Source organism: Streptomyces sp. NPDC001410, assembly GCF_042895235.1.
Lineage (GTDB): Bacteria > Actinomycetota > Actinomycetes > Streptomycetales > Streptomycetaceae > Streptomyces.
Genome location: NZ_JBIAWE010000012.1, coordinates 1 through 115,343, shown reverse-complemented (window position 1 = coordinate 115,343; position 115,343 = coordinate 1). Strand labels below are relative to the sequence as shown.

General features: G+C 71.4%; 92 protein-coding genes, 10 tRNA genes, 1 other RNA gene, 2 pseudogenes and 1 riboswitch (1 of these 106 running past the window's edge). Of the genes and pseudogenes, 69 read left to right on the top strand and 36 right to left on the bottom strand.

Translation table 11 applies throughout. The annotated features are described in order from the left end of the window. A protein-coding gene (locus tag ACFY3C_RS26355; protein WP_390772475.1) for a rhodanese-like domain-containing protein crosses the window boundary here: on the bottom strand, positions 1-75 show its start. Its footprint begins 1,296 nt before the window's first position; only the first 75 of its 1,371 coding nucleotides appear in the window; the start codon lies at positions 73-75; the stop codon falls past the left edge of the window. Positions 76-203: 128 nt separating this feature from the next. On the opposite strand from ACFY3C_RS26355, the gene ACFY3C_RS26350 reads away from it, so the two are divergent. From ACFY3C_RS26350 to ACFY3C_RS26330, 5 genes are all read left to right on the top strand, one after another. Then, entirely contained in the window at positions 204-887 is a 684-nt protein-coding gene (locus ACFY3C_RS26350) for an ArsR/SmtB family transcription factor (RefSeq protein WP_390772474.1), read from the top strand. 410 nt (positions 888-1,297) lie between these two features. Beyond that, positions 1,298-2,557, top strand: coding sequence for an MFS transporter (locus tag ACFY3C_RS26345; protein ID WP_390772473.1), 1,260 nt, complete (start codon positions 1,298-1,300; stop codon positions 2,555-2,557). Further along, positions 2,554-2,886 (top strand): sulfurtransferase TusA family protein, encoded by a 333-nt coding sequence (locus ACFY3C_RS26340; RefSeq protein ID WP_390772472.1) that lies wholly within the window; start codon positions 2,554-2,556, stop codon positions 2,884-2,886. Before ACFY3C_RS26345 ends, ACFY3C_RS26340 begins: the two co-directional genes overlap by 4 nt. An 86-nt stretch (positions 2,887-2,972) precedes the next feature. After that, the gene (gene gcvH, locus ACFY3C_RS26335; RefSeq protein WP_386580374.1) at positions 2,973-3,356 is read left to right on the top strand and encodes a glycine cleavage system protein GcvH; all 384 of its coding nucleotides are present in this window, start codon (positions 2,973-2,975) and stop codon (positions 3,354-3,356) included. Between the two features lie 57 nt (positions 3,357-3,413). Further along, on the top strand, positions 3,414-4,451 hold the full coding sequence (locus ACFY3C_RS26330) for an endonuclease/exonuclease/phosphatase family protein (protein ID WP_390772471.1): 1,038 nt from the start codon (positions 3,414-3,416) through the stop codon (positions 4,449-4,451). A 71-nt stretch (positions 4,452-4,522) separates the two neighbouring features. Here ACFY3C_RS26330 and ACFY3C_RS26325 read toward each other — a convergent pair. Then, positions 4,523-4,610 (bottom strand) — tRNA-Ser (locus tag ACFY3C_RS26325). Positions 4,611-4,707: 97 nt separating this feature from the next. Here ACFY3C_RS26325 and ffs point away from each other — a divergent pair. From ffs to ACFY3C_RS26295, 6 genes are all read left to right on the top strand, one after another. Next, positions 4,708-4,806, top strand: an RNA gene (gene ffs / locus ACFY3C_RS26320) — signal recognition particle sRNA small type. Positions 4,807-4,865: 59 nt separating this feature from the next. Then, positions 4,866-7,157: a DNA polymerase III subunit gamma and tau gene (locus tag ACFY3C_RS26315; protein WP_390772470.1), complete on the top strand. Its 2,292-nt coding sequence runs from the start codon at positions 4,866-4,868 to the stop codon at positions 7,155-7,157. A gap of 130 nt (positions 7,158-7,287) precedes the next feature. Continuing rightward, entirely contained in the window at positions 7,288-8,574 is a 1,287-nt protein-coding gene (purD, locus tag ACFY3C_RS26310; protein ID WP_390772469.1) for a phosphoribosylamine--glycine ligase, read from the top strand. A gap of 276 nt (positions 8,575-8,850) precedes the next feature. Beyond that, entirely contained in the window at positions 8,851-10,695 is a 1,845-nt protein-coding gene (locus tag ACFY3C_RS26305; RefSeq protein ID WP_390772468.1) for a hypothetical protein, read from the top strand. Between the two features lie 265 nt (positions 10,696-10,960). Then, positions 10,961-12,457 carry a N,N-dimethylformamidase beta subunit family domain-containing protein gene (locus tag ACFY3C_RS26300; protein WP_386580382.1) on the top strand — a complete coding sequence of 499 codons (1,497 nt, stop codon included), beginning with the start codon at positions 10,961-10,963 and terminating at the stop codon, positions 12,455-12,457. A 93-nt stretch (positions 12,458-12,550) separates the two neighbouring features. Next, on the top strand, positions 12,551-13,450 hold the full coding sequence (locus ACFY3C_RS26295; RefSeq protein ID WP_390772467.1) for a phosphoribosylaminoimidazolesuccinocarboxamide synthase: 900 nt from the start codon (positions 12,551-12,553) through the stop codon (positions 13,448-13,450). A gap of 45 nt (positions 13,451-13,495) precedes the next feature. Here ACFY3C_RS26295 and ACFY3C_RS26290 read toward each other — a convergent pair. From ACFY3C_RS26290 to ACFY3C_RS26255, 8 genes are all read right to left on the bottom strand, one after another. Next, a tRNA-Gly gene (locus ACFY3C_RS26290) sits at positions 13,496-13,571 on the bottom strand. A 23-nt stretch (positions 13,572-13,594) separates the two neighbouring features. Continuing rightward, on the bottom strand, positions 13,595-14,209 hold the full coding sequence (locus ACFY3C_RS26285; RefSeq protein ID WP_390772466.1) for a response regulator transcription factor: 615 nt from the start codon (positions 14,207-14,209) through the stop codon (positions 13,595-13,597). Next, the gene (locus ACFY3C_RS26280; protein ID WP_390772465.1) at positions 14,206-15,447 is read right to left on the bottom strand and encodes a sensor histidine kinase; all 1,242 of its coding nucleotides are present in this window, start codon (positions 15,445-15,447) and stop codon (positions 14,206-14,208) included. Before ACFY3C_RS26280 ends, ACFY3C_RS26285 begins: the two co-directional genes overlap by 4 nt. 14 nt (positions 15,448-15,461) lie before the next feature. Beyond that, a complete protein-coding gene (locus tag ACFY3C_RS26275) occupies positions 15,462-16,241 on the bottom strand; it encodes an ABC transporter permease (RefSeq protein ID WP_390772464.1) in 780 nt (259 codons plus the stop codon). After that, complete coding sequence (locus ACFY3C_RS26270) at positions 16,238-17,176, bottom strand: ABC transporter ATP-binding protein (protein ID WP_390772463.1); 939 nt, start codon at positions 17,174-17,176, stop codon at positions 16,238-16,240. The genes ACFY3C_RS26275 and ACFY3C_RS26270 overlap by 4 nt, the downstream gene beginning before the upstream one ends. A gap of 130 nt (positions 17,177-17,306) precedes the next feature. Next, a tRNA-Gly gene (locus tag ACFY3C_RS26265) sits at positions 17,307-17,379 on the bottom strand. Between the two features lie 82 nt (positions 17,380-17,461). Next, positions 17,462-17,533, bottom strand: a tRNA-Gly gene (locus ACFY3C_RS26260). 156 nt (positions 17,534-17,689) lie between these two features. Next, positions 17,690-18,007 carry an Lsr2 family protein gene (locus ACFY3C_RS26255; RefSeq protein WP_031164632.1) on the bottom strand — a complete coding sequence of 106 codons (318 nt, stop codon included), beginning with the start codon at positions 18,005-18,007 and terminating at the stop codon, positions 17,690-17,692. A gap of 311 nt (positions 18,008-18,318) precedes the next feature. Here ACFY3C_RS26255 and purS point away from each other — a divergent pair, with 311 nt between their 5' ends. From purS to ACFY3C_RS26235, 4 genes are all read left to right on the top strand, one after another. After that, a complete protein-coding gene (gene purS, locus ACFY3C_RS26250) occupies positions 18,319-18,582 on the top strand; it encodes a phosphoribosylformylglycinamidine synthase subunit PurS (RefSeq protein ID WP_015659417.1) in 264 nt (87 codons plus the stop codon). Next, on the top strand, positions 18,579-19,259 hold the full coding sequence (gene purQ / locus ACFY3C_RS26245) for a phosphoribosylformylglycinamidine synthase subunit PurQ (protein ID WP_389178530.1): 681 nt from the start codon (positions 18,579-18,581) through the stop codon (positions 19,257-19,259). The genes purS and purQ overlap by 4 nt, the downstream gene beginning before the upstream one ends. Continuing rightward, positions 19,256-21,514, top strand: a complete 2,259-nt coding sequence (purL, locus tag ACFY3C_RS26240) for a phosphoribosylformylglycinamidine synthase subunit PurL (RefSeq protein WP_390772462.1) — start codon at positions 19,256-19,258, stop codon at positions 21,512-21,514. The genes purQ and purL overlap by 4 nt, the downstream gene beginning before the upstream one ends. A 224-nt stretch (positions 21,515-21,738) precedes the next feature. After that, the gene (locus tag ACFY3C_RS26235) at positions 21,739-22,956 is read left to right on the top strand and encodes a hypothetical protein (RefSeq protein WP_390772461.1); all 1,218 of its coding nucleotides are present in this window, start codon (positions 21,739-21,741) and stop codon (positions 22,954-22,956) included. A 4-nt stretch (positions 22,957-22,960) separates the two neighbouring features. On the opposite strand, the gene ACFY3C_RS26230 is transcribed toward ACFY3C_RS26235, so the two are convergent. After that, positions 22,961-24,424, bottom strand: coding sequence for an MFS transporter (locus tag ACFY3C_RS26230; protein WP_390772460.1), 1,464 nt, complete (start codon positions 24,422-24,424; stop codon positions 22,961-22,963). Between the two features lie 96 nt (positions 24,425-24,520). On the opposite strand from ACFY3C_RS26230, the gene ACFY3C_RS26225 reads away from it, so the two are divergent. The 6 genes and pseudogenes from ACFY3C_RS26225 (at position 24,521) to purM (ending at position 29,733) form a co-directional block, all read left to right on the top strand. Further along, on the top strand, positions 24,521-25,159 hold the full coding sequence (locus ACFY3C_RS26225) for a TetR/AcrR family transcriptional regulator (protein ID WP_386580400.1): 639 nt from the start codon (positions 24,521-24,523) through the stop codon (positions 25,157-25,159). Positions 25,160-25,254: 95 nt separating this feature from the next. Continuing rightward, positions 25,255-25,500: pseudogene (locus ACFY3C_RS26220) on the top strand (DUF4429 domain-containing protein); the annotation flags it as partial. Positions 25,501-25,626: 126 nt separating this feature from the next. Next, positions 25,627-26,424 carry a sterol carrier family protein gene (locus ACFY3C_RS26215; RefSeq protein WP_390772459.1) on the top strand — a complete coding sequence of 266 codons (798 nt, stop codon included), beginning with the start codon at positions 25,627-25,629 and terminating at the stop codon, positions 26,422-26,424. Positions 26,425-26,480: 56 nt separating this feature from the next. Then, a complete protein-coding gene (locus tag ACFY3C_RS26210) occupies positions 26,481-26,900 on the top strand; it encodes an META domain-containing protein (RefSeq protein WP_390772458.1) in 420 nt (139 codons plus the stop codon). 201 nt (positions 26,901-27,101) lie between these two features. Next, complete coding sequence (gene purF / locus ACFY3C_RS26205) at positions 27,102-28,631, top strand: amidophosphoribosyltransferase (RefSeq protein ID WP_386580405.1); 1,530 nt, start codon at positions 27,102-27,104, stop codon at positions 28,629-28,631. 34 nt (positions 28,632-28,665) lie between these two features. Further along, positions 28,666-29,733 (top strand): phosphoribosylformylglycinamidine cyclo-ligase, encoded by a 1,068-nt coding sequence (purM, locus tag ACFY3C_RS26200; RefSeq protein WP_386580407.1) that lies wholly within the window; start codon positions 28,666-28,668, stop codon positions 29,731-29,733. 66 nt (positions 29,734-29,799) lie between these two features. On the opposite strand, the gene ACFY3C_RS26195 is transcribed toward purM, so the two are convergent. Together ACFY3C_RS26195 and ACFY3C_RS26190 are read right to left on the bottom strand one after the other, a co-directional pair. Beyond that, a complete protein-coding gene (locus tag ACFY3C_RS26195; RefSeq protein ID WP_386580408.1) occupies positions 29,800-30,051 on the bottom strand; it encodes a DUF3073 domain-containing protein in 252 nt (83 codons plus the stop codon). A 306-nt stretch (positions 30,052-30,357) separates the two neighbouring features. Next, positions 30,358-31,452, bottom strand: coding sequence for a Leu/Phe/Val dehydrogenase (locus tag ACFY3C_RS26190; RefSeq protein WP_390772457.1), 1,095 nt, complete (start codon positions 31,450-31,452; stop codon positions 30,358-30,360). A gap of 200 nt (positions 31,453-31,652) precedes the next feature. On the opposite strand from ACFY3C_RS26190, the gene ACFY3C_RS26185 reads away from it, so the two are divergent. Beyond that, entirely contained in the window at positions 31,653-32,495 is an 843-nt protein-coding gene (locus ACFY3C_RS26185; RefSeq protein WP_386580412.1) for a hypothetical protein, read from the top strand. 518 nt (positions 32,496-33,013) lie between these two features. Next, positions 33,014-33,220: a developmental transcriptional regulator BldC gene (gene bldC, locus ACFY3C_RS26180; RefSeq protein ID WP_003949541.1), complete on the top strand. Its 207-nt coding sequence runs from the start codon at positions 33,014-33,016 to the stop codon at positions 33,218-33,220. A gap of 461 nt (positions 33,221-33,681) precedes the next feature. On the opposite strand, the gene ACFY3C_RS26175 is transcribed toward bldC, so the two are convergent. The 5 genes from ACFY3C_RS26175 to ACFY3C_RS26155 all read right to left on the bottom strand — a co-directional run bounded on the left by ACFY3C_RS26175 (position 33,682) and on the right by ACFY3C_RS26155 (position 39,726). Further along, complete coding sequence (locus tag ACFY3C_RS26175) at positions 33,682-33,876, bottom strand: DUF6274 family protein (protein ID WP_386580414.1); 195 nt, start codon at positions 33,874-33,876, stop codon at positions 33,682-33,684. A gap of 274 nt (positions 33,877-34,150) precedes the next feature. Continuing rightward, positions 34,151-34,225, bottom strand: a tRNA-Asp gene (locus tag ACFY3C_RS26170). Between the two features lie 96 nt (positions 34,226-34,321). After that, positions 34,322-38,290 (bottom strand): ATP-dependent RNA helicase HrpA, encoded by a 3,969-nt coding sequence (hrpA, locus tag ACFY3C_RS26165; protein ID WP_390772456.1) that lies wholly within the window; start codon positions 38,288-38,290, stop codon positions 34,322-34,324. Positions 38,291-38,383: 93 nt separating this feature from the next. Further along, positions 38,384-39,325 carry a TolB family protein gene (locus tag ACFY3C_RS26160; protein WP_390772455.1) on the bottom strand — a complete coding sequence of 314 codons (942 nt, stop codon included), beginning with the start codon at positions 39,323-39,325 and terminating at the stop codon, positions 38,384-38,386. 92 nt (positions 39,326-39,417) lie between these two features. Further along, positions 39,418-39,726, bottom strand: a complete 309-nt coding sequence (locus ACFY3C_RS26155; protein ID WP_390772454.1) for a hypothetical protein — start codon at positions 39,724-39,726, stop codon at positions 39,418-39,420. 248 nt (positions 39,727-39,974) lie between these two features. Here ACFY3C_RS26155 and ACFY3C_RS26150 point away from each other — a divergent pair. Beyond that, positions 39,975-40,442, top strand: a pseudogene (locus tag ACFY3C_RS26150) (RNA-guided endonuclease TnpB family protein); the annotation flags it as partial. 115 nt (positions 40,443-40,557) lie between these two features. Here ACFY3C_RS26150 and ACFY3C_RS26145 read toward each other — a convergent pair. The 4 genes from ACFY3C_RS26145 to ACFY3C_RS26130 form a co-directional block, all read right to left on the bottom strand. Further along, positions 40,558-40,631, bottom strand: a tRNA-Phe gene (locus ACFY3C_RS26145). Between the two features lie 25 nt (positions 40,632-40,656). Beyond that, positions 40,657-40,731 (bottom strand) — tRNA-Asp (locus tag ACFY3C_RS26140). Positions 40,732-40,767: 36 nt separating this feature from the next. Further along, positions 40,768-40,840 (bottom strand) — tRNA-Glu (locus ACFY3C_RS26135). A gap of 81 nt (positions 40,841-40,921) precedes the next feature. Next, the gene (locus ACFY3C_RS26130; RefSeq protein WP_390772453.1) at positions 40,922-42,475 is read right to left on the bottom strand and encodes a metallophosphoesterase; all 1,554 of its coding nucleotides are present in this window, start codon (positions 42,473-42,475) and stop codon (positions 40,922-40,924) included. A 94-nt stretch (positions 42,476-42,569) separates the two neighbouring features. Between ACFY3C_RS26130 and ACFY3C_RS26125 the strand changes: the two genes are divergently transcribed. From ACFY3C_RS26125 to ACFY3C_RS26115, 3 genes are all read left to right on the top strand, one after another. After that, positions 42,570-42,920: a metallopeptidase family protein gene (locus tag ACFY3C_RS26125; RefSeq protein WP_058081062.1), complete on the top strand. Its 351-nt coding sequence runs from the start codon at positions 42,570-42,572 to the stop codon at positions 42,918-42,920. A gap of 99 nt (positions 42,921-43,019) precedes the next feature. After that, positions 43,020-43,526, top strand: a complete 507-nt coding sequence (locus ACFY3C_RS26120; protein ID WP_390772452.1) for a hypothetical protein — start codon at positions 43,020-43,022, stop codon at positions 43,524-43,526. 215 nt (positions 43,527-43,741) lie between these two features. Then, entirely contained in the window at positions 43,742-45,922 is a 2,181-nt protein-coding gene (locus ACFY3C_RS26115) for a DEAD/DEAH box helicase (protein WP_390772451.1), read from the top strand. Between the two features lie 148 nt (positions 45,923-46,070). On the opposite strand, the gene ACFY3C_RS26110 is transcribed toward ACFY3C_RS26115, so the two are convergent. Continuing rightward, the gene (locus ACFY3C_RS26110; protein WP_386580432.1) at positions 46,071-47,996 is read right to left on the bottom strand and encodes a helix-turn-helix domain-containing protein; all 1,926 of its coding nucleotides are present in this window, start codon (positions 47,994-47,996) and stop codon (positions 46,071-46,073) included. A gap of 592 nt (positions 47,997-48,588) precedes the next feature. On the opposite strand from ACFY3C_RS26110, the gene ACFY3C_RS26105 reads away from it, so the two are divergent. Beyond that, the gene (locus ACFY3C_RS26105; RefSeq protein ID WP_390772450.1) at positions 48,589-49,446 is read left to right on the top strand and encodes a transketolase; all 858 of its coding nucleotides are present in this window, start codon (positions 48,589-48,591) and stop codon (positions 49,444-49,446) included. Between the two features lie 88 nt (positions 49,447-49,534). On the opposite strand, the gene ACFY3C_RS26100 is transcribed toward ACFY3C_RS26105, so the two are convergent. Next, positions 49,535-50,350, bottom strand: coding sequence for a LuxR C-terminal-related transcriptional regulator (locus ACFY3C_RS26100; RefSeq protein WP_386580436.1), 816 nt, complete (start codon positions 50,348-50,350; stop codon positions 49,535-49,537). Between the two features lie 309 nt (positions 50,351-50,659). Here ACFY3C_RS26100 and ACFY3C_RS26095 point away from each other — a divergent pair, with 309 nt between their 5' ends. The 21 genes from ACFY3C_RS26095 (at position 50,660) to ACFY3C_RS25995 (ending at position 74,272) form a co-directional block, all read left to right on the top strand. Continuing rightward, positions 50,660-50,806, top strand: a complete 147-nt coding sequence (locus ACFY3C_RS26095; RefSeq protein WP_390772449.1) for a hypothetical protein — start codon at positions 50,660-50,662, stop codon at positions 50,804-50,806. Between the two features lie 45 nt (positions 50,807-50,851). Next, positions 50,852-52,201, top strand: coding sequence for a sugar phosphate nucleotidyltransferase (locus ACFY3C_RS26090; RefSeq protein WP_386580440.1), 1,350 nt, complete (start codon positions 50,852-50,854; stop codon positions 52,199-52,201). Between the two features lie 46 nt (positions 52,202-52,247). Continuing rightward, entirely contained in the window at positions 52,248-52,943 is a 696-nt protein-coding gene (locus ACFY3C_RS26085; protein ID WP_386580442.1) for an NAD(P)H-binding protein, read from the top strand. Positions 52,944-53,151: 208 nt separating this feature from the next. Next, complete coding sequence (locus ACFY3C_RS26080) at positions 53,152-54,462, top strand: IS701 family transposase (RefSeq protein ID WP_390772448.1); 1,311 nt, start codon at positions 53,152-53,154, stop codon at positions 54,460-54,462. Next, on the top strand, positions 54,459-55,949 hold the full coding sequence (locus ACFY3C_RS26075) for a hypothetical protein (protein WP_390772447.1): 1,491 nt from the start codon (positions 54,459-54,461) through the stop codon (positions 55,947-55,949). The genes ACFY3C_RS26080 and ACFY3C_RS26075 overlap by 4 nt, the downstream gene beginning before the upstream one ends. Positions 55,950-56,043: 94 nt before the next feature. After that, complete coding sequence (locus tag ACFY3C_RS26070; RefSeq protein ID WP_390772446.1) at positions 56,044-56,748, top strand: EthD domain-containing protein; 705 nt, start codon at positions 56,044-56,046, stop codon at positions 56,746-56,748. A 29-nt stretch (positions 56,749-56,777) separates the two neighbouring features. Then, positions 56,778-57,614, top strand: a complete 837-nt coding sequence (locus tag ACFY3C_RS26065) for a type 1 glutamine amidotransferase domain-containing protein (RefSeq protein WP_386580450.1) — start codon at positions 56,778-56,780, stop codon at positions 57,612-57,614. A 53-nt stretch (positions 57,615-57,667) separates the two neighbouring features. Further along, on the top strand, positions 57,668-59,314 hold the full coding sequence (locus tag ACFY3C_RS26060; RefSeq protein ID WP_390772445.1) for a thiamine pyrophosphate-binding protein: 1,647 nt from the start codon (positions 57,668-57,670) through the stop codon (positions 59,312-59,314). After that, entirely contained in the window at positions 59,307-59,906 is a 600-nt protein-coding gene (locus tag ACFY3C_RS26055) for a DJ-1/PfpI family protein (RefSeq protein ID WP_390772444.1), read from the top strand. Before ACFY3C_RS26060 ends, ACFY3C_RS26055 begins: the two co-directional genes overlap by 8 nt. Positions 59,907-59,908: 2 nt before the next feature. Further along, positions 59,909-61,747, top strand: coding sequence for an AGE family epimerase/isomerase (locus ACFY3C_RS26050; protein ID WP_390772443.1), 1,839 nt, complete (start codon positions 59,909-59,911; stop codon positions 61,745-61,747). Next, positions 61,744-62,085 carry an STAS domain-containing protein gene (locus ACFY3C_RS26045; RefSeq protein ID WP_390772442.1) on the top strand — a complete coding sequence of 114 codons (342 nt, stop codon included), beginning with the start codon at positions 61,744-61,746 and terminating at the stop codon, positions 62,083-62,085. The genes ACFY3C_RS26050 and ACFY3C_RS26045 overlap by 4 nt, the downstream gene beginning before the upstream one ends. Next, positions 62,082-64,226, top strand: a complete 2,145-nt coding sequence (glgX, locus tag ACFY3C_RS26040) for a glycogen debranching protein GlgX (protein WP_386580458.1) — start codon at positions 62,082-62,084, stop codon at positions 64,224-64,226. Before ACFY3C_RS26045 ends, glgX begins: the two co-directional genes overlap by 4 nt. A 26-nt stretch (positions 64,227-64,252) precedes the next feature. Continuing rightward, positions 64,253-64,564 (top strand): STAS domain-containing protein, encoded by a 312-nt coding sequence (locus ACFY3C_RS26035; RefSeq protein ID WP_094218853.1) that lies wholly within the window; start codon positions 64,253-64,255, stop codon positions 64,562-64,564. Positions 64,565-64,575: 11 nt separating this feature from the next. Continuing rightward, positions 64,576-65,088, top strand: a complete 513-nt coding sequence (locus ACFY3C_RS26030; protein ID WP_386580460.1) for an ATP-binding protein — start codon at positions 64,576-64,578, stop codon at positions 65,086-65,088. 10 nt (positions 65,089-65,098) lie between these two features. Further along, positions 65,099-66,379, top strand: a complete 1,281-nt coding sequence (locus ACFY3C_RS26025; protein WP_390772441.1) for a PP2C family protein-serine/threonine phosphatase — start codon at positions 65,099-65,101, stop codon at positions 66,377-66,379. Between the two features lie 20 nt (positions 66,380-66,399). Further along, on the top strand, positions 66,400-67,194 hold the full coding sequence (locus ACFY3C_RS26020) for a MinD/ParA family protein (protein WP_386580465.1): 795 nt from the start codon (positions 66,400-66,402) through the stop codon (positions 67,192-67,194). Between the two features lie 41 nt (positions 67,195-67,235). Continuing rightward, a complete protein-coding gene (locus ACFY3C_RS26015) occupies positions 67,236-69,311 on the top strand; it encodes a maltotransferase domain-containing protein (protein WP_390772440.1) in 2,076 nt (691 codons plus the stop codon). After that, positions 69,308-71,554, top strand: a complete 2,247-nt coding sequence (glgB, locus tag ACFY3C_RS26010) for a 1,4-alpha-glucan branching protein GlgB (protein WP_390772439.1) — start codon at positions 69,308-69,310, stop codon at positions 71,552-71,554. Before ACFY3C_RS26015 ends, glgB begins: the two co-directional genes overlap by 4 nt. Then, a complete protein-coding gene (locus ACFY3C_RS26005) occupies positions 71,551-71,973 on the top strand; it encodes a CoA-binding protein (RefSeq protein ID WP_386580471.1) in 423 nt (140 codons plus the stop codon). The genes glgB and ACFY3C_RS26005 overlap by 4 nt, the downstream gene beginning before the upstream one ends. A 212-nt stretch (positions 71,974-72,185) precedes the next feature. Continuing rightward, on the top strand, positions 72,186-73,604 hold the full coding sequence (locus ACFY3C_RS26000; protein ID WP_386580472.1) for a DHA2 family efflux MFS transporter permease subunit: 1,419 nt from the start codon (positions 72,186-72,188) through the stop codon (positions 73,602-73,604). Between the two features lie 32 nt (positions 73,605-73,636). Continuing rightward, on the top strand, positions 73,637-74,272 hold the full coding sequence (locus ACFY3C_RS25995; protein WP_390772438.1) for a DsbA family protein: 636 nt from the start codon (positions 73,637-73,639) through the stop codon (positions 74,270-74,272). Positions 74,273-74,539: 267 nt separating this feature from the next. On the opposite strand, the gene ACFY3C_RS25990 is transcribed toward ACFY3C_RS25995, so the two are convergent. Beyond that, positions 74,540-75,574 (bottom strand): zinc-binding dehydrogenase, encoded by a 1,035-nt coding sequence (locus ACFY3C_RS25990; RefSeq protein ID WP_386580475.1) that lies wholly within the window; start codon positions 75,572-75,574, stop codon positions 74,540-74,542. A 206-nt stretch (positions 75,575-75,780) separates the two neighbouring features. Between ACFY3C_RS25990 and ACFY3C_RS25985 the strand changes: the two genes are divergently transcribed. The 6 genes from ACFY3C_RS25985 (at position 75,781) to ACFY3C_RS25960 (ending at position 81,966) form a co-directional block, all read left to right on the top strand. After that, positions 75,781-76,725: an NAD(P)/FAD-dependent oxidoreductase gene (locus ACFY3C_RS25985; protein WP_386580476.1), complete on the top strand. Its 945-nt coding sequence runs from the start codon at positions 75,781-75,783 to the stop codon at positions 76,723-76,725. A 7-nt stretch (positions 76,726-76,732) separates the two neighbouring features. Next, positions 76,733-78,004, top strand: a complete 1,272-nt coding sequence (locus ACFY3C_RS25980; protein ID WP_390772437.1) for a low temperature requirement protein A — start codon at positions 76,733-76,735, stop codon at positions 78,002-78,004. Between the two features lie 104 nt (positions 78,005-78,108). Then, positions 78,109-78,444, top strand: a complete 336-nt coding sequence (locus tag ACFY3C_RS25975; RefSeq protein ID WP_390772436.1) for a Nif11-like leader peptide family natural product precursor — start codon at positions 78,109-78,111, stop codon at positions 78,442-78,444. Then, complete coding sequence (locus ACFY3C_RS25970; protein ID WP_390772435.1) at positions 78,441-78,770, top strand: Nif11-like leader peptide family natural product precursor; 330 nt, start codon at positions 78,441-78,443, stop codon at positions 78,768-78,770. Before ACFY3C_RS25975 ends, ACFY3C_RS25970 begins: the two co-directional genes overlap by 4 nt. A gap of 9 nt (positions 78,771-78,779) precedes the next feature. Then, a complete protein-coding gene (locus tag ACFY3C_RS25965; protein ID WP_386580483.1) occupies positions 78,780-80,321 on the top strand; it encodes a GMC family oxidoreductase in 1,542 nt (513 codons plus the stop codon). 55 nt (positions 80,322-80,376) lie between these two features. After that, positions 80,377-81,966: a GMC family oxidoreductase gene (locus ACFY3C_RS25960; protein WP_386580485.1), complete on the top strand. Its 1,590-nt coding sequence runs from the start codon at positions 80,377-80,379 to the stop codon at positions 81,964-81,966. Between the two features lie 58 nt (positions 81,967-82,024). Here ACFY3C_RS25960 and glgA read toward each other — a convergent pair whose 3' ends face one another. Beyond that, a complete protein-coding gene (gene glgA / locus ACFY3C_RS25955) occupies positions 82,025-83,209 on the bottom strand; it encodes a glycogen synthase (protein WP_390772597.1) in 1,185 nt (394 codons plus the stop codon). Positions 83,210-83,477: 268 nt separating this feature from the next. Here glgA and ACFY3C_RS25950 point away from each other — a divergent pair, with 268 nt between their 5' ends. Together ACFY3C_RS25950 and ACFY3C_RS25945 are read left to right on the top strand one after the other, a co-directional pair. After that, a complete protein-coding gene (locus tag ACFY3C_RS25950) occupies positions 83,478-84,995 on the top strand; it encodes an amino acid permease (protein WP_390772434.1) in 1,518 nt (505 codons plus the stop codon). 88 nt (positions 84,996-85,083) lie between these two features. Beyond that, positions 85,084-85,156: transfer RNA gene (locus ACFY3C_RS25945), tRNA-Lys, on the top strand. A 135-nt stretch (positions 85,157-85,291) separates the two neighbouring features. On the opposite strand, the gene ACFY3C_RS25940 is transcribed toward ACFY3C_RS25945, so the two are convergent. After that, positions 85,292-85,582, bottom strand: a complete 291-nt coding sequence (locus tag ACFY3C_RS25940) for a DUF6087 family protein (protein ID WP_386580487.1) — start codon at positions 85,580-85,582, stop codon at positions 85,292-85,294. Between the two features lie 334 nt (positions 85,583-85,916). On the opposite strand from ACFY3C_RS25940, the gene ACFY3C_RS25935 reads away from it, so the two are divergent. Next, positions 85,917-87,188 (top strand): glycosyltransferase 87 family protein, encoded by a 1,272-nt coding sequence (locus ACFY3C_RS25935; protein WP_390772433.1) that lies wholly within the window; start codon positions 85,917-85,919, stop codon positions 87,186-87,188. Between the two features lie 256 nt (positions 87,189-87,444). After that, on the top strand, positions 87,445-88,407 hold the full coding sequence (locus tag ACFY3C_RS25930) for a DMT family transporter (RefSeq protein WP_390772432.1): 963 nt from the start codon (positions 87,445-87,447) through the stop codon (positions 88,405-88,407). Positions 88,408-88,460: 53 nt separating this feature from the next. On the opposite strand, the gene ribA is transcribed toward ACFY3C_RS25930, so the two are convergent. Next, positions 88,461-89,096, bottom strand: a complete 636-nt coding sequence (gene ribA / locus ACFY3C_RS25925; RefSeq protein WP_386580493.1) for a GTP cyclohydrolase II — start codon at positions 89,094-89,096, stop codon at positions 88,461-88,463. A gap of 111 nt (positions 89,097-89,207) precedes the next feature. After that, positions 89,208-89,723 (bottom strand): MarR family winged helix-turn-helix transcriptional regulator, encoded by a 516-nt coding sequence (locus ACFY3C_RS25920; RefSeq protein ID WP_390772431.1) that lies wholly within the window; start codon positions 89,721-89,723, stop codon positions 89,208-89,210. A gap of 66 nt (positions 89,724-89,789) precedes the next feature. On the opposite strand from ACFY3C_RS25920, the gene ACFY3C_RS25915 reads away from it, so the two are divergent. From ACFY3C_RS25915 to ACFY3C_RS25895, 5 genes are all read left to right on the top strand, one after another. Beyond that, on the top strand, positions 89,790-90,923 hold the full coding sequence (locus ACFY3C_RS25915; protein ID WP_390772430.1) for a dihydrofolate reductase family protein: 1,134 nt from the start codon (positions 89,790-89,792) through the stop codon (positions 90,921-90,923). Between the two features lie 65 nt (positions 90,924-90,988). Then, positions 90,989-91,062, top strand: a tRNA-Met gene (locus ACFY3C_RS25910). A gap of 200 nt (positions 91,063-91,262) precedes the next feature. Further along, on the top strand, positions 91,263-92,465 hold the full coding sequence (locus tag ACFY3C_RS25905) for a PP2C family protein-serine/threonine phosphatase (RefSeq protein ID WP_390772429.1): 1,203 nt from the start codon (positions 91,263-91,265) through the stop codon (positions 92,463-92,465). Positions 92,466-92,706: 241 nt separating this feature from the next. Further along, a riboswitch (cyclic di-AMP (ydaO/yuaA leader) is annotated at positions 92,707-92,866 on the top strand. Positions 92,867-92,873: 7 nt separating this feature from the next. Further along, the gene (locus ACFY3C_RS25900) at positions 92,874-93,905 is read left to right on the top strand and encodes a M23 family metallopeptidase (RefSeq protein WP_386580499.1); all 1,032 of its coding nucleotides are present in this window, start codon (positions 92,874-92,876) and stop codon (positions 93,903-93,905) included. Between the two features lie 73 nt (positions 93,906-93,978). Next, positions 93,979-94,923 carry an aldo/keto reductase gene (locus ACFY3C_RS25895; RefSeq protein WP_390772428.1) on the top strand — a complete coding sequence of 315 codons (945 nt, stop codon included), beginning with the start codon at positions 93,979-93,981 and terminating at the stop codon, positions 94,921-94,923. Positions 94,924-94,999: 76 nt separating this feature from the next. Here the strand turns inward: ACFY3C_RS25895 and ACFY3C_RS25890 are convergent, their stop codons facing one another. The 4 genes from ACFY3C_RS25890 to ACFY3C_RS25875 all read right to left on the bottom strand — a co-directional run bounded on the left by ACFY3C_RS25890 (position 95,000) and on the right by ACFY3C_RS25875 (position 100,028). Further along, on the bottom strand, positions 95,000-96,301 hold the full coding sequence (locus ACFY3C_RS25890; RefSeq protein WP_390772427.1) for a PrsW family intramembrane metalloprotease: 1,302 nt from the start codon (positions 96,299-96,301) through the stop codon (positions 95,000-95,002). A gap of 36 nt (positions 96,302-96,337) precedes the next feature. Beyond that, on the bottom strand, positions 96,338-97,189 hold the full coding sequence (gene trmB / locus ACFY3C_RS25885) for a tRNA (guanosine(46)-N7)-methyltransferase TrmB (protein ID WP_390772426.1): 852 nt from the start codon (positions 97,187-97,189) through the stop codon (positions 96,338-96,340). Between the two features lie 130 nt (positions 97,190-97,319). Then, positions 97,320-98,528 (bottom strand): L-2-hydroxyglutarate oxidase, encoded by a 1,209-nt coding sequence (lhgO, locus tag ACFY3C_RS25880; RefSeq protein WP_390772425.1) that lies wholly within the window; start codon positions 98,526-98,528, stop codon positions 97,320-97,322. Positions 98,529-98,603: 75 nt separating this feature from the next. After that, on the bottom strand, positions 98,604-100,028 hold the full coding sequence (locus tag ACFY3C_RS25875) for an MFS transporter (RefSeq protein WP_386580505.1): 1,425 nt from the start codon (positions 100,026-100,028) through the stop codon (positions 98,604-98,606). 746 nt (positions 100,029-100,774) lie between these two features. On the opposite strand from ACFY3C_RS25875, the gene ACFY3C_RS25870 reads away from it, so the two are divergent. Together ACFY3C_RS25870 and ACFY3C_RS25865 are read left to right on the top strand one after the other, a co-directional pair. Then, positions 100,775-102,886, top strand: coding sequence for an asparagine synthase-related protein (locus ACFY3C_RS25870; RefSeq protein WP_390772424.1), 2,112 nt, complete (start codon positions 100,775-100,777; stop codon positions 102,884-102,886). A gap of 73 nt (positions 102,887-102,959) precedes the next feature. After that, entirely contained in the window at positions 102,960-106,247 is a 3,288-nt protein-coding gene (locus ACFY3C_RS25865) for a BTAD domain-containing putative transcriptional regulator (RefSeq protein ID WP_390772423.1), read from the top strand. A gap of 64 nt (positions 106,248-106,311) precedes the next feature. Here ACFY3C_RS25865 and ACFY3C_RS25860 read toward each other — a convergent pair whose 3' ends face one another. After that, positions 106,312-108,246, bottom strand: coding sequence for a sigma-70 family RNA polymerase sigma factor (locus ACFY3C_RS25860; protein WP_390772422.1), 1,935 nt, complete (start codon positions 108,244-108,246; stop codon positions 106,312-106,314). A 364-nt stretch (positions 108,247-108,610) separates the two neighbouring features. Beyond that, a complete protein-coding gene (locus tag ACFY3C_RS25855) occupies positions 108,611-109,381 on the bottom strand; it encodes a TetR/AcrR family transcriptional regulator (protein WP_386580509.1) in 771 nt (256 codons plus the stop codon). 380 nt (positions 109,382-109,761) lie between these two features. Between ACFY3C_RS25855 and ACFY3C_RS25850 the strand changes: the two genes are divergently transcribed. Continuing rightward, positions 109,762-111,141: an NAD(P)/FAD-dependent oxidoreductase gene (locus tag ACFY3C_RS25850; protein ID WP_390772421.1), complete on the top strand. Its 1,380-nt coding sequence runs from the start codon at positions 109,762-109,764 to the stop codon at positions 111,139-111,141. A 130-nt stretch (positions 111,142-111,271) separates the two neighbouring features. Beyond that, positions 111,272-112,915, top strand: coding sequence for a SpoIIE family protein phosphatase (locus ACFY3C_RS25845; protein ID WP_390772420.1), 1,644 nt, complete (start codon positions 111,272-111,274; stop codon positions 112,913-112,915). 96 nt (positions 112,916-113,011) lie between these two features. Here ACFY3C_RS25845 and ACFY3C_RS25840 read toward each other — a convergent pair whose 3' ends face one another. Continuing rightward, positions 113,012-114,298 carry an MFS transporter gene (locus ACFY3C_RS25840; protein ID WP_390772419.1) on the bottom strand — a complete coding sequence of 429 codons (1,287 nt, stop codon included), beginning with the start codon at positions 114,296-114,298 and terminating at the stop codon, positions 113,012-113,014. A 111-nt stretch (positions 114,299-114,409) separates the two neighbouring features. On the opposite strand from ACFY3C_RS25840, the gene ACFY3C_RS25835 reads away from it, so the two are divergent. Next, entirely contained in the window at positions 114,410-114,958 is a 549-nt protein-coding gene (locus ACFY3C_RS25835) for a MarR family winged helix-turn-helix transcriptional regulator (RefSeq protein ID WP_390772418.1), read from the top strand. Positions 114,959-115,343 lie beyond the last annotated feature (385 nt).

Sequence of the window (115,343 nt, the reverse complement as noted above, 5' to 3'; positions counted from 1 at the left end):
GAGGTCGACGAGGTAGGCGCTGTTGCCGAGCCCGGTGTCGACGAGGGGTATCAGGTGGTCGTCGGCGAAGCCCATCAGGTCCCTCCAGGGTGCGGATGCCGGCGGACGTGTGGCCATGAGTGTGGTCACGCGTGTGGTCACGCGTGTGGTCACGACCCCCGGCTTCATCTACACTATTCCATGGATTTATGGAGGATGCTGGGATGGGTGCGATGGGAAAGCCGACGGCCGGTACGAAGGCGCAGCTGTACGACGCGTTCGCAGCCAGCGGCAAGGCGCTGGCCAGCGGAAAGCGCCTGGAACTGCTCGACGTGCTCGCCCAGGGCGAGCGCACCGTCGACGCCCTGGCCAAGGCGGCGGGGCTCAACCTGACGACGGCCTCGGCGCACCTCCAGACCCTCAAGCAGGCCGGCTTCGTCGCCACCCGCCGCGAAGGCGTGCGCATCCACTACCGGCTCGCCGGCGACGACGTGGCTCAGCTGTTCGCACTGCTGCGCAAGGTCGCCGAGGCCCACCAGGCCGCCGTCCCCGCGGCCCGCGACGCCTACCTCGGCGAGGACGGCGCGACACCGGTCGGCCGCGAGGAGCTGCGCGCCCGCGTGGTGGCGGGCGACGTGGTGGTGCTGGACGTACGGCCGGCGGAGGAGTACCAGGCCGGCCACATCCCCGGCGCGCGCTCCATCCCGGTCGACGAACTGGCCGACCGGATCAACGAGTTGCCCGAGGAGACGGAGATCGTCGTGTACTGCCGCGGCGAGTACTGCGTCCTCGCCTACGACGCGGTACGGCTCCTGACCGACCGCGGCCGCCGCGCGATCCGCCTCGACGACGGGATGCTGGAGTGGCGCCTGGCCGAACTGCCGGTGGATGCAGGGGGCTTGGGGTGACGGCTGTCGTGTACCCGGCACCGGCTGCCTCCGGCCCTGCTGACGCCGGGGACGTGGGACGACGGCTGCCGTGTACCTGGCGCCGGCCGTCACCGGCCCTGCCGACGAGGGGGACTTGGGGCGACGACGGCCGTGTACCCGGCCCTGCCCCCCCCCGCTCCCGCCGACGCCAGGGATTTGGGATGGCGACGGCCGTGCGCCTGCCATCGACAGCTCCCGCCCCTACCGACGCAGGGGACTTGGGACGGCGACGGCCGTGCACCTGCCACCGTCTGCCCGCGCCCCTGCCGACGCCGGAGACCTGGCATGACCGCCGTGCACCCGGGGCCGGCCGGCAGGCCGGTCCACCTGGGCTGCAGCGCCACCACGGCCCCCTGACGCACGCCATCCGCTGCCACCGGAAGAGAGACATGACCCGAGCCGAAGCCGCCGCCCCTGCCTCCCTGTCCGGCATACCCGACGCCGCCCAGGCACAGCGTCGCATCCTGCGTGTCCTGGTCGCCTCCCAGGTCCTCAGCGGTGCCGGTCTTGCCGCCGGTGTCACCGTCGGCGCCCTGCTCGCCCAGGACATGCTCGGTACCACCAGCCTCGCCGGACTGCCCAGCGCCCTGTTCACCGCCGGATCCGCGCTCACGGCCGTCGCCGTGGGCCGTATCTCCCAGGCCCGCGGCCGCCGCCCCGGACTGGCCATCGGCTACCTCACCGGAGCCGTCGGCAGCGCCGGCGTGATCACAGCCGCCGTACTCGACAGTCCCGTCCTGCTGTTCCTCGCCCTGTTCGTCTACGGCGCCGGCACCGCCACCAACCTCCAGGCCCGCTACGCCGGAGCCGACCTGGCCGACCCCGCCCACCGCGCCCGCGCCGTCTCCACGGTCCTGGTCGCCACCACCCTCGGCGGCGTCGCCGGCCCCAACCTCGCCGCGCCCACCGGCGACTTCGCCGAAACCCTGGGCATCCCGAACCTGGCCGGCCCCTTCCTGCTGTCCGGAGCGGCCTACGCTCTCGCGGCCGCGGTCCTGGCCACCAGCCTGCGCCCCGACCCGCTGCTCACGGCCCGCGCCCTCGCCGCCACCGAGCAGGCGGACCGGGCGAAGGCACCCGCGGCCTCGGCGCATGAGGGCCGCGGCGGTGTGGTCCTGGGCGCACTCGTCATGGTGCTCACCCAGCTCGTCATGGTGGCGATCATGACGATGACGCCCGTCCACATGCACGACCACGGCCACGGCACCGCGGCCTCGGGCCTCGTCATAGCCATCCACATCGGTGCCATGTACCTGCCGTCACCGCTCACCGGGCGCCTCGTGGACCGCTACGGCCGCATGAAGATCGCCGCCGCCTCCGGCCTCACTCTCCTGGCCGCCGGCATCCTCGCCGCCCTGGCCCCCGCCGACTCCGTCGCGCTGCTGGCGCTCGCCCTGGCCCTCCTGGGACTCGGCTGGAACTTCGGCCTGGTGTCGGGCACGGCGATCATCACCGACACGGTGCCCCTCGCCACCCGTGCCAGGACCCAGGGCATGGTGGACGTCTCCATAGCGATCGCCGGCGCCACCGGCGGTATCAGCTCCGGCGTCATCGCGACCGCGGCCGGCTACCCCGCACTGGCCCTCACCGCCGGCGTCCTGGCCCTGGCCGTCCTGCCCGCCGTCGCGGCGACCGCGTACCGCCGATGACGGCCGACGTGTCGCCCGCCCCGGCCCTCACGGTCGACGGCACCGGCCTCCTCTGCGTCACGCTGCTGCTCCGCCTCCGCAAGGCGATCGACGGGGCCGACCCGGGCAGCGTGGTCCACGTCATCGCCACCGACCCGGCAGCCCCGCTCGACCTCCCGGCCTGGTGCCACCTGACCAGCCACACCTACCTCGGCCCGGTCCCTGCCCCCCCCGGCCGACCTACGCCCTCCGCCTCACCGCCGCCGCCCGGTCCACCCGCCCCGACGCACCGTGGCACCGGGCCGACAGGGGCGACAGGGGCGACTGAGCCCGAGCCGTGCGGTTTGTGAGCCATGCGGGGGAAACCACGTCCCGCACCGTCCGGTCCCGGGCATGGATGGCCGTGTTGATCACCTACGGCTTCAGGGGAGCACGTATGTCGCACATTCCGGCCGAGCTTCGGTACGCCGATACGCACGAGTGGGCGCGCAAGGAATCGGACGGCACGATCACGGTGGGCATCAGCGACCATGCCCAGAAGGCACTCGGCGACGTCGTGTTCGTGGAGCTGGTCAACGTCGGCAAGGTCTTCGAGGCGGGCGAGGCAGCCGGTGTCGTGGAGTCGGTGAAGGCCGCGACGGAGGTCTACGCGCCGGTCGGCGGCGAGGTGATCGCGGTCAACGAGGACCTGTCCGACGGTCCTGAGCTGCTCAACGAGGAGCCCTACGACAGCTGGATCTTCAAGCTCAAGCCGTCCGACCGGTCGGAGTTCGACCGCCTCCTCGACGCCGCCGGCTACAAAACCGCGATCGGCGAGTGACCCGCGCAGCGGTGTTGCTGCTGTTGCTGTCACGAAAACGAGTGAGAGGAGAAGCGAATGGCTCGTAGGTGGGCGGCACTTCTGGTCGCCGTGGGCCTGGTTGCCGCGGCACTGGGCCTGGCCGCGCCGGCTCAGGCCGGAACGCGGCAGCTCAAGGTCGCCACGTACAACATCTATCTGGGCGCCGACCTCGAGCCGCTGGTCCTGGCGCAGACTCCGCAGGAGCTCGTCGCGCGAGCCGGGATCGCCTACGACCAGATGGTCGCCACCGACTTCCCCTCCCGCGCCCGGACCATCTCGCGCCTGCTCAGGAACGAGCGACCCGAAGTCATCGGCCTCCAGGAGGTGGCCCTGTGGAAGAAGGGCCCGCTGGGCGGTTCCCTCCACACCACTTACGACTTCCTGGACATCCTGCTCCGCGAGCTGCGCAGGGCCGGTCTCCACTACCGGGCCGCCGCGGTCGACACCACCGGCAGCACCACCCTGCCGATCAGCGCCACCGAACAGGCGAGTTTCACGGACCGGGAAGCGATCCTGGTACAGGACGGACTCCCGGTGACGAACGCGCAGTCGCACCTCTATGCCGCGAAGGCCGTCTTCACCACCCCGTTCGGAGTCACCTTCACCGCCCGTAGGGGCTGGTCCGCGGTGGACGTCGTCCTCAAGGGCAAGCCGGCACGGGTGCGGGTGGCCACCACACACCTGCAGCCAGGGGTGCAGGTCGTTCGAAACGCCCAGGCGCAGGAGCTGTACGCCGCGCTGGCACAGTCGCCGTATCCCGTCACCGCTCTCGGCGACTTCAACGCCCTGCCCACCGAGGCGCCCGGACCGTACGGCACGTTCACCGCCGGTGGCTACGACGACGCCTGGCGGACCACCCACGGTCCTGGGGGCGGATTCACCGCCGTTCAGGACCCCGATCTGCGCAACCTGCCGTCCAAACTCAGCTCGCGCATCGACTACGTCTTCTACCAGCCCGCACACCTTTCGGCTGCCTCCGCCCACCTGATCGGAGACAAGGTGAGGGACCGGACTCCCACGGGCCTGTGGCCGTCCGATCACGCCGGCCTGGCGGTAGGGCTGCGCCTCGAATAAATGAGACGGACAACGTCGAAGGGCCCCACTGCGAACAGTGGGGCCCTTCGACAACGTGCCCGGTGAGGCACTGGCGGAGGATACGAGATTCGAACTCGTGAGGGGTTGCCCCCAACACGCTTTCCAAGCGTGCGCCCTAGGCCTCTAGGCGAATCCTCCGCCGGAAACATTACATGACCGAGGGGAGTGCTCGCGAACTCGTTCCCGCAGGCCGTCATCGGGTGCAGTGCCCGGGCCGCGATCGGGTACTGTGGGGCCCAGCCCCTCACGCGGCGCTATCTGACTGAACTCCCCCAGGGCCGGAAGGCAGCAAGGGTAGGTTGGCTCTGGCGGGTGCGTGGGGGGCGCTTGCGTTTGCCGGGCGGAAGCCTTCGGCGGGGTGGGTTGTCAGTGGGCGCCTATAACCTCGTATGCGTGTCGTCTCTCGCGCTGTACCGCCGCTATCGCCCGGAGACCTTTGCCGAGGTCATCGGGCAGGAGCATGTCACCGACCCGCTGCAGCAGGCGCTGCGGAACAACCGGGTCAATCACGCGTACCTGTTCAGCGGGCCGCGTGGCTGTGGCAAGACGACCAGCGCACGGATCCTGGCGCGCTGCCTGAACTGTGAGCAAGGTCCCACGCCGACCCCGTGCGGGGAGTGCCAGTCGTGCCGGGACCTGGCGAGGAACGGGCCCGGGTCCATCGACGTCATCGAGATCGACGCAGCGTCGCACGGTGGTGTGGACGACGCCCGTGAGCTGCGCGAGAAGGCCTTCTTCGGGCCCGCCTCCAGCCGGTACAAGATCTACATCATCGACGAGGCCCACATGGTCACGTCGGCCGGCTTCAACGCGCTGCTGAAGGTCGTCGAGGAGCCGCCGGAGCACCTCAAGTTCATCTTCGCGACCACCGAGCCCGAGAAGGTCATCGGGACGATCCGGTCGCGTACGCATCACTACCCGTTCCGGCTCGTGCCCCCGGGGACGCTGCGGGAGTACCTCGGCGAGGTCTGCCAGCGGGAGAACATCCCGGTCGAGGAGGGTGTGCTGCCGCTCGTCGTGCGGGCCGGTGCAGGCTCCGTGCGTGACTCCATGTCCGTCATGGACCAGCTCCTCGCCGGTGCGCGGGAAGAAGGTGTGACGTATGCCATGGCCACCTCCCTCCTCGGCTACACCGACGGCTCGCTCCTCGACTCCGTCGTCGAGGCCTTCGCCACCGGTGACGGCGCCGCCGCCTTCGAGGTCGTGGACCGGGTCATCGAGGGCGGCAACGACCCGCGTCGTTTCGTCGCCGACCTGCTGGAGCGGCTGCGGGACCTGGTGATCCTCGCCGCTGTGCCGGACGCGGTGGAGAAGGGGCTCATCGACGCCCCGGCCGACGTCCTGGAGCGCATGCAGGCCCAGGCAGGCACCTTCGGCGCCGCCGAGCTGAGCCGCGCCGCCGACCTCGTCAACGAGGGCCTCACCGAGATGCGCGGCGCCACCTCGCCCCGCCTCCAGCTCGAACTCATCTGCGCCCGCGTCCTGCTCCCCGCCGCCTACGGGGACGAGCGGTCCGTGATGGCCCGCCTCGACCGCCTTGAGCGCGGCGTCAACTTCGTGGGCGCGGGCGCCGCACCCGCCATGGGGTACGTTCCCGGACCCGAGGCCCACGCGGGCATGGCCCAGGGCGGTGCGCCCGTGCCGCCCGGCGGTGGTCCCGCCGCCGCTCGTGCGGCCGTGCGGGCCTCGGGTGTGCAGGGTGGACCAGTTGGTCCGGGCGGCTCCGGCGGCCCGGCTGCAGGGGCGCCCACGGCCCCTGCGCCTGTCCCTGAGCCCGCCCCGGCACCGACTCCGGCACCCCCTGCGCCCGCCCCGGCAGCGGTTGCTCCGGCTGCCCCCGCCCCGGCACCGCCTGCTCCGGCAACCCCTGCCCCTACGGCGGCCCCGGCTCCTCCCGCCGCTCCCGCCCCCGGCGCCTGGCCCACCGCCGCCCAGGCCGGCAGCGGCCGGCGTCCCGGTGGCTGGCCCACGGCCGCTCCCGCGGGCGGCGCCCCGCAGAGCCCCGCGCCGGCCCAGCCCCAACCCCAGTACCAGCCCCGGCACCAGGCACCTGCTGCCTCAGCGGCACCCCCGGCCCCGGCCCCGGGCGCCGCCCCCACCGGCGGCCTCGACCCCCGCATGCTCTGGCCGAACATCCTGGAGGCCGTCAAGAACCGCCGCCGCTTCACCTGGATCCTGCTCAGCCAGAACGCCCATGTGGCCGGCTTCGACGGCACCACCCTCCAGCTCGGCTTCGTCAACGCCGGCGCCCGCGACAACTTCGCGAGCAGCGGCAGCGAGGACGTGCTGCGACAGGCGCTGGCCGAGCAGTTCAACGTGCAGTGGAAGATCGAGGCGGTCGTCGACCCCTCGGGCGGCTCGGCGCCCCCGCCGTCCGGCGGCTCCTCGGGCTTCGGCGGTGGCGGCGGTGCGGGCTACGGCGCCCCCGCCGCACCTCGCCCCGCGGCATCCCAGCCGTCGGCCCCCGGGCCCGCCGCACCCCAGGGACCCGCCCCGGCCCAGCCGCAGTACCAGGCACCCGCCGCCCCGCAGTCCGTCTCGGCCTCCGAGCCGCCCCCTGTCGCCCCTGAGGACGACATCCCCGAGGACGACGACCCCGACCTCAACGAGTCGGCCATGTCCGGTCACGAACTGATCGTGCGGGAGCTGGGGGCGACGGTGGTGGAGGAGTTCTCGAACGAGTAGGAACGAGTAGGAACAAGCCGGCGCGTGCTGCACGAGGGGCCGAGGCCCGCACCGGCACCACCCCGTTCGTAGGAACGCACAGCTTCCCCGCCGCCCGACCTTCGGCAACCTTGCCATTAGGCTGACCCCCGTGAAGGTCCTCGTCATCGGTACCGGCGCCCGCGAACACGCCCTGTGCCGCTCCCTGTCCCTCGACCCCGACGTCACCGCGCTCCACTGCGCTCCCGGCAACGCCGGCATCGCCGAGGTCGCCGAGCTGCATCAGGTCGACGCGCTCGACGGCAAGGCCGTGGCCGCGCTGGCCGGGCGGCTCGAAGCCGACCTCGTCGTCGTCGGCCCGGAGGCCCCGCTGGTCGCCGGTGTCGCCGACGCCGTGCGCGAGGTGGGCATCCCGGTGTTCGGCCCCTCCGGGGAGGCCGCGCAGCTCGAGGGGTCCAAGGCCTTCGCCAAGGACGTGATGGCGGAGGCCGGGGTGCCCACGGCCCGGTCGTACGTCTGCACCACGGCTGAGGAGGCCGCCGAGGCCCTCGACGCCTTCGGTGCCCCCTACGTCGTCAAGGACGACGGGCTGGCCGCCGGCAAGGGTGTCGTCGTCACGGACGACCTGGAGGCCGCCAAGGCCCACGCGGCCGGCTGCGAGCGGGTCGTCATCGAGGAGTTCCTCGACGGGCCCGAGGTGTCCCTGTTCGCCATCACCGACGGCCGTACCGTCGTGCCGCTCCAGCCCGCGCAGGACTTCAAGCGCGCCCTGGACGGCGACGAGGGCCCGAACACCGGCGGCATGGGCGCGTACTCGCCGCTGCCGTGGGCGGACCCGAAGCTGGTCGAAGAGGTGCTGGAGACGGTGCTGCAGCCGACGGTGGACGAGTTGCGCCGCCGTGGCACGCCCTTCTCGGGTCTGCTCTACGCCGGGCTCGCGATCACCTCGCGCGGCGTCCGGGTCATCGAGTTCAACGCCCGCTTCGGCGACCCCGAGACCCAGGTCGTGCTGGCCCGCCTGAAGACCCCGCTGGCCGGCGTCCTGCTGGCCGCGGCGAAGGGCACCCTCGACGACCTGGAGCCCCTGCGCTGGAGTGAGGACGCGGCCGTCACGGTGGTCATCGCCTCGCACAACTACCCCGGCACCCCGCGCACCGGCGACCCGATCACCGGCCTGGACGAGGTGGCCGCCGAGGACGCCCCGCACGCCTACGTCCTGCACGCCGGGACGAAGCGGGACGGCGACGCGATCGTCAGCGCGGGCGGCCGGGTGCTGTCCGTCACGGCGACCGGCGAGGACCTCGCCGCGGCCCGCGAGCGGGCGTACCGGGCGGTGGCCCGCGTCCGCCTGGACGGTTCGCAGCACCGCACGGACATCGCGGCGAAGGCTGCGGGCGCAAACGAAGCCGAGCCCGCCGGGGAGTCGGCGGAGGCGTAAAGCCGCCGGTCGCGCGCATTTCGTACCCACTCAGGCCCCGGACGAAAATCCGGGGCCTGATCTTTGCTGTCTGTCATCCACCTCTGACCAAAGCCATTCCATCGAGTGAGCAATCAGCCATCCGGCTGACGGGGGCCGAGGCCCCAACTAGGGTGCGGCGCAAGCATTCCGGCACTTGGCCCACCGGCATTGCGATGTCGGTGGCGGGTGCCACAGTGGGGGAGTGAGCAACGCCAGGACAGCGTCGGATCCGCAGGGAGGGGGTGAGGTCCGCTCGTGACCGGAATCGGTGTGGAGGTGGGTGCGCAGGCCGCGCGCTCGCGGGCCCTCGCCGTGCTGCGCATCCGTGGCCGGGCGCTGGCCGTGGCCGTGCTGCCGGCGGCCGCCGAGGTGATCCTGCTGACCGGCGGTTCCACCGGCCATCTCGTCGGCCCGGTCTGGTCCGCCGCCCGCTGGGTCGTCGGCGTGCTGGCCGTGGCCGTGCTGCTGGCCGCCGCCGGTATCGCCCTGGTCGTGGCCCGCGCCCGCCCCGCCGTGACCCCCACGGTCCCGATCTCGGAGGACTCCGCCCCGGACCTGTACCGGCTGGTGCGCGACCTCGCCGACCGGCTCGAAGTCCCCGCGCCCTCGGCCATAGCGCTCACCCCGGACTGCGACAGCTGGCTGGAGGACCGCACCCACCCGGCCCACGGCCCGCCCCCGCGACCGGTGCACGACGAGCTGGCGGGCCCCGGCCAGGGATCCGGTTTCGGCGCTCACCGCCGAGCCGTCACCGCCCCGGTCCTCGTCATCGGCTCCCCGTTCCTGTGGTGGATGCGGGTCGGCGAGCTGCGCGCGGTCCTCGCCCCGGTCGTCGCCGGTACGGGCCCCTCCGCGCACCCGGACATAGCCGCCGCCCGCCGCTTCGTGCGCGGTCTGGACGCGGCGGTCGGCGTGGCCTCGACGCCCGGCCGCTGCCCGCTCACCCGGGCCGTGTGCGCGGCCGTCGGCTGGGTCGCCCGGCTGATGCTGCGCGGCTGCCGCGAGCACGCGGCCCTGATGGAGCGCGGGGTCGCGGCGGCGGCGGCCGAGCGCGCGCAGGCCGTGGACTACGGACTGCGGATCGTCGCCCAGGAGCAGGTCGGCCTCGCCTACGCGGGCTGGGACCGGCTGCTGACCCGGGTGGCGCTGCCCGCCTGGCGCATGGGCCGCTGGCCCGCCCGGCTGGACGCGGGCGTCGTGGCCGCGCTCACCGAGCTGTCCCGCCGCGACCGGCTGGCCGAGGGCTTCGCCTCCCGCCTCGGCGAGCGTCCCGCCTGCGACCTCCTGGAGGAGCCCGGCGCGGTGGACGAGGCCGCCTCCCTGCTCGCCGCCCGCCTCTTCCACGGCGGCCCGGCCGAGTGCGGCCCGGACTGGGCCCCGGTGGACTGGCAGACGTACCCGGAGGAGGTCGTCGACCGCACCTGGCGCGCCGACGCGGCCCGCCTGCACCGCGTCCTGGACTCCCTGGGCGTCCGCCCCACCGCCGACCCCGCGGCCCCCGAGCCCGCAGGGCCCACCCTGGCCCGCGTCCTGGACCACCTGACCGAGCCCCCCGCACAGAGCCCCCCGCAGGCCGCCGACGGCGAGCACCCTCCACAGGGGCCACCCGCACCCGACGACGAAAGCCGCACGGGTGGTACGGGTGGGAACCCGATCCCCGCCGAAGGCGAAGCCGAGGCGGACCCGGCCGAAGACCCCGGCACGGAACGCAGCGCCGCCCTCGCCGCGGTCCTGACGGCCGCGCTGGCCCGCGAGGAGGCCGCCGTGCCGAGAGGCGCGACCGCCACCGGCCAGGGCCCCGACAGCGCCCTGTGGGACGACGGCGCGCTCCCCCTGTTTCCGCTGCAGCCCCCGCGTACCGCCCGTGACCTGCTCGCCGATCACGTCACGGCGATGGTGTGCTGCGCCGCCGTCGACACGGCCGGGGCGGCCCCCGGTCTCGACTGGCTCGACGGCCCCTCCCTGCTGCTGGGCGGCGAGCGGGCCGCCGACCTCGCGCCCAAGGTGCTCAGCCTGATCGAGGAGGGAGACCCGGGCCCGCTGCGCGACTGGCTGGCCGAGTCCGGGATACGCCCGGAGAAGCCGGTGCGGCTCGTCTGAATCCGGCCAGAGCCGAATGCCGTGGTCTACCCGGCGGCCTGGGCGTTGTAACGGAGAAGCGTCTTCCACTTCAGGTCAATTCGCAACGAATAGTGACCAGACCCATGCGTTATGTGATGTGCTGGGGATCGACCTCGCACATGGCAAGCGCATGCGACATACGACAGCACGTCATACGACAGCAGCACGTCATACGACAGCACGACCGAGCACCACACCGCACCACCGTCAGAGCGACACGGGGGCATGAGGGAGGGGAGCGACCATGGCCTCGGACCACATCCGCCGCTGGGAGTCCGGAGCACTCGCGCACGCTGTCACGGACCCCTTCGGCCAGGGCCCGGTCCCCTGGCTGCGCGGCAGTGAGACCTACTTCGACGACACGGGACACGTCGTGCCCTGGTACGTCGACCCGAGCCCGCCCCAGCCGGCCGGGGAGCGGCCGCGCGTCCCCGCGCCGCGCTCGGCCGGCTCCGGCCCCCGCTCGGCCGACGACGTGCACCGGCAGATCAAGGGTTTCACCTCCACCGGAGCGGTCACGCCTGGCGCGGCGATCGACTTCCACATCACGGTCGACCCGCCCCAGCAGTTCAGCGTGGACATCTACCGCATCGGCCACTACGGCGGCGACGGCGCCGCCAAGATCACCACGAGCCCCCGGCTCTCCGGCATCGTCCAGCCCGCGCCGCTGGCCGCCGACCGCACGGTCTCCTGCCACCACTGGTGGCTGTCCTGGCGCCTCCAGGTGCCCTCCCACTGGAGCATCGGCGCCTATGTGGCCGTCCTCACCACCGCCGACGGCTACCGCTCCCACGTGCCGTTCACGGTCCGCGACGACCACCCCGCCGATCTGCTCCTGCTGCTGCCCGACATCACCTGGCAGGCGTACAACCTCTACCCGGAGGACGGCCACACCGGTGCCAGCCTCTACCACGCCTGGGACGAGAAGGGCCGCCTGCTCGGCGAGGCGGACGCGGCCACCACGGTCTCCTTCGACCGCCCGTACGCGGGCGCGGGCCTGCCCCTGCACGTGGGCCACGCCTACGACTTCATCCGCTGGGCCGAGCGCTACGGCTACGACCTCGCCTACGCCGACGCCCGTGACCTGCACGCCGGCCGCGTCGACCCCAGCCGGTACCGGGGCCTGGTCTTCCCCGGCCACGACGAGTACTGGTCGGTGTCGATGCGCCGCGCCGTCGAGGACGCCCGTGACCGCGGCACCTCACTGGTCTTCCTCTCCGCCAACACCATGTACTGGCAGGTGGAGTTGGGCCCCTCCCCGTCCGGCGTCCCCGACCGGCTGCTGACCTGCCGCAAGCGCAAGGGCCCCGGAAAGCCGGTGCTGTGGCGCGAGATCGACTGGCCCGAGCAGCAACTGGTCGGCATCCAGTACGCGGGCCGGGTCCCCGAGCCGTACCCGCTGATCGTCCGCAACGCGGGCCACTGGCTGTGGGAGGCGACCGGCGCGCACGAGGGCGACGAGATCGAGGGCCTGGTCGCCGGGGAGGCCGATCGTTACTTCCCGCGCACCCCGCTGCCCGAGCACGAGGAGCGCATCCTGCTCGCGCACTCCCCCTACACCGACAACGACGGCGTCCTGCGCCACCAGGAGACCTCCCTGTACCGCGCTCCCTCCGGCGCCTGGGTGTTCGCCGCCGGCACCTTCGCCTGGTCCCCGTCCCTGGACCGCCCGGGCCATGTGGACCCCCGCATCCAGCGGGCCACGGCGAACCTGCTGGACCGCATCTGCAAACGGGACTGACCCCCGGGCGGACCCCCACCGCCCCCCTGGCCGAAACCGATCGCCCCCATAAGGGAGAATCGAGGCACTTGGACAGAACCACGGGGAGGAACCGTGTCCGGATTCGTAGAAAAGCCCGAGCCGATCCAGGTTCCGGGCCTGGTGCACCTGCACACCGGAAAGGTGCGCGAGCTGTACCAGAACGAGGCGGGCGACCTCGTGATGGTCGCCAGCGACCGTATGTCCGCGTACGACTGGGTGCTGCCCACGGAGATCCCCGACAAGGGCCGCGTCCTCACCCAGCTCTCCCTGTGGTGGTTCGACCAGCTGCGCGACCTGGCCCCCAACCACGTGCTGAGCACCGAGCTGCCCGAGGGCGCCCCCGCCGACTGGGCGGGCCGCACGCTGGTCTGCAAGTCCCTGAAGATGGTCCCGGTGGAGTGCGTGGCCCGCGGCTACCTCACCGGCTCTGGCCTGGTGGAGTACAACGAGTCCCGGACCGTCTGCGGCCTCGCCCTCCCCGAAGGCCTGGTCGACGGCTCGGAACTGCCCGGCCCGATCTTCACGCCGGCCACCAAGGCCGAGGTCGGCGAGCACGACGAGAACGTCTCCTACGAGGAGGTCGCCCGCCAGGTCGGCGCCGAGACCGCGGTCCAGCTGCGCCAGGCCACCCTCGCCGTGTACTCCCGCGCCCGGGACATCGCCCGCGACCGGGGGATCATCCTGGCGGACACCAAGTTCGAGTTCGGCTTCGAGGGAGACACGCTCGTCCTCGCCGACGAGGTCCTCACCCCGGACTCCTCCCGCTTCTGGCCGGCCGACCAGTGGCAGCCGGGCCGCGCGCAGCCGTCGTACGACAAGCAGTTCGTCCGCGACTGGCTGACCTCGGCCGAGTCCGGCTGGGACCGCAAGAGCGAGCAGCCCCCGCCGCCGCTGCCGCAGCACGTCGTGGACGCGACCCGGGCGAAGTACGTGGAGGCGTACGAGCGCCTGACGGGTATGAGCTGGGCCTAGGGCCTGACACGAAAGGCCCCCGGTGAGAACCGGGGGCCTTCGTTGTGGAGCGGACGACGAGGCTCGAACTCGCGACCTCAACCTTGGCAAGGTTGCGCTCTACCAACTGAGCTACGTCCGCATTGCGCCGTGGCGCGAGGCCAACTATACCCAACCTCGGTCGCGTGCGAGACGCACTGCCGCATGACGGTTCTCCGCACCGAGCTTCATGACGGCCGAGGAGAGGTAGTTCCGCACGGTTCCCGGCGACAGCGCGGCCCGCTCGGCGATCTCCCTGACCGGCGCGCCGTCGGCCGCCAGCTCCAGCACCTCGGCCTCCCGCGCGGTCAGCGGGGAGTCCCCGGCGGAGATCGCGTCGGCGGCCAACTCCGGGTCGACGTAACGGTTTCCCGCGTGCACGGTCCGGATGATCTCGGCGAGCCGCTGGGCGCTGACCGTCTTCGGGACGAACCCCCGCACACCGGCCGCGAGCGCCCGCTTCAGGTGCCCGGGCCGGCCGTGACCGGTGACGATCAGCACCTGGCAGCCGGGCAGTTCGGCGCGCAGAGATGTGGCGACCTTCACACCGTCGGCGCCCGGCATCTGGAGATCGAGGACGGCCACGTCGGGTTCGTGCGCCCGCGCCATCGCCAGTGCCTCCGGCCCGCTCGCCGCCTCCGCGACGACGATCAGGTCGTCCTCCAGGGAGAGCAGGGCGGTCAGCGCGCCCCGGATCAGATGCTCGTCGTCGGCGAGCAACAGCCGTACCGAGCTGCTCATGAGGTGACTCCGCTCACTTCCTGTTTCACCGGTACCTCGGCCACCAGCCGGAACCGGTCCTTGCCGACGAGTCCGGCCTCCAGCGTCCCGTCCACGGCGGCCAGCCGTTCCCGCAGTCCGGTGAGTCCCGAACCGCCGCTGCCGGCCGGGTCCGCCGCCCCGTCGTTCTCCACGGTCAGCACCACACGCCCCTCCCACACCTGCAGCCTCAGTGCACACCGTCCCGCGTCCCCGTGCCGCAGCACGTTGGTGGCCGCCTCGCGCACCACCCAGCCGAGTGCGGACTGCACCTCGGCGGGCAGCCCGTCGGACTCGGCGCGGACCTCGCAGACGATCCCGGCGGCCGTCAACACGCCCTGCGCACCGGCGAGTTCGACCAGGAGATCGGCCTCCCGGTAACCGCGTACGACGTCCCGCACCTCCCGCTGCGACTCCTGGGCGATGCGCTGCACCTCGATCATCTGCTCCACGGCCTCCGGCCGCCCGCGCCGGGCGAGTTGCACGGCCAGTTCGCTCTTCAGGGAGATGACGGAGAGGTTCCGCCCCAGCACGTCGTGCAGATCGCGGCCGAACCTCAGCCGCTCCTCGGCCACGGCGAGCCGGGCCTCGATCTCCCGGGCGCGTTCCGCCTCCCAGAGCACGGACAGGGTCCAGGCGCCGCAACGGGAGGCCGTCAGGGAGAAGCCGGTGGCGAAGGCGGTCACCACCAGCGTGGCGAAGAGACCGATACCGCTCGCGCGCACCACTGCGAAGGCGGCCACGATCAGCACCGCGAGGACCGCGGCCCGGCGCAGGAGTACGGGGATGGGCACGGTGAGCGCGTACGGCATCCCGAACGACATGAGCACCGCTCCGGTCGCGAGCCGGGTGGTGACCGGATCGGTCCCGCCGACCGCGGCGAGCGCCACGATCGTCCCGAGCGCCAGGGCGAGCAGCATGGTGGGAGCGCGCAGGGTGCGTGGCGGCAGCTGGGTGCGCCCGAGGTAGTGGTCGAGCGCGGGCCGGAGCATCCGGCTCGCCGTCACGCACTGCAGGAACGCCACGGCGACCAGCACAGCGCCGAGCGTCATCGGCAGGGGCCGCCGGTCGAGCCCGCCCACCAGCGGCAGTGCCAGCCAGCTGAGCGGGAACACCCAGAGGCCGGCGTGCCAGGTGACCACGCTCTGCAGCTCGACCCGCTCGGCCTTGCTCCGCTCTGCCCAGTGCCGCTGCTGCCACCGCCGTATCCGCCCGACCATGTGTGCCCCCGTGCTCAGCGCCGCGGCTCCCACCGGAACCACCGCCGTACAGCAAACACCGCCACGACGGTCCAGGCCAGCGCGGTCGCCACGGCTCCCAGCACCTCGTACGCGCTCAACTGGCCGGTCCAGCCGCCGCGGACCAGCCGGATCGCGGGGGACAGCGGAAGGAGTTCGCAGACGGAGGCGAGCCGGTCGGGCAGGACCTCGGTCGGGATCGCGATGCCGGAGCCGATCATCGAGAAGAGCACCAGCGGCAGCGCGGTGACCTGACCGCTCTCCACGCTTCGGGTGACGGACGCGGTGAGCGCGGCCAGCGCGGCGCTCAGCACGAGCCCCGCCGCCAGCCCCAGCAGGGTCAGGTACGGGGCCTTGGGCGCCCCGGTGTCCAGCAGCACCGCGCAGCCCGCGCACAGCAGCAGGGCCTGGGCGAGGCCGAGGCCGACGGCCGGCAGGGCCGTGCCGGTGAGGATCTCGGCGTCGGAGAGTTCGCCGGTGCGCAGCCGCTTGAGGACGAGTTCTTCGCGGCGGGCGACGTAGGCGTTGACCAGGGAGGTGTAGACGGCGAAGAGGAAGGAGAAGCCGATCGCGGCCGTCATCATCACCGCGCCGACGGAGAGCCCTTCCTTCTTCAGGTCCATCTGGTCGAGGGCCGGCCGCACGCTGAACGGCAGGGCGAGCGGTACGACGAGCGCGGTGAGGACGACGCTGCGGTTGCGGCCGAGAAGGGCGAGTTCGGCGCGGGCCAGCGCCCGCAGCCGCCGGCCCGCCGGAGCCCAGGCGAGAGTGCTCATGCCATGACCTCCTGCTCCCGCGCGATCCCGAGGAACGCCTCCTCCAGCGAGGCCGAGCGCACATCGAGCCGGTGCAGCTCGACCCCGGACCGCTCGGCCCAGGCCAGCACCCCGGCGGCGGTCCGCTGCAGCTCCCGGGTGCGCAGCCGTACGAGGCGGCCGTCGCTCTCGTGCCCGCAGACGCCGAGGCCGGCGAGGGGCGGCAGATCGCCGAGGACGTAGCCGTCGGGCAGCTCGAAGGACATCCGGGAGGGCCGGCCCGCGGTGACCTCGGCCGGGGTTCCGGAGGCGGCGATGCGGCCCTCGTGCAGGATGGCGAGCCGGTCGGCCAGGCCTTCCGCCTCCTCCAGGTAGTGCGTGGTGAGCAGCACGGTCGTGCCCGCCTCCCGCAGGCCGCGCACCAACTCCCAGGTGTCCCGGCGGCCTTCGGCGTCGAGCCCGGTCGTCGGCTCGTCCAGGAACAGCACTTCGGGGTCGCCGAGCAGGGCGAGCGCCAGATCCAGGCGCCGCCGCTCGCCACCGGACAGCTGCTTGACCCGTACGTCGGCCTTCCGGGCCAGCCCGACCAGCTCCAGCACCTCCGTCTCGGGCCGCGCCCCGCTGGTGCAGGCCGCCCACATCCGGGCGGTCTCGGCGATGGTCAGGTCGGAGGGGAAGCCGCCCTCCTGGAGCATCACCCCGGTCCGCGGGCGTACGGCGGCCCGCTCCCGGTAGGGGTCGTGGCCGAGGACGCGGACCCGTCCCCCGGCCGGTGCCGCGAGGCCTTCCAGCAGTTCGACCGTCGACGTCTTGCCCGCGCCGTTGGTGCCCAGCAGGGCGAAGATCTCCCCGCGTGCCACGGAGAAGGTGATTCCGCGTACGGCCTCGAACCCGCCCCCGTAGACACGCCTGAGGTCGGTGACCTCGATCACGTGCTCGTGTTCGTTGGTGTTCATGCCTTCAGCGTCCCGGCGCGCGGGCCGGAAGAGCAGTGCGCGGTGTCATCGCCCGGCATGACAAATGTCAGGCGGACGCTTGCGGGGATGCGAAAAGACCCCGGCCCATTGGACCGGGGTCTCATTCCCGAGCGGACGACGAGGCTCGAACTCGCGACCTCAACCTTGGCAAGGTTGCGCTCTACCAACTGAGCTACGTCCGCACTGCTCCCGACCGGCTCCCACCGATCGGTGCGAGCACCAGCCTACCTGATCCACAGGAGTGGTCGTGTCGACCGGTGCCAGAGCGGGTGACAGGAATCGCACACTGCGCCTTCCCCCTGGAAGGGGGATGTTCTACTACTGAACTACACCCGCACGGTCCGTGGGATCCGGCCTCTCGGCCTCGCCCCTCGGCGTGTCCCAGACATTAGCTGATCAGCAGGGGGGTAGCGCAAGTCGGTTCCCGGCGCGGCCAAGTGCACGGCCCTCAGGGTTCGCTGACGAACCCTGAGGGCCGCCCCTTCGCGGGCTTCACTGCGCGGCGCTGAACGCCTCGTAGACCTTCTTCGGGATGCGTCCGCGCGCCGGCACGTCCATCTTGTTCGCCTGGGCCCAGGCCCGGACGGCCGCCGGATCGGGAGCGACCTCCGTCTGCTTGTACGCCTTGCCGGAGCGCGAGCGCTTGCGACCGGCCTCCACGTAGGGCGCGAGCGCCTTGCGCAGTTTCTTGGCGTTGGTTTCGTTCAGGTCGATCTCGTACGACTTGCCGTCGAGTCCGAAGGCGATCGTTTCCGCCGCTTCCGAGCCGTCGATGTCGTCAAAGAGAGTGACCACGACCTTTTGCGCCACGAATATCGGTCCCTTCGTGCGGCACGTCGATACAGCTCATCGGCGATGACGTGCCGAGTATCGGCTATTGCCAATTCATTTGTACAGTGCCCGGCAATGCAAAGTGAAGCCCGACTAAATCCGTCAGCGTGTCCCAGTGCAATAGGTGTCGTGGGCGGACCCGTGGAACTTTCCCAGAACTTTTCGTGAGGGTACCCGCCTGTCACCCGATCGTGATGCGCCTCACGTAGTTTCCTACAACTCTACTCGCGTAGAAATTTTGTGCGGGTAGTCTGAAGGAACCTGCTCAGCACCACACACCGGGAGTGCCAGTGGCACGCGTCGTAGTCGACGTCATGCTCAAGCCGGAGATCCTCGACCCCCAGGGCCAGGCGGTCCAGCGTGCGCTGCCGCGCCTGGGTTTCGAAGGGATCTCGGACGTACGTCAGGGAAAGCGTTTCGAACTGGAAGTTGACGGGCCGGTTGACGAGGCCGCGCTCGCCCGCATCCACGATCTTGCGGAATCCTTCCTCGCCAACACCGTGATCGAGGACTTCACCGTCAAGGTGGAGGAAGTCGCGGAGGCCGCGAAGTGACCGCTCGTATTGGCGTCGTCACTTTCCCGGGGAGTCTCGACGACCGGGACACCCAGCGCGCGATCCGGCTCGCGGGCGCCGAACCGGTCGCCCTCTGGCACAAGGACAAGGACCTCAAGCAGGTCGACGCCGTGGTGCTGCCCGGCGGTTTCTCCTACGGCGACTATCTGCGGGCGGGTGCCATCTCCCGGTTCTCGCCGGTGATGGAGTCCGTCATCGAGCAGGCGAAGGCCGGACTTCCGGTCCTCGGCATCTGCAACGGCTTCCAGATCCTCACGGAGGCCCACCTCCTTCCGGGCGGGATGCTCGGCAACGACCACCTCCACTTCATCTGCCGCGACCAGAAGCTGCGGGTGGAGAACGCGGGGACGGCCTGGACCAGCGACTACCGCGAGGGCCAGGAGATCCACATCCCGCTGAAGAACATGGACGGCCGGTACGTCGCCGACGCGTACACGCTCGACAAGCTGGAGGCGGAGGGCCGGGTGGTCTTCCGCTACCTGGACTTCAACCCGAACGGCTCGCTCAACGACATCGCCGGCATCACCAACGAGGCCGGGAACGTCGTAGGCCTCATGCCGCACCCGGAGCACGCCGTCGAGCCGCTCATCGGGTCGGGCCGTACCGACGGCCTCCCCTTCTTCACCTCGATCCTCAAGAAGCTGGTCAACGCATGAGCCGGACGCCTCTGGACACGGTCGAGCACGCGGCCGCGACCCCCGACGTCGAGCTGCCCTGGGCCGAACTCGGTCTGAAGAAGGACGAGTACGAGCGGGTCGTCGAGATCCTGGGCCGCCGCCCCACCGGTGCCGAACTCGCCATGTACTCGGTCATGTGGTCCGAGCACTGCTCGTACAAGTCCTCCAAGGTCCACCTGCGCCAGTTCGGCGAGAAGGCGCCCCAGTCGGACGCGCTGCTCGTCGGCATCGGCGAGAACGCCGGTGTCGTCGACGTCGGCCAGGGTTACGCGGTCACCTTCAAGGTCGAGTCGCACAACCACCCCTCCTACGTCGAGCCCTACCAGGGCGCGGCCACGGGTGTCGGCGGCATCGTGCGCGACATCATCGCGATGGGCGCGCGTCCGGTGGCCGTGGTCGACCCGCTGCGCTTCGGCGCGGCCGACCACCCCGACACCAAGCGCGTCCTGCCGGGCGTCGTCGCCGGCATCGGCGGCTACGGCAACTGCCTGGGTCTGCCCAACATCGGCGGCGAGGTCGTCTTCGACGCCTGCTACCAGGGCAACCCGCTGGTCAACGCCGGTGCCATCGGTGTCATGCGGCACGAGGACATCCACCTCGCCAAGGCCTCCGGCGCGGGCAACAAGGTCATCCTGTACGGGGCCCGGACCGGCGGCGACGGCATCGGCGGCGCCTCGATCCTGGCCTCCGAGACCTTCGACGACGCAAAGCCGTCGAAGCGCCCGGCGGTCCAGGTCGGCGACCCCTTCCAGGAGAAGCTCCTCATCGAGTGCACCCTGGAGGCCTTCCGGGAGAAGCTGGTCGTCGGCATCCAGGACCTCGGTGCGGCGGGCCTGTCCTGCGCCACGTCCGAGCTGGCCTCCAACGGCTCCGGCGGCATGAGCGTGACCCTGGACGACGTACCGCTGCGTGACTCGACTCTCTCGCCCGAGGAGATCCTCATGAGCGAGTCGCAGGAGCGCATGTGCGCGGTGGTCGAGCCGGAGAAGGTCGACCGCTTCCTGGAGATCTGCGCCAAGTGGGACGTCATCGCCACGGTGATCGGCGAGGTCACCGACGGCGACCGTCTGGAGATCTACTGGCACGGCGGCAAGATCGTCGACGTCGACCCGCGGACCGTGGCCCATGAGGGCCCGGTGTACGAGCGCCCGTACGCCCGCCCGTCCTGGCAGGACGAGCTGCAGGCCAACGACGCGAACAAGCTCGCGCGGCCGCAGACCGCCGAGGAGCTGAAGGACCAGGTCCTGAAGCTGGTGGGCTCGCCCAACCAGGCGTCCAAGAAGTGGATCACCTCGCAGTACGACCACTTCGTGCAGGGCAACACGGTGCTGGCGCAGCCCGAGGACTCGGGCATGATCCGCGTCGACGAGGAGACCGGCCTCGGCGTCGCCATCGCGACGGACGGCAACGGCCGCTACGCCAAGCTCGACCCGTACACGGGTGCCCAGCTGGCACTGGCGGAGGCCTACCGGAACGTGGCGACGACCGGTGCCAAGCCGCTCGCCGTCTCGGACTGCCTGAACTTCGGCTCCCCCGAGGACCCGGCGGTCATGTGGCAGTTCGCGGAGGCCGTGCGCGGTCTCGCCGACGCCTGCCAGCAGCTGGGCACCCCGGTGACCGGCGGCAACGTCTCCCTCTACAACCAGACGGGCGAGGCGGCCATCCACCCGACCCCGGTGGTGGCCGTGCTGGGCGTCATCGACGACGTCGCCCGCCGCACGCCGGTCGCCTTCCAGGAGGAGGGCCAGCTCATCTACCTCCTCGGGGACACCCGGGAGGAGTTCGGCGGCTCGGCCTGGTCCCAGGTGGTCCACGACCACCTCGGCGGCCTGCCCCCGCAGGTCGACCTGGAGCGTGAGCGTCTGCTGGCCGAGATCCTGATCTCCGCCTCCCGCGACGGCATGATCGACTCCGCGCACGACCTGTCCGACGGCGGTCTGGTCCAGGCGGTCGTGGAGTCGGCGCTGCTCGGCGGCAAGGGCGCGCGTCTGGTCGTACCGGACGGGCTCGACGCCTTCACCTTCCTGTTCTCCGAGTCGGCCGGGCGCGCGATCGTCGCGGTGCCGCGCTCGGAGGAGGTCCGCTTCAACGACATGTGCGGTGCCCGGGGTCTGCCGGCCGCCCGCATCGGTGTCGTCGACGGTGAGTCGGTGGAGATCCAGGGCGAGTTCGCGCTGACCCTGGCCGAGCTGCGCGAGGCGCACGAGGGCACGATCGAGGCGCTGCTGGCGTAAGCGGTCACAGCCCTGCGAAGGCCCCGCCCGGGACTCCGGGCGGGGCCTTCGCTCGTGCTAACTTCGGTCGCGCAGTCGGCTGTTACGGGGGAGCAGTGAGCAGTTTCCGGAGCGAACACATACCTGATCCTTCGGAATCGGCCCGCGTGCCGTTTCCGCGGTCGCGGTGGCTGACGCCGGACCGGGGCAGTCGTAGGCGGAACGTCGTCAACCAACTTGTCGCGATGACCGGTGTCTTCGGGATTCTGGCGGGCGGCTGGGGGTTGTGGCTGGAGACGAGGGACCAGCTCGACCGGGCCGAGAGCCGAGAGCGGATCACCGACGCCTGTGAGGGGCTGGTCGACCCCGACCAGGTGCTCGGGCTCAACGGTGGGACCGTTCGGGCGAGGGCCGGCAGTGACGAGGAAGACTCGATGTACGACCTCGACTCACCGAACGCGCTGATCTCGACGCCGACGGACTGCGTGATCTATCGGGTCGGGGAGCCGGGCACCACGTACGACCACTTCCTGCTCTCGGTCTGGGTGAACCCGAACGACCGCCAGGCACAGCTCGTCAGTGGCTGGGACGATCCGTTCCAGACATGGGAGAGGCATGCCGACGGCGACATCACGCGTGAGGCGGAAGCAACGGTTCCGCACCCGCTCGGCGACGGGCGGCTCGGTGTGTACTACGACAACGCCGCCGTCGTGAAGGCCAAGTGCACCAACAAGCTGGGCAAGACGACCTCCGTCAACACCATGACCGTGGCCAAGTACTTCGAGGGGGACCCGGTCACGGACACCGACCGCAGAACCCTCGCCGAGCTGGCCCGCACCGCCGCCGGGCGGGCGGCGAAGAAGCTGGGCTGCGAGGCCACGCTGCCCGCGGTCCCGGCCGATCTGCCCACCCCGAGCAAGCGGCTGGTGAACGCGGAGTCGGCCGGCGGGACCTGCGGCTGGTACGCCGACTACGTGGCGGCCGAGGGCCGGGGGCGCTTCCCCGACCGTGCCCTGGCCGCCCCCGCCGCCCATGCGCAGGAGGAGAGCTGCCTGCTCGGGATGAGCGGCAGGGAGGTGCGCAGGCTGTGGCCCTCTCTCGGCAAGGACGAGGTCGGCAGCGACAGCCTGGACGACGTCCTGCGCGTGGCCCCCTTCTGGTTGCGGACCGAGTCCTACTTCGGTGACGAGGCGGGCGAGGTCAAGACGGATCACTTCGGCAGGGACCAGAGGGAGCTCCCCCCTGGCACGACAGGCAGCGACGGCGCCGCGAACGTGTGGTGGGCATCCTCCACCTGCGACGGCGAGCCGGCCGTCCACACCCTGAGCAGCGACTACCCGTACGACCGCGTCGTCGAGAAGCGGCTCGGAGCCCTCTTCAAGGCCTACGTCACCGACGTCGCCGCCCGCCGCCACTGCACCCATCTGAAGTTCCCCTCCGCCGCCACCTTCGTCGAGGACTGACCCCTCACGCCGCCGCCACCTCTCGGACCGGCTCCGCCCGAGCCGGTCCGGACTTCGGCAGGCGCAGGCCCAGCAGGAGGCACAGCACCATCACTGCGGCCCCGCACAGGAACACCGAGTCCATCGCGGAGACGTACGCGGCCACTCCCTGGGCGTGTGCGGCTCCCCGCAGCGCCGCGAGCGAGCCGATGTCGCCGGGGCCGTCGTACAGGCGGTTGAGGAGGGTGCCGAAGAGGGCGGCGCCGAGGGCCGTGCCGAGGGTCTGGAAGAAGCGGATCGCGGTGGTGGCCACGCCGAGCTGGTGGTGGGGCGCCGCGGCCTGCACCAGCTGGATCAGCTGGCCGAGCAGCTGGCCGAAGCCGATGCCGACGAGCAGCAGGGCGGCGCGCAGCTGCCACAGCGAGGTGTTCGTGCCGGTGGTGGCGAGGAGCAGGAAGGCGGCCGCGGTGACGACGGACCCGCTGATCACGAAGGTCCGTTCGGACCAGCCGCGTTCGGTGAGCCGGCCGGTGACGACGCCCACCGCCATGATCCCGGCCGCCATCGGGATGAGGAACAGCCCGGCGGAGGAGCTGGCGATGCCACGGGCGACCTGGAGGTAGACCAGGACGTAGTACATCGCGCCGGTCATGGCGATGCCCATCAGCCCCTGGATCGCGAAGCCCAGGCGCAGCTCGGGGACACGGAAGAGCGAGGGCGGCAGGATCGGTTCGGCGGCGGTGGACTGGCGGTGCAGGAAGAGGGCGAGCGCGGCTGCCGAGGCCAGGCACAGGGCAAGGATCTGCGGCGAGGTCCAGGCGTACTGCTTGCCGCCCCACTCGGTGATCAGCAGCAGCGCGGTGGAGAACGCGGCGGCGAGGGCCGCGCCGGGGAAGTCGATGGCGCGGCTGTGCGTGTCGCGCGGCAGCCTGAGGACCACGACCGCGGTGGCGAGGGCCGCGATGCCGAGCGGCAGGTTGAGGTAGAAGGCCCAGCGCCAGCTCGCGTGGTCGGCGAGGAACCCGCCGAGCCAGGGGCCGACGGCCATGCCGCCGCCGGCGACGATCCCGCCGGTGCCCGCGCCCTTGTTCTTCGTCTCGCCGGGCCCCTTCAGCTGCGCGATCACCACCATCGTGACGCTCATCAGCCCGCCCGCCCCGACGCCCTGCACGGCCCGGGAGGCGATCAGCCAGCCGATCGAGGGGGTCGCGCCGCACAGCGCCGAGCCGGTCAGGAAGGCGCCCAGGGCGCCGAGGAAGACCCGCTTGGCGCCGAGCACGTCGCACAGCCGGCCGTACAGGGGCAGCATCGCGGCCGACGCCAGCGAGAAGGCGCTGACCAGCCACGGGATCTTGTCGATGCCGTGCTCCGGGTCGAGGTCCCGGACGATCGGCACGGTCGCCGCGGACACGATCTGCATGTCCAGGACGGCGAGAACGATCGTGACGAGGCAGACGAGGAAGCCGATCTTGCGCTGGGTTTCGGTCATGGGCATCACCATGCCCGGTGTTCATGGACCGAGTCAATGTTTCGGCTCGGATGAGATTTAATCCGGGCATAAATTTCATCGCGGTAAGGTGTCCGCATGGCTGAGGCGATGGGGCTGCGCGAGCGCAAGAAGCTGCAGACGGGGATGCGGATCTACCGGGTCGCGATCGGCCTGTTCGCCGAGCGGGGCTTCGACCACGTCTCCGTGCAGGAGATCGCCGACGCCGCCGAGGTCTCCAAGATGACCGTCTTCAACTACTTCGGCACCAAGGAGGACCTGGTCTTCCGGCCGATGGAGGAGCACTTCGGCGACGCGGCCCGGGCCGTGCGCGAGCGGCAGCCGGGCGAGTCCGCCGCGGCCGCCGTACGCCGGCAGTTCCTGGAGATGGTGGAGAGCCGCGACCCCTCGATCGGGCTGACCCCAGACCCGCTCGCCCGCCAAGTGCGCGAACTCGTGCGGGAGACCCCGGTGCTGATGGAACGCGCCTTTGTCGCCGCGCAGAAGGGCACCCGGGAGCTGGCCGCCCTGCTGGCCGCCGAGACCGGCGACCTGATGCAGGCCACGATCGCGGCCGCCACCCTCAGCGCCGCCCGCAACGCCCTGATCGAGGAGCACCACCGCCGGATCGGCGAGGGCGAGAGCGCCGACCAGGTCGCCGCCGACGCCGCCGAACGCGCCCGCGTCGCCTTCGCCCTGGTCGAGAACGGCCTGAAGGACTACGGGGTGAAGCAGTAGCCGGCTCGCGCGGAGAAGCGCCCTGGGGCTTGTGCGGCGGAGTGACCTGGTGGGGTCTGTGCGGCGGGGCGGCCTGAGGCCTGCGCGGGCGGCTGCGGCTGAGGCTGCGGCTGCGCGACGGCGCCGACCCGCTGCTGCACGCCACCGGCGGCCGGCTCACCGAGTCGCACGACCCCTATCAGCTGACCGTGGAGTCCGACCGGTACGGCGTCGCCGAGTACTTTGCAGACGAGGTCCGAGGCGTCCTGCTGCTGGAGGGGGTTTCACCGGACCCGGTCGACGGTTACCTGCTGCCGGGGCCGTCCGTGCCGCTGTCCGCCTCGGCCGGGGACGGCACGGCAGGACGGGTCCGGTGCCTGCGCGGGCGGAACGGCCTGAGGATTGCGCGGGCGGGATGGACTGAGGCCTGTGCGGCGGAGGCGATAACCGGCTGAAGCAGTGCCCCCCGCAGGCATAGGGTCGCTGTCATGCCACCGGCCAAGAAGCGCGCCCGCAGTTACGACCCCGCCAAGACCCGCGCCGCGGTTCTGGCCCAGCTCGGCAACGTGCGGGTGGCCGTACGTGACCTCACGTCCGAGCAGTTGGCCCTGCCCACCCGGCTCGGCGAATGGACCGTACGAGAGCTGGTCACGCACATCGGTATGGCCGTCACGGCCGTGCACCGGGCCCTGGACCTGCCGGCCCCGCCGAAGCAGGACGTCCAGGTGGTCGAGTGGGCTTTCGGCACCGCCGCCAACTCCGCCGCGATCGCCGACTTCACCCGGAACCTCGCCGCCGAGCACCCTGACCTAGACGCCTACCTCGCCGACGTCGACCAGAGCCTGCGCGCCCTGCTCGACGCACACTCCGGCAACCGGCTCCTGCAGACCAGTGCCGGTGCGCTGCCGCTGGACGACTACCTGGTCACCCGGACCGTCGAGCTCGTCGTCCACACCGACGACCTCAACGCCGCCGTCCCCGGCCTGGAGGTGCCGTACGACCGCCAGGCCCTGGCCGCCGCCACCCGGCTCCTCGCCGACGCCCTCGCCGTGAAGGCACCCGGCGGCTCCACCGAGGTGCGCGTGCCGCCGTACGCCGTCGTGCAGTGCGTCGAGGGGCCCCGGCACACCCGTGGCACCCCGCCCAACGTCGTGGAGACCGACCCGCTGACCTGGATCCGGCTCGCCACCGGCCGCCTGGCCTGGACGGACGCCGTCGAGGAGGCCGAGGTCAGCGCGAGCGGGGAGCGCGCGGACATCGGAGACCTGCTGCCGATCATGTCGTGACGGAACCGGCGGCCCGGACGAGCCGTCGAATCCGTATGAACCGGTACAAACGGCGTATGACCCTGACGGCGGCCGCCGTGCTCGTCCCGCTCACGCTGGCCTGCGCCAGCGGCCCGCCCGGCGTACGGCAGCCCGTGACCGGCGTCGACTGGCGGGTGGACAGCCTCACTGCCGACGGCACCGCCCGGCAGGCGCCCACCACGGCCCACATTCGGATCGGGGCGGACGGCCTGGCGGCCGGCAACCTGGGCTGCAACCAGTTCAGCGCCCGGGCCACCGTGCGCGGCGACCGGATCACGATCGGGGACGTCCGCGCCACCAAGATGGCCTGCGCCCCGGAGCGGATGGACTTCGAGCGCGCCTTCGCCCGCACCCTCACCACCGGCACGCTCACCGCCCGGACCGATGACGGGAAGCTGACGCTCACGGACGGCGACGGCGACGTCGTCCACCTCAGCCGCGGCGCACCAGAATGATGTGCGACACCTCACTCATGCATACGGCGAACAGGCCCCCGGCCGCCGCCCACAGGGCCGCAGATGGCCGCTCAGCCCGCCCCGGCGCCCTTCTGACCTGCGAAAACGAAGAAACCGCCAAGGTGATCGGCAAGCCCTGACCCGTTAACGCCGTGTATCCCCAATTCGGACCAGTGGTCGACCTCGCCTACACTCGGTGCCGTGCCACGTGGTGACGGTCGACTCAATCACGATCTGCTTCCCGGCGAAAAGGGCCCCCAGGACGCTTGCGGCGTCTTCGGTGTCTGGGCTCCGGGTGAAGAGGTCGCAAAGCTCACGTACTTCGGGCTCTACGCCCTCCAGCACCGGGGTCAGGAATCCGCGGGAATCGCGGTCAGCAACGGCTCCCAGATCCTCGTCTTCAAGGACATGGGCCTGGTGTCCCAGGTCTTCGACGAGACCTCTCTCGGTTCGCTCCAAGGTCATATCGCGGTCGGACACGCCCGCTACTCGACCACCGGTGCCTCCGTGTGGGAGAACGCCCAGCCGACGTTCCGTGCCACCGCGCACGGCTCGATCGCGCTCGGCCACAACGGCAACCTGGTCAACACGGCGCAGCTCGCCGAGATGGTCGCCGAACTCCCGAACGACAACAACAGCCGTTCCACCCGGGTCGCGGCCACCAACGACACCGACCTGCTGACGGCCCTGCTGGCCGCCCAGGTCGACGAGGACGGCAAGCCGCTGACCATCGAGGAGGCCGCCCACACGGTCCTCCCGAAGGTGCGAGGCGCCTTCTCCCTCGTCTTCATGGACGAGCACACCCTCTACGCCGCCCGTGACCCGCAGGGCATCCGCCCGCTGGTCCTCGGCCGGCTGGAGCGCGGCTGGGTCGTCGCCTCCGAGAGCGCCGCCCTGGACATCTGCGGTGCCAGCTTCGTGCGGGAGATCGAGCCGGGCGAGTTCGTCGCCATCGACGAGAACGGCCTGCGCACCTCCCGCTTCGCGGAAGCGAAGCCCAAGGGCTGTGTCTTCGAGTACGTGTACCTGGCCCGCCCGGACACCGACATCGCCGGCCGGAACGTGTATCTCTCCCGGGTCGAGATGGGCCGTCGCCTGGCCAAGGAGGCCCCGGTCGAGGCCGACCTGGTCATAGCGACCCCGGAGTCCGGTACCCCGGCCGCCATCGGCTACGCGGAGGCCTCCGGCATCCCCTTCGGCGCCGGTCTGGTCAAGAACGCCTACGTGGGCCGCACCTTCATCCAGCCCTCGCAGACCATCCGCCAGCTGGGTATCCGCCTGAAGCTGAACCCGCTGAAGGAAGTCATCAAGGGCAAGCGCCTGGTCGTCGTCGACGACTCGATCGTGCGTGGCAACACCCAGCGGGCCCTGGTCCGCATGCTGCGCGAGGCGGGCGCCGCCGAGGTCCACATCCGGATCTCCTCGCCGCCCGTGAAGTGGCCCTGCTTCTTCGGCATCGACTTCGCCACCCGCGCCGAGCTGATCGCCAACGGCATGACCATCGAGGAGATCGGCACCTCGCTCGGCGCCGACTCCCTGGCGTACATCTCCATCGACGGCATGATCGAGGCGACCACCATCGCCAAGCCGAACCTGTGCCGCGCCTGCTTCGACGGCGAGTACCCGATGGAGCTGCCGGACCCGGAGCTGCTCGGCAAGCAGCTGCTGGAGACCGAGCTGGCCGCAGGTCCGGCCGCCACGGCCGCGGCCGACGCGATCCGTCGCCCGTAAGCCCCCGTAGGACGACACGAAAGTTCTCAAGGTCATGTCAGAGACCACTGGTGCCAGCTACGCGAGCGCAGGCGTCGACATCGAGGCGGGCGACCGCGCCGTAGAGCTGATGAAGGAGTGGGTGAAGAAGACCCAGCGCCCCGAGGTCCTGGGCGGCCTCGGCGGCTTCGCCGGGCTCTTCGACGCCTCCGCCCTCAAGCGCTACGAGCGCCCGCTGCTCGCCTCCGCCACGGACGGCGTCGGGACGAAGGTCGACGTCGCGCGCCGCATGGGCGTCTACGACACCATCGGCCACGACCTGGTCGCCATGGTCATGGACGACATCGTGGTGTGCGGTGCCGAGCCGCTGTTCATGACCGACTACATCTGTGTCGGCAAGGTCCACCCCGAGCGGGTCGCCGCGATCGTCAAGGGCATCGCGGAGGGCTGTGTGTTGGCCGGCTGCGCCCTGGTGGGCGGTGAGACGGCCGAGCACCCCGGTCTGCTGGGCGAGGACGACTTCGACGTCGCCGGCGCCGGTACGGGCGTCGTGGAGGCCGACCGGCTGCTGGGCGCGGATCGTATCCGTACGGGTGACACCGTGATCGCCATGGCGTCCTCCGGGCTTCACTCGAACGGGTACTCCCTGGTCCGTCACGTCCTGCTGGACCACGCGGGCCTGGCCCTGGAGTCCGAGATCGCGGAGCTGGGCCGCTCGCTCGGCGAGGAGCTGCTGGAGCCCACCAAGATCTACTCCCTGGACTGCCTGGCGCTGACCCGCACCACCGAGGTGCACGCGTTCAGCCACATCACCGGCGGTGGTCTCGCGGCCAACCTGGCCCGGGTCATCCCGGACGAGCTGCACGCCACCGTCGACCGGGCCACCTGGACCCCGGGCGCGATCTTCGACCTGGTCGGCAGGACCGGGAACGTCGAGCGCCTGGAGCTGGAGAAGACCCTGAACATGGGCGTCGGCATGATGGCGATCGTGCCGGAGGCGTCCACGGACGTGGCCCTCGCGACACTGGCCGACCGCGGGGTCGACGCATGGGTCGCGGGCGAGATCACCGACCGGGGCGACAAGGAGAGCGGCGCGGAGCTGGTCGGGGACTACGCCAGCTGAGCTTGCGGGTAGCACAGAACCCGGTCGGTGGCTGTGCCACCGACCGGGTGAGTGCTCAATGCAAGGTCAAGCGCCGCGACGGTGTTGTGAGGGACCTTCGTCCTCGTCCTCGTCGTCGTCCTCATAGAGGTCGGCGTACCGAGAGTAAAGATCGTCCTCGTCGTTCTCATCGTCCTCGAACGGCTCGCTGTTCGGCGGCTGGCTCGAATTCGATGCGCCCAGTTCACTGGCCAGACGTGACAGGTCAGTCCCACCGCTGTTGTACTTCAGCTGGCGGGCGACCTTTGTCTGCTTGGCCTTGGCCCGGCCGCGCCCCATGGCTCGACCCCCTCGATGACGGGGCTTGACGGCCCCAGAGTCTGACACGCGTTCATGATCCGGAACGGACCCTCCGCAGAGAGGCCGGTCCGTAGGGCTTCCACGGTACCTGAGCCCGCGCCCATACGGTACGTCGCCCGCAGCACGCGCGTGTGCCCAGGACCCTCGAGGCGCCCCGTCCTCGCTGGTCAGTGGCGATTTTAACCACTTATCGGGGTACGACCCGCCGGTGGAAGTGAGAGTTCTCTCGAAGTTCCCGCCGGCGGGTACCGCTCATGTGTGCGACCGGACACCCGATCGCGGCTTTCAGTGTGCCGCGCGGGCCTCGGCCATGCGCTGCTCGGCGATCCGGTCGGCCGCGGCGGCCGGCGGAATCCCGTCCTCCTTCGCACGTGCGAAGATGGCCAGCGTGGTGTCGAAGATCTTCGCCGCCTTCGCCTTGCACCGCTCGAAGTCGAACCCGTGCAGCTCGTCGGCCACCTGGATCACGCCACCGGCGTTCACCACGTAGTCCGGCGCGTAGAGGATCCCGCGGTCGGCGAGGTCCTTCTCCACGCCCGGGTGGGCGAGCTGGTTGTTGGCGGCACCGCAGACCACCTGGGCGGTCAGCACCGGCACGGTGTCGTCGTTCAGGGCGCCGCCCAGGGCGCAGGGGGCGTAGATGTCGAGGCCCTCGACGCGGATGAGCGCGTCGGTGTCCGCGACCACCTGCACGGTCGGGTGCTGGTCGGAGATCCGCCCGACGGCCTCCCGCCGTACGTCCGTGATGACGACCTCGGCGCCCTCGTCGAGCAGGTGCCGGACCAGGTGGTGGCCCACCTTGCCGACGCCCGCGATACCGACCTTGCGGCCGCGCAGCGACGGGTCGCCCCACAGGTGCTGGGCGGAGGCGCGCATGCCCTGGTAGACGCCGAAGGCGGTGAGCACCGAGGAGTCGCCGGCGCCGCCGTTCTCGGGCGAGCGGCCGGTGGTCCAGCGGCACTCGCGGGCCACGACGTCCATGTCGGCGACGTACGTGCCGACGTCGCACGCGGTGACGTAGCGCCCGCCGAGGGAGGCGACCATGCGGCCGTAGGCGAGCAGCAGTTCCTCGGTCTTGTCGCGCTCCGGGTCGCCGATGATCACGGCCTTGCCGCCGCCGTGGTCCAGGCCGGCCATGGCGTTCTTGTAGGACATCCCGCGCGCGAGGTTGAGAGCGTCGGCGACGGCCTCGGTCTCGGTTGCGTAGGGGTAGAAGCGCGTTCCGCCGAGGGCCGGGCCCAGGGCGGTGGAGTGGATGGCGATCACGGCCTTGAGACCGCTGGCGCGGTCCTGGCAGAGCACGACCTGCTCATGGCCGCCCTGGTCCGAGTGGAACAGGGTGTGCAGGACATCAGCAGATGCGCCGGTTACGTCGGTCACTGTGGTGACTCCTGTGTAAATAGCGGCGGGTGGGGCTCAGCTCCCGTGCGGGTGGCGGGTGCTGTGGCATGAGCGTAGAGCCTGTGCCCACCAGCCATCCTCGCAGTGTTCAGGATCACTCTGCCGTGCCTTTGGCGCACGCATGACCGTGGGACGATTTGCAGTGGTTTCGAGCCGGGTCCTATGGGGAGGGAGCAGGCGTGCCCAAGGTGTCCTCCGTGGTCGTCCCGTATGCCGCGTACCTGCGCGTCTACGAGCCGCTGGCCGCCTTCCCGGAGCCGGAGCGCACCCACTGGGCGCGCTACGCCCGGCGCCCCGACCGTCCCTCCTACCAGGACGAACTGCGCCGCTCGCTCGCCGATTTGCTGCCCACCCCGCCGATTCCGGTGCCGGTCCACGAGAGCAGCGACGCCTTCGTGCTGGACGTCGACGGAGTCGTCTGCGTCTGTCCCTGGCGGACCCGGCTGCGCGGCTGGCAGGCCCTGGGCGAGCTGGCCGATGAGCTGCCCGCTTCGGTGCTGGACGCGGTGCTGCCGCCGCTGGTGCGCCACCAGGCCGCCCAGGACTACGAGCGCTGGCTCGCCCGCAACCCGGACGCCCGCCCCTGGATCCGCACGGCGACCTGGCAGGTCCCGCTGAACTGGTTCGTGCTGGTCTCCGACGAGGAGCGCCGGTACGAGAAGGGGTCCGGCGAGGTGCCGCCGATGCTGCGCTACCGCACCCCGATGGTGCAGGCCAGACGCCGGGTGGCGCGGGCGCTGCGCACGCTGAGGGACACCATCGAGGAGGGGCCGCTGATCGACGGCCTGGTGGACGTCGGCCGCTGGCTGGAGGAGTTCCACCCGCGCTCGCTGGTGGAGCTGGACTACGGCGGCCTGGTGCACGCGGTGCCGGCCGGCGAGCTGGAGGGCGACCACTCGGCGGCGGACGTCGCCGACGGCATCGAGGCGCTGCGCCGGGGTGACGGGATGGCCGCTGGGGAGGCCTACGGGCGGCTGGTGGAGCGGTGGCGGGCGGTACGTGACCGGCGTTCCGCGAACTGAGTGACGTACGTCACGGTCAAAACAGCCCTGAACGACGTACGGTCTACCGCACTTGACCACCTGACGGGATGTTGATCCCGATCCGGGCTTTTGTCCCAAGGGTGATGGACGGCACTTACACGGCTCTTGCGCCGCTTGCCGCCCCTCATGCCAAAATAGGACAAGGAGTCCGGGGAAGGCTCCGTCCGCCCAACTATGCTCCACTGTGGGCGGAATCCCAGCATTGCACGCTTTGGGGGGTCTGGTGCCTCCTGATCGCCCTGTGACTGATCGTCACAGTGGCGTGACTGTCCGCTATGGCATGGTCCATCGGCTTCCGCGGCTGATGAACACCTGGGAGGGCAATTCCATCGGTTTGGCCGACGTGGCTGGACAGATGGTGTAGTTGTAGTGCCGAGGACAAGCCGTTCGTCCTATAACCGACTCGGCCCGCGTCCGCCATTTCGGGCAACGCGGGTCAAGGTGCAGAATTTAGAGGAAAGAACCGAGAAGGTTCGGTTCTCCCGAGGAGGCCGCTCATGACCGCTCGCACCCCTGATGCCGAGCCGCTGCTGACCCCGGCTGAGGTCGCCACGATGTTCCGCGTGGACCCGAAGACGGTCACGCGGTGGGCGAAGGCCGGCAAGCTCACTTCGATCCGTACGCTCGGCGGGCACCGCCGCTACCGCGAGGCCGAGGTCCGCGCTCTGCTCGCGGGCATCCCGCAGCAGCGCAGCGAGGCCTGAACAACTGAATAACCGGGCAAACCGGCTGGTCCCCCAACTGACCGAGGTGCCCGGAACCCTAGCTCCAAGCGACGCGGGACCTGCCCCAACAGGGCCCACGCCCAAGCCGAAGAGAACGTTGTAGGCAGCGACACAGGGTGCGTCGTAGATCGCGCTGGACTCCGCCGGGTCCAGCGCGATCTTTTTTGTGCGCTGGTTGTGGGGGTGCCGAGGTCGCTGTGAGCGGCCTTGTCGGAGTCTGGGGAGGGCTGTCGGTACTTCTGTGCACGACCCCCGAGTCGGGTGCAATTGCACATATTAAATTGAACAGTTGTAGGAGGGGGGTAAGTTCCGCCGTTTCAAAAAGTAATGCGGTGACTCCCGTCACACGCCAGGGAGCTTGTTGCCTCTGGCACGGGTGCGGTAGTGGAACCACCTCTTCCAGGGTGCCACGTCCAGGCGGGTGTTGGGCCCGGCGCCGGTCACGCGCTTCGGGGACTTTCGCCCCCCAGGACCTCTTCGCTCGCGTCTTCGGGTCGGGGGCCGGTGTCCATCGCCAGCCGCAGCAGGTGATGGCAGATCGGGCAGTGGCGGGTGAGGTGCCGCCGGTAGGACGAGGCGGCCGACAGATGCGCCCTGAGCAGCGCCCGCGTCTCGTGCCTGGCCGATGCCGTCATACGCCACCTCCAGGGGCCGCACAGGGGGGGCGGGCCCTGGTTTCTGGGTACCGGCGGAATGTGACGTCGTCAATCCCCCAGGGGGCAGGCCGAGCACAAGAAGAAGGCCCCCGTCCGGATCGGATGAGGGCCTTCTTGCTGCGGTCCTGACGGGATTTGCTGCATCGATTGCGGCTCCGCCGCGGGCGCGGCCTCCACCTTGACAGGGTGGCGGCTGAGCGGCTGGCGGCAAAGGAAGAGCCCCCACCCGACGGGATGGGGGCTCTTCCTGCTGCGGTCCTGACGGGATTTGAACCCGCGGCCTCCACCTTGACAGGGTGGCGAGCACTCCAAACTGCTCCACAGGACCAGGTTTCGCTGCGCTCGGCTTGCTGCCTTGCGCTGCGAGAAGGACTGTACAGGAGGGTGAGGGCCCTGGTCGAACTCACCCTCTGTACGCTTGCGGTTACGGTACGGCCGCGTCGATCGCCTTCACGATCCGCTTGTCGGAGATCGGGTACGCCGTGCCCAGCGCGTGGGCGAAGTAGCTGACCCGTAGCTCCTCGAGCATCCAGCGGATGTCCAGGACCTGCTGCGGTACCGGCCGGCCCTGCGGGAGCTGTTCCAGCAGCCAGGCGTACTCGTCCTGCATCTCGTGGACCTTCTCCATGCGCGTGGTGTCCCGCTGGACACCCGTCGGCATCTGCTGCAGGCGCCGGTCCGCGGCCACCAGGTAGCGCATGAGGTCGGGCAGGCGGCGTATCCCCGCCCAGGTCACGAAACCGGGCTTCACAAGGGCGTCCAGCTGCTTGCGGACGTCCGTCAGGTTCGCCAGCAGGACGGGGCTGCGTACGCCCTTCAGACGGCGCTCACAGGCCTGCCAGGCGGCGAGGACCTGCTGCACCTGGGCGACCGTACGGACCGTCGTGTCGACGATCTCCGCCCGCACCTTGTCGTACAGCTTCCGGTACGACTCCTCGTCCCACGCCGGCCCGCCGAAGTCCGCGATCAGCTTGTCGGCCGCGGCCATCGCGCAGTCGTCGAAGAGGGCCTGGATCGAGCCGTGCGGGTTGGCGGAGAGCGCCAGCTTCTGGGCGTTCGTCAGGCGGTCGCTCGCGAATTTGGCCGGGTTCACCGGGATGTTGCGCAGGATGAGGCGGCGGGTGCCCTTCCACATGGCCTCCGCCTGCTCGGCCTCCGTGTCGAAGAGGCGGACCGAGACCGTGTCGCCGTCGTCCACCAGCGCCGGGTACGCCTTCACCGGCTGCCCGGCCCGGCGGGTCTCGAAGACCCGGGTGAGCGTGCCGATCGTCCAGTCGGTGAGGCCCGCCCGCTCCAGGGACTCCCCGCCCTCGCGGGAGGCGGTCGCGGCCGCCGCCTGGGACAGGGCCTTGCGCGCCTTCGGCTTCAGCCGGAGCTTCAGCGCCTCCAGGTCCTTGTCCTCGGCGAGCCCCCGCCGCCGCTCGTCCACGATCCTGAAGGTGATCTTCAGATGGTCGGGGACCTTCGCCCAGTCGAAGTCGTCCGCCTCGAAGGGGACGCCGACCATGCGCTTCAGCTCGCGGGCCATGGTGACCGTCAGGGTCTCCTGCAGCGGCACCGCACGCTCCAGGAACGCCTTCGCGTAGTTCGGCGCGGGCACGTAGTTGCGGCGGATCGGCTTGGGGAGAGTGCGGATCAGCTCCGTCACCACTTCCTCGCGCAGGCCGGGGATCTGCCAGTCGAAGCCCTCGTCCGTGACCTGGTTGAGGACCTGCAGCGGGATGTGGACGGTCACACCGTCCGCGTCCGCGCCCGGCTCGAACTGGTAGGTCACCCGGAACTTGAGCTGCCCCTGCCGCCAGCTGTCCGGATAGTCGGCCTTGGTGACCGCCTCCGCCGACTCCCGGATGAGCATCTCCCGCTCGAAGTCCAGAAAATCGGGCTGCTCGTGCCGCTTGTGCTTCCACCAGGAGTCGAAGTGGGCGCCGGAGACGACGTGTTCGGGCACCCGCTGGTCGTAGAAGTCGAACAGCGTCTCGTCGTCCACGACGATGTCCCGGCGCCGCGCCCGGTGCTCCAGCTCCTCGACCTCGCTGAGGAGTTTGCGGTTGTCGGCGAAGAACTTGTGGTGTGTGCGCCAGTCGCCCTCGACGAGCGCGTTGCGGATGAACAGCTGACGGGAGACCTCGGGGTCGACCCGGCCGTAGTTCACCTTCCGCTGGGCGACGATCGGGACGCCGTACAGCGTGACCTTCTCGTACGCCATCACGGCCGCCTGGTCCTTCTCCCAGTGCGGCTCGCTGTACGTGCGCTTCAGGAGGTGGCCGGCGAGCGGCTCGACCCACTCCGGCTCGATCTTCGCGTTGACCCTGGCCCACAGGCGGGACGTCTCCACCAGCTCGGCGGACATCACGAAGCGGGGCTGCTTCCGGAACAGAGCCGAGCCCGGGAAGATCGCGAACTTGGCGTTGCGGGCGCCCAGGTACTCGTTCTTGTTGCCGTCCTTCACATCCTTCATCCCGATGTGGGAGAGGAGGCCGGCGAGGAGGGAGACATGCACGCGGTCGGCGGGGGCATCGTCCTCATTGATGTGGATGCCCATCTGCTTGGCGACCGTGCGCAGCTGGGTGTAGATGTCCTGCCATTCGCGAATGCGCAGGAAGTTCAGGTACTCCTGCTTGCACATCCGGCGGAAGGACGACGAGCCGCGCTCCTTCTGCTGCTCGCGGACGTACCGCCACAGGTTCAGATAGGCGAGGAAGTCGCTGGTCTCGTCCTTGAAGCGGGCGTGCTGCTGGTCGGCCTGGGCCTGCTTCTCGGCCGGGCGCTCGCGCGGGTCCTGGATGGACAGCGCGGCCGCTATGACCATGACCTCGCGGACACAGCCGTTCTTGTCGGCCTCCAGGACCATCCGGGCGAGGCGCGGGTCGACGGGCAGCTGGGCGAGCTTGCGGCCGTTGTCGGTGAGCCGCTTGCGCGGGTCCTTCTGGGCCGGGTCCAGCGCGCCCAGCTCCTGCAGCAGCTGCACGCCGTCGCGGATGTTGCGGTGGTCCGGCGGGTCGATGAAGGGGAACTTCTCGATGTCGCCGAGCCCGGCCGCGGTCATCTGGAGGATGACGGAGGCGAGGTTCGTGCGGAGGATCTCGGCGTCCGTGAACTCCGGGCGGGCGAGGAAGTCGTCCTCGGCGTAGAGCCGGATGCAGACGCCGTCGGAGGTACGGCCGCAGCGGCCCTTGCGCTGGTTGGCGCTGGCCTGGGAGATCGGCTCGATGGGCAGCCGCTGGACCTTGGTGCGGTGGCTGTACCGGCTGATCCGGGCGAAGCCGGGGTCGATGACGTACTTGATGCCGGGGACGGTGAGGGAGGTCTCGGCGACGTTGGTCGCCAGAACGATCCTGCGCCCCGTGTGCGGCTGGAAGACGCGGTGCTGCTCGGCGTGGGAGAGGCGGGCGTAGAGCGGCAGGATCTCGGTGCCCTGCCAATTAGCGCCTCCGGCGCGGGGGTACTGCTTCTTCGTCAGCGCGTCCGCCGTGTCCCGGATCTCCCGCTCACCGGAGAGGAACACGAGGATGTCGCCCTTCCCCTCCGCCATCAGCTCCTCGACGGCGTCGGTGATCGCGGTGATCTGGTCCCGGTCGGCGTCCTCGGAGTCCTCTTCGAGGAGCGGCCGGTACCGGACCTCGACCGGATAGGTACGGCCGCTGACCTCGATGATCGGGGCGTCGCCGAAGTGCCGGGAGAAGCGCTCCGGGTCGATGGTCGCCGAGGTGATGACGACCTTGAGATCCGGCCGCTTGGGCAGCAGCTGCGCGAGATACCCGAGCAGGAAGTCGATGTTCAGGGACCGCTCGTGCGCCTCGTCGATGATGATCGTGTCGTAGGCGCGCAGCTCGCGGTCGGTCTGGATCTCGGCGAGCAGGATGCCGTCCGTCATCAGCTTGACGAAGGTGGCGTCCGGGTTCACCTGATCGGTGAAGCGGACCTTCCAGCCGACGGCCTCGCCGAGGGGGGTCCGCAGCTCCTCCGCCACCCGCTCGGCGACGGTGCGGGCAGCGATACGGCGGGGCTGGGTGTGCCCGATCATGCCGCGGACACCGCGGCCCAGCTCCATACAGATCTTGGGGATCTGCGTGGTCTTACCGGACCCGGTCTCGCCGGCGACGATGACGACCTGGTGATCGCGGATGGCCTCGGCGATCTGGTCCTTCCGCTGGCTGACGGGGAGCTGCTCGGGGTACGTGACGGCGGGCACGCGGGAGCGCCGCTCGTCCATCCGGGCCTCGGCCTTGGCGATCTCGGCCTCGATCTCGGCGAGGACGGTGGCGCGGGCCTCCGGCTTACGGATCTTGCGCGCGCCCTCGAGCCGCCGGCCGAGGCGGTGCGCTTCGCGCAGCGACAGCTCGGTCAGGCGGGGGGCGAGGGCGCCGAGGGCGGGGGCTGGGTGCGTAGACATACGCGGTCCAGGATCGCACCTCGGGGAAATTCGTGGCGAACACTTTTGGGCAGGCGACCGCCGACCGGGGGCGGCCGCCCTCACCTGGAGTCCTTACTCGTTGGGGAGCCAGTCGGTGAAGGTCACGGGTCGGTCCGTGAGCTTGCGGAGGTTCCCGCCGTCGACGGCGTCGACGATGTACGTGGCGCTCGCGCCGGCGGCCTGCTCGAAGCCGTTGAAGGCGATCCCGCTGCCGTCGGGGGAATAGACCGGGGCGCGGAGGTTGGACAGGGCGATGGCCCAGTTGTTCTGCAGATCGGTCGTGGCGCCGGTGGCCACGTCGACGGTGTGCAGGCCGTTCTCGGCGGCATAGACGAGGCGGCTGCCGTCGGGGGACCAGTCGGCGGGCGTGTCCCCCACGTTGTGGCTGGAGGTGACCTGGCGCTCCTCGCGGGTGACCGTGTCGAGGACGTAGACGTCGGTGCCGACATCCCAGCCGTCATCGGTCTCGTAGTACTCGCTCCTCAGGAAGGCGATGCTCCGGCCGTCGGGCGAGAAGGTGCCGCGGCTGCCGTACGGGGTGAGAACCTCGCTCCCGGTGCCGTCGGCGTTGATCCAGCCCAGGCCGGACCCCGTTTCGTAGACGATCCGCTGTCCGTCGGGAGACCAGTCGGGGTGCCCGGCGTACGGAACGGGCCCGGACCCGGTGCCGGGGACCAGGACGTGCGGGTCGCTGCCGTCAGCGCCCGCGACGACCAGATCGCGGCCGTACGCGCAGCCCTCGGTCTGCGGTATGCAGGTGTCCTGCCGGTGGACGTACGCCACCTGGGAGCCGTCGGGCGAGAGCACGCCGTCCTCCGCGCCCTGGGCGAGGGTGGCGGTGACGGATCCGCTGACGGGGTTGAGGGTGACCAGGGCGGGGGAGCCGGCCGAATAGTCGGTGCCGGTGAGCAGGCCCGGCCCCCGCGTCCCCTCCGCCGCCGCGGTCCCCGCTGCCAGCGGCAGACTCGTCGCGAGCGCCAACGTGACGGTCAACGCGGCCTGTCTGAAGCGCACTTGAGCCCCTTCCATCGGTTCGGGACCGGCGACCCGGCCCCCGGAAGGAGGAGCGCGCGAAGATCAAGAAACGTCACAGCGAGCGCACAGCGTCAGCCCTGCAACGCCCCCGAGCTGCCGGAATCGCCGCCGCGCCGCACACCATCCCCGAGGGCGATGGACTTGGCGGTGTTGGAGACCGCCTTGATACCGAGATACGCCGTGGTCATGCTGCTCACGGCCGTGAACGCGGCGGTCAGCACACCGACGATCACCGCCTTGTCCCCGTCGAGCCGCCACACCCCGAAGATCGCGACCCCGGCTATCGCCAGATTGCTGATGACCACCGCGAGCAGCCCGTATCGGGCCCGGTCCTTCTCCAGCTCGGTGTCCCGGATGGCTCTGGCCTCGTCCCGACTCATCGTCCCCGCCCCCCAAAATCCCCGCCAACCAGCCAGAACGTAGCGCCGCGCAGAGTCCGTGCCAAGCCGACCAGGCAACAAAGAAAAATCTGAAAAATCACTCTTCGTGATGAAGCATCGACGTTCACCTGAGCGAACCGACGAACGAGCCCAGATTCCGTGTTCGTGAAGATCGTGGTGCGCGTCAAGCTGCTGCCGACCCAGGAACAGGCCTCGGCGCCCAGGCCGCCCAGCCCTACGACGACCGCATGCTCTCCTGGCACCGCAGGGCTTCATCGGCGTCGACCTGGGCATCGCCAACATCGCCACCACCTCCACGACACCGACACAGCGGCCGAAAGCTGAACCGCACCCGGGAAAACGACCGAAACCTACGCACCCGACTGCAGCAGAAAGGCACACGATCCGCGAAGCGGCGGGCCAAGCGACACGCGGGCAAAGAGGCACGACGCACCCGCGACATCAATCACAAGATCAGCAACCACATCGTGGCGGAGGCTCAACGCACCGGCCGCGGAATCGCTCTGGAAGACCTGAGCGGCATCCGCGAACGGGCACGGCTGAAAAAGCCCCAACGCGTCACGATCAACTCCTGGGCCTTCGGCCAGCTCGGCGCCTTCATCGAGTACAAGGCACCCAGGGCCGGGGTGCCGGTAGTGCACGTCAGCCCGGCGTACACCAGCCAGGAGTGCTCCCACTGCCACCACATCGACAAACGGAACCGGCCCAACCAGGCCGAGTTCACCTGCAGGAACTGCGGACGCTCGTACCACGAGTGTGACCCACAAGACATACAACAAGGCCCCGATCCGAAGATCGGGGCCTTAGTTGTGGCTGGGGCCGGGGTCGAACCGGCGACCTATCGCTTTTCAGGCGATCGCTCGTACCAACTGAGCTACCCAGCCGTCAAGGCCTTTTACAAGGCCTTTGCGGTCCTGACGGGATTTGAACCCGCGGCCTCCACCTTGACAGGGTGGCGAGCACTCCAAACTGCTCCACAGGACCAAGCTTGCGTGCAACAGTGTCGCACACGATCTTGCGTGCCCCCAACGGGATTCGAACCCGTGCTACCGCCTTGAAAGGGCGGCGTCCTAGGCCGCTAGACGATGAGGGCTATCGGCCCGCCTGGGCGCTTCTCAGCGCGTCGGGGACGTGAGAAGCATATGGGATGGCGGGGAGTATCGCCAAAACGGTTTTACGACCCTGAGGGCGAGGGCGTAGCCGGGGACGGGTTTGCGCCGGGAAGGTTCTCCTCGGGCAGGTGGCGGCTGACCTCGGCTGTCGTCAGGCCCAGGCCGCCCAGTCTGATCTCGTCCCAGGCCTGGAGGCGGCGGGTGGCGCGGTCGAAGTAGAGGATCGAGGCCTCGATCGGGTCGGGGTATCTGCCCTCCACGGCGCGCAGGCCGCTGCCTCCCGTCGAGCCTTCCATGCGCAGACGTGTGCCGTACTTCATGACCTCCGTGCCCTGGTGGTGGAGGTGGCCCGCCAGGACCAGCGGGACCTCGCCGTCCGTCTCGCGCGCGGCGGAGGGCTCGTGCGCGATCGCCACGTCGACCGGGGTGCCCGCCGCCCGCTGGTCGCGCAGGGTGCTGGCCAGGCGGTCGCCCGCCAGCACCTCGGCCGCGTCCCCGCCGGGCGACACCGAGCGGTCGGGGGTGAACTGGGGGTCGCCGATGCCCGCGAACCGCAGGCCGGCGATCGTCTCCGCCCGGCCGTCGTCCAGGACGTGCACGTTCTTCATGCGCTGCAGGTAGCGCTGGGTGGTCCTGGAGTCGTGGTTGCCCCGGACCCAGACGTACGGCACGCCCAGGTCGGCGACCGGGTCCAGGAAGCCGTTCTCTGCGGCTGTGCCGTGGTCCATCGTGTCGCCCGAGTCCACGATCACGTTCACCTTGTACTGCTCCACCAGCGAGGCGATGATCTTCCAGCTCGCCGGGTTGAGGTGGATGTCGGAGACGTGCAGGACCCGCAGGCCGGTGGGGTCCGGCTGGTAGGCCGGGAGCGTGGACGTGACGTCGTACAGCTTCGTCACGTTCGTCACCAGGCGTGCCAACTCCTTCTGGTAGACGTCGAATTCGGTGACGATGCTGCGCGCGTTGCCGACCAGGGAGGGTGCGGAGGAGAGCAGGCCGGAGAACTTCGGCTCCAGGACCGACTTGGGGTTCCAGGTGGCGTAGGCCGTCGCTCCGGAGGCGGCGAGGAGGGCCAGTGCCAGGCCGCCGGCCGTCAGGGCGCGGCGCGGGCGGCGGTAGACGGCGAGGCCCAGGGCGGTCGCGCCGGAGACCACGGCGACGCAGGAGCGTACGGCCAGGTCGAGCGTGCCGCGTTCGACGTCCCGGGCCACCTCGTCCTGGAGCCCGGAGAGCCGTTCGGGGTGGTCGACGAGGGCTTGGGAGCGGAGCGGGTCCAGTTGGTCGACGTTGACGTCCAGGCGGACCGGGGCGACATGGCTGTCCAGGGTGAGTGCGCCCAGCGGGGAGACGTTGATCTTCGTGCCGCCGGTGAGGGAGGGGCGCAGTGCCATCGTCGTGTCCATCGGGCCGACCGGGACCCGGACGTTCCCGACGATCAGCAGGCCGAGCCAGGCGCCGACCAGGACCACTGTGGTGAGGCCGAGGGCGCGCAGCCACGGGTTGGGGCGGGCCGCCAGTTCCAGGGCCGGGAGGGCGGGGGCGGCCTTGCGGGTACGGCGGGCACGGTGGGTGCGCAGGGTGCGGAGGGCTGCGGCGGTGGCGCGGGCGCTGGCCATTGGGGGCGTATGCCCACGGCCGGGTGTGGATATGCGGCGGATATGCGCCGGTTCGCCTGCCTCGTACGGGCCTGACGTGCCGGACAATGACCGTGTGCTGGAGATGACGCGCGAGGAGTTCGAGGAACTGGTCGCCGAGGCGCTCGACCGGATCCCGCCGGAGCTGACGCGGCTGATGGACAATGTCGCGGTGTTCGTCGAGGACGAACCGCCCGCGGACGATCCCGAGCTGCTCGGGCTGTACGAGGGGACGCCGCTGACCGAGCGGGGTGAGTGGTACGCGGGTGTGCTGCCGGACCGGATCACCGTCTACCGGGGGCCGACGCTGCGGATGTGCGACAGCCGCGAGGACGTCGTCGCCGAGACCGAGGTCACCGTGGTGCACGAGATCGCCCATCACTTCGGCATCGACGACGCCCGGCTGCACGCGCTCGGGTACGGGTGACCGGGTGGGGCGCGCCGATGCGGGCGGGGCGCGTGTCCTCTTGCGGGCGGCGGGAGTTGGGCAGGTTGACTCCCAGTCTCGCCTCCGGAGGTGGCCGCCGTGCGCCCCTTGTACGTACCCGTCCGTCTGGCCGTCACGGTGCTGGCCCTCACGGCCGCCGCCGGCTGTGTGAGTGTGGGTGACGACGCCGGCCGGGCCAAGCCCTCGCACTCGGCGGGGCAGCGGGGTGGTGAGGCGCCCGACGGGGGGCCGGTGGAGGGCGGCGGCGGCCTCGGCTACGGCGGTGGCGGTCACGGGGACGGCAAGCACGAGCACGGGGGCAAGAAGAAGCGGGGGGAGTCGGGCTCGCCCTCGGCCACGCCGTCCGCGCCGGGCAGCGCGTCGGCGGCACCGCCGAAGCCGGGGGGGACCACGGTTCCGGCCCCTACGCATACGGTCGAGCCGTCCCCCACACAGACGGCCGAGCCGCCGCCGACGCCCACGGAGGAGCCGACGCCGACCTCGTCCGCGCCGCCGTCCGCCGAGCCGTCCTCCTCGGCCCACGAGGAGACGGGGACCCAACTGGCCCAGCGGGAGCCGGCGCCTGCGGCGGGGATTCCGGCGTAGGACGTGACCAGCGTCTCCTGGGCTCGGTTTGCCTTGGGGGGCGTTGGGTGCGTATGGTGGTAGATCGTTTGATCCCATTTGCCCGGCGCCACTGCAGAGCGCGCCGTGTGGCGCGTACTCTCCCTTGCCGTGGCGGACCGCATTGAGGCGGTCGTGAGCGATTCACGGAGTTGACGGGCGCGTGCCGAAGAGACTCCGGAAGGTTTCGCATTCGCATGTCCGTGTCCAGTACTGATCAGATCGTCATGCCCGAGAACGACAACGAACTCGTGGACGTGACGACCGAGGTCACCGAGGCCGTCGAGGCCGCTGACACCACCCCCCAGACCACCTTTGCCGACCTCGGCCTCCCCGAGGGCATCGTGCGCAAGCTCGCGCAGAACGGCGTCACCACCCCCTTCCCGATCCAGGCCGCGACCATCCCGGACGCCCTGGCCGGCAAGGACATCCTCGGCCGTGGCCGCACCGGCTCCGGCAAGACCCTCTCCTTCGGTCTGCCGACCTTGGCCACGCTGGCCGGCGGCCGCACCCAGAAGCACAAGCCCCGCGCCGTCATCCTCACCCCGACCCGTGAGCTGGCCATGCAGGTGGCCGACGCCCTGCAGCCCTACGGCGACGTCCTCGGCCTGAAGATGAAGGTCGTCTGCGGCGGTACGTCGATGGGCAACCAGATCTACGCGCTGGAGCGCGGCGTGGACATCCTGGTCGCCACGCCCGGCCGCCTCCGCGACATCATCAACCGCGGCGCCTGCTCCCTCGAGGACGTGCAGATCGCGGTCCTGGACGAGGCCGACCAGATGTCCGACCTGGGCTTCCTGCCCGAGGTCACCGAGCTGCTCGACCAGGTCCCGGCCGGCGGCCAGCGGATGCTCTTCTCCGCCACCATGGAGAACGAGATCCAGACCCTCGTCGACCGCTACCTGAACAATCCGGTCTCACACGAGGTGGACGCGGCCCAGGGCGCGGTGACGACCATGTCGCACCACATCCTCATCGTGAAGCCCAAGGACAAGGCGCCGGTCACCGCCGCGATCGCCTCCCGCAAGGGCCGCACGATCATCTTCGTCCGCACCCAGCTGGGCGCCGACCGCGTCGCCGAGCAGCTGCGCGAGGCCGGCGCGAAGGCCGACGCGCTGCACGGCGGCATGACCCAGGGCGCCCGCACCCGGACGCTGGCCGACTTCAAGGACGGCTACGTCAACGTGCTCGTCGCGACCGACGTCGCCGCGCGCGGTATCCACGTCGACGGCATCGACCTGGTTCTGAACGTGGACCCGGCCGGCGACCACAAGGACTACCTGCACCGCGCCGGCCGCACCGCGCGCGCCGGTCGTACGGGCACGGTCGTCTCGCTGTCCCTGCCGCACCAGCGCCGCCAGATCTTCCGCCTGATGGAGGACGCCGGCGTCGACGCCGCGCGCCACATCATCCAGGGCGCCGGCGCCTTCGACCCGGAGGTCGCCGAGATCACCGGCGCCCGCTCCATGACCGAGGTCCAGGCCGAGTCCGCGGGCAACGCCGCCCAGCAGGCCGAGCGCGAGGTCGCCCACCTCACCAAGCAGCTGGAGCGCGCCCAGCGCCGTGCCACCGAGCTGCGCGAGGAGGCCGACCGGCTGGTCGTCCGGGTCGCCCGCGAGCGTGGCGAGGACCCGGAGACCGCGGTGGCCGAGGCCCAGGCGGCCGCGGCGGAGGCCGTGGTCGAGGCGGCCGCGGTCCAGGAGCCGGCGCAGCGCGAGACCGAGCGCGAGGAGCGTCCGGCGGCTTCGGCGCCGTACGAGCGCCGGGAGCGGCGTTCCTTCGACCGGGACCGTGGTGAGCGCGGTGAGCGTGGCGAGCGGGGCTTCGAGCGCCGTGAGGACCGTGGTGACCGCGGTGGCTTCCGCCGTGACCGTGACGAGCGTCGTCCCTTCGACCGTGACCGGGACCGTGGTGAGCGCGGCTTCGAGCGCCGTGACGACCGCGGTGACCGTGGTGGGCGTTCCTTCGAGCGCCGTGACGAGCGTCGGCCGTTCGACCGGGACCGTGGTGAGCGTGGCTTCGAGCGCCGTGACGACCGCGGTGACCGCGGCGGCCGTGGCTTCGAGCGCCGTGACGAGCGTGGTGACCGCGGTGGGCGTTCCTTCGAGCGCCGTGACGAGCGTCGTCCCTTCGACCGTGACCGTGGTGGCCGTTCCTTCGAGCGCCGCGACGACCGTGGTGGCTTCCGCCGGGACGAGCGCGGTGCCGGCCACCGGGGCAGCGACCGTCCGTTCAACCGTGAGCGTCGTGACGACCGCCCGGGCTTCCGCTCCGCCGGTCACGACCGTCCCTACGGCCGTCGTGACGACCACCGCGGCAGCGGCACCGGCTCCTTCGGCCGCCGCGACGACAAGCCGCGCTGGAAGCGCAACGGCTGACAGATCGAGAAGTGACCGGCCCTGCGGCCGGTGAACGAACACGGCTGCGGGCCCCGGATCATCCGGGGCCCGCAGCCGTTTCGTCTGTTGGTTCAGTTATTCGTTTCGTTCAGTCATTCGTTCGGTCGAGCGCGCCTGGTGGGCCGTGTCAGCAGGCGGACAGGGGGGAGCGGATCGTGTGCCGGGTGCGCTGGAGGCGCAGGGCCAGCTGTACCTCCAGGGCCCGCATGGGTTCCTGCCACGCGGGGCCGAGGAGGTCGGCGATCCGTTCCAGGCGCCGGGAGACCGTGTTGGGGTGCACGTGGAGGGCCTCGGCGGCGCGGCGGGGGCTGCCGCCGGACGCGAAGTAGGCCTCCAGGGTGTGCACGAGATCGGTGCAGTGCCGGACGTCGTAGGCGATCACCGGGCCGATCGTGGTCTGCACGAAGGCCGGGATGTCGGGGCTGTCCGCGAGCAGCAGGCCGAGGAAGCCCAGCTCCTGCGCCGAGGCGCTGCCCCCGTCGGTGCCGAGCGCGGTGAGCGCCTCCAGGCATCGCCGGGCCTCCTGGTAGGTGCCGCGGACCGAGCCCGGGTGCGCGACCGGCCCGGCCGAGCCGACCGTCACCCGGCGGCCGGTCACCGTGGACAGCTCGGCGGTGACCGCCCGCCCCGCGTCCCCCGAGTCCGTGCCCGGGACCAGCAGCACCAGGCAGTCGTCCATGATGGTCTGCAGTCCCGCCATGCGGTGGGCGTACGCCGAGGCCCAGACCAGGGCCCGGCCGCTCGCCCCGCCGTCCGGCCGCGCGATCAGCACCACGTGCGGGTCGTCGAGGGCGACGCCGAGGCGCCGGGCGTGCACCGCGAGCTGTTCGGGCGCGCGGGGCGAGTCGGCGATCAGGTCCTGCAGCAGCCGGCTGCGGCCCCCGTCGGGGGAGGTCTCGGCGCCGGCCTCCATCTGCAGCAGGACCGCGATGGACTGGGCCGTGGCCCGCAGCAGCTGGAGCCGGTAGTCGGTGACCGGTTCGTCCGGGGCCAGGATCAGGGTGCCGAGCACCTCGCGGCCGGCGGTGGCCGGACACAGCCACAGGCCCGCCGCGGAGCGGATGGCGGTGAGTTCGGCGTGGGCGTCCAGCGTCCGCTGGAAGAGTTCCGTCTCGTCGAGGCCGGGAAATTCGCCGGTGGCGACCAGCGTCCGGCCGGTCGCGTCCCGCACCATCAGCCTGCCGCCCAGCTCGGCCGCGGCGTGGGCGGTGACCTTGCCGAGGCCCTCTCCGCTCAGCACCATGTCGATGAGCTGGGTGTGGATGTCGCCCAGCCGGTGTGCGGCGCTGGAGGAGTCCAGCGCCCGGGAGACGTCGAGTTCGAGTTCGTTCAGCTCGGAGCGGGTCCGGGCGAGCAGCCGGGCCTTCTTGATGGCCAGGGAGGCGAGGTCGCCCAGCGAGGACATCAGGGTGATCTCGTCGGGGGTGAAGTGGCGCACGGAGCGAGCGGCGCCGTAGAGCGCGCCGAAGGTGTCGCTGCCCTCTTTCAGGGGCACCGCCATCAGCCCGTGCAGGCCCTCCCTGATCGCCACCTCATCGGTGGGTGTGGAGTGCGGGAAGCGTTTGTCGGTGAGGTAGTCGGGGGTCCAGAAGGGGGCCGAGCGGTCGGCGGCCGCGTTGCCGATCCCGCCGTGGGCCGGGATCACGAAGCCGGGGGCGAGGCTGGAGGCGTGGCCGTCGGAGACGCGCACCCGGGTACGGCCGTCGGTGGCGTCCCGGAGGGTGATCCACGACATGTCGAAGTCGAGGAGCAGCCGGGCCCGCCGGGCGATCACCCGCAGGAGCGCGTCCACGTCGTAGGGGAGGGTCAGTTCCCTGGCGGTGTCCACGAGCGCGGCCAGGGCGGACTCGCGCTGTTGCCGGCGCGCGAACAGGCCGTGGATGTCGAGCGCCAGGGTCCGTGCCCTGCTGAGGAGGGCCTGCGACTCGGTGGACATCCAGTCGTCGGAGCCGGTACCCGTGGGCCGTTCGAAATGCTGCGCCGGAGCCTCCAGGGCGAGCAGTTCAAGGAGCCTGAGCAGTTCGTCCCGTACGAAGTCGTCCGTGTGCCGCACCGACTCCACCCCCCAGTTGATCCGCGCGCATGCAGCGATTGACTCTCGCGAGCCGCCCGCGAAACTAGATTGTCGGCAGGGAAGCCGTCAACAATGGCTTAAACCAGTACTGATGGGCCCATGTTTGTCTGAATCCACATGTGACGGTCCGTCGGACCGGTGGCCGGAACACCACTCGTCCGGTGTTCGGGGGTTGTCCCTGAACCTTCCGCCGGGCCGTCCGCGCGCCGGACAATGGTGCCGACAGCGCACCACCCACCCGGGTGGTGCCGCTCACGGGGGAATGTTCGACGGGGGATGGACACTTGACGGAGGCACAGAGCTGTCTACGTTCGCTGAAGCGTGGCCGGCGGCCGCTGGGCCGCGAGGCCGGAACCGAGCAGGCGTAGGACCGCCCGGACGCCGCGAGGAGGCGTCACGGCCCGGCCGACTCAGTCGTGTCCGGGCCGAGTTCACGGCCCTGTTGAGGGCGTGGACAGCACACACATGAGCCGCTGTTTTGCACCGGCGTCGTTGCGAGACCCCCACCGGCCGCTCATGACCGCACTCTGGACGTCCCCCGTGGCGCGGACGCAGAGAAGGGGGGACGGCGGTGGCCGTGTCGGGGCGCGACGCCTTCCGTAGCGAACTCACGTCGATTGCTCATCGGGACGGCCGGGTGGTCTGCCTGGAGGCCTGGTCCCTGTACCGGGACCATCCTTTCGAGGCCGCCCATCCGGACCGTTTCTTCTCCTTGCCGGCCGGTGGCCCGGTGCTGGCGCAGATGGTGAAGGGTCTCGTCGCGGCGGGGTTCAGGCCGTTCGTGGTGGTCGGTCCGGGCGGGACGGCGCCGGGCCGGGCGGTCGGGAACCGGTGGCTGTGGCGGGCCTGTGTGGAGGCCGGCGCCACCGTAGTGCTGCCGCCCGAGGGGTCCGGGGAAGGTTCGGTGGAGGTACGGCAGAAGACCTGCGTCCCGCTCTGCGCCCCGTGCGGCGAGGAGGAGACCCGGGCGGTGGTGCGGCAGGTGGCGCGGTCGCGACGGCCGTACTGCCTGGTGCTCGGCGACGGGCCCGGTCCGTCGTGGCCGTACCGGCCGAACGGTACGGGCGATGAAGTGCCGCTCGTCGCCCAGGAGTCGGGTGTGCTCGCGCGGACGGGGGCGCGGTTGGTGTCCGTGGGCGAGGCCGGTACCCGGCTGGCCCTGGCGGCACGTGCCACCGCACCCGGACTCGGCCATGCGCACCTGGTCTACCTGGACGAGGTGCGGCTGGCCGCGGCGGCCGCCGAACTCGCCTCGTGGCCCGGGCCGTCGGTCGTGACGGCGGCTGCCTGGATGCTGGAGGAGGTGCTCCGGGCGCTGCGTGCGCGGACGCCGGGACACGCGGTGTCCGGAGTGCTCGCCCCGTCCCGTGAAGGGCAGGCCGACGTGGCCGGCGTGCTGGCCGCCGTGGCCGCCTTCAAAGGCCCGTAGGGGCGGTGGGAGTGCGGCGGTACGGCCGTGGACAGGGCGCCACCCGTCCCGCCCGGGTGTGCGGCCCTCCGGTGACGCCGCCGGCGGCTCAGCCGGCGGCGTCCTCGAGAATTCTGGACTGGGCGAGGGCGTAGGCGAGTTGGGCGCGGCTTTTGCTGCTGAGGGCCTCGGACGCCTTGCCGATGTGGGAGGAGACGGTGCGCGCGCTGATGCCGAGGCGCTTGGCTATGGCGGCGTCGGTGTGCCCCTCGATCATCAGCCGCAGGACGGTGCGCCGGGTCTCGTCGGTCATCAGCGGAGGGCGTGTCTGCTCCTGTGTGATGCTGAGCGGCTCGGCGCGCTGCCAGGCGTGGTCGAAGACGGTGGCGAGGTAGTGGACGATCGCCGGGTGCTCGATGGTCAGGGCGGTCGACGTGAGGTCGTGGCGCGGGTCGGGGATGAAGGCGATACAGCGGTCGAAGATGATGAGCCGGTCGAACAGCTCGTTCAGGGTGCGGACTTCGACGCCCACGGCGGTGGCCTGCTCGATGTAGCCGAGCGTGGGGCCGTGGGTGCGGACGGCGTGCTGGTAGAGGTAGCGCTGCCGGATGCCGCGCTCGGCCAGCTCCAGGGTGCGGCGCAGCGCCCTGCTGAGCAGCGCGGTGGCCCGGCCGCCGCCGGGCTGGGCGGTCAGCAGCTCCGTGCGGCACAGGTCGGCCGACTTCTGCAGTGCCGCGCTGATCACGTCCGCCCCGTGCAGCAGGCGGATGTTGGCGGAGCCGGTGCCCTGTTCCTCGCGGTAGACGTCCTCGGCGGCGCTGAGCGCCTCGCGGATGCCCGCGACGGCCTGCTGCTGGACCAGAATCGCGCGTTCCACGGGGCGGCAGAGTTCGTTCGCGGCGATGTCGGGCGGCACCACTGTCATGATCCGTGGGTTTTCGGCCAACGGGCGCATGAGCCCCAACTCGACGAGGCAGTCCGGGACATCACCATCAATCGGACCATTCGTCAAGGCTTCGCGGTACAGGGCCAGGCCCCGGTCGCACAGCCTGACGACGTTGGTATGGGAGTCATTGTCCGGCTTTCTGCACATCTGTACCCCCTTCTTAGTTGCGCATTGCGTGATGTCGAGGCTAACAAGCGCCCGGAATCGGCCACTGGCTGCTGCATGCTTTCAAGCAGCGGAGGCGAAAACGCCTATCAGCCATCTGCCAGGGGGAAACCAATGCTTTTCATGGAGACGAGCACCAAGCGAATCACGGCGATACTCGCGCTTCTCCTCTTCGTCGGAATCGGCGTTCAGGCAACCGCCGACAGCAGCTCGGACAAGGCGTCCTCCGGGGTGTTCGCCGTCGGCCCGCACGATCCGGAATGGGGCTGACCGACGGCCGACGCTGAGCGCCCGGCGAACGCACAAGGGGGAGAAATGGCCGCTCGTCGGCATTCGGAGACCGTCGGAATCATCCTCGCGGGCGGCAGAGGCGAGCGGGCCAAGCCCATCACGTTGAAGTCGTCCGACTACATCCGCAGCAAGGCGCTCATTCCGTTCGTCGGCAAGCGGCTCGTCGAATGGGTCGTGGAGGCCTGCCGGGACCAGGGGATCCGCCGCTACTTCGTGGTCGCCCACGGCCTGGAGAACCGGAACCAGATCAAGCTCCTGCTGGGGCACGGCGAGCACCACGGGGTCGAGGTCAGGTACTCGCGCTCGCGCCTGGACCGCTACAACGTGGGCTCCGCCGGGGCCACCCTGCACAACCTCGAACAGTGGGATCTGCAGGGGCAGGCCCTGGTCCTGCCGGTCGACTCGCTCTTCGACTTCGACCTGGCCGCGATGCGGGCGACGCACGACGAGCAGGACGCGCTGGTGACCGTGGCCGCCGTGGCCCGGACCGGGGCGGAGATCGCCGGCAAGTACGGCGTGATGCGGACCGACGCCCGCGGCCTGGTGACGGGCTTCGTGGAGAAGCCGTCCCTCACCGGGCTGCGGGAGGTCTTCCCGCACACGGCGGCGGACGAGCGGGCGACCCTGCCCACCAACGCGGGGATGTACCTGGTGGACTGCCGCAGGCTGCGCCTGCTGGCCCGGGAGCCCGGCCTGTTCCGGCAGTCCCACCAGCGGCTGGACTGGGGCGGCGACCTGCTGCCCTGGCTGGCCGGGCAGGGCCACCCGGTCGCCACCCACGCCATCGGCAGGCTCGGCGATCTGGGCAACGTACCGGACTATCTGCACACCCTGCGGCTGGTGCTGGAGGGCGGCTACGAGCACATGAACCGGCTCATGGCGCGGCCCGGGCCGGCCGGAGCGCACGGCTGCTGGATCCACGAGAGCAGCCTGCAGACCAAGGACGACCTGACCGGCACCACCCTCGCCCAGAAGATCGAGGACGGGTCGGTGCGGATCGGGCCCGGTGTGCGCATCGGGCACGACGTCGAGATCGGTCCCGGGGTGCGGCTGGAGTACACGGACGTCGGCGACGGGGCCGAGATCCGTGAGGGAAGCACGCTGGTGAACTCCGCCGTGGGCGAGTCGGCGGTGATCGGCTCCCACGCCGACGTCTCCGACTCCTACGTCGGCCCGATGGCGGTGGTCCATTCCGAGCGTGGCAGACCGGCGCGGCTGGAGTGCCACACGGCGATCGGCGACGGAGCGGTGCTGCGGCCGGGGTCCCGGTTCCGCGGCATCACCGTCTATCCACGGCTGAGGGTGCCGCCCCTGACGGGGGTGCCCGCCGCGACCGAGCTCAAGAACGCCGACGACGTCCTGCGCTGGGTGTGATCCCGGCGGTGGACGCGGGTCGGCACACGAGAGGGGAATCATGCACATGCACGGCCCCATAGCGGTGATCGGCGGGGCAGGCAGGCTCGGTGCCCTGGTGACCGCCGGGCTGGCCGGGGCGGGAGCACAGGTCCGCGTGGTGAGCCGGCACCCGGAGCGCGGCTCTGTCCCACCCGGCGAGGCGGAGGTACGGCAGGCGGACGTGCGGTACGCGCACACGCTGGGTCCCGCGCTGCGCGGCTGCGCCGCGGTGGTCTTCAGCGTGGAGCCGGGCACCGCGGACTCCGGTCCGGACAGCCCTCAGGCCACGATGCACGGCGGTGTCCGCAACGTTCTCGCGGCGCTGGCCGACCAGCCGGAGCGCCCGCGCCTCGTCCTGGTCAGCCAGATCTTCGTGACCCGCCGCGAACACCCCATGAACGCCTACGGGCGGCTGCTGGACTGGCGGCGGCGCGGCGAGGAGGCGGTACGGGACTCCGGGTTCCCGTACACGGTGGTCCGGCCCGGCTGGCTGACCGACGACGGTACGCCGGGCGCCGGTGTCCGGCTGGAGCAGGGCGACCGCGGTGACGGCTGGGTGTCGCGCGCCTCGGTGGCCGAGGCGTGCGTCCGGGCGCTGGGCTCCGCCGCGGCCACCGGCCGGACCTTCGAGATCTACAACGAGCCGGGCAGGGCCCCGGCCGACTGGGAGCCCCTGTTCCACGGGCTCACCCCCGACCGGGTCCTGGCCCTGATGCCATAGGGCCTGCCGCCCCCGTACGACGAGGGCGGGTCCCCCGACCGCCCGCCCCGTCCACGCCCGCCGGTCACGTCCCCCAAGCCGGCGGGTCCGCGCCGGGGCCGGCGCGGCACCGGGTCACACAGGCCCCGATGCCCGCCGGCCTCGGACCGCTCCTGTCCAGCGCACCCCACGCTCTTTTGCACTTCTGTATTCCAGAGAGGGCCGAGCCATGCCCGGCGAACGTCAGAATTACGGGTCCGCCGAGATTTCCGAAGAATCCGCAGATATTTCTGAGGAAGTGGTCTCCGAGATCATTTCCCGTACGTTCCGATCCATTCCGCGAAGTGACCAGAGGCGCTGGGGCGGAATCTATGTGAGGGGTCTGCTCTCGGTTTCCGGGAAGAAGACGATGCGTGCGATCGCCGACGGTGCGGGCGGCGGTGTGGAGCAGAGCCTCTATCAGTTCATCACCAAGTCCCCGTGGGCGGCCGAACCGGTGCGCCGGGAACTGGCCGACCTGCTGCTGCGGCTCCAGCCCCGGGCCTGGGTGGTCCAGCCGCTGGTGATCGCCAAGGTGGGACAGCACTCGGTGGGCGTCGAGCGGCGCTGGGTCTCCGGGTTCGGACGCGTCGTCAACTGTCAGCGGGCGATCGGCGTCTGGCTCGCCGGCGACCAGGCGTCCTGCCCGGTCGACTGGCGGCTGGAGCTGCCCGAGAGCTGGACCGCTGACGCGGCACTGCGGCGCCGTGCCTCCATCCCGGACGACGTCCGCCCCTGCCCGCCGGAGCAGTGCGCGGTGGACTCGGTGTCCGCGATGGCGCGGGACTGGGGCATTCCGCACCGCCCGGTGGTGATGGACCTGCGCGAGTGCGACCCGTACGACATCTGCGCGGTGCTGCTGGAGCGCCGGCTGCCCTTCGTCGTACGGATCGCCCCGGCCGCCCGGGGGCTGACCCTGCACCCCGTGCGGTCCGGACCGCGCACCGGCTCCCGCGCGCCCGGTACGGCGGAGGCGCCGGTCGCGCAGACCGGTGCCCTGCACCCGCCCGGCTCCGCGTTCGCGCTGGTCTCCGAACTCGGCCGGCAGTGCATGCCGGTGGAGTGGTTCGACCACTCGGTGGGCGCGCTGCGGGCGACCTCGGTCGGCGCCACCCGGGTCCTGCTGGGCCGCCCGGCCTCCGGCGCCCTGCGGCCCGCACCCACGGACCAGCAGGAAGTGATGCTGATGGGGGCCTGGCAGGACTCGTCGCGGCGCACCCCGACCGAGTACTGGCTGACGAACCTGCCCCAGTCCCAGCTCGGCACCGTCTTCCGCACCGCCATGCTCGGCCGCCGGGTCGAACGGGACCAGGACGAGATCGGCGAGGGGCTGGGCGTACGGGACTTCGAGGGCCGCTCCTTCCGCGGCTGGCACCACCACATGACGATGGTTTCGCTGGCCCACGCGGCCACCGTGCTGTCCCAGGTGCCGCACCCCGAGGCCGGGCCGGCCGTGATGCGGCCGACGGCGTCCCGCGAGGTGCGGATGCGTGCCGCGTGAGGGCGTTGCCGGATCCGGCGCTGGACCTCACGCGGATACGGGCGGCGCTCGATGCACTGCTCCCGGCCTGGCTGCCCGGCCGGCGCTGGTACGCGGGCAAGGGCGCCGGATCCCCGCCGGACGTCACCACGCGGCTGCTCGACGTGGTGCTGCCCGGTGATCCGGCGCTCCTGGTCGCGGTGTTCGACGCCGGCGCGGACGGGCCGTACCAGGCGCTGATCGGCGTGCGCCGGGACCCGCCGCCACCGTCGGCCGAGCCGGTGATCGGACGGCTCAGAACCCCGGACGGGTCCGGCGTGATCCTCTACGAGGCCACGCTGGACCCGGAGTTGATGGGCCGGCTTCTGGTGCGCGTCGCGGCCGGCGGCCGCTCGGGCCCGGTGTGCTTCGAACCCGTACCCGGCGTCGAACTCCCCGTCGGAGCACCGGGAGTGGCGAGCACGGCGGAGCAGTCGAACACCTCGGTGGCTTTCGCGCAGCGGGCGATGCTGAAGGTGCTGAGACGGCCCGTGCCCGGAACCAGCCCGGAGCTGGAGCTGCTCACCGCGCTGCAGCGGGCCGGTGACGTGCCGAGCGCGGCCCTGCTGGCCCATGTGCGCACCTCGGCCGGTTCGGCGGTGGGCGCCCACACGCTCGCCCTCCTGCAGCAGTTCGTGCGCTCGCGGGGCGACGGCTGGACGATCGCCGTCGACCGGGCCCGCGCCTGCATGGCAGGGGAGTGCGAAGCGGTCCCGCCGCACGGCGGCTTCGCCGCGGAGGCGTACGCCCTGGGGCTGGCCACTGCCCGGGTGCACACCGCCCTCGCCGAGCAGCTCGGCTCCCGCCCGCTCACCCGAAAGGAGAGCGAGGCCCTGCTGGACCTGCTGGCCGACCGCCTGGCCGAGGGGCTGCGGGCGGTGCCACAGCTCGCGCCGTTCGCCCGTGCGTTGTGGGCCGTGCAGGACGACCTGCGGGAGATCGTCGGGCGGGGCGGGGCGCCGCACGTGCAGCGGATCCACGGCGATCTGCACCTGGGACAGGCGCTGCGCGGCGAACAGGGCTGGATCCTCGTCGACTTCGAGGGGGAACCGGGGCACTCGCCCGAGGAGCGCCGCCGGCCGCAGCCGGTCCTGCGGGACGTCGCCGCGATGCTGCGCTCCTTCGACTACGCGGCCCACCACGCCCTGTCCGCGGTGCTGGACCGGCCGCCCGGGGACTCTGCATCGCACGATCTGCGGGGCGTCCGGCCGGCGCGCCGGGCCTCCGCATGGGCGGTGCACAACCGGCGGGCCTACGCCACGGGTTACGCCGACGGCGGCGGCCAGGACCCGCGGTGCAGCCCGGTGCTGCTGCGTTGCTTCGAGGCGGACAAAGCCGTGTACGAGGCGGTGTACGAGTCCCGGAACCGGCCGGAATGGCTGCCCATTCCGCTTTCCGCCGTGCGCCGGCTCGCCCAATGGCGCCGGTCGTCCGCAGCCGCCGACACAGCGAGCGGGCAACCCTCTTGAAACGTCAGGAAGTCCACGTCCCGCATTTGTCCGGGAGATCCGGCGACCCGGAGGATATAACCCGTTCGCGGAATGTCGGGAGAGGGAGATTTCGATGATCCATCAGTTCATTCTTGCGGCGCCCAAACCGGGTATGACGGCACAGGAATTCCAGGACTACTGGGTCGGCGTGCACGCGGTGCAATACGCTGCAAAGATTCCCCAGATCCGCAAGTACATGGTCGACACGACCATCGATTTCGACGGCAATCTCGGCGAGCCGGAGCTGCCGCACCAGGGCATCGCGGAGATCTGGCTGGCGAACGGCGAGGAGCAGCTGGCCTCGCTGCAGACGGAGGAGTTCCTTCAGGGCGCCCGGCTCGACGAGCCCCGGTGGGCCGCGTTCTGGCAGACCATCGTCGTCGACACCACCGCCCATGAGCTGGTGCCCGGCCCCGGCGAGGGCCGCGACCGGGACTGGGTGAAGCTCACCGTGCTGCTGAAGCGGCGCCCGGGCCTGGACCTGGCCGACTACCGCAAGCAGAGTCTGGACGGCTACGCGGCCGTGGTCAGGGACATCCCCGGGCTGCGCCGCCATCTGCACGCCCACACCGTCGACGGCGCCTACGTCTTCGGCGAGGCGGCCTTCGACTCCGTCGAGCAGCTGTGGTTCGACGACGCCGACGCGCTGCGCGAGGCGCTGAACTCGCCCTGCTTCCGCGAGCGGGTCACTCCTGCCCGGGACGAGATCGCCGACCCGAAGTACGTCTTCTCCCTCGCCGTCAAGGAGAACTGGATCATCGGTCCCGAGGCCCGCTGATCCACCGCACCCAACCCAAAGGAGCAGGCGTGGCCAGAAGGAACGCCAAGAAGATCCTCGTCATTCTGTCGGAGTACGGCTACTGGGGCGAGGAACTGATCGGACCCCTGCACCACTTCGACCAGCGCGGTTACCAGGTGGACTTCGCGACCCCGACCGGCAAGCGGCCGCACGCCCTGCCGCCGTCCATGGACCCGGAGTACATCGACCCGCCGCTCGGCCGCTCGGTGACCTCGGCGGAGGTCGCCCGGCTGACCCGGCTGCTGGACGACTCCGACCGGCTGGACGACCCCATCGACATCTCCAGCTGGCTGCCCGAGCGCCCGTACACCTCCGACGACGACTATCTGCGCGGGCTGGAGGCCTACCACCGGGCGCTGGCCGTCGTGGAGCAGGAGCTGGAGGCGTACGACGCGCTGCTCATCGTCGGCGGCAGCGGGCCGATCGTGGACCTCGGCAACAACGAGCGCCTGCACGCGATCATCCTGGCCTTCCTGCGGGCCGACAAGCCGATCGCGGCCGAGTGCTACGGCGTGACGGCGCTGGCCTTCGCCCGCGACTGGGAGGACCGGGCCTCGATCATCAGCGGCAAGCGCGTCACCGGCCACTGCAAGGAATACGACTACAAGGCCGGCACCGGATTCCTGAACACCGACTTCGTGATGGGCCCGCCGCCGTATCCGCTGGAGTACATCCTGCGCGATGCGACGGGTCCCGACGGCCGGTACATCGGCAATTTCGGCAAGGAGACGTCGGTGATCGTGGACTACCCGTTCATCACCGGGCGTTCGACGCCCGACTCCTACCTGACGGGCGAGAAGATCGTCGAGGTTCTCGAGGACGAGCTGCGCCGCTTCGGCTGGTGATTCCGCTCGGTTCGGCGGTATTTCGATCGAGGTCACATCGAGAGAAGGAAGACATGGCCAGGCAGGGCAAAGCGGCGATCATCGAGCAGTTCATCGCCGATGGAATTCCTTTTATGTTCGGAAATCCAGGAACGGTCGAGCAGGGATTCCTGGACGAACTGGAGAAGTACGACGACCTCCAGTACATCCTCACCCTGCAGGAGACGGTCGCCGCGGGCATCGCCGACGGGTACGCCCGGGCCACCGGCCGTCCCGCCCTGTTGCAGCTGCACAGCGGAGTCGGCCTGGGCAACGCCGTCGGCATGCTGTACCAGGCCAGGCGCGGACACTCGCCGCTGCTGGTCATCGCCGGTGAGGCGGGGGTCAGGTACGAGTCGATGGACGCGCAGATGGCGGCCGACCTGGTCGCCATGGCCGAGCCGGTGACCAAGTACGCCACGCGCGTCACCGACCCCGCCTCGGTGCTCCGGGTGCTGCGGCGGGCCATGAAGATCGCGATGACCCCGCCGCGCGGACCGGTCTTCGTCGCGCTCCCGATGGACGTGCTCGACGCGGTCACCTCCGAGCCGGTCGTCCCCTCCACCTTCGTCAGCACCCGGGTGGCCCCGGTCCCCTCCCTCGTGGAGGAGGCGGCCACGCTGCTCGCCGGTGCCGAGAAGCCGGTCGTCCTGGTCGGCGACGGCGTCTCGGCCTCCGGCGGGCAGGAGGAACTGGTGCGGGTCGCCGAGCAGTTGGGCGCCGACGTGTGGGGCGTCGACTACTCCGAGGTCAACCTGGACGCCCGCCACCCGCTGTACCAGGGGCAGACGGGGCACATGTTCGGCGAGGTCAGCACTCAGATCGTGCGGGAGGCCGACGCCGTGCTGATCGTCGGCACGTATGTCTTCCCCGAGGTGTTCCCCGCGCTGCACAGCCCGTTCCGTGAGGATGCCCGGATCGTCCATGTCGACCTCGACGGCTACGAGATAGCCAAGAACCACCCCGTCACCCTCGGCCTGGTCGCCGATCCGAAGACCACGCTCGCCGCCCTCGCGGACCAGCTGGAGACCAGGCTGACCGAGCGGGACCGGGCGGCTGCGCGGGCGCGCCTTCAGGAACGCACCCGGCAGCGGGCCGAGGCGCCGGCCGGCGACGGATCCCTGCTGCACGTCTTCCTCGGCGAGCTGGCCGAGCGGGTGCCGCAGGACGTCATGATCTTCGACGAGGCGCTGACCGCGGCGGGCGCGCTGAGCGCCCATCTGCCGGGCCGCCTGCCGGGCCACTGGTTCTCCACCCGGGGCGGCTCGCTGGGCGTCGGCATCCCGGGGGCGCTCGGCATCAAGCTGGCCCACCCCGGCAAGACCGTGATCGGCTTCACCGGCGACGGCGGGTCGATGTACACGATCCAGGCGCTCTACACCGCCGTACGGCACGGCATCGGGGCCAAGTTCGTCATCTGCAACAACCGGAGCTACAAGCTGCTCGACCTGAACATCGAGCAGTACTGGCGCGAGCGCGGCATCCCGGAGCACGCGCATCCGACGCCCTTCGACCTGTCCCACCCCGACCTCGGGTTCGTCGAGATCGCGCGGGGCTTCGGCGTGGACGCGGTCCGCGTGGACGAGCCCGGTCAGGTCACGGACGCGGTGAAGCGGATGCTCCAGGACGACCGGCCGTTCCTCATTGACCTGCGCACGGCCGAGGGGGCGGACCATGCCTGAGACACCGGCCCGCGACGGCGTCCTGACGGGGCGGAAGATCGCCGTACTGACCGAGAGCGACTTCTACGAGCCCGAGATCGCCTACTACCAGCGCCGGTTCGCGGAGGAAGGCGCGCGCGTCGACTTCCTGACCCGGCTGTGGGGCAACGCGTCGATCACCTTCACCGGGCACGAGTACCGGGCCCCGCTGACCGTCAGCCGCAGCCTGGAGGACCTCGACGACCTGCGGCTGCGCGAGTACAGCGCACTGATCGTCCCGTCCGGGATGGTCGCCGACCGGCTGCGCTACACCGAGGACATCGAGCGTCTGGCCCCCGCCACCGACCTGCTGCGCCGGGCCTTTTCCCGGTCCGGGGTCGTCAAGGGGATCATCTGCCACGGGATGTGGCTGGCCTCGTCCATCCCCTACGTCGTGCGCGGCCGCAAGGTCGTCTGCCACAGCAACCTCATCGGCGACGTGCGCAACATGGGCGCCAACTACGTCGACCAGGACGTCGTCGTGGACGGCGACCTGGTCACCGCCCGCACCGGCGACCACTGCCATCTGTTCGCCAGGACCATCATCGACGAACTCGTGCTGCGAGGGGCGTGACCATGTCCGACACCGTCAACTTCACGTTCTCCGACACCATCGCGGGCCGGGTGGCCGGGTTCGACCGCGAGGCGCGCGTCTTCACCCTCGTCACCGCCGACGGCCGCCACTTCGACGTCTCCCTGGACGGCGGGCCCGGTGCCGAGCTGCTGCACAACCTCGGGGAGCCCTACCAGGACGCCTCCGGCCACATCGACGCACTGCTGGAGGAGGGCCGCTACGTCCTGGCGTACGGCATCTTCTACCCGCAGGCCGACGGGCTGCGGTTCGAGGCCAAGCGGCTGATCTTCACCGGCCGGCAGGCGGACGACCACCGGTTCGAGGAGGCCGGCTGGTGGACCCGGCAGATCCGCGAGATCGCCGGCTTCTACCGCAAGGCCCAGTTCGGCGACGGGCCGATCGACTTCTCGCAGTACCGCACCGAGATCCGGCTCAGCGGTGACAAGACCGCGAGCCACGTCCAGGAGACGGACACCATCTCCCGGCTGGTCTACGGCATGGCCTCCGCGTTCCTGCTCACCGGCGACGACGAGTACCTGGACATCGCCGAGCGGGGCACCGAGTACCTGCGCGAGCACATGCGGTTCGTGGACGCCGACGAGAACGTCGTGTACTGGTACCACGGCCTCAAGGTCGACGGAGACGTCGAGACCAAGCTGTTCACCTCGGAGTTCTCCGACGACTACGACGCGCTGCCCGCCTACGAGCAGATCTACGCGCTGGCCGGCCCGATCCAGACGTACCGGATCACCGGCGACCCGCGCATCAAGGCCGACGCGGACGCCACCATCCGGCTCTTCGACCGGTTCTACCTGGACCCGGAGCACGGCGGGTACTTCTCGCACATCGACCCGATCCTGCTCAGCCCGGAGCACGACTCGCTCGGCCCCAACCGGGCCCGCAAGAACTGGAACTCCGTCGGCGACCACGCACCGGCCTATCTGATCAACCTGTACCTGGCCACCGGTGAGAAGACGTACGCCGACATGCTGGAGTACACCTTCGACACGATTGCCGAGCGCTTCCCGGACACGGACCACAGCCCCTTCGTGCAGGAACGGTTCCACAAGGACTGGTCCCACGACACCACGCACGGCTGGCAGCAGAACCGCGCGGTCGTCGGCCACAACCTCAAGATCGCCTGGAACCTGCTGCGGATGCAGTCGCTGCGTCCCAAGCAGAGCTACCTGGAGCTGGCCACCACCCTCGGCGAGACCATGCCCGAGTGGGGCGCGGACCGGCAGCGCGGCGGCTGGTACGACGTGGTGGAGCGGGTCCGGGTGGCCGGCGAGGACCGGCACCGGTTCACCTGGCACGACCGCAAGGCGTGGTGGCAGCAGGAGCAGGCGATCCTCGCCTACCTCATCCTGCACGGCACCACCGGCCGGGCGGACTTCCAGGGCGAGGCCCGCGACGCCCAGGCCTTCTACAACGCCTTCTTCCTCGACCACGACGAGGGCGCCGTCTACTTCAACGTGCTCGCGAACGGGCTGCCGTACCTGCTCGGGGTCGAGCGGCTCAAGGGCAGCCACTCGATGTCGATGTACCACTCGGCCGAGCTGTGCTACCTCGCGGCCGTCTACAACAACCTGCTGCTGGGGGGCAGCGCCATGGACTTCTGGTTCAAGCCCGACCCCGCGCTGATCGAGGGCCGGGTGCTGCGTGTGGCGCCGGACCTGCTGCCGCGCGGATCCGTACGCATCGAATCCGTGGAGATCGAGGGCGAGCCGCACACCGGCTTCGACGCCGAGGGCCTGCTCGTGCACCTGCCCGAGACGTCCGGCCGGGTGAAGGTGAAGGTCCGGCTGGCCCCGGTGGCCCGGACGGGGGTGGCGGGATGACCGTCAAGCTCAGCTCCCGCACCGAGGGCGACGTCACGGTGGTCGTCCTCGAAGGAGAGATCAACTCCACCACGTCCGGCGGGCTCCAGGCCCAGCTGCTGCCGTTCGTCGAACAGGACAGCCGGCTGCTGATCGACCTCAGCGCGGTCAGCTACGTCTCCAGCGCGGGCCTGCGCACGCTGCTGATCGTGCACCGCAGGGCCCAGCAGCTGCAGACCGGGGTGATCCTGGTCGGCCTGTCGGAGGAGGTCCGGTTCGTGATGTCCGCGACCGGGTTCCTCGACTTCTTCGAGATCGAGGACGACCTGGACGCCGCACGGGAACGCGCGGGCCGATGAGCGTCCAGGAGACACGCGAGCGCGTCGACGCGTTCCCGACCCGCCGGATCGGCGGCTACCGGGTCCGGGCCGGACGGCCCTTCCCGTACGGCGCCCATCCGGTGCCGGGCGGCATCACCTTCTCCGTCTACTCCGACCGGGCCACCGCGATGCGGCTGGTCCTCTTCGAGAAGGGCGCCGCGCGGCCCACCGCCGAACTGGAGTTCCCGCCGGAGTTCCGCATCGGCAGCGTGTACGCGATGACGGTCTTCGACCTGGACGCGGAGAACCTGGAGTACGGCTTCCGCGCCGACGGACCCTTCGACCCGGGGGCCGGTGACCGGTTCGACGCCGCCAAGGTGCTCAGCGACCCCTACGCCCGGCTGGTCTCCGGCCGGGACGTGTGGGGGCGGGAGCCCGACTGGGACGACGTCTACCCGTACCGCGCCAAGGTTCTCGAGGACGACTTCGACTGGGGCGACGACACCCCGCTCGGCATCCCCTCCGAGGACCTGGTCGTCTACGAGACCCACGTCCGCGGCTTCACCCGCCACCCCTCCTCCGGGGTGAGCGCCCCCGGCACCTACGCGGGTCTGCGGGAGAAGATCCCGTACCTGTTGGACCTCGGCGTCAACTGCGTCGAGCTGCTCCCGGTGTTCGAGTTCGACGAGCTGGACAACCCGCGCACCGATCCGGCGACCGGTGAGCGGCTGCACAACTACTGGGGCTACAACACCGTCTCGTTCTTCGCGCCCAAGGCCGGCTACGCGGCCACGGGCCGGTTCGGGATGCAGGCCGACGAGTTCAAGACCCTCGTCAGGGAGCTGCACCGGGCCGGCATCGAGGTCGTGCTCGACGTGGTGTTCAACCACACCGCCGAGGGCAACGAGCAGGGCCCGACCATCTCGTTCCGGGGCCTGGACAACGCCACGTACTACATGCTCACGCCCCAGGGCGAGTACTACAACTTCAGCGGGACCGGCAACACCGTCAACTGCAACCACCCCGTGGTCCGCGACTTCGTGCTGTCCTGTCTGCGCTACTGGGTGTCCGAGTACCACATCGACGGCTTCCGCTTCGATCTCGCGGCCATCCTCGACCGGGCGCCCGACGGCACGCCGCTGCCCAACCCGCCCCTGCTGGAACAGCTGGCCCACGACCCGATCCTGCGCCACACCAAGCTGATTGCCGAGGCCTGGGACGCGGCCGGCCTCTACCAGGTGGGCGCCTTCCCCAACTACGGCCGTTGGTCGGAGTGGAACGGCCAGTACCGGGACACCGTGCGCCGCTTCGTCAAGGGCGAGCCGGGCCTGGTCGGCGAGCTGGCCACCCGGATGGCCGGGTCCCCCGATCTGTACGGGGGCCGCACCGCCTCGGCGTCGGTCAACTTCATCACCGCGCACGACGGATTCACCCTCAACGACCTGGTGTCGTACAACGACAAGCACAACGAGGCCAACGGCGAGGACAACCGCGACGGCGGCAACGACAACCACAGCTGGAACTGCGGCGAGGAGGGACCCAGCGCCTCCGCGCACGTCCGCGACCTCAGGATGCGCCAGATGAAGAACATGCTGGGCATCCTCCTCACCAGCCAGGGTGTTCCGATGATCCTGGCCGGGGACGAGGTCGGGCGCACCCAGCTCGGCAACAACAACGGCTACTGCCAGGACAACGAACTCTCCTGGTTCGACTGGGGACTCGTCGAGGCCAACGCCGAACTGCTGGAGTTCGCACGGCGCCTGATCGCCTTCCGGCACGCTCACCCGGTACTGCGCTCGCCCGACCACCTGATCGGCATCGACCGGGTCGGCAGCGGCTACCCGGACATCAGCTGGCACGGCGTACGGGCCTGGCGCCCGGACTGGGCCGCGCACAGCAGGGTGCTCGGGCTGATGCGGTGCGGGCGGCACGCCAAGGGCGGCACCGTCGCCGACGACCACGTCTACATCGGCATCAACGCCCACTGGGAGTCGCACGACCTGGAGCTGCCCGGCCTGCCCGAGGGCCAGGCGTGGCATCTGTTCGCCGACACCACTCTCGCCGCCCCGTACGGCCTCGCCGAGGTGGGCGGCGAGAGCGAGCTGCACCATCCGGGCCGCTACCACCTCGGCCCGCACGCGCTGGTGATCCTCGTCGGCCGGGACCGGCGCACCGGCTGACCCCTTTCACAGAAGGAGAGCTGCTCATGTCGTTCGACGGAACCCTGAGCGTGTCCGAGGGCATCGCGACGATCGAGGTCAAGGGCGAACTCGACGCCTCCACCGCGCCCCGCTTCCACGACCTGGTCGACCAGGCCGCCGAGCAGGGCGCCGTGCGGCTGGAGATAGACGCCCGTCACCTCGGCTTCCTGGCCAGCGCGGGTCTGCGCTCGCTGGTCTTCGCCCGCCAGAAGATGGGCGACGAGGTGCGCATCGCCGTGATCGGGGCCACGGAGCCGGTGAGCCGGACCATCCGGCTCGCGGGCTTCGACCACAGCATCGAGCTGATCGACGCCTGAGGGGGCGGGAGATGGCGATCGACTCCGGGGCCGCGTCGGCCAAACACACCGCAGGGCAGGAGTGGTGCGAGGCGCGCTGCGCCGGTCAGCCGCTCGCCGCCAAGGCCGCGGCCGGGCTGCGGATCCCGGCCGACCTCGATTCCCTGGACGAGGTCGCCCGGTTCGTCCTCGAACTCGGGCGGCAGGGCCGGCTGAGCGACAGCCAGACCTACCGGCTGCGGCTGGCCGCCGACGAACTGGCGACCAACATCGTCATGCACGGCTATCGCGGGGCGTCCGGCGGCATCTGCGTCGACGGCGGCGTCGAGACGGACCGGGTGTGGGTGCGCTTCGCCGACGACGCCCCGCCCTTCGATCCCCGCACAGGCATGAAGACACCCGATCTCGGGGTGCCGCTGGCCGAGCGCAGCGTCGGCGGGCTCGGCGTGTTCCTGGCCCTCACGGCGGTGGACTCCTTCGACTACGAGCTGGTGGCCGGCCGCAACGTCAGCACGCTGGCGATCCACCGCAACGATCACGGATAGACGAGACGAGATGTCACACACGAAGGTGCTGATCCTTGATGAACACCGCGGCGCACCAGCCGAGTTGCTGGCCGCCCTGGAGGCGTTGCAGGTCGAGGTCCGCCGCCGTACCCCGGGTGAGACGCTCGCCCTGGGGACGGGGCAACAGAGCCCGACCGATGTGCTGCTGGTCTCCGCCCGGCTCGCCCCGGCCACGGTGAAGGCGGTCGTCAGGCGTCTCGACGACGAGGGACAGCAGCCGACCGTCGTGGCGTTCGCCGAGCACGATCTGCACCTGCTGGGCAGCCACATCCAGGCGGGTTCGGACTATCTCGTGCCGCCGTTCTACCCGGAACTGGTCCGGGCCCGCCTCAGCACCTGCCACGAGCGTGCCGAGCTGGGCCGCACCCTGGAGGACGTGGCCGCCCACGCCGAACTGCTCAGCTACGAACGGGAGCTGGAGATCGGCCGGGAGATCCAGCTCGGCTTCCTGCCGGACGCGCTGCCCAGCCCCGACGACTGGGAGATCGACGTGCGCTTCCGGCCGGCCAGGACGGTCGCCGGTGACTTCTACGACGTCTTCGAACTGGTCAACCGCCGGCGCCTGGCCCTGGTCGTCGCCGACGTCTGCGACAAGGGCGTGGGCGCCGCCCTGTTCATGGCCCTGATCCGCAGCCTGCTGCGGCACACCGCCGAGCAGAGCGGACTGCAGAGCCTCATCGCCGCCGACCTGCTCAGCGAGACCCATGTGTGGGAGGAACAGACCCGGGCGATTCCCGTGGTCGGCGCCACCCCGCTGCTGAACGCCGTGGTGGGCACCAACAACTACCTGACCCGCAACCACATCCGGCAGGGCTACTTCGCCACCCTCTTCTTCGGCGTCCTCGACCCGGTCACCGGCAACCTGGTGTACATCAACGGCGGCCACAACCCGCCCGTCCTGGTCAGCCCCGACGGCAGCGAACCGGTGCTGCTGGAGCCGACCGGGCCGGCCGTGGGCGTCATCCCCGACGTCACCTTCTCGCTCGGCTACGCACAGATCAGCCCCGGCGACACCCTCTTCATCTACACCGACGGGGTGACCGAGGCCCGGTCGGACTCGGGGCGGTTCTTCGGGGACGAACAGCTGATCAAGCAGCTCACCGAGGCCGCGGAGCGCGGCGAGGAACTCCTCGACCACATGGACGGCGCGCTGGGCGAGTTCGTCGGCCCGGCCGAGCAGTCGGACGACATCACCATGATGGCCGTGCACCGGCGCACCGCCGGTGCCGCGCCCGCCGGACGGCCGGTCCCGCAGCGCCGGGACTCCTGACGGAAGCCCGGGGGAAGACCATGTCGCAGATCATCACCGTGCACTCGTACCGGGGTGGCACCGGCAAGTCCAGCACCGCCGCCAACCTGGCGGTGCTCCTGGCCTCCGCGGGCCGCCGGGTCGCACTCGTGGACACCGACATCCAGACCCCGGCCCTGGACGTGCTGTTCGGTGACACGCTCGGCACGGTAGGGCGCTCCCTGAGCGACTACCTGGTCGGGCGCTGCGAGATCGAGGAGGCCGCCTACCCGGCCGAGGCGGACGCGGGACACGACGGCTTCTTCGTGGTGCCCGCCCGGAGCCGGGCCGCGGGCATCAACGAGATCATGGGCCGCGGCTACGACGTCGGGCTGCTGCGGGAGGGCTTCGACCGGCTGATCGACTCGCTCGCCCTCGATGTGCTGCTCCTGGACACCCACGCCGGTTTCAACAACGAGACCGTGACCGCGATGGCCAGCTCGGACGCCCTGGTGGTGGTCACCCGGGCGGACCGTCTCGACATGGCCGGCGCCGCCGAGACGATGTCGCTGGCCGACCGGCTCGGCTGCGGCCGGCTGAGCGTGGCCGTGAACATGGTGCCGGCCGGGATGGCCGAGCAGCGGCTGCGGGACGAGGTGGCCGGCGCCTTCGGGACCCGGATCACCGTGGCCCTGCCGTACGCCCCCGAGATGGCGTCGCTGGCCGGGGAGCAGCTGTTCAGCACCGCGTATCCGCAGCACCCGCTGGTGGCGGGCTACCGCCGCATCATCGCCGACGTGAGCAACGGGACCACGGCACTGCGCCGGGGGGCGCAGCATCCTCCCGCCCTGTCATGACGCACGTCCACGACCGCTCTTCCGTGCCAGGAGGCATGAACATGCAAGGCAAGCCCGAGGTCCGCCGGCTGGTGCCCACCGTCGGCCGGATCCCCGTGCGGGACCTGCGCCCTCAGGTGGACGCGGGCCGCCGCCCCGCCCGCGCCGTACCCGGCGAGCTGTTCGAGGTGTCCGCCACCGTCTTCAAGGAGGGCCATGACGCGGTCGCCGCGAACGTCGTGCTGACCGACCCGGACGGCGCGTCCGGCCCCTGGACGCCCATGCGGCTCCTCGCGCCGGGCACCGACCGCTACGCGGCTCTGGTCGCGGCCGACCGGGAGGGCGAGTGGACGTACCGGGTCGAGGCCTGGGCCGATCCGGTCGCCACCTGGCGGCACATCGCGCAGATCAAGATCCCGGCGCGGATCGACGTGGAACCGGTCCTGCGGGAGGGCGCGGCGCTGCTGCAGCGGGTGCTCGACCGGCTGCCGGGCATCCCCGGCGGGACCGGACCGGACGCCCCGGCCGCCGACCCCGAGCGGGCCCGCCGCGTGCTCGACGCGGTCCGGGACCGGCTGCTGGACGACACGCTCGGCCCCGACGAGCGGCTCGCCGCCGCCCTCGATGCGGAACCGGCCGCCCTGCTGGCCGCCCGTCCGCTGCGCGAGCTGGTGACCTCCTCGGCCGAACTGCCGTTGCGCGTGGACCGTGAGCGGGCGCTGTTCGGGTCCTGGTACGAGTTCTTCCCGCGCTCGGAGGGAGCGGTGCCGGCCACCGTGAACACCGAGGGAGTGCTGGAGCCGGCGCGCTCCGGGACCCTGCGCACCGCGGCGGAGCGGCTGGAGGCCATCGCCGCGATGGGCTTCGACGTGGTGTACCTGCCCCCGATCCATCCGATCGGCACCACCCACCGCAAGGGCCGGGGCAACACCCTCACCGCGGGTCCGCACGACCCCGGATCGCCCTGGGCGATCGGCTCACCGGCCGGCGGCCACGACAGCGTCCACCCGGACCTGGGCACGCTGGACGACTTCGACCACTTCGTCGCCCGGGCCGGTGAGCTGGGCCTGGAGGTGGCGCTCGACTTCGCGCTGCAGTGCTCGCCCGACCACCCCTGGGTGACCGCGCACCCGGACTGGTTCCGCCGCCGGATCGACGGGTCGATCGCCTACGCCGAGAACCCGCCGAAGAAGTACCAGGACATCTATCCGCTCGACTTCGACGCCGACCCCGACGGGTTGTACGCGGAGTGTCTGCGCGTCCTGCACCACTGGATGGCGCACGGGGTGCGGATCTTCCGCGTGGACAACCCGCACACCAAGCCCGTGTGGTTCTGGGAGCGGCTCATCGAGGCCGTGCACCGCACCGACCCGGACGTCGTCTTCCTCGCCGAGGCGTTCACCCGGCCCGCCATGATGCACAGCCTCGCCCGGGTCGGCTTCCACCAGTCGTACACCTACTTCACCTGGCGCAACTCCAAGGAGGAGGTCGAGTCCTACCTCGCCGAACTCGCCGGTCTCGGCGGCGAGGAGAGCGCGGCCTACCTGCGGCCCAATCTCTTCGTGAACACCCCGGACATCCTCAACGCCTTCCTGCAGTACGGCGGCCGCGCGGCCTTCGCCGTCCGCGCCGTCCTCGCGGCGACGGCCGCCCCCACCTGGGGGGTCTACGCGGGCTACGAGCTGTACGAGAACGTGCCCGCCGGACCCGGCAGCGAGGAGTACCTGGACTCGGAGAAGTACCAGTACCGGCCGCGCGACTGGAAGGCGGCCGAGGCGGCCGGCGACACCCTCGTCCCGCTGATCACCACCCTCAACCGGCTGCGCCGGGACCACCCCGCCCTGCGGCAGCTGCGCAACCTGCGCTTCCACCGCGTGGACAACGACGCGGTCGTCTGCTTCTCCAAGCGGGCCGGGGACGACTGGGTCCTGGTCGTGCTCAACCTCGACCCGCACAGCGTGCGGGAGGCGACGGTCTTCCTCGACCTGCCCGCCCTCGGGCTCGACCGCGCCGAACCCTTCGACGCGCACGACGCGCTGACCGGCGAGACCTACCGCTGGGGCCGCGAGAACTACGTACGCCTCGACCCGCGGCACCAGGTCGCCCACATCATCACGGACAGGACGGCCCTCTCGTGAACCCGGTAGCAGCCCCCCACCCCGTCCGGACCGCCCCCGTCCGGCTGTCCGCCACCGACCTCGGGCGACTGACCAGCTCGGAGTGCAGCGATCCGCACAGCCTGCTCGGACCGCACCCGGGACCCGGCGGCGTCACCCTGCGCGTCCTCAAACCGCTCGCGCGGGCCGTGTGGGCCCTCGACCCGGCGGGAGGAGTCCTGGCCGAACTGGCCCACGAGGGCGGCGGAGTCTTCTCCGGGACGCTGCCCGGACCGGACGTCCCCGAGTACCGGCTGCGGGTGCGCTATCCACAGGGCGACTTCGAGACGGACGACCCCTACCGGTTCGCACCCGTGCCTGGGGAACTCGACCTGCATCTGATCGCGGAGGGCAGGCACGAGCGGCTGTGGACCGTGCTCGGGGCCCAGGTCCGCGAGCACCGGTCGGTCACCGGAGTGTCGTTCGCGCTCTGGGCGCCGAACGCCCGCGCGGTCCGGGTGGTCGGCGACTTCAACCACTGGGACGGCACCGGGCACCCGATGCGCTCGCTCGGAGCCTCGGGCGTGTGGGAGCTGTTCGTGCCGGGCGTCGGCGACGGCTGCCGCTACAAGTACGAGATCCTCGCGCACGACGGCGTGTGGCGGCACAAGGCGGACCCGCTGGCCCGGTCGGCGGAGGCCGCTCCCGGCACCGCGTCGGTGGTGTTCACCTCCCGGCACCGCTGGAACGACGCCGCCTGGATGGCCGAGCGGGGCCTGCTGCCCGCCCAGCGGGCGCCGATGAGCGTGTACGAGCTGCACCTGGGCTCCTGGCGGCCCGGCCGGACCTACCGCCGGCTGGCCGCCGAACTGCCCGGCTACCTCAAGGCGCTGGGCTTCACCCATGTGGAGTTCCTGCCCGTCGCCGAGCACCCCTTCGGCGGCTCCTGGGGCTACCAGGTCACCTCGTACTACGCACCCATGTCCGCGCTCGGCACCCCCGACGACTTCCGGTTCCTCGTCGACGCCCTGCACCGGGCGGGCATCGGCGTGATCGTCGACTGGGTGCCGGCGCACTTCCCGAAGGACGACTGGGCGCTGGCCCGGTTCGACGGCGCCGCCCTGTACGAGCACCCCGACCCACGCCGCGGCGAACACCCCGACTGGGGCACCCTCGTCTTCGACTACGGCCGTGACCAGGTACGCAACTTCCTGGTGGCCAACGCCCTCTACTGGTGCCGGGAGTTCCACGTCGACGGCATCAGGGTGGACGCCGTCGCCTCGATGCTCTACCTCGACTACTCCCGCCCCGACGGCGGCTGGCTGCCCAACGCCTACGGTGGCCGGGAGCACCTGGAGGCGGTGGAGTTCCTCCAGGAGATGAACGCCGCCCTGCACCGCTGCTGCCCGGGCGTGGTCACCATCGCCGAGGAGTCCACGGCCTGGGAGGGCGTGACCCGGCGCACCGACCGCGGCGGGCTGGGCTTCGGGCTCAAGTGGAACATGGGCTGGATGCACGACTCCCTGACCTACATGGGCAAGGATCCGGTGCACCGGGCGTACCACCACCACGCGCTGACCTTCCCGATGGTCTACGCGTACGCCGAGCACCATCTGCTGCCCGTCAGCCACGACGAGGTCGTGCACGGCAAGGGCTCGCTGTTCGGCCGGATGCCGGGCGACCGCTGGCAGAAGTTTGCCAACGCGCGGGCCTATCTGGCCTTCATGTGGGGCTTCCCCGGCAAGCAACTGCTCTTCATGGGACAGGAGTTCGCGCAGGAGGGCGAGTGGTCGCACGAACGCGGCCCGGACTGGGCGGAGCTGGCCGAGCCCGCGCACGCGGGTGTACGGGACCTGGTGCGCGACCTCAACGCGCACTACCTCCGGCTGCCCGCGCTGTGGAGTCTGGACGCCGACCCCGCCGGCTTCAGCTGGCTGGACGCCGACGCCGCCGACGACAACGTCTACTCCTTCCTCCGCTACGACACCGACGGCAGCCCCCTGGTGTGCGTGCATCACTTCCAGCCCACCGTGCGCCACGACTACCGCATCGGGCTGCCCGCGGGCGGCGAGTGGACCGAGATCCTCAACACCGACGCCGCCCGCTACGGCGGCTCCGGCGTGGTCAACTCCGGTCCGCTGACCGCGCGTTCCCACCCCTGGCAGGGCGTGGAGTGGAGCACCGAGATCACCCTTCCGCCACTCGGCGTGGTCTGGCTGCGGCCGCTGCGGCCGGCCGCGGAACCCGCCACAGGTACCCGACACGAGAACGGACGGCACGCATGACCGAGCAGTTATGGGACGAGTACCGGCGCATCCTGAACGGGGCGCGCACGATCGCCGTGGTGGGTGCGTCGGCCGAGGCCGGCAAGTCCGCCCACGAGATCCCCGCCTACCTCCAGCGCAAGGGCTTCAAGGTCATACCGGTCAACCCGCACCACGGCCGGGTGCTCGGCGTGCCCGCCGTCCCCTCGCTCCTCGAGATCGCCGAACCGGTCGACATCGTCGACGTCTTCAGGCCCGCGCCCGAGACGCCGGACGTGGCCCGGGACGCCGTGGCCATCGGGGCCCGTGCCCTGTGGCTGCAGCTGGGCATCGTCTCCGACCGGGCCCACGAGATCGCCGAGGCCGGCGGGCTGAGCGTCGTCATGAACCGCTGCCTCGGCGCGGTCCACGCGGAACTGGAACTCGCCGGGGACATCTGACGGCCTGTTCCGCGCTCGGTCGGTCCCAGCCGTATCCGCAACAAGCCGACTTCAAGTTGTCGCGGTGACTTCTTTGCTCCCGCCCGGGGGGCCGCGGCTACGTTCGGTTGCCGTTCCGCACGCACAGTCCAGCGGAGCGCGGCCTCACCTACTCAACTCTGGGGGTTCCTCTCATGTCCGCACCAGCGGTCACTGAGACTTCGCTCAACCCAGTGGTCCGGCGCCCTGGCGCGGCACTGGCACTACTCGTCGCGGTCCAGTTCATGCTCGTCCTGGACTCCACCATCGTCGCGGTGGCGCTGCCCTCGCTCGGCACCGATCTCGGTTTCTCCCAGGCCGACCTGTCCTGGGTGACCAACGCCTACCTGCTCCTGTTCGGCGGCTTCCTGATGCTCGGCGGCCGGCTGGCCGACCTGGTGGGCCGCCGCAAGCTGTTCATGGCCAGCCTGCTGCTGTTCGCCGCGGCCTCGCTGCTCGGCGCGCTGGCCGGCACGCCCGCCCTCATGATCATCGCCCGCTCCCTGCAGGGTCTGGCGTCCGCGTTCGCCGCGCCCGCCGCGCTCTCCCTGCTGATGACGGTCTTCCCGAACGGCACCGAGCAGGAGCAGCAGCAGCGCAACAAGGCCATGGGCGTCTACGGCGCGGTCTCCGGCGCGGGCGGCGCCGCGGGCATGATCCTCGGTGGTCTGCTCACCGACTGGTTCGGCTGGTCCGCGGTGTTCTACGTCAACGTCCCCATCGCCGTCGGCGCGATCCTCCTCGCGGGCAGGCTGCTCCCGGCCGACCGCGCCGAGACCAGGTCCTCCGGCGGCTTCGACCTCACCGGTGCCGTCCTCAGCACCGGCGGCCTCGCGCTGCTCGTCTACGTCCTGGTCGAGGCGGAGAAGGTGGGCTGGACCTCCGCCCGTACCCTCGGACTCGGCGCGCTGGCGCTGGTGATGCTCGCCGGCTTCCTGCTGCTGGAGTCGCGCCTGAAGCAGCCCCTGGTCCCGCTGGGCATCTTCCGCAAGAAGACGCTGCGCGGTGCCAACCTCGTGGGTGGCCTGATCCCGATGGCGGTCATCCCCGCCATCTTCTTCCTGACCCTCTACACCCAGCTGGTGCGCGGCTTCTCGCCGCTGAAGTCCGGCCTGGCGCTGGTGCCGCTCGCCCTGTCCGTCGTCATCGCCGCCACCAACGTGGGCCGTGTCCTGCCCCGGCTCGGCCTGCGCGGCACCACGATGATCGGCACCGTGCTGGTGCTGGCCGGCACGCTGTGGGCCACGCAGATCGACCAGGGCGCCTTCTTCGTCGAGCAGTTCGGCCCCGAGGTGCTCACCGGCCTGGGCGGTGGCACCGTCTGGGTGTGCGCCACCGTCGCCGCGACCGCCGAGGCCACCGAGGAGGAGGCCGGTCTCGCCTCCGGCCTGTTCAACACCGCCAACCAGGTCGGTGCCGCCCTCGGCCTCGCCATCCTGGTCACGGTCGCCGGGTCCGCCACCACCGACGCCGTCCGCGACGGCAGCGCGCTGCCCGCCGCACTGACCGAGGGCTACCGCACGGCGCTGTTCGGCTCGGCCGGCTTCGCGGTACTGGCCACGCTCGGGGCCCTCGCCCTGCTGCCGGGCCGTACCCCGACGTCCCAGTCCTGACCTCGGCGCTCCGCCGCGCCCCGGAGGAGAACATGAACACGACTGAGCCGCGCACCGTCGACTTCTGGTTCGACCCGATCTGTCCATGGTCCTGGATGACCTCGCGCTGGATCCTGGAGGTCGAGCAGGTCCGGCCGGTGCGGACCCGCTGGCATGTGATGAGCCTCGCCGTCCTGCAGGAGAACCCGCGGCTGCCCCGCGCCTACCGGCAGATGCTGCTCGACGCGCAGGGCCCGGCCCGGGTCTGCGCCGCCGTGCAGCAGGAGTACGGCGCCGAACTGGTCGGTCCGCTCTACACCGCCCTCGGCAGCCGCTTCCACCAGCGCGGCCTGCCGCAGAACCGGGAGGTGGTGGAGGAGGCGCTGGCCGAGGTCGGGCTGCCGTCCTCCTTCGCCGACCACCTCACCCTCCTCAAGCACGACCACGCGCTGCGCCAGTCCCACCGGGCGGCGGTGGCGCTGGTCGGCGACGACGTCGGCACACCCGTCATCGCGCTGGAGGGTCCGGGCGAGGGCGGTCAGCAGGTGGCGTTCTTCGGCCCGGTCGTCACCCCGACGCCGCGGGGCGAGGCGGCGGGCAGCCTGTGGGACGGGGTGGTCCTGGTATCGGCCACACCCGGTTTCAGCGAACTGAAGCGGACCCGGACGCACGGGCCCGACTTCCGCTGAACCCTCCGGGCGGCCATGACGGTGGCGGGCCCGGAGAGCCGGGGGTCTGGGGCTCCGCCCCCAGACCCCCGGCTTTTCAGCCGACCGAGTCGGGTGGTGGGTGGGCAAAGGCCGGGGGTCTGGGGGCGGAGCCCCCAGGAACGGCGCGCCGGCCGACAGGACCGGAGGTCCCGTCGGCCGGCACGGCCACCGGCGTTCCCGGTGACCCGGCCCGCCGCGGCCATGGCACCCGATCAGAACTCGATCGACATCAGCGATCGACCGGCATCACAGCTCGATCAGCGTCTTGATGGCCCTGCGCTCGTTCATAGCCCGGAACCCTTCCGGAACCCCGTCCAGCTTGACGGTCAGGTCGAAGACCGGGGAGGGGTCGAGCCGGCCGGCCAGCACGTCGGCCAGCAGCTCGGGGATGTGGGCGCGGACCGGGGCCACGCCCCCGCTCAGCGCGACGTTGCGCCGGAACATCTGCCGGAAGTCGAGGCCCTCGTTGCCGTCGCGCGGTACCCCGACGAAGCCCACCGCGCCGCCGTCGCGCACGATGCCCAGCGCGGTGTGCAGGGCCTCGCCGGTGCCCGCGGCACCCAGTACGGCCTCGGCACCGAGCCCCCGGGTGAGTTCCCGCACCGACTCCACGGCACCCTCGCCCCGTTCGGCCACGATGTCGCTCGCCCCGAACCGCCGGGCGACCGCGGCCCGGTCCGGGTGGCTGCTGAGCGCGATGACACGCTCCGCCCCGAGCCGCCGGGCGGCGAGCACCCCGCACAGTCCGACCGCACCGTCGCCGACCACGGCCACCGTCGCTCCGGGCCGCACCCTGGCGCACAGCGCCGCGTGGTGGCCGGTGCCCATCACGTCGCACAGGGCGAGCAGGGCGGTGGGCGGGGCCTCGGCGTCCGCGGGCACCGTCACCAGCGTTCCGTCCGCGAAGGGCACCCGGACCGCCTCGCCGTGCGCGCCGTCGGAACCGGGCTGGCCGAAGAAGCCGCCGTGCACACAGGAGGTGTGCAGCCCCGCGGCACAGTGCGCACAGACGCCGTCGGACCAGGTGAACGGCGCGATGACCCGGTCGCCCTCGCGCAGGGTGGTGACCGCGGAGCCGACCGCCTCGACCACGCCGATGAACTCGTGGCCCGTGCGCTGGCTGCGCGGGCGCGGGGCCGGATTGCGGTAGCCCAGCAGATCGCTGCCGCACACGCAGGCGTGCGTGACCCGCACCAGGGCGTCGGTGGGATAGCGGAGCCGAGGGTCGGGAACCTCCTCGACCCGGACGTCCCGGTGGCCGTGAATGACACTTGCGCGCATGTGAGCTCCCGCCTAGAAGCGCGTGGACATACGGAGTTCACGACTCAATCCGGGCCGCCGGGCACCGGCAAGGAATCCGCTCGGGCTATCTGAGGTCCGCCGCCCGCCCCGACTTCAGATTGTCTGCTCGGATCGATGGGCCGTTGCCGTACCGCCCGGTTAGCGTCGGCCGCCGGAACGGATCCATTCGGGGAGGGGACTTGGCCATGCCCGCCAGCACATCGTCCGAGGCCGGGCAGCCGGTCGACACCATCGTCGTCGGGGGCGGTCCGGCCGGCCTGTCCGCGGCGCTCTACCTGGCCCGATACAACCGCGAGGTCCTGGTCTTCGACACCGGCCACGGACGTTCGACGCACCACCAGACCAACCACAACTACCTGGGGTTTCCCTCGGGCATCCCGACCGTCGACCTGCGCAAGCTGGGCATGGAGCAGCTCGCCCACTATCCCAACGCCCGCGTGGTGCACCACCTGATCACCCAGGCCGAGGGCAACGCGGTCGAGGGCTTCACCGTCCGCTCCCAGGGCCACTCCTGGCAGGCCCGGTCGCTGCTGCTGGCCACCGGAGTGCTCGACCACTTCCCGCACTTCGAGGGCTGGGAGTCGTACGTCGGACGGTCGATGTTCTGGTGCATCACCTGTGACGGGTACGAGAACCGGGGCCGGAGCATCCTGGTGGTCGGCCACACCGACGCGGCCGCGGGTGAGGCCATGCAGCTGCACAGCCTCACCGACCGGGTGCGGCTGCTGACCAACAGCCGCAGCGACGAGATCAGCGTCAAGTTCCGGCGGCGGCTGGAGCGGGCCGGGATTCCCGTGGTGCACGACCGGATCAAGGAGGTCGAGGGCGAGGGTGGCATGCTCTCCGCGGTGCTGACCCGCCGCGGACTCAAGCTGGAACTCGACGCGCTGTTCTCCATCCAGGGAGCCACCCCGGAGACCTCGCTCGCCCAGCAGCTCGGCGTCGGGCTCGCGCCCAGCGGATACGTGCAGGTCGACTCCGAGCAGAAGACCTCGGTGCCCGGCGTCTACGCGGCCGGCGACCTCACCGCCCTGCACTCCCACCAGGTCACGGCGGCCGTCCACGAGGGCGCGCAGGCTGCCTCGGCGGCCAACTACTTCCTCTATCCGCCCGAGTTGAAGGCCGACTGAGACCGCCATGAGCGTGGAGACGGACGACAGGGACTCCGCCTACCACCCGGATGCGGACGTGGAGATCGCCGGCACCGAGGACGACGCCGGACCTGACGAGCAGGGCGCCGAACAGCGCGTCACCTGGGCCGAGTTGTTCTTCGACCTGGTGTGGGTGTTCGCGCTGACGCAGATCGCCACGAGCCTGGGCACCGCGGGCGGCCCGATGGAGCTGCTGCGCACCCTGGTGCTGCTGGTCCCGCTGTGGTGGGGCTGGACCAGCGCCACCCTGGTCGGCAATTCCGCGGGCGAGGCGCTGGACCGGCCCTCGGGCCGCTTCCTGCTCTTCGCCCTCGGGGCCTGCGGCCTGGCCATGACGGTGGCGGTGCCCCACGCCTACGGCGGGCACGGACTGCTGTTCCCGCTCTGCTACATCGCCATGCGGCTGCTGCTGTGGGCCGGGATGCGGCGACTTCCGCTCTTCGGTGATCTGCGGGTGGAGCCCTTCGGGATCAACCTCCTGGTCGTCTGCCCGGTGTTCCTGGCCGGCGGACTGCTCCCGGAGCCGGCCCGCACCCTGGCCTGGGCCTGCGCCGCCGTGCTGGAGGTGGCCGTACCGGTGCTGCTGGGCCACCGGCTGGACCGGATGCGGTTCGAGACCTCCCACCTGCCGGAGCGCTTCGGCCTGGTGATCATCATGGCGCTCGGCGAGACCGTGATGTCGGTGGGCACGAAGGTCTCCGGCAGCCCGCCCGGCGCCGCGCAGTTCGCCGCGCTCGCGGTGAGCTTCGTGGTGATCCTCGGCCTGTGGTGGAGCTACTTCCACTTCGGCGCCGCCGCGGTGCGGCACAGCCTGCGCACCGACCCGGTCCAGGCCCGCATCGTCCGGGACGTGTTCAACTACGGCCACTTCGTCTACGTCACCGCCATCATCTGCGTCGCGGTCGGCCTGAAGAAGCTGTGCGTCGACCCGTTCGGGCCCCCGCACGGCCTGCCCGGGCTGCTGCTCGCCCCCGGCGCCGCGCTGTACCTGCTCGGCTTCTGCTACTCGCGCTGGCGCATGTTCGGCGCGGCCGGGGTCAGCCGTTTCTCCGCGGCGCTGCTCTGCCTCGCGCTGTGCCCGCTCGCCCCCTGGCTGCCGCTGTTCGTCACCGGCGTCCTGGTGGCCCTGGTGCTGGTCGGTCTCAACGTCTTCGAGTACTGGATCGTCTCCACCGGCCGGCGCGTCCTCTTCGTACATCTGCCGCGCCTGCCGAGAAGGGCCGGGAATTCCGCGGACGCCGCCGCGACGGACCGGTAATTCAGAAAGTCTCGTCCCGACTTTTGCGGACAACGCCCATTTCCGGCCACGCTCATTGCGGCGCACATTCCGTGCGCAGTGGAGTCTTCGAGCGGAGGGCGCACATGTCCCAGCAGAGTTTCGTGAAATTCCTCCTGGCCGCCCGGGATGATCCGGCGAAACGTGCCGCGTACGAGTTGCGCAATCTGAGCCAGCTCGTGTTCCACGCCAAGAACGAGGGATTCGAGTTCACGCCCGAGGAGATGGCCGAGATCGTCTCCCAGCTGGAAATGGGCGTGATCACCGACAAGGACGCGGAGCCGGTGGACGGCAACAGCTCCCTGTGGCGCGAGATGTGGGGCCACACCCACCTCGGCTACCTGCTGGACCGGGTGGTCGCCCGGCACACCGACGACGAACTGCGCGCACTCGCCGACACGAACGGAGCCGCACTCCGATGAGCAGCAAGAACGTGATCGAGTTTCTGCGCACGGTGGCCGTGCGGCCGGACCTCCTGGAATCCCTCAAGTACCGCAGCAAGGACGAGGTGATCCGGGCCGCGGAATCCTTCGGATTCCCGTTCAGCAGCCAGGAGTTCGACGACCTGATCTGGGATCTGGAGGCGAAGCTCGCCGGAGTGCGCGGCGATAACTTCGACGGCACGTTCCCGCTGTGGCAGACGATGTGGGGCAGGTACTACCTGGAATACCTGGTGGTCGACCTCGTTCCGAGTTTCCAGGAGACCAAGCTGCTGCCCACGTTCGCGGAGACGCCGCAGCTTCCGTAAGGAGCCCCCATGCAGAACGAGGAGAGTTACGACTACGTCGTGGTGGGCGCCGGCTCCGCCGGATGCGTCGTGGCCGCACGGCTGCTGAAGCGGACCGACGCCCGGATCCTGCTGCTGGAGGCGGGCGGAACGGACGACGCCGACGCTGTGCACCGCACCGACATCCTCTCGATGGTCTCCCTGTGGGGACCGCAGGGGACGGTCTGGGGGTACGAGACGGTCCCGCAGCCCGGTCTGGGCGGCCGTACGATCTCCGTCCCGCAGGGCAGGATGCTCGGCGGCGGCAGCTCCGTCAACGCGATGATGTGGGTGCGCGGCAACCGCCGCGACTTCGACGGCTGGCGGGATCTCGGCAACGAGGGGTGGGGGTACGAGGACGTCCTCCCGTACTTCCGCAGGTCCGAGTCGTACGAGGAGAGCGTCTCCCGGTACCGGGGCGTGGGCGGCCCCCTCTCGGTCGTGCCGTACGCGCGGCCCGCCGAGGTGTCCCGTGCCTTCGTGGCCGCCGCCGGCGAACTCGGCTTCGACGGCCCGGGCGACTACAACGGCGAGCGCCAGGAGAACACCGCGTTCTTCTACCAGTCCACCCGCACCAAGGACAATCGCCGTGCCAGCACCGCGGTCGCCTATCTCCAGCCGGTGCTGGGCCATCCCCGGCTGACCGTCGTCACGGGCGCGACGGCGACCCGGCTGGTGCTGCGGGGCGGCCGGGCGGCCGGTGTCGAGTACCTGCGCGACGGCGAGCCGCACACGGCCACCGCCAGGGCCGAGGTCGTGCTGTCGGCGGGCGCGCTGGCCACCCCGCGGCTGCTCATGCTCTCCGGGATCGGCCCCGACGCCGAGCTGCGCGGCCACGGCATCGACCCGGTCGTCGATCTGCCGGGGGTGGGCCGCAACCTCCAGGACCATCTGCTCTTCGGGGTTGCCTACGAGAGCCCGCGGGAGCTGCCCGTCCCCGAACTCCTCTCCGAGGCCGGTCTGTTCACCACGGCACGGCCCTCGGGCGAGGACGCCGCACCGGACCTGCAGTACTTCTTCGGGCCGGTGCAGTTCGTCGACGAGCGCTACAAGACGGACGCGCCGGGCTTCACCTTCGCCCCCATCCTCGCCCGGCCGCGCAGCCGGGGCACGGTCACACTGGCCTCGGCCGACGTGCTCGCGCCGCCCGTCGTCGACCCCCACTACCTGGAGGCCGAGGAGGACCTGGAGGTCCTGGTCCGGGGCATCACGCTGGCCCGCGAGCTGGCCCGCACCCGGGCCCTCACCCCGTTCCGCGGCCGCGAACTCGCCCCGGGCGCGGACGTCACCTCCCCCGCCGGACTCGCCCGCTACGTGCGCGAGTCCGCCTCCACCGTCTGGCACCCAGTCGGCACCTGCCGCATGGGCGCGGACGGCGGCTCCGTGGTCGATGCCCGGCTGCGGGTGCACGGGGTGGACGGGCTGCGGATCGCCGACGCCTCCGTCATGCCGGCCATCACCACGGGCAACACCAACGCCGCCGTGGTGATGATCGGCGAGAAGGCGGCGGATCTGATCGGGGCCGACGCCTGAGCGGGCGGCACGGCCGATGCGAACCATCCACCAGGCAATCAGGGAGAGGACAGCCATGACCGAGACCTACGACTTCGTCGTCGTCGGGGGCGGAACGGCCGGTCTGGTGACGGCCACCCGGCTCAGCGAGCTGGAGGACGTCTCCGTGCTGGTCATCGAAGCCGGCAGCGCCAAGGACGACCGGCTGCTGGAAGTGCCCGAACTGTGGTCCCAGACCAATCTGAGCGAGTTCGACTGGTCCTATCTCACCGAGCCGCAGCCCGCCCTGGGCGGCGAGACGGTCTACTCGGCGTCCGGTCGCGGAGTCGGCGGCAGCTCGAACATCTACCACATGATCCACAACCGGGGTCAGGACGCCGACTACGACTCCTGGGCCTACCAGGGCGCCGCCGGCTGGTCCGCCAAGGACGTGCTGCCGTACTTCCAGCGGATCGAGAACCAGGAGGACGGCACCAACCCGACGGCCGGGCGGGGCGGCCCGATCAACGTCGTCAACACCGGGGACGAGGGCAACCCCGTCTCCCAGGCGTTCGTCGACGGCTGTGTCGAACTCGGCTATCCCGAGGTGGCCGACGTCAACGTGGACCGCTTCGGGGTCGGCTGGCACCACCTGGACATCCGGGACGGCAAGCGCAACGGCGTCCGCACCGCCTACTACGACCCCGCCCGCGCACGCACGAACCTCACCGTGCGGGCCGACTCGACCGCGACCCGGCTGCTGTTCGAGGGGACCCGGTGCATCGGCGTGGAGTACCTCCACGAGGGCGAGCGCAAGGCCGTACGGGCCGAGCGGGAGGTCGTGGTCAGCTCGGGTGCCGTCGAGTCGCCCAAGCTGCTGCTGCTGTCCGGCATCGGCGACCCCAAGCAGCTGACCTCCTTCGGTATCGACGTCGTCGCCGACCTGCCCGGCGTCGGCGAGAACTACCAGAACCACCCGCTGGTGATCGGCCCCACCGGATACATGGACAAGCCGGGTCCCGCCGAGGGGGTCATCAACGAGCCCGCGCTGTACTGGGGTTCACAGCCCGGCCTGCCCGGCCCGGACATGGAGCTGTGGTTCCTGCCGCGCGCCCCGTGGGGCGAGAAGCTGATCGAGAAGCTCATGGAGTGGAAGCGCACCGGCAGCACCTCGTCGGTCTCGGTGCAGGACGAGGTGGACCCGCGGCTGGTCATCATGCTGCCGGCCGTGATCCGCCCGCTCTCGCGCGGCTGGGTGCGACTGGCGAGTGCCGACCCGACGGTACGGCCCCGGGTCAACCCCAACTTCTACGGGGAGCGGGCCGACCTGGAGCGGGCCACCGACATCACCGAGATCGCCCGCGAGGTGTTCCGCTCCAAGGCGTTCACCAGCCGGTGGGGCGTCCGTGAGGTCGCACCCGGACCGGACGTGCGCACCCGCGCGGAGCTGCGGGACTGGGTGGCACACAACACCGGCTCGTTCCACCACTACTCGGGCACCTGCAAGATGGGCATCGACGAACTCTCCGTGGTGGACGCCCGGTTGCGGGTACGCGGGATCGAGGGGCTGCGGGTGGCCGACACCTCCGTCATGCCGTCGATCGTCTCGGCGCACACCCACACCACGGCCGTCATGATCGGCGAGCGTGCCGCGGACTTCATCAAGGAGGACCTCGCGGAGGGATGAGGACGAAGAGGACGAGGACGGGGCCCCGCCGACCGGCGGGGCCCCGTCCTCGTCCTCGTTACGTCAGCACCCGGCGGTACACGTCCAGCACCCGCTCGGCAGCCGCCCGCCAGGAGAAGTGCTCCCGAGCCCGCAACCGCCCGGCCTCGCCCAGGGTGCGGGCGAGTTCCGGCTGAGCCAGCAGCCGGTTCACCGCCGCGGCGAAGTCGGAGGCGAAGCGCTTCTCGTCCAGCGGGGTGCCCGTACCGTCCTGCTCCTGCTCGATCGGCACCAGCAGCCCCGTGACCCCGTCCGCGACCACCTCGGGTATCCCCCCGGTGGCGGTGGCCACCACGGCCGTACCGCAGGCCATCGCCTCCAGATTGACGATGCCCATCGGTTCGTACAGCGAAGGGCAGACGAACACCGAGGCGTGCGTCAGCAGTTGGCGCAGCGAGCCGGCGTCCAGCATGCCGTCGATGCGGACGACACCTCCTCTGACCCGCTGCAGCTCGTCGACCAGTGCGGCCGTCTCCGCCGCGATCTCGGGCGTGTCCGGCTGCCCGCAGCACAGCACCAGCTGGGCCGCCGGATCCATCTCGAAGGCGGCGCGCAGCAGTTGGGGCAGCCCCTTCTGCCGGGTCACCCGTCCCACGAAGAGCACGAGCGGACGCTCGGGATCGACGCCGTACCGCTCCAGCGCGGCCGTACCCGGATCGGGCCGGTGCACCTCGGTGTCGATGCCGTTGTGCACGACGTGCACCCGCTCGGGGGCGACCTCCGGGTAGACGCGCAGGACGTCCTCGCGCATCCCGTGCGACACGGCGATCACGGCGTCCGCCGTCGTCACGGCCGTCCGCTCCACCAGCGAGGACAGCCGGTAGCCGCCGCCCAGCTGCTCCTCCTTCCACGGCCGCAGGGGTTCGAGGCTGTGCGTGGTCACCACGTGCGGGACGCCGTACACGGTGCGGGCCAGCTGCCCCGCGGCGTTCGCGTACCAGGTGTGGCTGTGCACCAGGTCCGCGCCCTCGCACGCGGCACTCATCTCGACGTTCGCGGCGAGGGTGCGCAGCGCCGCGTTCGCGCCGTCCGCCAGCGGCGGTTCCCGGTACGCGAACACCCCGGGATCGGGGCGGGGTTCACCGAAACATCGCACCCGCAGGTCGACCAGGGTGCGCAGCTGCCGGGACAGCTCGGTGACGTGCACGCCCGCGCCGCCGTAGACGGCGGGCGGGAATTCCTTGGTGAGCAGATCCACGCGCATGTTCATCCGTACTTCCATCCGTACTTCCTGACGTCTGCGGCCGCGAGCGGCGGTTTCCGTGCATGCCGGTGCCCGGTCTCCGGTGGTGTCCGACGGGGGAAGTGGGGCTGGAGCGCGCGGGAGCGGCATGTCTGTGCCCGGTGTGACCTGGGAATCCGTGGCCGCGCGACGACGGGGGTGGAACGCGGCGGCCACGGATCCGGAATCCACGCTAGAGCTTGAACCTTGTGACGCATGTCACGCAGCCCGACAGGGAATCGCTGGGGACATGACAGATGACGCAAGAGCGAGCAGCGCAGCGGCCGGGCTGTCGGACGAGGAACGGCTGGCCCAGCTCGGTTACACCCAGGTCCTCGCCCGCCGCATGTCGGCGTTCTCGAACTACGCCGTGTCCTTCACGATCATCTCGGTCCTCTCCGGCTGCCTGACCCTCTACCTCTTCGGCATGGTCACCGGCGGCCCTGCCGTCATCACCTGGGGCTGGGTGGCGGTAGGCCTGATGACCCTGTTCGTGGGCCTCTCGATGGCCGAGATCTGCTCCGCCTACCCGACCTCGGCGGGCCTGTACTTCTGGGCCCACCGCCTCGCACCCCCGCGCTCGGCGGCGGCCTGGGCGTGGTTCACGGGCTGGTTCAACGTGCTGGGCCAGGTGGCGGTGACGGCGGGCATCGACTTCGGCGCGGCGTCCTTCCTCGGCGCCTACCTGAACCTCCAGTTCGACTTCAAGGTGACCCCCGGCCGCACGGTGCTCCTCTTCGCGGGCATCCTCCTCCTCCACGGCCTGCTGAACACCTTCGGCGTCCGCATCGTCGCGTTCCTGAACAGCGTGAGCGTGTGGTGGCACGTCCTGGGCGTCGCGGTGATCGCCCTCGCCCTCGCCCTCGTCCCCGACCACCACCAGTCGGCATCCTTCGTCTTCACGAAGTTCGTCAACGGGACGGGCTGGGGCAGCGGCCTCTACGTGGTCCTGCTGGGCCTCCTCATGGCCCAGTACACCTTCACGGGCTACGACGCCTCCGCCCACATGACGGAGGAGACCCACGACGCGTCCACGGCGGGCCCGAAGGGCATCGTCCGCTCGATCTGGACCTCCTGGATAGCCGGCTTCGTCCTCCTGCTCGGCTTCACCTTCGCCATCCAGTCCTACGACAAGGAGCTGGCGTCCCCGACCGGCGCACCCCCCGCCCAGATCCTCCTGGACGCCCTGGGCGCGACAACGGGCAAACTCCTGCTCCTGGTCGTGATCGGCGCCCAGCTCTTCTGCGGCATGGCCTCGGTCACCGCCAACAGCCGCATGATCTACGCCTTCTCGCGCGACGGCGCGCTGCCCTTCTCGCACATCTGGCACACGGTCAGCCCCCGCACCCGCACCCCCGTGGCCGCGGTCTGGCTGGCTGCCCTCGGCGCCCTGGCCCTCGGCCTTCCGTACCTCATCAACTCCACGGCCTACGCGGCGGTGACGTCGATCGCGGTGATCGGCCTGTACATCGCCTACGTCGTCCCGACCCTCCTCCGGGTCCGCAAGGGCGAAGCCTTCGAACGCGGCCCCTGGCACCTGGGCCGCTGGTCGGTCCCGATCGGCATCGTCTCCGTCGCCTGGGTCGCCGTGATCACGATCCTCTTCATGCTCCCGCAGGTCTCCCCGGTCACCTGGAAGACCTTCAACTACGCCCCGGTCGCCGTCCTGGTCGTCCTGGGCTTCGCCGCCACGTGGTGGCTGGCCTCGGCCCGCCACTGGTTCCTCGACCCGGCCCGCACCCGGTCCCCGGAACTGATCGAAAAGTGACGACTCCTCCTCCCGACGCGGCCGCGTCGCCGATACCCGATCGGAGACGCGGCCTCGTCCGGCTATGCTCGGACAGGCAACATCGCCTGGGCCCTTAGCTCAATTGGCAGAGCAGTGGACTTTTAATCCATTGGTTGTGGGTTCGAGTCCCACAGGGCCTACGGCTGCGGGGGAGGGTTGATCCCCTCTGACCTGCTGTGCAGCGCCCGGGTCGACTTCGGTCGGCTCGGGCGCTGCGTCGTTTCCGGGCCCGTGCGTGAGCGGGAGCGCTCGTGCCCTGTGGATGAGAGCCTCCTTCACCGGGGTTTGCGGTGCCTGCCGGTGCCGGAGCCGAGCGGCTTCGGCACCGGGCCTGCGGGCGGCGGCTCGCTGGCTTCCGGGTACAGGACGGCCTTGGCCTCGGCCAGGTTGGCGGCGAACCCGTACGGCTCCCACATGTGCCCGTTCCAGCGCTCGATGGCGCGTGGTGCCTCCGGGTTCAGGTGGGATGCCCTGGGGCCGTCGCCGGAGACGACGGGTACGGCGCGAAGTCGGCCGATCTTCGCGTCGCGGCGTTCCGCCCAGTCCCTCAGCGGCTCGTCGTCCATCCTGGCCTTCCTCGCGTCTGCGGTGGCTGTGTCAGGAGGGTAGCGGCCACTGCGCCGTTCGGATTCTCGAGCCGGACGACTGTCGGACGGAACCCGGGGGCGAGTTTCGCTCTCTTCCAGGCCGACCGCCTCGCCGCGTCGGAGGCCGCGGGTACCCATGAGGTGAAGATCGCGTACAGCCGCTGTTGATGACGTGACGTGTACATACCAACTTGCAAGGTTGCGCCGTGATCATCAACCCCCCTCCACTCGGCCTCGCCGGATCCGTCACGTGTCAACGGCGGCACCGCGCCGCCGACCCCGTCGTCCGCATCCGGCGAAAGGCCGGTGCCTGATGTCAACCGCCGTTGACGCACGGGAGTCGGGCACCGCCGCCACCGGCAGGTCGCCGCGTGCCGGGCGGCGGTGGGACTGGCCAGTGCTGGTGGTCTGCGCCGTGTCCGCACTCGTGGTGGGCCTGTCGTCGCCCGCCGACACCTCGCAGGAAGCATGGGGGCTGGCCGCCGCGCTGGGTTACGGCTGTGCCGCACTCGTCGCGGCGAGGTCGTCCGCGCCGTGGGCACCGGCGCCCGCCGTGGTCGCGGTCGTCGGTGCGGTCGTCGTGCCCCTGCTGTACCTGACGGTGATCAGCAAGGAGCAGATGGAGGTCGGCGTTGTGGAACGGGCGGCCGACCTGTTGTTCGCCTCCGGAAGCCCGTACCACCACACGCCGCACATGGTGCGGGACTTCAATCCCTACCTTCCCGGCATGGCGTGCTTCGGCATACCGCACATGCTGTTCGGCGACACCCCGTTCACCAGCGCCCGGCTGTGGTTCCTCGTCGGTTTCCTGGCGGCCGTAGCGGGCGCGATACGGGTGCTGGCAGGCGGCCGGGAGGCGGACGCCGGTCGGGTCGGAACCCCGCGCGGGGTCACCGCTAGGACGGGTGTGTTGTGGCTGATCGCATGTCCTGTCGTCGCGCTACCGCTCACCATCGGCGGCGTGGACCCGCCGGTCATCGGGTTGATGTGCCTGGCCCTGGCCTTCACGCAGCGGGGCGATGCCGGACGGGCCGGGCTGGCCCTGGGGGCGGCGGCCGCGCTGAAGTGGACCGCCTGGCCGGCCATACCGGTGCTCGTCGCCGTCCTGGCGGTGCGCGGCGGGCGGCGAGCCGCGCTCAAGTGCGCAGCGGGATCCGTGGGGATCGCCCTGATCACTGTCCTGCCCGTGGCCCTGGTGGACAGCGTTGCCTTCTACCGCAACGTCGTTCTCTACCCATTGGGTCTCGGCCCCACCGAATCGTCCGCGCAGAGCCCCTTGTTGGGGCATCTGATCGCTGTGCTGGTCCCGCACGGCGAGGCGGTCACGATGGCACTCATCGCACTGAGCGCCGGGGTTGTGGGCCTCTTGCTGCTGATCCGCCCGCCACGGAGCGCCGTGGCCGGTGCCGACCGACTGGCACTCGGTCTGACCCTGGCGATAGCGCTGTCCCCAGCGACCCGCATCGGCTACGCCATCTACCCGATCGTCCTGCTGACATGGCCCCGCTTCGCCGCCGCCCTGTCCACGGACGTGCCCGACAGGCAGCCTCACGGGGCGGACCAGGCGGCCGACCAGTGGGCCTGACGGGCCGCACCGGCACATCCGGCACATCCGGCACATCCGGCACATCCGGCACATCCGCCTCCCGCCGGTACCATCACGGGGTGAACACCTACTGGCACGTCGTTCTGCCGCCGCTCTGCGCCTGACCGGGCGCAGACACTGACGGTTTGATTCCCGGCCCCGGCCGACCCATAGGGCGGCGAGGGGGGCCTGTCGTTGTCGTGCGCCCGTTTCGGATCCAGTCCCAGACGACATTCGACGACGGAAGTTCACGACTGTGCCGAACCGCACCACCCCTCTGACTCCCGCGTGCCCGGCCGCCGCCGGCCCGCGTCCTTCTCGCGCGGGGCTTCTCGGTGGCTCCGCTCCCATCCTGACCTCGGCCGTGCTGTGGGGCACGACCGGGACCGCCAGTTCGCTGGCACCGGCCGGCGCGCCGGCGGCGGCCATCGGCTGCGCCGGGCTCGCCCTCGGCGGCATCCTGCTGTTCCTCACCTCGCGCGGCGCCCGCTCGCTGCCCGCCGCCTGCACGCGGGCCGAGCGGTGGCTGCTCGTCCTCGGCGCACCGGCGGTGGCCGGATATCCGGTCACCTTCTATCCGGCGGTGGCCCGGACCGGCGTGGCCGTGGCCACGGTGATCGCGCTGGGCAGCGCGCCGGTCTTCGCCGGGCTGCTGGCCTGGATCACCGGACAGGCCCGGCCGACCGCACGCTGGACCGGCGCCACCGTGGCCGCCGTGCTCGGCTGCACCCTCCTGGTGCTGGGGCCCGAGCTGACCGGCGGTGCCACGCCGATGGATCCGACCGGCGTCGTTCTCGCCGCGTGCGGCGGACTGTCGTACGCCGTCTACGCGTTGGTCGGCGGCAGGCTCATCGCCCGCGGGCACCCGTCCGGCGCGGTGATGGGTGTGCTGTTCGGCGCGGCCGGGCTGCTCGTCCTGCCGCTCGTCGTGTTCGTGGGCACGGGGTGGCTCGCCACCGCCCGGGGCGCGGCGGTCGCGGTGTACCTCGCCGTGTTCACCGTCTACCTGGCCTACCGGCTCTTCGGGCACGGCCTGCGCCGCACCCCGGCCTCGGTGGCCACCTCGCTGACCCTGGCCGAGCCCGCCGTGGCCGCGGTCCTGGGCGTCACCGTCCTCGGCGAACGCCTGCCGGCCGCGTCGTGGAGAGGGCTGGCCGTCCTGGGGTTGGGCCTGGTTCTGCTGGCCGGTCCCGTCGGCGCAGGTGGTCGGGGCCGGTAGTCACCGACACTCCTGGCCCCGCAGGTTCCGTACGCCCGCGGCCGGCTCGCGGTTCAGCCCGCGCTCAGCTCCGTCAGCTCCCCCAGCGGCAGCGTGTGCTGGGTCTGCAGGACCTTCGCGCGCAGGTAACGGACGTTGTGGGCCGTGGTGAAGACTCCGGTCGGCACCCGGTCCCGTACGACGACACCGAGCGAGCGCAACTGTTCCGCCTTGTCGGGGTTGTTGGACAGGAGGTCCAGCTCCCCGATGCCGAGGGCGCGCAGCATCTGCGCGGCGGCCGTGTAGTCGCGGGCGTCCTCCGGGAGGCCGAGCGCGGCGTTCGCCTCGTAGGTGTCGAGGCCCTGGTCCTGGAGGGCGTAGGCGTCGAGCTTGTTGTAGAGGCCGATGCCGCGTCCCTCCTGGCGGAGGTAGAGCAGGACGCCCCCGCGCTCGGCGATCCGCTCGACCGCCTCGCGCAGCTGCGGACCGCAGTCGCAGCGGGCCGAGCCGAAGACGTCCCCGGTCAGGCACTCGGAGTGCAGCCGGACCAGCGGGACGGGGCCGGGGTCGCCGAGGACGACGGCCACGTGCTCCTGGCCGTCGGTCAGTCCGTGGAAGGTGACGAGTTCGGCGTCGACGCGGTAGCCGTCGTGGAAGTGCAGCGGTACCCGGACGCGGGCGCGCTGCGTGGCGGCGGGGGTGTCGGGCATGCGGGTCCCTCCGGGGCGAGGCTGTTGCTTCAGTTTTGAAGCAGTGGTTCGAAGGGACCCTAGCCTATGTTTCAAACTTAAAGCAATTGTTTTCCGGGTGACGGGTGTGACTCAGGAGCCGGAACAGGACGACCGGCGCCGCCAGGGGACGTCGTCCGCCCCGGCCTGGGCCTCGTCGCCCTGCAGCCCGCGCGCGACACCCGTGAAGATCTCCTCCATCTGCCTCACCTGCTCCGGCGTGAGCCGGTCGAACAGGGTGGCGCGCACGGTCTCGACGTGCCCGGGTGCCGTACGCTCCAGGACGGCCATCCCCTCGTCGGTCAGCACCGCGATACTGCTCCGCTTGTCCCAGCGGCAGTCCTCGCGCCGCACCAGCCCGTCCCGCTCCAGCCTGGTCACCGCGTAGGTCAGCCGACTGCGGGTGATCTTCAGGCTCTCCGCGAGGTCCGTCATGCGCAGCCGCCGGTCGGGCGCCTCGGAGAGGTTGGCCAGGACGGAGTAGAACAGGTGTGGCATGCCGGCGTCCTGCTGGAGGTTCCGGTCGATCGCGTCGTCCAGGAGCCGGGCGGCGGCGAGGTACGCGCGCCAGGCGCGTTGCTCCTCCGGAGTGAGCCAGCGGGTCGTCATACCGTCAGTGTAAGTTTGTTTCAAACTTGAACCAAGATCAGCCTTCCGCAGGGGGAGACCGCGCCGATGCCGTACCCGTACGTCCTGCTGTCCGCCGCCGTCTCCCTCGACGGCTACCTGGACGACACCGGACCCGACCGGCTCCTGCTCTCCAGCCCGGCCGACTTCGACCGGGTCGACGAGGTACGGGCCTCGGTCGACGCCATCCTGATCGGCGCCGGCACCATCCGCGCCGACAACCCGCGCCTGCTGGTGAACTCACCCGAGCGAAGGGCGGCCCGCACCGCCGCCGGCCGGCCCGCATACCCGCTGAAGGTCACCGTCACCGCCGCCGGCGACCTCGACCCGGCCGCCAACTTCTGGCACACCGGCGGCGAGAAGCTCGTGTACACGACGGACAAGGGTGCCGAGCGGGCCGCCCGCGCCCTCGGCCGGACCGCCGACGTGGTCTCCCTCGGCCCCGACCTCGACTGGCGCGCCCTGCTGGAGCACCTGCACGACGTGCGCGGGGTGCGCCGCCTGATGGTCGAGGGCGGCGGAACCGTCCACACCCAGCTCCTCCAGCAGGGCCTCGCCGACGAACTCCAGCTGGTCCTCGCCCCGCTGTTCGTCGGCGACCCGGCGGCTCCGCGCCTGTTCGGCCCGGGGGCGTACCAGGGCGGCCGGCTCCGCCTCACCGAGACCCGCCGGATCGAGGACGTCGTCCTCATGCACTACGAGCCCACCGCACCCGGCACCGGCCCGGAACCCGTCGCCGCCGACCGCCACTGGCTGCGCACCGCCTGCGAACTCGCCGCCCTGTGCCCGCCCTCGCAGACCGCCTTCAGTGTCGGCGCCGTGGTGGTCGCGGCCGACGGCACCGAGCTGGCCCGCGGTCACTCGCGCGAGGGCGGCGACCCCGTGGTGCACGCGGAGGAGGCGGCCCTCGCGAAGATCGACCCCGCCGACCCGCGGCTGCCCGGCGCCACCGTCTACAGCAGCCTGGAACCCTGCACCCGCCGCGCCTCCCGCCCCGCTCCCTGCGCCGAGCTGATCCTGCGGGCGGACGTACGGCGGGTGGTCACGGCCTGGCGGGAGCCGGACACCTTCGTGACGGCGGCGGACGGAACCGGGATGCTGCAGAGCGCGGGCGTGGCGGCCGTGGTGCTGCCGGAGTGCGAGGCCCTGGCGAAGGAGCCGAACGCCCACCTGCTGCTCTGAGCGACACCTCACGGATACCTGTGTGCATCGTGTCCCGCGGATGACGTATGCTTGAGACACAACGACGCGGGGTGGAGCAGCTCGGTAGCTCGCTGGGCTCATAACCCAGAGGTCGCAGGTTCAAATCCTGTCCCCGCTACTGAAGACTCAGGGCCGGAATCCAGCAATGGATTCCGGCCCTGAGTGTTTCCCGGCTCCTGCGGCAGAACGCCGAGGCATCCTTCAGCAGAACACCGAGTGGCATACGTCACAGTCGGTCATCCGCTCGGCCCACAGCGGTCGCCCGTCCTCCCCGCTCCCGCCACGCTGGACGCAGGTCAAGGACACAGGAGAAGAGCAGTGCGACCTGGTGAGCTGGAGGAGAGCCCGTACGCCAGGGCCGGCGGCCGACTCCCGCGCGACCCCGCCCCGAACCCCGGCCTCGGCGCGGACCGCGCGCCCCTGCCATCGGACAGACGCCGCGGCCGCCGCCCCACCCCGCGCACCCTGGCCCGCGCCCTGCCCGCCCTCCTGGTCGCCGCCGGGATCGGGTACGACCTGCTCACGCCGCGCGCCTTCACCGCCGTGCCCTTCTTCACGGCCGCCCCGCTGATCGCCGCGCCCCTGTCCTCGCTGCGCACCACGCTCCTCACCGGCCTCGCCGCCCTGGTCGCCACCGTCGTCGTCACCACCCGGACCGGTCCCGCCACGGACGTGCACACGATCACCGAGGTCGTCACCGTGGCCACGGTCGCCGTGCTGGCCGCCGCCATCAACCGCGTCCTGCGCCTCGGCGACCAGCGGCTCGCCTCCGCCCGGGAGATCGCCGAGGCCGCCCAGCGGGCCGTCCTGCCCGAACCGGACGACCGCATCGCCGGCTTCGACATCGCGGCCCGGTACGAGGCGGCGCAGGAGGACGCCTTCATCGGCGGCGACCTGTACGCGGTGCAGAACAGCCCGCACGGCGTACGGCTGGTCGTCGGGGACGTACGCGGCAAGGGCATGGGCGCGGTCGCCGCCGTCGCCGTGGTCATCGGGGCGTTCCGGGAGGCCGCCGAGCAGGAGACCACGCTGGAGGCGGTGGCCGCGCGGCTGGAGCGGGCGCTGGCCCGCGAGGGCACCCGGCGGGACGGGACCGACGCCTTCGAGGGCTTCACCACCGCCGTCCTCGCCGAACTCCCGCACGGCGGCAGCGGCGACGGTGTGGTCCGGATCGTCAACCGCGGCCACCCGCCACCGCTGCTCCTGCACGACGACGGCACCCTGCGCACCCTGGCCGCGCACGAACCCGCGCTGCCGCTCGGCATGGCCGACCTCGGCCGGTGGCCCGACCGCGCGACCGAGTCCGGCTTCCCGAGCGGCGCCACCCTGCTGCTCTACACCGACGGCCTGTCCGAGGCCCGCGACGCCCACGGCCGCTTCTACGACCCCCTGCGCCGGCTCGCCGGACGCCGCTTCCCCGACCCCCGCGCGCTGCTCGGCCGCCTCGCCGCGGAGGTGCGCCGGCACTCCGGAGGCGGGATGACGGACGACATGGCGCTGCTGGCCGTACGGCGGCCCTGACGCCCCGCCAGTGTCACCCAAGGTGATCGGACGGAAGCCCTCCGCATAACATCTGAGACACCATCAAAATTGCCGAGACTCCTGAATGCTGGTCAACTCGCCCGTTTTCCACCGGTCCTGACGCCTACGTCCGCCCCGAAAAACGTTAATGATCAAGCAGAACGGCTTGGAATCTGACGTCCGGGTCTATTAACGTTCGATAACGCAGCGCGGTCGTCCCAGCCGTCACAAGAGGCGGCTCCGTGCGCACGCGCCGAATCCCGCAAGGGAACCGGGGAACCACCACCTTGGGGTGAATCACGCGGATGCCGCCGTGGAAGCACGGCAGGTATACGCGCGTAGGAGACCTTCCTGCTCCGAACCCGTCAGCTAACCCGGTAGGCGAAGGAAGGAAAGGAGTGCGCCTTCGTGGCGTCCAACCGGCCTGCTCCAGAAGCCCCGTTCATGCCGAGCGAGACCGAGACCTTCGGTTACTTCGGCGCTCAGCACACCGACGAGGGCCCCTGGGAGGAGTGGAACCCCACCGAGGAGTCCATCCGGCCGGTACGCGGTCGGCACCGCGTGGGCAAGCAGCGCGGCGGCGGACTCGCCCGCAGCTCCACGGTCCTCGGCGTCGGTGTCATCGCCGCCGTCGGCGCGGGCGGCATGGCCAGCGCCCACACCGGCAAGCCGCCGGTCTCCATCTCCATGCCGGACCTGGACTCCGTCAGCTCCCTGTTCGACGACGGCTCCTCCTCCGACGCGCCCAAGGCCACCACGGCCTCGCTGACCAACGTCGGCACGACCGACGCCGAAAGCGACCAGAGCGACGCGGGCGAGGCCCTGCGCAACCGGATCATGGCCCAGGCCGAGCAGCAGCAGAGCAAGGCCGACAGCAAGGCCACCGCGATAGCGGCGGCCACCGCCGAGAAGCAGGCCGCCGACGCGGCCGCCAAGGCGCAGAAGGAAGCCGCAGCCAAGGCCGCCGAGGCCAAGAAGGCGGCGGAGGCCGCGGCCGAGAAGAAGGCCGAGGAAGAGCGCCTGGCCGCGCTGGCCAAGCAGTACAAGCTGCCGGTCGTCTCGTACACGATCACCGGCACCTTCGGCCAGCCGGGATCGATGTGGTCCTCCGGCTACCACACCGGCCTCGACTTCGCCGCCCCCACGGGCACGCTCATCAAGGCGATCCACAGCGGCACCATCACCGAGGCGGGCTGGGCCGGTGCCTACGGCTACCGCACGGTCCTCACCCTGGACGACGGCACCGAGCTGTGGTTCTGCCACCAGTCCTCGATCAGCGTCTCCGTCGGCCAGAAGGTCAGCACCGGCGACGTCATCGGCCGCGTCGGCGCCACCGGCAACGTCACCGGCCCGCACCTCCACCTGGAGGTCCACCCGGGCGGCCAGGCCACCGGCATCGACCCGATGGCATGGCTGCGCGACAAGGGCCTCGCCCCCTGACACGTCCTTCTCTTGCGGGAACTCGGCACCGGCGGCGGAATGCGATCATCCACCGCCGGTGTTGTCGTAGAGCATGACTTCCCTGCGCACACTCGGCTCCTCCGACCTCCAGGTCTTCCCGCTCGCCCTCGGCGGCAACGTCTTCGGCTGGACCGCCGACGAGGAGACCTCCTTCGCCGTCCTCGACGCCTACACGGCCGCCGGCGGCAACTTCGTCGACACCGCCGACTCCTACTCGGCGTGGATCGAGGGCCACAAGGGCGGGGAGTCCGAGACGATCATCGGCAGGTGGGTCAGGGCCCGCGGCAACCGCTCCGACGTCGTCATCGCCACCAAGGTCAGCCAGCACCCCGAGTACCAGGGCCTGACCGCGGCCAACATCAAGGCGGCCGCCGACGCCTCCCTGCGCCGCCTGGACACCGACTACATCGACCTCTACTACACGCACTTCGACAAGCCCGAAGTCCCGGTCGAGGAGATCATCGGCGCGCTCGACGAGCTGGTGAAGGCGGGCAAGGTCCGGCACATCGCCGCCTCGAACATCTCGGCGGAGCGCCTCCAGGCCTCCCTGGACTTCTCCGACCGCGAGGGCCTGGCCCGGTACGTCGCCCTCCAGCCCCACTACAACCTGGTCTCCCGCGACACCTACGAGGGCCCGTTGCAGGACCTCGCCGCCCGTGAGGGCCTCGCGGCGGTCCCGTACTTCGCCCTTGCCTCCGGTTTCCTCACCGGGAAGTACCGGCCCGGTACGACGGTCGAGAGCGCCCGCGCCGGTTCGGCCGCGAGGCACCTGGAGTCCGAGCGCGGCCAGAAGGTCCTCGCGGCCCTGGACGAGATCGCCGGCGCCCACGAGGCCCCCGTCGCCACGGTCGCCCTCGCCTGGCTGGCCGCCCAGCCGACGGTGACGGCCCCGATCGCGTCGGCGCGGACGGTGGAGCAGTTGCCGGCGCTGCTGGGGGTGGGGGAGCTGCGGCTCACGGACGGGGAAGTGAAGCAGCTGACGGAAGCATCCGCCTGACCCTTATCTCCGCCGCAACGGTGCTCAGCCACGACGGCGCATTCCGGTGGTGCCGAACTCTCCGCAACCGATACGGCTAAGACCGGTACGGGTTGTAGGCGGGGTAGGGTGCCGCCGGACAGCCGTACCAGTAAGGCACCGGCGCTCCGTACAACGGCCGAGCCGGAGCAGCCACGCTCGCCGCATACTCCAGCGCAGGCCGAGCGCAGCGCCTGCGCTGCCACAGCTCGGCGAGCAACTCCTGCTCCCGTACGACGAAGTCGGCCCCGGCCCGCCCCCGCCGCCCCCGGTGCCGCAGGAACGCCAGCGAGGTGGCGTACGCCTCGTACTGCGCGACGGCCCGAGCCGCGGGCCGTCCCCCGAAGTGCCGCCGGGCGTGGTTCCGGGCCATCCGCCGCGCCCGCATCGACCCGAGCACGAACGGCTCGGATGACCCCAGCCACCCGGCGTACACATACGCCGGCAGCTCCTCCCGCACGGTCCGCAGCTCCCGCTGCCGCGTCCAGATCGCGAGCCACGTCAGCAGTCCGAAGGCGGGGACCATGAAGGCGCCGTAGACGGCGAAGAACCCGAACTCGCCGAAGGCCGAGGAGCCGTTCCAGAAGGCGTGCATGCTCATCGCGAGCAGCAGCCCGCCGAGCGGAACCAGGACGCGCCGGGCGTGCTGCCGTTCCGCGGAGAGCGCGGCGATGCCGAAGCCGATGCCGGTGAGCACGGTGAACAGGGGATGCGCGAACGGGGACATCACGATGCGCACGAAGAAGGTGGCGGCGGTGACGGAGGCGATGCCGCGGTCACCGGTGAGCTGGTCGGTCCCGAAGGCCGTGCCCAGGTAGAGGATGTTCTCGGTGAACGCGAACCCGGTTGCGGTGACCCCGGCTATCACGACACCGTCGACGATCCCGGTGAAGTCGCGTCTGCGGAAGAGGAAGACCAACAGCACGGACGCGGCCTTGGCGGACTCCTCCACTATGGGTGCGATCACGGTCGCGCCGAGCGTGTTGGCGCCGGCGGGGTCGGCGGTGGAGGTGGCGATCCACTTCGTGGCGAAACTGTTGGCGACGATGGCGATCAGCGCCGCCGCGCAGGCGCCCCAGGCGAACGCGAAGACCAGATTCCGCCAGGGGCCCGGTTCGACCCGGTCCAGCCACCGGAAGGCGGCTATGAGCCAGGGCACGGGCAGGACGGCGAGCCCCAGCCCGACCAGGAAGCCCTCCGTGCCGGTCTGCCGGCGCACCAGCGCGAGGATGACCAGACCGGACAGCGCCAGCAGCGTGATCAGCGCTCCGTAGCGCGCCCACCGGCGCTGCCACCAGTGCGGATGCGCTCCGCTTCCGGTGCCGGGGGAGTAGGTCGGGTACGGAGGACTGATGGCCACGGCATCGACCCTAACGATGACAGGACGAAGGGGCTGCTACTGCTGCTGATGCGGTACGCGACGAAACAGCAGATCGTTCACCACATGTCCCTTGTCCAGTCCCTGTCCCTCGAAACGGGTCAGCGGCCGGAACTCGGGACGTGGCGAGAAACCGCCGTCGGCCTGGGTGTTCTCGAAGTCCGGATGCGCGGCGAGCACCTCGAGCATCTGCTCTGCGTACGGCTCCCAGTCCGTCGCGCAGTGCACGATCGCCCCGGGCTTCAGCCGGGTCGCGGCCAGCGTCAGGAACTCGGGCTGGATCAGCCGCCGCTTGTGGTGCCGCTTCTTGGGCCAGGGGTCCGGGAAGTACACGCGCAGCCCGTCGAGCGCGTCGGGCCGGAGCATCTCCCGGAGCAGGATGATCGCGTCCCCGTTCCCGACCCGGACGTTGGACAGCCCGTTCTGGTCGGCGAGGTTGAGCAGGTTTCCCTGGCCCGGCGTGTGCACGTCCACGGCGAGGATGTTCGTGTCCGGGTCCCCGGCGGCCATCTGTGCGGTGGCCTCGCCCATCCCGAACCCGATCTCCAGTACGACGGGCTTGTCGTTCCCGAACAGCTCGCCGAGATCGATCACGTGCTGCCCGTCGATGTCCAGCCCCCACTTGGGCCAGAGCCGCTGCAGCGCGTCCGCCTGCCCGGCCGTCACCCGGCTCCGGCGCGGCTGGAAACTCCGGATCCGCCGCTCGAAGTGCGACCCGGCGGGATCAGCCTTGGGCCCGTCCGGAAACCGCGGCTCCCCCTTGGCCCGACTCTGCCGAACGGACACACCGGGAACATGCGAGGACACCGGCTCGGCAGCATCGGCAGCAGCGGACCGGGGGGCTTCGGGGGCGTTGAGGGAGTCAGACACAGTGCCTCGATTTTACGGCGCCACTGAAGCCCACTGAGCCGAGCCGGGCCGGGACGGCGCCTTCTCGACCCACCGAGACGGGTGGGTGGGCAAAAAAGGGGGTCCAGGGGGCAGAGCCCCTGGGACGGCACTACAGCGAGCCGAGCATGTCCAGCGCCCGACGCCCGACTTCCCGGCCGATCGGCAGGGAAGCAGTAGCCGCAGGAGACGGCGCGTTGAGCACGTGCACAGCCCGAGCCCCCTCCCGGATCAGGAAGTCGTCCACCAGCGTCCCGTCCCGCAGCACCGCCTGCGCCCGCACCCCGGCAGGGGCCCGCACCAGATCCCCCTCCTCCGCCGCGGGCAACAACCTCCGCACCGCCTGCAGAAACGCCCTCTTGGACACCGACCGCCGCAGCTCTCCCGCCCCGTACCGCCAGTGCCGCCGAGCGATCACCCAGGACCCCGGCCACGCCACCGTCCCGGCCAGCTCGCGGGGCCGTACGACCCCCCACCCGTACCCCTCCCGGGCCAGCGCCGGCACCGCGTTGGGCCCGATGTGCACACCCCCGTCGATCCCGCGGGTCAGATGCACGCCGAGGAACGGGAACGCCGGATCCGGCACCGGATACACCAGCCCCCGCACCAGCTCGGGCCGCGCCAGCTCGTAGTACTCCCCCCGGAACGGCACGATCCGCACCTCGGGCTCGTCCCCGGTGAGCCGTGCCACCTCGTCGCAGTACAGCCCGGCGCAGTTCACCAGCACCCGCCCGCGCACGACGTCCCCGCCCGCGGTGAGCACGGCCACACCCCGCTCCGGCCGCCGGTCCACCCGGACGACCTGGGCCCCGTACCGGATCTCCGCCCCCGAGGCCCGCGCCAGCTGCCGGGCGACGCCCACGAAGTCGCACACCCCGGTCGTGCCGACGTGGATGGCGGCGAGTCCCCGGACCTCCGGCTCGTACTCGGCGATCTGTGCGGCGCCCAGCTCCCGCACCGGGATCCCGTTCTCCCGCCCGCGCTGGACGAGCGCGTGCAGCCGCGGCAGCTCCTCCCGCTCGGTGGCGACGATCAGCTTGCCGGTGACGGCGTGCGCGATGCCGTACTCGGCGCAGAACTTGACCATCTCGGCCGCGCCCCGCACCGCGTACCGCGCCTTGAGCGAGCCCGGCCGGTAGTAGATCCCGCTGTGGATGACCCCGCTGTTGCGCCCCGTCTGGTGCCGGGCCGGGCCCGGCTCCTTCTCCAGCACGGTCACCCGTGTCCCCGGCGCGGACCGCGTGATCGCATACGCCGTGGACAGCCCGACGATCCCACCTCCGACCACGAGCACATCACAGTCGTACGCCCCGACCCGCACCGTGCACCACCTCCCACCTCGATAGTGCACTGCGCCACTGACAGCGCCTTCAAACGCCGGAGGGGTGTCGCGCGGCTACGCCGGAGCCATCAGCAACGGCCTGGCCCGCTCCCGCAGCTCCACCACCCTCGGCTCGTCCCCGTACGGCTCCAGCCGGTGCAGAAGATCCTTCACGTACTCGGTGGTCCGAGCGGAAGAGATCCGCCCGGCCACCTCCACGGCCCGCACCCCCTGCTCGCACGCGGCATCCAGATTCCCCGACTCCAGCTCGGCGACGGCGGAGACGACGAGCCGCAGTCCGTGCGACCGCACGAACTCCTCCGTCGGCTTGGACAACGCCTGCTCGGTGAACCTCCGCACCTGCCGAGGTGCCTTCAGATCCCGGTAGCACTCCGCAGCATCAGCGGCAAAACGGTCGTATCCATAGAAACCAAGCCAAGAAGGATCGCTGTCACCCTCCCGTGACCGCTCGAGCCACCCCTCGGCGGCCTTCAGCGCAGCGCCGGCGGCCTGCGCATCCCCTGCGCGTGCGTGTGCCCGCGCCTCCACCAGCCGGTAGAAACTCATCGTGCGCGCGGTCGCCAGCCCCCGGTTGCGCTCCAGGGCGGCCTGCGCCAGATCGACGCCCTCGTCGCCGAAGCCCCGGTACGTCGCCTGCAGCGACATGGAGGCCAGCACATAGCCCCCGAGCGGGACGTCGGCGGCCGCGCGCGCGAGCCGCAGCGCCTGGATGTAGTACCGCTGCGCCGCCTCCTGCTGACCGGTGTCGAAGGCCATCCAGCCCGCGAGCCGGGTGAGTTCGGCGGTGGCCCCGAACAGGGCGCGGCCGACCTCGTCGGAGTACGAGCCGAGCAGCAGCGGCGCCGCCTCCACCCTTAAGCACTCCGGCACCATCGACGAACGCCAGTCGCCGCCTCCGTACTTGGAGTCCCAGCGCCTGGCGTCCTCCGCGGCCTCCCGCAGCTTCTGCACATCGCTGTGGCCGACTTTGATCGGTGCACCGGATTCCTCGGCAGAGTTCGCCTCCCGCGCGACCGAGCTGTCGGCGGGGGTTATCAGCCATCGCGAGGCAGGCGTTGCGTATGCGCTCACTGCGAACGACCCGGCGAGCGACTGCCAGATGCCCCCGGAGCCGGCCCGGCGCCCGGCGAGGTCGAGCCGGTACAGCTCAGTGGCCGACTTCACCGCCTGTCCCACGTCTCTGGGGAAGGCGAGACCCACTTCGGGTGCGGGGTCCGCGTCCGCCAGGCCTATCTCGTGGAGCGGCACCGGGCGGCCGAGCTTCTGGCCGATGGCGGCCGCGATGAGGTGCGGCGCCGCTCCCTGCGGCACCATCCCCTTCGACACCCAGCGCGCCACCGAGGTCTTGTCGTAGCGAAGCGTCAACCCGCGTTGAGCGCCAAGATCGTTGACGCGTCGCGCGAGTCCTGCATTGCTGATTCCCGCGAGGGCGAGAACGGCGCCGAGTTTTTCGTTCGGCCCGCGTTGCTCCCTGGACATGAGCCACCCCTCGACGCAGACGGCTGCCGCACTGGCATAACCGTGCGGCATTCGTAAACCCAGCGTAGTTCGCCGCATCCCAAGCGTTAAGGGGCATTGTTCCGGTTGGCGGGATTGTGGTCCGTACGCGAGTGCGGCCCTGTACGCACCGTGCACACGCTGTCGCGGCGTGCCCCCGCCCGTGTGGCCGTGCGCCCGTCCGTGCGCTCTTCTCCGGCCATCGGGGGAGCGGTTCCATGGCTGTTGCGTGGGTCGGCCCGCTGTACTGGATCCAGTGGGCTGGGGGACACCGCCACCTTCATCCCCGCGGGTGGCGGACCGGTCCGGGAGGCGATGCCCGCCTCCCGGACTGTGCGCGTTCCGGTGCCGCCGGGCGCTCCGCAGGCCTGTACGGAGCGTGCTCGATTTCTCGCAGCCGCCGCCGATTTGGCTGAAAATCGACCCAGCCCCCGGAGGGTGATTTCCGCTCCCACCATGGGACTTGAGGGCGCGAAGGGCGTTATCGGGGCGCATATCGGGGGCGCATTCGCGTCGCACCCACCTGGGGCTCTGCCGCCATCCGCCGCGCGTCGTACCGGCGTTCAGCCGCCCACTCCTCGCCCACCCGGGCGGCTTCCCCGCGGCGTCCGCTCGACGTTCCCTCGATCGAAGGCGGCGCCACCGCCCCTCCGCACCGCGTTCTTCATGGCAGCATGGGGACCCGGTTTCTGCGGTGCACTGGTTGTCCACAGGCTGTGGAGGTGTCGATGCGGTGGTTGGTGGGTTGGAGCAGCACCGCCGCGGGCGCTTCCGGAATCGGTTCCGCGGGCGCCACCGGATACGACGGCGAGACCCTGCACCCGGTCGGCTCCCAACTCCTGTGGGGCGACCCCGATCCCCTGTGGGCCGTCGGCGACTGGCGCCCGGACGAGGTGCGCGTGGTGAAGGCCGACGCGCAGAACCGGATCGCCGTCCTCGGCACCTGCGGTGCGACCGACGAGGAGCTGCGCCGCGGACTGTTCACCGCGCGCGGGGGCGCACTGCGCCATCTGACCACCTGGCCCGGCAGTTACACGGCCGTCGTCCAGGTGGGCCGGAGAATCACCGTCTGCGGCGATCTCGCGGGCGCCCGCCCGGTGTTCCACACCCCCTGGGCCGGCGGCACGGCCTACGCCACCGCCGCGCTGCCGCTCGCCGACCTCATCGAGGCCAACCTCGACTTCGGCCACCTGGCGGCCCTTCTCGCCGCCCCCGACGTACCGGCCGCCCGGCGGGACACCACCCCGTACGACGGCGTACGGCGCATTCCTCCGGGGCATGCCCTCGTCCTGCGCGCCGGAGCGCGCGAGATCGCCGGGTACGAGCCGGTCGCCTCCCTCGCGGTGGCCGCGCCCCCGGCGGACCCCGACCGCGCCGTGGACGCCGTACGGGACGCGCTCGTCGAGGCGGTACGCGCGCGGCTGTCGGCGCCGCGGCACGTGCCCGACCTCGACCCCGGGCCGGTGCCGGGCATGGGCCCCGCGGAGCGGCGGGCCGCGCGCGGGATGCCGGCGCCGGGCATCGGCGCCGACCTGTCGGGCGGGCCCGCCTCCGGCACGCTGGCGCTGCTGGCCGCCGGACTGCCCGGCCGGCCCGGCACACTGCTCGGCCACGGCACGGGCTCCGGGGAGCGGCTGCTCGCCGTCACCTTCAACGACCTGGCCGTCGGCGGCCGCGAGGCCGAACTGGAGCGCGCGGGAGCCCTCGCGGCCAACCCGCGGCTGCACCACGTGGTGGTGACCGGCGGCGAGGAGACCCTGCCGTACGCCGACCTCGACGGCCCCCTCACCGACGAGCCGGGCCCCTCCCTGGTCACGGCCGCCCGCCACCGCGCCCGGCTCGCCGCCGGCAGCGCCGACCACTTCACCGGCCACGGCGCCCGCCAGGTCCTGGACGCCCACCCCGCCCGCCTCGCGGACCTCCTCATGGACCGCAAACGACGCCACCTGGTACGGCCGGTCGCGGCACTCGCCCGGGCCGACGGCTCGGTGATGGTCCCCGCGCGCGTGTACGGCGCGGCCCGGCGGCTGGCGCGCACTCCGTACCGGGCCGGTCTTGAGCTGCTCGCCGAGCGGCTGATCCGGCACCGCTTCGAGGAGCCCGGGGGCGCCGTCGGCGCGTCCCTCGCCGCGCTGACCTGGGGGAGACCGGGGCCGGCGGCGCGCTGGCTGACGGGGGAGGCTCTGGCTGAAGTATCGGTTCTGCTCCAGAGCGAGGCGGAGCGCTCCTCCGGCGGCTCCGCCCAGCGCCCCGGCGAGTTCCGCGCGCGTGCCGTCCTGGCCCGCCACGCGGCCGACCTGCGCGTCCTCGAACAGGCCGCCGAGATCCGCTCCCAGCGCCTGCACGCGCCCTTCCTCGACAACCAGGTCGTCCGCGCCTGCCGCGCCCTCCCCGAGGCCCTGCGCGTCCAGCCCGGAGCCCGCTCCGCCGTCCTGCGTACGGTCCTTGAGGGCGCCGGCGTCGCGGGCCTCCCGCCCGGCTGGGGCGCCCCCTCCCACGGCTCCTCCGCGGCAGCCGCGCGCACGGGCCTGCGCGTGGCGGCGGACTCCCTCGTGGACCTCTTCTCCACCCCCCTCCTGGCCGAGGCGGGCCTGGTGGAGGCCCGGGTGGTCCGCAAGGCCCTCCGGGCGGCGGCAGAGGGCGAACCGCTCCCCCTGGACGGCCTGGCCGACCTGATCTCCCTCGAACTCTGGCTCCGCCGCCTCCTCTCACGCCGAGGCACCTGCTGGACCGGCACACCCGCACGCGCGCGTGCCGTCCCCGCGGGCATCGCACCGCGCCGGGGCGCCCTGGGCGCGGGAGCCGCGGGAGCCGCGGGAGCCGCCGGACTGAGCGGCTAGGCCGCCGTACGACCCGCGCGGGGAGCACGCAAACCCCCGTGCCTCCGCTCCCGCCTCCGGCGACAATGTGCCGGTGCGGTACAGAATCCTGGGCGTCACCCAGGCGGAGGACGACCAGGGAACCGTCAAGGCGGTCGGCGGCCCCCGCCTGCGCGCGCTGCTCGCCGCACTGGCACTGCGCCCCGGGCGGGTCACCGCCCCGCAGACCCTGATCGACGAGGTCTGGGCCGACGATCCGCCCGAGGACGCCCCGGCCGCCCTCCAGGCCCTGGTGGGCCGGCTCCGCAGAGCGCTCGGCAAGGACACCGTGGGCTCGGAACCCGGCGGCTACCGCCTCGCCGCCACCGAGGACGACGTGGACCTCTTCGTCTTCGAGTCCCTGGTGCGCACGGCCATGGCGGCTCTGGACCGCGGCGACGCCCGGACCGCGTCCCGCGACCTGGACGAGGCGCTCGCCCTGTGGCACGGCCCCGCCCTCGCCGACCTCCCCGACCGCACCGCCGCCGCCCGCCCGGACGCGCTCCGCCTGGAGGCGCTCCGAGGCCGCGCCGAGACCCGCCTGTGCCTGGGCCGCGCCCAGGACGTCGTACCGGACCTGACGGAACTGACCACCGCCCACCCCTACGACGAACCCCTGCACGCGCTCCTCATCCGCGCCCTGCGCGACACCGGCCGCACCGCCGACGCCCTCGCCGCGTACGAGTCCGCCCGCCGCACCCTCGCCGACACCTTCGGCACCGACCCTGGCCCGGAACTGCAGGCCCTGCACGCCTCGTTGCTGCAGCGGGAGCCGCCGGCGGCTGCCCCCACCCGCCCCCCGGAGCGGACGGGCAACCTGCGCCCCCGCCTGACGTCCTTCGTCGGCCGGGAACCCGAACTCGAAGCCATTCGTTCCGACTTGCACAGGGCCCGCCTGGTCACCCTCACCGGACCGGGCGGCTCGGGAAAGACCCGCCTCGCCGAGGAGGCCGCCGCAAGGCTGCCCCAGGCATGGCTGGTCGAGCTGGCCCCGCTCGACCGGCCCGAGGCGGTGCCCGGCGCCGTGGTCAGCGCCCTCGGTCTGCGCGAGACCGTGCTCCTGGCCAACGACCTGGCGACACCGCAGGCCGACCCCACGGCCCTGCTGATCGAGTACTGCGCCCCACGCAGCCCACTCCTGATCCTCGACAACTGCGAACACGTCATCGGCGCGGCCGCCGCCCTCGCCGAGACCCTCCTCACCCACTGCCCCGGGCTCACGGTCCTCGCCACCAGCCGTGAACCCCTGGGCGTCCCCGGTGAGTCGGTGCGCCCGGTCGAGCCCCTCGTCCCCGAGCAGGCCCACCGCCTCTTCGCGGAGCGCGCGCAGGCCGTCCGTCCCGACGCCGACGCGGTGCTCCGCGACACCGAGGCCGTCGCGGAGATCTGCCGCCGCCTGGACGGGCTGCCGCTGGCCATCGAGCTGGCCGCGGCCCGGCTCAGACTGCTCACCCCGCGCCAGATCGCCGACCGGCTGGACGACCGCTTCCGCCTGCTCACCTCCGGAAGCCGCACGGTCCTGCCCCGCCAGCAGACCCTGCGCGCGGTCGTCGACTGGTCCTGGGACCTGCTGGACGAGCGGGAGCGGACGACGCTGCGCGAGGTGTCGGTGTTCGCCGGCGGCTGGGACCTCACGGCGGCCGAGGCCGTGTGCACCGGCCCGGCGGCGGAGCTGATCGGCGCCCTCGTGGACAAGTCCCTCGTCGTGGCCGCCCCGGACGGCCCGGACTCCTTCGGCATGCGGTACCGGATGCTGGAGACCATCCACGAGTACGCCACCGAGCGCGCCGCCGAGATCCCCGAGCTGCGCGCGACGGCCGAGCGGCGCCACCGCGCCTGGGCGCGCGCACTGGTCGAGCAGGCCGAGCCCCAGCTGCGCTCCGCGGCCCAACTGCCCTGGATCGGCCGCCTGGAGAGCGAACTCGACAACATCCGCGCGGCCCTGGACCGCGCACTGCGCGCCGGCGACGAGGCGGAGGCGGGCGCGATCGTCCTGGCGATCGGCTGGTTCTGGTGGCTGCGCAACTACCGCCAGGAGGCCATGGAGTGGGTGCAGCTGGTGCTGCGCCTGGGCGTCGCCCGCGACACCCTGCCCGAGGGCGCGGAGCAGGCCGGTCTCGCCGCGCTGACGGAGTCGGCCGACCCGGTCGGCGCCTTGCTCGCCGCACCCGACGGGGAGGCGGGCCACCCGCTGCGGGAGCTGCGCATGGACCTGCGGATGCTCGACCTCTTCCTGACCTCCGAGTCGAGCACGGCGACCCTCGCGGCCGACCCGCGCGCCCCGGAGTACATCGCCCGGGTGCGGGCCGGCTTCGAGCACGGCGGTCCGCAGGCCGCCCGCCTCCCCGGCATCGTCTGGCCGCTGACCGCCTACTACCTGGGCGGCCCGGCCGACGTGGCACCCGACATGGCCGCGGCCGTCGCCAACTGCCGCAGATACGGCGGGGACTGGGAGATCGGCGTCTCCCTGATGTACCGCACCCATGTGGTCGTCGACTCGCCGGGCAACCTGCGAGGCGTGGACGAGGACCTGGCGGAGCTGCGGGCGCTCAGCCGGCGCGTCGGGGACCGCTGGATGCGGGCGCAGGTGTGCAGCGCGGCCGGTGAGGCGGCCATGGCCCGCGGCAGATTCAAGGAGGCCCGCGCCGAGTACGAGGAGGCGCTGCGGCTCGCCTACCAGGTGGGCGCCTACGCCGAGTCGCCGTTCCTCATGGCGCGGCTCGCCGAGATCGCCTACCGCTCGGGGGACCGCACCAGCGCCCTCGCCACCCTGGACGACGCCGGCACCGCCGCCGACGTGTACGGGGTGGCGGAGTCCCGGGCGTTCATCCTGATGATGCGGGCCCACATCGCCGAGAACGACGGCGACCTGGCCCACGCGCGCGAGCTGTACGACATGACCCGCGCGGTCACGGCGGGCGGCACCCCGCCACCGCAGTTCACGGCCGCCCTGAGCACGGTCGAGGCCCTGATCACGGCCGGCGAGTCCGGTCCCGGGCCCGCCCTGCCGATCGTGGCCGCGGCGCTGCGCGAGGCGGTGGAGCGGCGCTGCGCCGAGGCGATCACGGCGGGGCTGGTCGACGTCGGCGCAGTCCTGCTGGCCAGGCTCGGCGAGCTGGCCGGCGCGGTCCGGCTGTTCGCGGCGGCCGAGCACTGGCGCGCCGGCCACCCGCGCCCCGAGCCGGAGCACACCCGGGCCGAGCGGATCGACACCGCGGCCCGCACAGCACTGACCCCGGACCGCTACGCGGCCGAGCGAGCCCGGGGCGCCTCCCTCACCACGGAGGACGTCCTACGGGAACTGGCGGCACCGAAGCCCACCCGCGCCCGTGAGCCCCGCTAGGTCCTGTCGTTCACACTCCCGTCGTCCGCCCGAAGCGCGGCAGACGGGAGTTTGACGACAGGACCTAGCGGCAGGTGAACCGGGACTCGGCCCAGTCCGCCAGGGCGCCCCGGTCGACGACGTTGCTGTGCGGTTCCACGACGAGCCGTACGGTCCTGCGCCCGGTCAGATCGACATGCACGGGCACGGCCGCGTCCCAGCCCTTGACCATGCCGGACTGCCACAGCCGGACCCCGTCGGCGTAGACCGAGAAGGAGACCTTGCCGAGTCCGAGGGTCATGTCGTCCACACCGGCCAGGGCGTCGTAGGCGGTGCACCGGCGGTTGAGGTCGATGGTCACGGAGGACTTGCCGTGCACGGTGACACCGCGCGCGTACTGCTTGCCGGCGATCGACATCCCGTACCGCTGCCACACCCAGCTGCTCTCGCGCAGCCGCATCTCGGGCCCGGTGCCGTCGCCGTTGATGTCGTAGCGCAGATCGCTCCACTCGTAGACGACGGGAGCCGGTGGCCGAGTGGGGGTGGGGGTGGGCGTGGGCGTCGGTGTCGGCTTGGGTGTGGGCGTGGGGGCCGACTTCGAGGTGGGCGTGGGCGTCGGTGTCGGAACAGGCGTTGTAGGCGTCGGTGTGGGGGCCGGCTCGGGGGCCAGCGCCACCGGCACCGGAGCGGGCTTCTTCTTGCTCGGCGTGGGCGAGGGCGAGGGCGTGGATGCCGACGGCTGTGGCTGCGGCTGCTCGACGGCGGGCGGGGACGGCGCCGGCTTGGCCACCTCCTTGGCCGGGTGGCTGTCGTTCAGCAGGGACATGGCCACCACGGCGACGGCCACCGCGACCACACCGGCCGCGATCCCGGCCTTCACCGGCGCCCCGAGTCCTTCGGAGGCAGCCGCGCCACCACCCGCACCCGAGCCACCGGAAGCCCCGCCGGCAGCGGCCGCACCACCACCCGCACCCGCACCGCTGGAGGCCCCACCGGCAGCGGCAGCGGCACCCGCCGCACCCGCCCCGGCGCCACCGGCGATGATCCCGAGCGCCTTCGCATACCCGGCGGCCCCGAACCAGCCGATGACCGCGACCGGCACCACCGCGGGGATCCCGCTCGCGACCTCCTCGATCTGCGCGGCCGCCAGCCGGCACCTGGCGCACTCGTCCAGGTGCTTGCGCAGACCCCGTTCGGCACGGATGCGCAGCTTGCGGCGGGCGTAGGTGCCGAGCTGGTCGGCGTAGCGGGAGCACTCCTCGTCGCCGACGAGCGAGGCGCTGACGTGCGCCTGCAGATAGGCCTGCTTCAGCCCCTCGCGGGCACGGCTCGCCAGCACCCGGGTGCCGTTGGCGTCCAGCCCGAACAGGACAGCCACCTGGCTCGGCGACTCGTCCTCCACCTCGGTGTGCCACAGCACGGCCTGCCAGCGCTCGGGCAGCGAGCGGAAGGCCTGCATGGCCATGGACTGCTCGGCCTCGTGCAGGGCCCGCACATCGGCACCGAGATCCAGGGCGTCGTCGTCGGACACCTCGGACCCACGCGAGGCCTGCTGCGCGAACACGGCGAAGTCGTCCACGAGCTGCTCGCGCCGCGCGGACTTGCTCCAGTGCGCGGCAACGCGCCGCATGGAGGTCAGCAGATAGGCCCGTACGGAGTGTTCGGGACCCGACCCGCCGCGCACCGCCTGCAGCATGCGGGCGAAGACTTCGGCGGTGAGATCGTCCGCGGTGTGCCCGTCGCGGCAACAGGTACGGGCATACCGGCGCACCGCATCCGCGTGCCGCCGGTACAGCTCCTCGTAGGCGGAGTCGTCCCCCGCCCGCATCCGCTCGATCAACTCACCGTCGGCGGGCGGCGTCTCCCGCGGCGGCAACACACTCCCGCCCCGCTGAGCAGGCACGCTCTGATCCCCGGCCGTTCTGCCCCGCCCGCCCTGACTCGGCACCTGCGGCGAGGTCAGCCCTCCGGTCTCGGAGTCACCGTCACCGCGTGACCCGTCCCACCCGTCAACGCCCATCGCGCAAAGCCCCCGACACCGGCCCAGCCCAACCCGTCACCGGCTCAGGGTGCCACATGGTCTTTCGTTCAAGTACAGCCCGTACGCCCCATCCACTCATCCGAGCGCACTTGTCACCCCCAGCAACCGAACGAGCCCCCACGAGGGCGACAGCTCACCACAGCCCACCCATGACAGCGAGCCCCAAGACCCGGCACCCAGACGTGGCGCTGACGCCGCATACGAGCCACGCGCGCCCGCCGACGGCGCTTCCGCCCCACAGGGGCCACCCGCACCCGACCGTGCCAGTCGCACGGGTGGTGCGGGTGGTACGGGTGGGAACACGATCCCGCCGAAGGCGAAGCCGAGGCGACCGTCGCAGCCCCTACGCCGGCCGAGACCGAAGCCCCTCCAGCAGAATCTCCAGCAGCCGAGCCGAAGCCGCAGCCTGCTGAGCCGGATCCGGCAACGAAGGCGCCGCCGTGGCGATCACCAGCAGCACATCCGCCACGGACACATCCGCCCGCAACTCCCCCGCGGCCCGAGCCCGCTCCACCAACTGCCCCACGACCTCGAGCAGCGCACCGGCCCCACCGTCGTCCGAGCCCGACTCCGACACCAGCCGCAGCTCACCCGACCCCGGCTGAGACCGCTGCTGAGGCACCCGAGCCTCCTCGGCCGACCCGGCGGAACCGCCGGACCCGGCGTCGCCCTCCTCCGCGACCCCGACCCGCAGCACGTGCGGCGGCAGCAACCGCCCCGCCCCGGACGCCACAGACGTCCGCAGGAACCGGGACAGCGCCGACCACGGCTCGTCCTCCTGCCCGAGCGCGGCCCGCGCCTGCTCGGTCAGCCGCGCGGTCTCCTCCTCGGCTATCCGCCGGACCAGCACGTCCTTGCTCGGAAAGCGCCGGTACACCGTGCCGACACCGACCCGCGCCCGCCGCGCCACGTCCTCCATCGGCGCGCCGTACCCCAACTCGCCGAAAACCTCACGCGCCGCACGCAGCACGTGCTCCAGATTGCGCTGTGCGTCCACCCGCAGCGGCGTCGTACGTATCCCGTCCGCGCGCCCGTTGCCCGCCGCCGCGCTCACCGCCGGTCCGCCCGAGGCGAGAGCGGCTGCCGACGACCAATGAGTGTCCTGAACATGCATGTGTTTCCCCCGGTTAATGACGTCTCCCCCCGGAGACTTCCCCGTCACTGAATACCGGAGTGCGCGGAACTGGCATCGGTCACGACCGGACCCGCCCGTCGCGGACCCGTATCGACCACATCCCCTACACCCCGTCGACACACGAACATAGTTGAGTGAGGGTCAATTCAGAAGGGGCAGGTTCCGCACAGTGCGCCCCCCGATCGGAGTACGGGTCATCTATGTCCCGATTCCACGCCTTCGCCCCCTCCCTCCCGCCCCCGCTGACCTGCCCGCTTTCGCCCCACCCCGGCGGCGCGCCCGGCCTCGCGCACACCCGCTCGCCGGTCACACAAATTGCCGGGGCTGTGGACAAACAACAGCGCCGGGTGCGTCATGGGATGGTGAAGGAACGTGCGCGCATTCTGGTTGTCGGCGGCGGCTACGTCGGGATGTACACGGCCCTGCGCCTGCAGCAGAGGCTGAAGCAGGAGCTCAGGCGGGGTGAGGTCGACATCACCGTCGTCACACCCGAGCCCTACATGACGTACCAGCCGTTCCTCCCCGAAGCGGCCGCCGGTTCGATCTCCCCTCGCCATGTCGTCGTACCGCTGCGCCGCGTCCTGGACCAGTGCCACGTCGTCATCGGCGAGGTGACCTCCATCGACCACGCGGTGCGCACCGCCGCCGTCGCCACCCTCGCCACCGCCGAGGAGGGCAAGGCCGCCGAACTCCTCGGCTACGACGAACTGGTCCTCGCTCCCGGCTCGATCTCCCGCACGCTGCCCATCCCCGGCCTCGCGGAGCACGGCATCGGCTTCAAGACCGTCGAAGAGGCCATCGGCCTGCGCAACCACGTCATCGAGCAGATGGACATCGCCTCCTCCACCCGCGACCCCGCGATCCGCGACGCCGCCCTCACCTTCGTCTTCGTCGGCGGCGGCTTCGCAGGAGTCGAGGCACTCGGCGAACTCGAGGACATGGCCCGCTACACCGCGCGCTACTACCACAACCTCCGCCCCGAGGACATGAAGTGGATCCTCGTGGAGGCCTCCGACCGCATCCTCCCCGAGGTCGGCGAGGAGATGGGCCGCTACACCATCACCGAGCTGCGCCGCCGCAACATCCAGGTCCTGCTCGACACCCGCCTGGAATCCTGCGCCGACCGCGTCGCCGTCCTCAGCGACGGCCAGCGCTTCCCGACCCGTACGGTCGTGTGGACCGCCGGCGTCAAACCGCACCCGCTGCTCGCCGCCACCGACCTGCCGCTGGGCGGCCGCGGCCGCCTCAAGTGCACCGCCGAACTGACCGTCGACGGCGCCCCGCACGCCTGGGCCGCGGGCGACGCCGCCGCCGTCCCCGACGTCACCGCCGCCGAACCCGGCACCGACACCGCCCCCAACGCCCAGCACGCGGTCCGCCAGGCCAGGGTCCTCGGCGACAACATCGTCCACGCGCTGCGCGGCGAGCCCCTGGAGACGTACGCGCACAAGTACGTCGGCTCCGTAGCCTCCCTCGGATTCCACCAGGGCGTCGCCCAGTTCTACGGGCGCAAGCTGAAGGGCTACCCTGCCTGGTTCATGCACCGCCTCTACCACCTCAGCAGGGTGCCCACCTTCAACCGTAAGGCCCGTGTGCTGGCGGAATGGACCCTGGCCGGGCTCTTCAAACGGGAGATCGTCTCGCTCGGTTCGCTCGAACATCCCCGAGCGGAGTTCGAACTCGCGGCCGGTGGAAAGCCTCCTCACAGCCCCTCGGACAACCCGAAGGGGTCGTCCTGACCGGACTCAGGAACTACCCGGCCCGCCCCGGCGTCTGACGGATATCGCCGCGGACGGTCACCTGCCAGACTGCCCCACGTCCTCGGACGGGCACCTGCCCGCCCTCAGCACCCACGAGGCTTTCCCCACTGTGAACTTCACGCGCTGGAGCGCCCGGCTCCCCGGAACGCAGCGCCGCGCCGCAGCGCGGACCGAGACCGCGGTCTCCCTGGACCGGCGGGGGGAAGGCTCCGTGCCCGCGGCCCGGGCCGGACAACCGGCCGACGGGGCACCACCCGTACCCGCCGTGGACGAACTGCCCGCGCGCGACGTCCTCGACCGCGTCCCGGCCCTCGTCGCCCTCCTCCACGGCCCCGACCACCGCATCGCCTACGTCAACGACGCCTACGCGGCGGCCTTCGGCGTACGACCGCTCGGCGAACCCGCCCGAGACGGCCTCCCGGAACTGGCCGAACTCGGTCTGCTCCCGCTCCTCGACCAGGTCCTGCGCAGCGGCAAGCCTCGCACGCTCAAGTCCCGCAGGGCCCTCGACGGCCGCTCCTACACGTTCACCTGCACCCCGGTCTCCGAGACCGCCGGGGACGGCGCCGTACTCGTCTTCGCCACCGACGTCACCGACCACGCCGAGGCCGCGGAGCGCCTGCGCGCCAGCGAGCGCCGCCAGCGCGAGACGGCCGTGACCCTGCAGCGCTCCCTCCTCCCCCAGGAGCTGGAGCAGCCCGACGACCTGCGCATCGCCGCCACCTACCAGCCCGGCGGCACGGAGGCCGCGGTCGGCGGCGACTGGTACGACGTGATCACCCTCGGCGGCGGCCGCACGGCCCTCGTGATCGGCGACGTCATGGGCCGAGGCGTCCGCGCCGCCGCCGTCATGGGCCAGCTCCGCACGGCCGTCCGCGCCTACGCCCGCCTCGACCTCCCGCCGCACGAGGTCCTGCAACTCCTCGACGGCCTCGCCACCGAGATCGACGCCAACCAGATCGCCACCTGCGTGTACGCCATCCACGACCCGAACGAGGGCCGCCTGGTGTACGCATCCGCCGGCCATCTGCCCATCCTGGTCCGCGACGAGAACGGCACGGTCCTGCGCGCCGACGAACCCACCGGCCCGCCCCTCGGCACCGGCGGCTGGATGCACGCCTCGGGCTCGATCGCGCTGGGCCCCGGCTCCACGGCGGTCCTCTACACGGACGGCCTGGTCGAGCGCCGCGACGAGGACCTGGACGAGGGGATCGCCTCCCTGGAGCGCGCCCTGTCCGGCGCGACCGGCACCCCCCAGGTCGTCTGCGACCGCCTGGTCCGCTCGGCCGGCGTCACCGCCGACCACGACGACGACGTAGCCGTCCTCGTCCTCCAGCACCCCGCCCGTACGGGCCCCGAGGGCGATCTCTTCCGCAACGCGGCCCTGGAACTCCTCGGCGGCGTGGAGGCGGCCCCCCGCGCCCGCGCGTTCGCCTCCGGCGTCCTGACGAGCTGGCGCTTCCCGGCCGACCTGCACGACCTGGGTGTCCTGGCGACGAGCGAACTGGTCGCCAACAGCCTCCAGCACGGCACCCCACCCATGCGACTCCGGCTCCGCCGCACCGACCGCCGCCTGATCATCGAGGTCACGGACGGCGACGACCACCTCCCCCGCCGCCGCCGCGCAGAACCGGGCGACGAGTCGGGAAGAGGCATCGCCATCGTGGCGACCATCGCCTCCAACTGGGGGTCCAGAAGGACCCCCGGCGGAGGCAAAGCGGTGTGGTGCGAGTTCCTGCTGCCGAGCAGGTAGAGGGCGCCCCTTTGGGGGGCCTGTAGCAGCCAGCTGTGGGCGACCGCCGGGAAGCGGACCCACCCCCGGCCGCCCACAGCACCGGGTGCCGTACGGCTACGCGGTCACGGACTCCGTAGGTGCCCCACCTCGGGCCACCACCCGGCTGGTCCTCGCCGCGGCCCACGGCTGATCCTGGGCAACGGTGAGCCGCCGTCCCAGCCGCAGCGCCAGCACGGTGATGCCGAGGGAGAACAGCAGGAAGGTCACCACGTACGGGGCATGCAGCGACGCTCCGAGAGGACCGCCCACCGCCGGCCCAACAGCCAGCGCCAACTGCTTGACCAGAGCAAACGCAGAGTTGTACTGCCCAGCCATCCCCTCCGGCGCCAGATCGGCCACCAGCGGAGCAACCGTCGGCGACAACATCGCCTCACCCAGCCCGAACAACGCGTACGTCGACACGAACGCAGCGGTCGCCATCTCCTGGCTCCCATGCCCCAGCCCCGCATACCCCGCCGCAAGCCACGCCACGGCCCAGATGAGCCCCACACCGGCGATCACCCGAGAGCGCCGACGCCGCTCCACGAACTTCAGCACGGCGAACTGCGCGACAACGATCATCATCGTGTTCGCAGCCAGCGCCGTACCGAGCGCGGAGGTGGATATCCCCGCGGCCTCCACGCCGTACGCGGCCAGCCCCGACTCGAACTGCCCGTAGCAGGCGAAGAACAGCACGAAGCCCAGCACACACAGCTGCACCATCGCCCGGTTCCCGAGCAGCCGCTTCCAGCTGCCCTTCCCGGACGCGGCCGGCGCGTCGCCGATCCGCGGCGAGTGCGGCATCCGCACCGTCGCCATCACCACGACCAGCAGCAGGAACATCGCCGCCTCGATCGCGAACAGCAGAGTGAAGGAGGAGACCCGGGTCGCGTCGACGAGGTGACCACCGATGAGCCCACCGACGCCGAGCCCCAGGTTCTGCAGGAAGAACTGCATCGCGAACGCCCGCGACCGCGTCTCCGCCGTCGAGCAGTCCACGATCATCGTCGCCAGCGCCGGCTGCATCACGGCCTGCCCCGCCCCGAGCGCCCCGGCCGACAGCAGTACGGCGGCGGCGTTGCCCGCGAGCCCGAGGCTCAGCGCGCCCAGCGCGGCGGTGACCAGGGCTGCGAGCAGGACCGGCAGCGGGCCGCGCCGCACGATCGCCCTGCCGGCGAACGGCAGCACGATCAGCGCGGCCACGGCGAAGACGGCGAGCACGAGTCCCGCCGTCATGGCTCCGAGACCCCGCACCTGCGCCACATAGACGTACAGGTAGGGGACCGTGAAGCCGAGCCCGAATGCGCTGAGTGCGTTGCCCACGTGGATCCGGCGCATCGCTGCGCCCATCGCCCTGGTCACGTTCACCTCTCTCACTAGTTAGGAGTGAAGACTTCAAAGCTAAAGTTCGAAGGCTAAAGAGTACACAGCGAAGGACTTCAAGGCAAAGTGGCTCCGTGCGATACTGCGGCCATGTCCGAGACCCCCGGCGTCACGGAGCCGACGCTCGAAGAACAGATCGCCGCCTACCAGCGCGAGTTCCAGGACCTCGACCCCCAGGTCGAGAAGATCGTGTCGGCACTGTCCCGGCTGAACCGGCGGATGAACGTCGCCTACGGCCGCCAGACCGCCGCCCTTGGTATCGGCAGCGCCGACTGGGAGGTCCTCAAGGCACTGGTCCTCTCCGGCGCCCCGTACCGGATGGGCCCCAGCGACCTCGCCAAGCGACTCGGCCTCACACCGGCCGCCATGACCCACCGGATCGACCGCATGGTCACCGAGGGGCTGGTCACCCGGGAGCGCGACGAGTCCAACCGCGTCCGGGTCATCATCGAGCTGACCCCCGAGGGCCGGGGGAAGTGGCTGGAGGCGATGCGCCTCGCCACCGTCTTCGAGGAGGACCTGCTCCAGGACCTCACCCCTGCGGAGCGCACCGTCCTCGGCGAGGTCCTGACCAGGCTGCTCCGCCGGGTGGAACACGCCCAGCCGGACGCCGGCGGCCGCCTCAGCGACCTGGACTGAAGCACCCAGAAAAGATCTTGACAGGGACGGTTGACACGCCCCTGCGTGATCCGTAAAGTTCTTCGGGTTGCCGCAGAGCCGTAACGGTTCTTCGACAGCACCTCCGCCGCTTCGAGCGGCACCTCACACCACCAGCACGATCTCCCGATGGGATTGATTTCGGCATGCCCGAATTCAATTCGAATAGGGACTCGGCGGCCCGATTGGGAATCGCCGGGCGGATCCGCTAAGGTTTGAGACGTCGGAACGGCCCAACGGCCGCGAAGACAAACCCCGCTGACTGGGGGTCAGACGCCGAAAGGATCTGATAGAGTCGGAAACACCGAAGGGAAGCCCGGAGGAAAGCCCGAGAGGGTGAGTACAAAGGAAGCGACCGTTCCTTGAG

Coding starts and splice junctions, on each gene's coding strand:
- purM (WP_386580407.1), top strand. CDS start 28,666: ATGTCAGAGACCACTGGTGCCAGCTACGCGAGCGCAGGCGTCGACATC.
- ACFY3C_RS26130 (WP_390772453.1), bottom strand. CDS start 42,475: ATGGCCAGCGCCCGCGCCACCGCCGCAGCCCTCCGCACCCTGCGCACC.
- ACFY3C_RS25895 (WP_390772428.1), top strand. CDS start 93,979: ATGACTTCCCTGCGCACACTCGGCTCCTCCGACCTCCAGGTCTTCCCG.
- ribA (WP_386580493.1), bottom strand. CDS start 89,096: ATGCCCGACACCCCCGCCGCCACGCAGCGCGCCCGCGTCCGGGTACCG.
- ACFY3C_RS26230 (WP_390772460.1), bottom strand. CDS start 24,424: ATGACCGAAACCCAGCGCAAGATCGGCTTCCTCGTCTGCCTCGTCACG.
- ACFY3C_RS26030 (WP_386580460.1), top strand. CDS start 64,576: ATGGCGATCGACTCCGGGGCCGCGTCGGCCAAACACACCGCAGGGCAG.
- ACFY3C_RS26095 (WP_390772449.1), top strand. CDS start 50,660: ATGGAGACGAGCACCAAGCGAATCACGGCGATACTCGCGCTTCTCCTC.
- purL (WP_390772462.1), top strand. CDS start 19,256: ATGAGCCGGACGCCTCTGGACACGGTCGAGCACGCGGCCGCGACCCCC.
- ACFY3C_RS26015 (WP_390772440.1), top strand. CDS start 67,236: ATGCAAGGCAAGCCCGAGGTCCGCCGGCTGGTGCCCACCGTCGGCCGG.
- ACFY3C_RS26350 (WP_390772474.1), top strand. CDS start 204: ATGGGTGCGATGGGAAAGCCGACGGCCGGTACGAAGGCGCAGCTGTAC.
- ACFY3C_RS25870 (WP_390772424.1), top strand. CDS start 100,775: ATGCGGTGGTTGGTGGGTTGGAGCAGCACCGCCGCGGGCGCTTCCGGA.
- ACFY3C_RS26045 (WP_390772442.1), top strand. CDS start 61,744: ATGACCGTCAAGCTCAGCTCCCGCACCGAGGGCGACGTCACGGTGGTC.
- ACFY3C_RS26300 (WP_386580382.1), top strand. CDS start 10,961: ATGGCCTCGGACCACATCCGCCGCTGGGAGTCCGGAGCACTCGCGCAC.
- ACFY3C_RS25995 (WP_390772438.1), top strand. CDS start 73,637: ATGAACACGACTGAGCCGCGCACCGTCGACTTCTGGTTCGACCCGATC.
- ACFY3C_RS25850 (WP_390772421.1), top strand. CDS start 109,762: ATGGTGAAGGAACGTGCGCGCATTCTGGTTGTCGGCGGCGGCTACGTC.
- ACFY3C_RS26330 (WP_390772471.1), top strand. CDS start 3,414: ATGGCTCGTAGGTGGGCGGCACTTCTGGTCGCCGTGGGCCTGGTTGCC.
- ACFY3C_RS25940 (WP_386580487.1), bottom strand. CDS start 85,582: ATGGACGACGAGCCGCTGAGGGACTGGGCGGAACGCCGCGACGCGAAG.
- ACFY3C_RS25965 (WP_386580483.1), top strand. CDS start 78,780: ATGCAGAACGAGGAGAGTTACGACTACGTCGTGGTGGGCGCCGGCTCC.
- ACFY3C_RS26340 (WP_390772472.1), top strand. CDS start 2,554: ATGACGGCCGACGTGTCGCCCGCCCCGGCCCTCACGGTCGACGGCACC.
- ACFY3C_RS26050 (WP_390772443.1), top strand. CDS start 59,909: ATGTCCGACACCGTCAACTTCACGTTCTCCGACACCATCGCGGGCCGG.
- ACFY3C_RS26055 (WP_390772444.1), top strand. CDS start 59,307: ATGCCTGAGACACCGGCCCGCGACGGCGTCCTGACGGGGCGGAAGATC.
- glgA (WP_390772597.1), bottom strand. CDS start 83,209: ATGCGCGTGGATCTGCTCACCAAGGAATTCCCGCCCGCCGTCTACGGC.
- ACFY3C_RS26270 (WP_390772463.1), bottom strand. CDS start 17,176: ATGAACACCAACGAACACGAGCACGTGATCGAGGTCACCGACCTCAGG.
- ACFY3C_RS26070 (WP_390772446.1), top strand. CDS start 56,044: ATGATCCATCAGTTCATTCTTGCGGCGCCCAAACCGGGTATGACGGCA.
- ACFY3C_RS26175 (WP_386580414.1), bottom strand. CDS start 33,876: ATGACGGCATCGGCCAGGCACGAGACGCGGGCGCTGCTCAGGGCGCAT.
- gcvH (WP_386580374.1), top strand. CDS start 2,973: ATGTCGCACATTCCGGCCGAGCTTCGGTACGCCGATACGCACGAGTGG.
- ACFY3C_RS26115 (WP_390772451.1), top strand. CDS start 43,742: ATGTCCGTGTCCAGTACTGATCAGATCGTCATGCCCGAGAACGACAAC.
- ACFY3C_RS26005 (WP_386580471.1), top strand. CDS start 71,551: ATGACCGAGCAGTTATGGGACGAGTACCGGCGCATCCTGAACGGGGCG.
- ACFY3C_RS26025 (WP_390772441.1), top strand. CDS start 65,099: ATGTCACACACGAAGGTGCTGATCCTTGATGAACACCGCGGCGCACCA.
- hrpA (WP_390772456.1), bottom strand. CDS start 38,290: ATGTCTACGCACCCAGCCCCCGCCCTCGGCGCCCTCGCCCCCCGCCTG.
- ACFY3C_RS26215 (WP_390772459.1), top strand. CDS start 25,627: ATGCCACCGGCCAAGAAGCGCGCCCGCAGTTACGACCCCGCCAAGACC.
- ACFY3C_RS25855 (WP_386580509.1), bottom strand. CDS start 109,381: ATGCATGTTCAGGACACTCATTGGTCGTCGGCAGCCGCTCTCGCCTCG.
- glgX (WP_386580458.1), top strand. CDS start 62,082: ATGAGCGTCCAGGAGACACGCGAGCGCGTCGACGCGTTCCCGACCCGC.
- ACFY3C_RS26090 (WP_386580440.1), top strand. CDS start 50,852: ATGGCCGCTCGTCGGCATTCGGAGACCGTCGGAATCATCCTCGCGGGC.
- ACFY3C_RS25935 (WP_390772433.1), top strand. CDS start 85,917: ATGTCAACCGCCGTTGACGCACGGGAGTCGGGCACCGCCGCCACCGGC.
- ACFY3C_RS25950 (WP_390772434.1), top strand. CDS start 83,478: ATGACAGATGACGCAAGAGCGAGCAGCGCAGCGGCCGGGCTGTCGGAC.
- ACFY3C_RS25915 (WP_390772430.1), top strand. CDS start 89,790: ATGCCGTACCCGTACGTCCTGCTGTCCGCCGCCGTCTCCCTCGACGGC.
- ACFY3C_RS26100 (WP_386580436.1), bottom strand. CDS start 50,350: ATGACAGTGGTGCCGCCCGACATCGCCGCGAACGAACTCTGCCGCCCC.
- ACFY3C_RS25980 (WP_390772437.1), top strand. CDS start 76,733: ATGAGCGTGGAGACGGACGACAGGGACTCCGCCTACCACCCGGATGCG.
- ACFY3C_RS26020 (WP_386580465.1), top strand. CDS start 66,400: ATGTCGCAGATCATCACCGTGCACTCGTACCGGGGTGGCACCGGCAAG.
- ACFY3C_RS26225 (WP_386580400.1), top strand. CDS start 24,521: ATGGCTGAGGCGATGGGGCTGCGCGAGCGCAAGAAGCTGCAGACGGGG.
- ACFY3C_RS25835 (WP_390772418.1), top strand. CDS start 114,410: ATGTCCGAGACCCCCGGCGTCACGGAGCCGACGCTCGAAGAACAGATC.
- ACFY3C_RS26210 (WP_390772458.1), top strand. CDS start 26,481: ATGACCCTGACGGCGGCCGCCGTGCTCGTCCCGCTCACGCTGGCCTGC.
- ACFY3C_RS26345 (WP_390772473.1), top strand. CDS start 1,298: ATGACCCGAGCCGAAGCCGCCGCCCCTGCCTCCCTGTCCGGCATACCC.
- ACFY3C_RS25990 (WP_386580475.1), bottom strand. CDS start 75,574: ATGCGCGCAAGTGTCATTCACGGCCACCGGGACGTCCGGGTCGAGGAG.
- ACFY3C_RS25975 (WP_390772436.1), top strand. CDS start 78,109: ATGTCCCAGCAGAGTTTCGTGAAATTCCTCCTGGCCGCCCGGGATGAT.
- ACFY3C_RS26080 (WP_390772448.1), top strand. CDS start 53,152: ATGCCCGGCGAACGTCAGAATTACGGGTCCGCCGAGATTTCCGAAGAA.
- ACFY3C_RS25920 (WP_390772431.1), bottom strand. CDS start 89,723: ATGACGACCCGCTGGCTCACTCCGGAGGAGCAACGCGCCTGGCGCGCG.
- ACFY3C_RS26285 (WP_390772466.1), bottom strand. CDS start 14,209: ATGAGCAGCTCGGTACGGCTGTTGCTCGCCGACGACGAGCATCTGATC.
- ACFY3C_RS26060 (WP_390772445.1), top strand. CDS start 57,668: ATGGCCAGGCAGGGCAAAGCGGCGATCATCGAGCAGTTCATCGCCGAT.
- ACFY3C_RS25860 (WP_390772422.1), bottom strand. CDS start 108,246: ATGGGCGTTGACGGGTGGGACGGGTCACGCGGTGACGGTGACTCCGAG.
- bldC (WP_003949541.1), top strand. CDS start 33,014: ATGACCGCTCGCACCCCTGATGCCGAGCCGCTGCTGACCCCGGCTGAG.
- ACFY3C_RS25985 (WP_386580476.1), top strand. CDS start 75,781: ATGCCCGCCAGCACATCGTCCGAGGCCGGGCAGCCGGTCGACACCATC.
- ACFY3C_RS25970 (WP_390772435.1), top strand. CDS start 78,441: ATGAGCAGCAAGAACGTGATCGAGTTTCTGCGCACGGTGGCCGTGCGG.
- ACFY3C_RS26235 (WP_390772461.1), top strand. CDS start 21,739: ATGACCGGTGTCTTCGGGATTCTGGCGGGCGGCTGGGGGTTGTGGCTG.
- ACFY3C_RS26085 (WP_386580442.1), top strand. CDS start 52,248: ATGCACGGCCCCATAGCGGTGATCGGCGGGGCAGGCAGGCTCGGTGCC.
- ACFY3C_RS25960 (WP_386580485.1), top strand. CDS start 80,377: ATGACCGAGACCTACGACTTCGTCGTCGTCGGGGGCGGAACGGCCGGT.
- ACFY3C_RS25875 (WP_386580505.1), bottom strand. CDS start 100,028: ATGTCCAGGGAGCAACGCGGGCCGAACGAAAAACTCGGCGCCGTTCTC.
- ACFY3C_RS26275 (WP_390772464.1), bottom strand. CDS start 16,241: ATGAGCACTCTCGCCTGGGCTCCGGCGGGCCGGCGGCTGCGGGCGCTG.
- ACFY3C_RS26155 (WP_390772454.1), bottom strand. CDS start 39,726: ATGAGTCGGGACGAGGCCAGAGCCATCCGGGACACCGAGCTGGAGAAG.
- ACFY3C_RS26195 (WP_386580408.1), bottom strand. CDS start 30,051: ATGGGGCGCGGCCGGGCCAAGGCCAAGCAGACAAAGGTCGCCCGCCAG.
- ACFY3C_RS26280 (WP_390772465.1), bottom strand. CDS start 15,447: ATGGTCGGGCGGATACGGCGGTGGCAGCAGCGGCACTGGGCAGAGCGG.
- ACFY3C_RS26035 (WP_094218853.1), top strand. CDS start 64,253: ATGTCGTTCGACGGAACCCTGAGCGTGTCCGAGGGCATCGCGACGATC.